The sequence below is a fragment of the Georgenia satyanarayanai genome, assembly GCF_900116375.1.
GTDB classification, from domain to species: domain Bacteria; phylum Actinomycetota; class Actinomycetes; order Actinomycetales; family Actinomycetaceae; genus Oceanitalea; species Oceanitalea nanhaiensis.
Genome location: NZ_UETB01000015.1, coordinates 1 through 92,326, shown reverse-complemented (window position 1 = coordinate 92,326; position 92,326 = coordinate 1). Strand labels below are relative to the sequence as shown.

General features: G+C 71.7%; 100 protein-coding genes, 3 pseudogenes and 2 riboswitches. Of the genes and pseudogenes, 66 read left to right on the top strand and 37 right to left on the bottom strand.

Annotation, left to right across the window (positions count from 1 at the left end; all coding sequences use genetic code 11):
- Positions 1–55: 55 nt before the first annotated feature.
- Positions 56–328 carry a cold-shock protein gene (locus DSZ44_RS15555; protein WP_110853534.1) on the bottom strand — a complete coding sequence of 91 codons (273 nt, stop codon included), beginning with the start codon at positions 326–328 and terminating at the stop codon, positions 56–58.
- Positions 329–765: 437 nt separating this feature from the next.
- Here DSZ44_RS15555 and DSZ44_RS15550 point away from each other — a divergent pair, with 437 nt between their 5' ends.
- Together DSZ44_RS15550 and DSZ44_RS15545 are read left to right on the top strand one after the other, a co-directional pair.
- Positions 766–1,356: a hypothetical protein gene (locus DSZ44_RS15550; RefSeq protein ID WP_146237585.1), complete on the top strand. Its 591-nt coding sequence runs from the start codon at positions 766–768 to the stop codon at positions 1,354–1,356.
- Positions 1,357–1,366: 10 nt separating this feature from the next.
- A complete protein-coding gene (locus DSZ44_RS15545; protein WP_373681259.1) occupies positions 1,367–1,636 on the top strand; it encodes a glycoside hydrolase family 15 protein in 270 nt (89 codons plus the stop codon).
- Between the two features lie 13 nt (positions 1,637–1,649).
- Here the strand turns inward: DSZ44_RS15545 and DSZ44_RS15540 are convergent, their stop codons facing one another.
- Together DSZ44_RS15540 and DSZ44_RS15535 are read right to left on the bottom strand one after the other, a co-directional pair.
- Positions 1,650–3,749, bottom strand: coding sequence for an HNH endonuclease signature motif containing protein (locus tag DSZ44_RS15540; RefSeq protein WP_146237583.1), 2,100 nt, complete (start codon positions 3,747–3,749; stop codon positions 1,650–1,652).
- A gap of 469 nt (positions 3,750–4,218) precedes the next feature.
- Complete coding sequence (locus tag DSZ44_RS15535; RefSeq protein ID WP_110853530.1) at positions 4,219–4,935, bottom strand: polyamine aminopropyltransferase; 717 nt, start codon at positions 4,933–4,935, stop codon at positions 4,219–4,221.
- Between the two features lie 295 nt (positions 4,936–5,230).
- Between DSZ44_RS15535 and DSZ44_RS15525 the strand changes: the two genes are divergently transcribed.
- Both DSZ44_RS15525 and DSZ44_RS19045 read left to right on the top strand, forming a co-directional pair.
- Complete coding sequence (locus DSZ44_RS15525; protein WP_146237582.1) at positions 5,231–5,647, top strand: hypothetical protein; 417 nt, start codon at positions 5,231–5,233, stop codon at positions 5,645–5,647.
- 141 nt (positions 5,648–5,788) lie between these two features.
- Positions 5,789–6,103, top strand: a pseudogene (locus DSZ44_RS19045) (SDR family NAD(P)-dependent oxidoreductase); the annotation flags it as partial.
- Positions 6,104–6,128: 25 nt separating this feature from the next.
- On the opposite strand, the gene DSZ44_RS15515 reads toward DSZ44_RS19045, so the two are convergent.
- The 3 genes from DSZ44_RS15515 to DSZ44_RS15505 all read right to left on the bottom strand — a co-directional run bounded on the left by DSZ44_RS15515 (position 6,129) and on the right by DSZ44_RS15505 (position 8,385).
- Positions 6,129–7,190 (bottom strand): ATP-dependent DNA ligase, encoded by a 1,062-nt coding sequence (locus DSZ44_RS15515; RefSeq protein ID WP_110853528.1) that lies wholly within the window; start codon positions 7,188–7,190, stop codon positions 6,129–6,131.
- Positions 7,191–7,247: 57 nt separating this feature from the next.
- A complete protein-coding gene (locus DSZ44_RS15510; protein ID WP_110853550.1) occupies positions 7,248–8,042 on the bottom strand; it encodes an SDR family oxidoreductase in 795 nt (264 codons plus the stop codon).
- A 64-nt stretch (positions 8,043–8,106) separates the two neighbouring features.
- The gene (locus DSZ44_RS15505) at positions 8,107–8,385 is read right to left on the bottom strand and encodes a hypothetical protein (protein WP_110853527.1); all 279 of its coding nucleotides are present in this window, start codon (positions 8,383–8,385) and stop codon (positions 8,107–8,109) included.
- 182 nt (positions 8,386–8,567) lie between these two features.
- On the opposite strand from DSZ44_RS15505, the gene DSZ44_RS18430 reads away from it, so the two are divergent.
- Positions 8,568–9,020: a DUF4282 domain-containing protein gene (locus DSZ44_RS18430; protein WP_181424683.1), complete on the top strand. Its 453-nt coding sequence runs from the start codon at positions 8,568–8,570 to the stop codon at positions 9,018–9,020.
- Between the two features lie 51 nt (positions 9,021–9,071).
- Here the strand turns inward: DSZ44_RS18430 and DSZ44_RS15490 are convergent, their stop codons facing one another.
- Positions 9,072–9,752, bottom strand: a complete 681-nt coding sequence (locus DSZ44_RS15490) for an HAD hydrolase-like protein (protein ID WP_258369597.1) — start codon at positions 9,750–9,752, stop codon at positions 9,072–9,074.
- Between the two features lie 109 nt (positions 9,753–9,861).
- Positions 9,862–9,952: riboswitch (glycine riboswitch) on the top strand.
- 124 nt (positions 9,953–10,076) lie between these two features.
- Between DSZ44_RS15490 and gcvP the strand changes: the two genes are divergently transcribed.
- The 6 genes from gcvP (at position 10,077) to DSZ44_RS15460 (ending at position 16,268) form a co-directional block, all read left to right on the top strand.
- Positions 10,077–12,905 (top strand): aminomethyl-transferring glycine dehydrogenase, encoded by a 2,829-nt coding sequence (gcvP, locus tag DSZ44_RS15485; protein WP_110853525.1) that lies wholly within the window; start codon positions 10,077–10,079, stop codon positions 12,903–12,905.
- Complete coding sequence (gcvT, locus tag DSZ44_RS15480) at positions 12,902–14,014, top strand: glycine cleavage system aminomethyltransferase GcvT (RefSeq protein ID WP_110853524.1); 1,113 nt, start codon at positions 12,902–12,904, stop codon at positions 14,012–14,014. Before gcvP ends, gcvT begins: the two co-directional genes overlap by 4 nt.
- A 20-nt stretch (positions 14,015–14,034) precedes the next feature.
- Positions 14,035–14,421: a glycine cleavage system protein GcvH gene (gene gcvH, locus DSZ44_RS15475; protein WP_110853523.1), complete on the top strand. Its 387-nt coding sequence runs from the start codon at positions 14,035–14,037 to the stop codon at positions 14,419–14,421.
- A 3-nt stretch (positions 14,422–14,424) separates the two neighbouring features.
- Complete coding sequence (locus tag DSZ44_RS15470) at positions 14,425–14,835, top strand: PPOX class F420-dependent oxidoreductase (RefSeq protein ID WP_110853522.1); 411 nt, start codon at positions 14,425–14,427, stop codon at positions 14,833–14,835.
- A 109-nt stretch (positions 14,836–14,944) separates the two neighbouring features.
- Complete coding sequence (locus tag DSZ44_RS15465; protein ID WP_110853521.1) at positions 14,945–16,000, top strand: hypothetical protein; 1,056 nt, start codon at positions 14,945–14,947, stop codon at positions 15,998–16,000.
- Positions 16,001–16,088: 88 nt separating this feature from the next.
- Positions 16,089–16,268, top strand: a complete 180-nt coding sequence (locus tag DSZ44_RS15460) for a DUF5302 domain-containing protein (RefSeq protein ID WP_110853520.1) — start codon at positions 16,089–16,091, stop codon at positions 16,266–16,268.
- An 11-nt stretch (positions 16,269–16,279) separates the two neighbouring features.
- On the opposite strand, the gene mug is transcribed toward DSZ44_RS15460, so the two are convergent.
- Both mug and DSZ44_RS15450 read right to left on the bottom strand, forming a co-directional pair.
- Positions 16,280–16,852 (bottom strand): G/U mismatch-specific DNA glycosylase, encoded by a 573-nt coding sequence (gene mug, locus DSZ44_RS15455; RefSeq protein WP_110853519.1) that lies wholly within the window; start codon positions 16,850–16,852, stop codon positions 16,280–16,282.
- 53 nt (positions 16,853–16,905) lie between these two features.
- Positions 16,906–17,544 carry a FadR/GntR family transcriptional regulator gene (locus DSZ44_RS15450; RefSeq protein ID WP_181424682.1) on the bottom strand — a complete coding sequence of 213 codons (639 nt, stop codon included), beginning with the start codon at positions 17,542–17,544 and terminating at the stop codon, positions 16,906–16,908.
- Between the two features lie 80 nt (positions 17,545–17,624).
- On the opposite strand from DSZ44_RS15450, the gene DSZ44_RS15445 reads away from it, so the two are divergent.
- From DSZ44_RS15445 to DSZ44_RS15425, 5 genes are all read left to right on the top strand, one after another.
- The gene (locus DSZ44_RS15445) at positions 17,625–18,833 is read left to right on the top strand and encodes an MFS transporter (RefSeq protein WP_220035226.1); all 1,209 of its coding nucleotides are present in this window, start codon (positions 17,625–17,627) and stop codon (positions 18,831–18,833) included.
- Positions 18,834–18,899: 66 nt separating this feature from the next.
- Entirely contained in the window at positions 18,900–20,075 is a 1,176-nt protein-coding gene (locus DSZ44_RS15440) for an RtcB family protein (RefSeq protein WP_110853517.1), read from the top strand.
- A 266-nt stretch (positions 20,076–20,341) separates the two neighbouring features.
- On the top strand, positions 20,342–20,866 hold the full coding sequence (locus DSZ44_RS15435; RefSeq protein WP_181424681.1) for a CarD family transcriptional regulator: 525 nt from the start codon (positions 20,342–20,344) through the stop codon (positions 20,864–20,866).
- A 37-nt stretch (positions 20,867–20,903) separates the two neighbouring features.
- A complete protein-coding gene (locus tag DSZ44_RS15430) occupies positions 20,904–22,397 on the top strand; it encodes a UDP-N-acetylmuramoyl-L-alanyl-D-glutamate--2,6-diaminopimelate ligase (RefSeq protein ID WP_110853515.1) in 1,494 nt (497 codons plus the stop codon).
- Between the two features lie 71 nt (positions 22,398–22,468).
- Positions 22,469–23,371: a universal stress protein gene (locus DSZ44_RS15425; protein ID WP_181424680.1), complete on the top strand. Its 903-nt coding sequence runs from the start codon at positions 22,469–22,471 to the stop codon at positions 23,369–23,371.
- Between the two features lie 6 nt (positions 23,372–23,377).
- On the opposite strand, the gene DSZ44_RS15420 is transcribed toward DSZ44_RS15425, so the two are convergent.
- Both DSZ44_RS15420 and DSZ44_RS18425 read right to left on the bottom strand, forming a co-directional pair.
- Entirely contained in the window at positions 23,378–24,121 is a 744-nt protein-coding gene (locus DSZ44_RS15420) for an AAA family ATPase (protein WP_181424679.1), read from the bottom strand.
- 29 nt (positions 24,122–24,150) lie between these two features.
- Entirely contained in the window at positions 24,151–24,399 is a 249-nt protein-coding gene (locus DSZ44_RS18425; protein WP_181424678.1) for a hypothetical protein, read from the bottom strand.
- A gap of 59 nt (positions 24,400–24,458) precedes the next feature.
- Between DSZ44_RS18425 and DSZ44_RS15415 the strand changes: the two genes are divergently transcribed.
- The 5 genes from DSZ44_RS15415 to dinB all read left to right on the top strand — a co-directional run bounded on the left by DSZ44_RS15415 (position 24,459) and on the right by dinB (position 28,675).
- Entirely contained in the window at positions 24,459–25,292 is an 834-nt protein-coding gene (locus tag DSZ44_RS15415) for an LLM class flavin-dependent oxidoreductase (protein WP_110853512.1), read from the top strand.
- A gap of 95 nt (positions 25,293–25,387) precedes the next feature.
- Positions 25,388–26,245, top strand: a complete 858-nt coding sequence (locus DSZ44_RS15410) for a hypothetical protein (RefSeq protein WP_110853511.1) — start codon at positions 25,388–25,390, stop codon at positions 26,243–26,245.
- Between the two features lie 116 nt (positions 26,246–26,361).
- A complete protein-coding gene (cmtR, locus tag DSZ44_RS15405; protein ID WP_110853510.1) occupies positions 26,362–26,718 on the top strand; it encodes a Cd(II)/Pb(II)-sensing metalloregulatory transcriptional regulator CmtR in 357 nt (118 codons plus the stop codon).
- On the top strand, positions 26,715–27,374 hold the full coding sequence (locus DSZ44_RS15400) for a cation efflux transmembrane domain-containing protein (RefSeq protein ID WP_110853509.1): 660 nt from the start codon (positions 26,715–26,717) through the stop codon (positions 27,372–27,374). Before cmtR (DSZ44_RS15405) ends, DSZ44_RS15400 begins: the two co-directional genes overlap by 4 nt.
- A 38-nt stretch (positions 27,375–27,412) precedes the next feature.
- Positions 27,413–28,675, top strand: a complete 1,263-nt coding sequence (dinB, locus tag DSZ44_RS15395) for a DNA polymerase IV (RefSeq protein ID WP_110853547.1) — start codon at positions 27,413–27,415, stop codon at positions 28,673–28,675.
- 17 nt (positions 28,676–28,692) lie between these two features.
- Here the strand turns inward: dinB and DSZ44_RS15390 are convergent, their stop codons facing one another.
- Positions 28,693–29,631: an NAD(P)-dependent oxidoreductase gene (locus DSZ44_RS15390; protein WP_110853508.1), complete on the bottom strand. Its 939-nt coding sequence runs from the start codon at positions 29,629–29,631 to the stop codon at positions 28,693–28,695.
- Positions 29,632–29,706: 75 nt separating this feature from the next.
- Between DSZ44_RS15390 and DSZ44_RS15385 the strand changes: the two genes are divergently transcribed.
- Positions 29,707–30,963: an alpha-hydroxy acid oxidase gene (locus DSZ44_RS15385; protein WP_110853507.1), complete on the top strand. Its 1,257-nt coding sequence runs from the start codon at positions 29,707–29,709 to the stop codon at positions 30,961–30,963.
- Between the two features lie 3 nt (positions 30,964–30,966).
- Here DSZ44_RS15385 and DSZ44_RS15380 read toward each other — a convergent pair whose 3' ends face one another.
- Positions 30,967–32,733 carry an alkaline phosphatase D family protein gene (locus tag DSZ44_RS15380; protein ID WP_258369594.1) on the bottom strand — a complete coding sequence of 589 codons (1,767 nt, stop codon included), beginning with the start codon at positions 32,731–32,733 and terminating at the stop codon, positions 30,967–30,969.
- Between the two features lie 129 nt (positions 32,734–32,862).
- On the opposite strand from DSZ44_RS15380, the gene DSZ44_RS15375 reads away from it, so the two are divergent.
- A complete protein-coding gene (locus tag DSZ44_RS15375; RefSeq protein WP_110853506.1) occupies positions 32,863–33,240 on the top strand; it encodes a VOC family protein in 378 nt (125 codons plus the stop codon).
- A gap of 3 nt (positions 33,241–33,243) precedes the next feature.
- Here the strand turns inward: DSZ44_RS15375 and DSZ44_RS15370 are convergent, their stop codons facing one another.
- Positions 33,244–33,591 carry a DoxX family protein gene (locus DSZ44_RS15370; protein ID WP_110853505.1) on the bottom strand — a complete coding sequence of 116 codons (348 nt, stop codon included), beginning with the start codon at positions 33,589–33,591 and terminating at the stop codon, positions 33,244–33,246.
- Positions 33,592–33,757: 166 nt separating this feature from the next.
- Here DSZ44_RS15370 and DSZ44_RS15365 point away from each other — a divergent pair, with 166 nt between their 5' ends.
- The 3 genes from DSZ44_RS15365 to DSZ44_RS15355 all read left to right on the top strand — a co-directional run bounded on the left by DSZ44_RS15365 (position 33,758) and on the right by DSZ44_RS15355 (position 36,689).
- Positions 33,758–34,582 carry an SDR family NAD(P)-dependent oxidoreductase gene (locus DSZ44_RS15365; RefSeq protein ID WP_110853504.1) on the top strand — a complete coding sequence of 275 codons (825 nt, stop codon included), beginning with the start codon at positions 33,758–33,760 and terminating at the stop codon, positions 34,580–34,582.
- 141 nt (positions 34,583–34,723) lie between these two features.
- Positions 34,724–36,325, top strand: a complete 1,602-nt coding sequence (sppA, locus tag DSZ44_RS15360; RefSeq protein ID WP_110853503.1) for a signal peptide peptidase SppA — start codon at positions 34,724–34,726, stop codon at positions 36,323–36,325.
- 13 nt (positions 36,326–36,338) lie between these two features.
- Positions 36,339–36,689, top strand: coding sequence for a hypothetical protein (locus tag DSZ44_RS15355; RefSeq protein ID WP_110853502.1), 351 nt, complete (start codon positions 36,339–36,341; stop codon positions 36,687–36,689).
- Between the two features lie 150 nt (positions 36,690–36,839).
- Here the strand turns inward: DSZ44_RS15355 and DSZ44_RS15350 are convergent, their stop codons facing one another.
- On the bottom strand, positions 36,840–37,571 hold the full coding sequence (locus DSZ44_RS15350) for a LysR substrate-binding domain-containing protein (RefSeq protein WP_110853501.1): 732 nt from the start codon (positions 37,569–37,571) through the stop codon (positions 36,840–36,842).
- Between the two features lie 64 nt (positions 37,572–37,635).
- On the opposite strand from DSZ44_RS15350, the gene DSZ44_RS15345 reads away from it, so the two are divergent.
- A complete protein-coding gene (locus tag DSZ44_RS15345) occupies positions 37,636–38,019 on the top strand; it encodes a DUF5997 family protein (protein ID WP_110853500.1) in 384 nt (127 codons plus the stop codon).
- Between the two features lie 2 nt (positions 38,020–38,021).
- Here DSZ44_RS15345 and DSZ44_RS15340 read toward each other — a convergent pair whose 3' ends face one another.
- Positions 38,022–38,762: an ABC transporter permease gene (locus DSZ44_RS15340; protein ID WP_110853499.1), complete on the bottom strand. Its 741-nt coding sequence runs from the start codon at positions 38,760–38,762 to the stop codon at positions 38,022–38,024.
- Entirely contained in the window at positions 38,759–39,709 is a 951-nt protein-coding gene (locus tag DSZ44_RS15335; RefSeq protein ID WP_110853545.1) for an ABC transporter ATP-binding protein, read from the bottom strand. The genes DSZ44_RS15340 and DSZ44_RS15335 overlap by 4 nt, the downstream gene beginning before the upstream one ends.
- Positions 39,710–39,892: 183 nt before the next feature.
- On the opposite strand from DSZ44_RS15335, the gene DSZ44_RS15330 reads away from it, so the two are divergent.
- The 10 genes from DSZ44_RS15330 (at position 39,893) to DSZ44_RS15285 (ending at position 48,357) form a co-directional block, all read left to right on the top strand.
- Entirely contained in the window at positions 39,893–40,609 is a 717-nt protein-coding gene (locus DSZ44_RS15330; protein WP_110853544.1) for a helix-turn-helix transcriptional regulator, read from the top strand.
- The gene (gene sufB / locus DSZ44_RS15325) at positions 40,609–42,039 is read left to right on the top strand and encodes a Fe-S cluster assembly protein SufB (RefSeq protein WP_110853498.1); all 1,431 of its coding nucleotides are present in this window, start codon (positions 40,609–40,611) and stop codon (positions 42,037–42,039) included. The genes DSZ44_RS15330 and sufB overlap by 1 nt, the downstream gene beginning before the upstream one ends.
- Positions 42,039–43,274: a Fe-S cluster assembly protein SufD gene (gene sufD, locus DSZ44_RS15320; RefSeq protein ID WP_110853497.1), complete on the top strand. Its 1,236-nt coding sequence runs from the start codon at positions 42,039–42,041 to the stop codon at positions 43,272–43,274. Before sufB ends, sufD begins: the two co-directional genes overlap by 1 nt.
- Entirely contained in the window at positions 43,271–43,618 is a 348-nt protein-coding gene (locus DSZ44_RS15315; RefSeq protein ID WP_110853496.1) for a non-heme iron oxygenase ferredoxin subunit, read from the top strand. The genes sufD and DSZ44_RS15315 overlap by 4 nt, the downstream gene beginning before the upstream one ends.
- 29 nt (positions 43,619–43,647) lie before the next feature.
- Complete coding sequence (gene sufC, locus DSZ44_RS15310; RefSeq protein WP_110853495.1) at positions 43,648–44,406, top strand: Fe-S cluster assembly ATPase SufC; 759 nt, start codon at positions 43,648–43,650, stop codon at positions 44,404–44,406.
- A gap of 20 nt (positions 44,407–44,426) precedes the next feature.
- A complete protein-coding gene (locus DSZ44_RS15305; protein WP_110853494.1) occupies positions 44,427–45,737 on the top strand; it encodes a cysteine desulfurase in 1,311 nt (436 codons plus the stop codon).
- Positions 45,730–46,218 (top strand): Fe-S cluster assembly sulfur transfer protein SufU, encoded by a 489-nt coding sequence (sufU, locus tag DSZ44_RS15300; protein ID WP_110853493.1) that lies wholly within the window; start codon positions 45,730–45,732, stop codon positions 46,216–46,218. The genes DSZ44_RS15305 and sufU overlap by 8 nt, the downstream gene beginning before the upstream one ends.
- Entirely contained in the window at positions 46,215–46,550 is a 336-nt protein-coding gene (locus DSZ44_RS15295) for a metal-sulfur cluster assembly factor (RefSeq protein ID WP_110853492.1), read from the top strand. Before sufU ends, DSZ44_RS15295 begins: the two co-directional genes overlap by 4 nt.
- Positions 46,551–46,798: 248 nt before the next feature.
- On the top strand, positions 46,799–48,106 hold the full coding sequence (locus DSZ44_RS15290) for a site-specific integrase (protein WP_181424677.1): 1,308 nt from the start codon (positions 46,799–46,801) through the stop codon (positions 48,104–48,106).
- A 38-nt stretch (positions 48,107–48,144) separates the two neighbouring features.
- Complete coding sequence (locus tag DSZ44_RS15285) at positions 48,145–48,357, top strand: helix-turn-helix domain-containing protein (RefSeq protein WP_110853490.1); 213 nt, start codon at positions 48,145–48,147, stop codon at positions 48,355–48,357.
- Between the two features lie 171 nt (positions 48,358–48,528).
- Here the strand turns inward: DSZ44_RS15285 and DSZ44_RS15280 are convergent, their stop codons facing one another.
- From DSZ44_RS15280 to DSZ44_RS15270, 3 genes are read right to left on the bottom strand one after another with little or no spacing between them, the layout of a single operon-like run.
- Positions 48,529–49,542 (bottom strand): hypothetical protein, encoded by a 1,014-nt coding sequence (locus tag DSZ44_RS15280; protein WP_110853489.1) that lies wholly within the window; start codon positions 49,540–49,542, stop codon positions 48,529–48,531.
- On the bottom strand, positions 49,542–50,165 hold the full coding sequence (locus tag DSZ44_RS15275) for a hypothetical protein (RefSeq protein ID WP_309146725.1): 624 nt from the start codon (positions 50,163–50,165) through the stop codon (positions 49,542–49,544). The genes DSZ44_RS15280 and DSZ44_RS15275 overlap by 1 nt, the downstream gene beginning before the upstream one ends.
- 2 nt (positions 50,166–50,167) lie before the next feature.
- Positions 50,168–50,761, bottom strand: a complete 594-nt coding sequence (locus DSZ44_RS15270; protein ID WP_146237580.1) for a single-stranded DNA-binding protein — start codon at positions 50,759–50,761, stop codon at positions 50,168–50,170.
- A gap of 22 nt (positions 50,762–50,783) precedes the next feature.
- Here DSZ44_RS15270 and DSZ44_RS15265 point away from each other — a divergent pair, with 22 nt between their 5' ends.
- Positions 50,784–51,224 carry a hypothetical protein gene (locus DSZ44_RS15265; RefSeq protein ID WP_181424676.1) on the top strand — a complete coding sequence of 147 codons (441 nt, stop codon included), beginning with the start codon at positions 50,784–50,786 and terminating at the stop codon, positions 51,222–51,224.
- On the opposite strand, the gene DSZ44_RS15260 is transcribed toward DSZ44_RS15265, so the two are convergent.
- The 8 genes from DSZ44_RS15260 to DSZ44_RS15225 all read right to left on the bottom strand — a co-directional run bounded on the left by DSZ44_RS15260 (position 51,221) and on the right by DSZ44_RS15225 (position 60,072).
- Positions 51,221–52,987 carry a TraM recognition domain-containing protein gene (locus tag DSZ44_RS15260; RefSeq protein ID WP_110853486.1) on the bottom strand — a complete coding sequence of 589 codons (1,767 nt, stop codon included), beginning with the start codon at positions 52,985–52,987 and terminating at the stop codon, positions 51,221–51,223. The genes DSZ44_RS15265 and DSZ44_RS15260 overlap by 4 nt on opposite strands.
- On the bottom strand, positions 52,984–53,520 hold the full coding sequence (locus tag DSZ44_RS15255; RefSeq protein WP_110853485.1) for a hypothetical protein: 537 nt from the start codon (positions 53,518–53,520) through the stop codon (positions 52,984–52,986). Before DSZ44_RS15255 ends, DSZ44_RS15260 begins: the two co-directional genes overlap by 4 nt.
- Positions 53,517–54,566 (bottom strand): ArdC-like ssDNA-binding domain-containing protein, encoded by a 1,050-nt coding sequence (locus DSZ44_RS15250; protein ID WP_258369589.1) that lies wholly within the window; start codon positions 54,564–54,566, stop codon positions 53,517–53,519. Before DSZ44_RS15250 ends, DSZ44_RS15255 begins: the two co-directional genes overlap by 4 nt.
- A gap of 309 nt (positions 54,567–54,875) precedes the next feature.
- Positions 54,876–55,913 carry a thioredoxin-disulfide reductase gene (gene trxB / locus DSZ44_RS15245; protein ID WP_110853484.1) on the bottom strand — a complete coding sequence of 346 codons (1,038 nt, stop codon included), beginning with the start codon at positions 55,911–55,913 and terminating at the stop codon, positions 54,876–54,878.
- A gap of 6 nt (positions 55,914–55,919) precedes the next feature.
- Entirely contained in the window at positions 55,920–56,309 is a 390-nt protein-coding gene (locus DSZ44_RS15240) for an arsenate reductase ArsC (RefSeq protein ID WP_110853543.1), read from the bottom strand.
- Positions 56,310–56,341: 32 nt separating this feature from the next.
- Entirely contained in the window at positions 56,342–57,013 is a 672-nt protein-coding gene (locus DSZ44_RS15235) for an arsenate reductase/protein-tyrosine-phosphatase family protein (RefSeq protein WP_110853483.1), read from the bottom strand.
- 49 nt (positions 57,014–57,062) lie between these two features.
- A complete protein-coding gene (locus DSZ44_RS15230) occupies positions 57,063–58,520 on the bottom strand; it encodes an arsenic transporter (protein ID WP_110853482.1) in 1,458 nt (485 codons plus the stop codon).
- A gap of 163 nt (positions 58,521–58,683) precedes the next feature.
- Positions 58,684–60,072 carry an FAD-dependent oxidoreductase gene (locus DSZ44_RS15225; RefSeq protein WP_110853481.1) on the bottom strand — a complete coding sequence of 463 codons (1,389 nt, stop codon included), beginning with the start codon at positions 60,070–60,072 and terminating at the stop codon, positions 58,684–58,686.
- Between the two features lie 116 nt (positions 60,073–60,188).
- Here DSZ44_RS15225 and DSZ44_RS15220 point away from each other — a divergent pair, with 116 nt between their 5' ends.
- From DSZ44_RS15220 to DSZ44_RS15200, 4 genes are all read left to right on the top strand, one after another.
- Positions 60,189–60,566 carry an ArsR/SmtB family transcription factor gene (locus DSZ44_RS15220; protein ID WP_110853480.1) on the top strand — a complete coding sequence of 126 codons (378 nt, stop codon included), beginning with the start codon at positions 60,189–60,191 and terminating at the stop codon, positions 60,564–60,566.
- Between the two features lie 80 nt (positions 60,567–60,646).
- Entirely contained in the window at positions 60,647–60,850 is a 204-nt protein-coding gene (locus tag DSZ44_RS15215; RefSeq protein WP_110853479.1) for a hypothetical protein, read from the top strand.
- A gap of 561 nt (positions 60,851–61,411) precedes the next feature.
- A complete protein-coding gene (locus DSZ44_RS15205; RefSeq protein ID WP_146237579.1) occupies positions 61,412–61,939 on the top strand; it encodes a hypothetical protein in 528 nt (175 codons plus the stop codon).
- On the top strand, positions 61,936–64,164 hold the full coding sequence (locus DSZ44_RS15200) for a PEP/pyruvate-binding domain-containing protein (RefSeq protein ID WP_110853476.1): 2,229 nt from the start codon (positions 61,936–61,938) through the stop codon (positions 64,162–64,164). Before DSZ44_RS15205 ends, DSZ44_RS15200 begins: the two co-directional genes overlap by 4 nt.
- A 263-nt stretch (positions 64,165–64,427) precedes the next feature.
- Here DSZ44_RS15200 and DSZ44_RS15195 read toward each other — a convergent pair whose 3' ends face one another.
- Positions 64,428–64,817, bottom strand: coding sequence for a heavy metal-responsive transcriptional regulator (locus DSZ44_RS15195; protein WP_110853475.1), 390 nt, complete (start codon positions 64,815–64,817; stop codon positions 64,428–64,430).
- Positions 64,818–64,870: 53 nt separating this feature from the next.
- Here DSZ44_RS15195 and merA point away from each other — a divergent pair, with 53 nt between their 5' ends.
- The 7 genes and pseudogenes from merA to DSZ44_RS18605 all read left to right on the top strand — a co-directional run.
- Positions 64,871–66,334: a mercury(II) reductase gene (gene merA, locus DSZ44_RS15190; RefSeq protein WP_110853474.1), complete on the top strand. Its 1,464-nt coding sequence runs from the start codon at positions 64,871–64,873 to the stop codon at positions 66,332–66,334.
- Positions 66,335–66,603: 269 nt separating this feature from the next.
- On the top strand, positions 66,604–66,963 hold the full coding sequence (gene cmtR / locus DSZ44_RS15185) for a Cd(II)/Pb(II)-sensing metalloregulatory transcriptional regulator CmtR (RefSeq protein WP_110853542.1): 360 nt from the start codon (positions 66,604–66,606) through the stop codon (positions 66,961–66,963).
- Positions 66,960–68,867, top strand: a complete 1,908-nt coding sequence (locus DSZ44_RS15180; RefSeq protein ID WP_110853541.1) for a heavy metal translocating P-type ATPase — start codon at positions 66,960–66,962, stop codon at positions 68,865–68,867. The genes cmtR (DSZ44_RS15185) and DSZ44_RS15180 overlap by 4 nt, the downstream gene beginning before the upstream one ends.
- 69 nt (positions 68,868–68,936) lie before the next feature.
- Complete coding sequence (locus DSZ44_RS15175) at positions 68,937–69,545, top strand: cadmium resistance transporter (protein WP_110853473.1); 609 nt, start codon at positions 68,937–68,939, stop codon at positions 69,543–69,545.
- Between the two features lie 97 nt (positions 69,546–69,642).
- A complete protein-coding gene (gene lspA / locus DSZ44_RS15170) occupies positions 69,643–70,155 on the top strand; it encodes a signal peptidase II (RefSeq protein WP_110853472.1) in 513 nt (170 codons plus the stop codon).
- Between the two features lie 18 nt (positions 70,156–70,173).
- Complete coding sequence (locus tag DSZ44_RS15165) at positions 70,174–70,812, top strand: methyltransferase family protein (RefSeq protein WP_110853471.1); 639 nt, start codon at positions 70,174–70,176, stop codon at positions 70,810–70,812.
- A gap of 214 nt (positions 70,813–71,026) precedes the next feature.
- Positions 71,027–71,167: pseudogene (locus tag DSZ44_RS18605) on the top strand (IS3 family transposase); the annotation flags it as partial.
- A 34-nt stretch (positions 71,168–71,201) separates the two neighbouring features.
- Here DSZ44_RS18605 and DSZ44_RS15160 read toward each other — a convergent pair.
- From DSZ44_RS15160 to DSZ44_RS15145, 4 genes are all read right to left on the bottom strand, one after another.
- Entirely contained in the window at positions 71,202–71,792 is a 591-nt protein-coding gene (locus DSZ44_RS15160) for a CueP family metal-binding protein (RefSeq protein WP_181424674.1), read from the bottom strand.
- A gap of 77 nt (positions 71,793–71,869) precedes the next feature.
- Positions 71,870–72,835, bottom strand: a complete 966-nt coding sequence (ccsB, locus tag DSZ44_RS15155; RefSeq protein WP_258369583.1) for a c-type cytochrome biogenesis protein CcsB — start codon at positions 72,833–72,835, stop codon at positions 71,870–71,872.
- Positions 72,832–74,421: a cytochrome c biogenesis protein ResB gene (resB, locus tag DSZ44_RS15150; RefSeq protein WP_258369582.1), complete on the bottom strand. Its 1,590-nt coding sequence runs from the start codon at positions 74,419–74,421 to the stop codon at positions 72,832–72,834. Before resB ends, ccsB begins: the two co-directional genes overlap by 4 nt.
- A gap of 156 nt (positions 74,422–74,577) precedes the next feature.
- Positions 74,578–74,979, bottom strand: a complete 402-nt coding sequence (locus tag DSZ44_RS15145) for a four-helix bundle copper-binding protein (RefSeq protein ID WP_110853470.1) — start codon at positions 74,977–74,979, stop codon at positions 74,578–74,580.
- A 224-nt stretch (positions 74,980–75,203) separates the two neighbouring features.
- Positions 75,204–75,368: riboswitch (cyclic di-AMP (ydaO/yuaA leader) on the top strand.
- A gap of 144 nt (positions 75,369–75,512) precedes the next feature.
- Between DSZ44_RS15145 and DSZ44_RS15140 the strand changes: the two genes are divergently transcribed.
- From DSZ44_RS15140 to DSZ44_RS15120, 6 genes are all read left to right on the top strand, one after another.
- Positions 75,513–76,211 (top strand): C40 family peptidase, encoded by a 699-nt coding sequence (locus DSZ44_RS15140; protein ID WP_110853469.1) that lies wholly within the window; start codon positions 75,513–75,515, stop codon positions 76,209–76,211.
- Positions 76,212–76,733: 522 nt separating this feature from the next.
- Positions 76,734–77,060: a hypothetical protein gene (locus DSZ44_RS15135; RefSeq protein WP_258369581.1), complete on the top strand. Its 327-nt coding sequence runs from the start codon at positions 76,734–76,736 to the stop codon at positions 77,058–77,060.
- 122 nt (positions 77,061–77,182) lie between these two features.
- Positions 77,183–77,902 carry a class E sortase gene (locus tag DSZ44_RS15130; RefSeq protein ID WP_110853468.1) on the top strand — a complete coding sequence of 240 codons (720 nt, stop codon included), beginning with the start codon at positions 77,183–77,185 and terminating at the stop codon, positions 77,900–77,902.
- Complete coding sequence (locus DSZ44_RS18420) at positions 77,902–78,057, top strand: hypothetical protein (RefSeq protein WP_181424673.1); 156 nt, start codon at positions 77,902–77,904, stop codon at positions 78,055–78,057. The genes DSZ44_RS15130 and DSZ44_RS18420 overlap by 1 nt, the downstream gene beginning before the upstream one ends.
- 14 nt (positions 78,058–78,071) lie before the next feature.
- On the top strand, positions 78,072–79,241 hold the full coding sequence (locus tag DSZ44_RS15125; RefSeq protein WP_146237578.1) for a hypothetical protein: 1,170 nt from the start codon (positions 78,072–78,074) through the stop codon (positions 79,239–79,241).
- Positions 79,234–79,857: a thioredoxin-like domain-containing protein gene (locus tag DSZ44_RS15120; RefSeq protein WP_258369579.1), complete on the top strand. Its 624-nt coding sequence runs from the start codon at positions 79,234–79,236 to the stop codon at positions 79,855–79,857. Before DSZ44_RS15125 ends, DSZ44_RS15120 begins: the two co-directional genes overlap by 8 nt.
- A gap of 267 nt (positions 79,858–80,124) precedes the next feature.
- On the opposite strand, the gene DSZ44_RS15115 is transcribed toward DSZ44_RS15120, so the two are convergent.
- Positions 80,125–80,913: a cytochrome c biogenesis CcdA family protein gene (locus DSZ44_RS15115; RefSeq protein WP_110853465.1), complete on the bottom strand. Its 789-nt coding sequence runs from the start codon at positions 80,911–80,913 to the stop codon at positions 80,125–80,127.
- 3 nt (positions 80,914–80,916) lie between these two features.
- Positions 80,917–81,522: a TlpA family protein disulfide reductase gene (locus DSZ44_RS15110; protein WP_258369578.1), complete on the bottom strand. Its 606-nt coding sequence runs from the start codon at positions 81,520–81,522 to the stop codon at positions 80,917–80,919.
- A gap of 317 nt (positions 81,523–81,839) precedes the next feature.
- Between DSZ44_RS15110 and DSZ44_RS15105 the strand changes: the two genes are divergently transcribed.
- The 11 genes from DSZ44_RS15105 to DSZ44_RS15065 all read left to right on the top strand — a co-directional run bounded on the left by DSZ44_RS15105 (position 81,840) and on the right by DSZ44_RS15065 (position 91,529).
- Positions 81,840–82,064 (top strand): heavy-metal-associated domain-containing protein, encoded by a 225-nt coding sequence (locus tag DSZ44_RS15105; protein ID WP_110853463.1) that lies wholly within the window; start codon positions 81,840–81,842, stop codon positions 82,062–82,064.
- Positions 82,065–82,078: 14 nt separating this feature from the next.
- Positions 82,079–82,213, top strand: a complete 135-nt coding sequence (locus DSZ44_RS18885; protein WP_258369577.1) for a hypothetical protein — start codon at positions 82,079–82,081, stop codon at positions 82,211–82,213.
- Positions 82,214–82,245: 32 nt separating this feature from the next.
- Positions 82,246–84,552, top strand: a complete 2,307-nt coding sequence (locus DSZ44_RS15100; protein WP_110853462.1) for a heavy metal translocating P-type ATPase — start codon at positions 82,246–82,248, stop codon at positions 84,550–84,552.
- Between the two features lie 97 nt (positions 84,553–84,649).
- Positions 84,650–84,934 carry a metal-sensitive transcriptional regulator gene (locus DSZ44_RS15095; RefSeq protein WP_110853536.1) on the top strand — a complete coding sequence of 95 codons (285 nt, stop codon included), beginning with the start codon at positions 84,650–84,652 and terminating at the stop codon, positions 84,932–84,934.
- Positions 84,935–85,162: 228 nt separating this feature from the next.
- Positions 85,163–85,792, top strand: a complete 630-nt coding sequence (locus DSZ44_RS15090; protein ID WP_258369576.1) for a DUF305 domain-containing protein — start codon at positions 85,163–85,165, stop codon at positions 85,790–85,792.
- 132 nt (positions 85,793–85,924) lie between these two features.
- Positions 85,925–86,101 carry a hypothetical protein gene (locus DSZ44_RS18415; RefSeq protein WP_181424671.1) on the top strand — a complete coding sequence of 59 codons (177 nt, stop codon included), beginning with the start codon at positions 85,925–85,927 and terminating at the stop codon, positions 86,099–86,101.
- A 78-nt stretch (positions 86,102–86,179) separates the two neighbouring features.
- Positions 86,180–86,437, top strand: a complete 258-nt coding sequence (locus DSZ44_RS15085) for an SHOCT domain-containing protein (RefSeq protein ID WP_110853461.1) — start codon at positions 86,180–86,182, stop codon at positions 86,435–86,437.
- Between the two features lie 60 nt (positions 86,438–86,497).
- A complete protein-coding gene (locus DSZ44_RS15080; protein WP_309146722.1) occupies positions 86,498–87,922 on the top strand; it encodes a multicopper oxidase family protein in 1,425 nt (474 codons plus the stop codon).
- A 644-nt stretch (positions 87,923–88,566) separates the two neighbouring features.
- Positions 88,567–89,469, top strand: a complete 903-nt coding sequence (locus DSZ44_RS15075) for a YVTN family beta-propeller repeat protein (protein ID WP_258369575.1) — start codon at positions 88,567–88,569, stop codon at positions 89,467–89,469.
- 907 nt (positions 89,470–90,376) lie between these two features.
- On the top strand, positions 90,377–90,820 hold the full coding sequence (locus tag DSZ44_RS15070) for a hypothetical protein (protein ID WP_110853458.1): 444 nt from the start codon (positions 90,377–90,379) through the stop codon (positions 90,818–90,820).
- A 4-nt stretch (positions 90,821–90,824) separates the two neighbouring features.
- Positions 90,825–91,529 carry a helix-turn-helix transcriptional regulator gene (locus tag DSZ44_RS15065; protein ID WP_110853457.1) on the top strand — a complete coding sequence of 235 codons (705 nt, stop codon included), beginning with the start codon at positions 90,825–90,827 and terminating at the stop codon, positions 91,527–91,529.
- 37 nt (positions 91,530–91,566) lie between these two features.
- On the opposite strand, the gene fdxA is transcribed toward DSZ44_RS15065, so the two are convergent.
- Together fdxA and DSZ44_RS15055 are read right to left on the bottom strand one after the other, a co-directional pair.
- Positions 91,567–91,917: a ferredoxin gene (gene fdxA / locus DSZ44_RS15060; protein ID WP_110853456.1), complete on the bottom strand. Its 351-nt coding sequence runs from the start codon at positions 91,915–91,917 to the stop codon at positions 91,567–91,569.
- A gap of 239 nt (positions 91,918–92,156) precedes the next feature.
- Positions 92,157–92,326 (bottom strand): annotated as a pseudogene (locus DSZ44_RS15055) (IS256 family transposase); the annotation flags it as partial.

The window sequence follows — 92,326 nt, the reverse complement described above, 5'->3', positions numbered from 1 at the left end:
GGATCCGCCACCGGGACTGGGCGAAGGTCGCAGCGGTGTCGCGAAGCCGCTAGAGCTACAACCGGTCGGGTGAGATGTCGGGGCCCATGCGCTGTACGGCGATGGCTCTGAAGGGCCAGCCGTCCTGCTCGACCTTCTCGAAGGAGAACTCGACGACTTCGCCGTCGCGTAGCTCGCGGTAGCCCTCTGCTTGGATCGCTGAGAAGTGGCACCAGCATCCTCCGGGCGTGGCTTCGGAGTCGATGACTCCCCATCCCTCATCACCACGCCACTGTCGGACGCGGCCAGCGATCCACTCCGGTCTCCCCGGCTCCCCGATGTGTTCCATATGAAGCGACCCTACTCACCGGCCACGTCGCTGCTGCCAGGGCGGCGACGACCAGGGGGGCATTCATGACGCCGCATGGGGATCCCCTGCGGAACGTGGCCGGCTGCGGCTCCGAGGAGGCTGTGAGCCCCCGTGGCCGGACCGTGACTGGCTCCTCGTACGGAACGCACACACGCGGAAGGGAACCTTGCGGCCTGTCGTCCTGAGGACCGCCCCACATGTCGTTCGTTCCATCTCCAGCGTCCGTCGTCCATCTTCCGGCCTGCGCGGTGGCAATCTGGCGGCGGAGGCCCAATCTGGCGCCACAGGCAACAGCGGCTGGCACGCTGGAGTGCATGCTGGCCATCACCTCGCCGAGCTCCCGATCGCTGTGGTTTCCGTTGGTCGCGACAGCTCTCGCACTCACGGGGTGCTCATCGTCAGTAACGCCTCCAGAGGTGGACACCACCACCGGTTCGGGCGTGCCTACCGTGACGCTCGACCAGCCTCGCCCGGCAACGCCCACGGTCGATCCAGTCGATGGGGACGCTGCAACATCCGAGGCCACGGACGCGGATAGCGCCTTGGTTGAGCGCTTCGTTGCGTTCAGCCTCGATCCCGATGCCGCGTCTACTTCAGAGCTCGGCCTGGCGTCGGAAGGCGCGCAGCTGGGGTTGGGGGATCGACTGTTGACCGAGCTTCCGGTCGCGTCGGCCCCAGACCCCGCAGCCTGGGAGATTCCCGAGGACGTGTTCCGAGGACGTGTCGGACCGTTCTCTGCGATCGATGTCATGGCACGTGAGGTCGCTGGCTCGGACGGTGACCCATCGGTGGCGGACGAGAGTGGACTCATCGTCACGTTCGGTGACCACCCACATTGCGTGTCACCGCCCGTGCCTGCGCCGCCCGAGATGAACGAGATGCGGCGAGTCTCAGTGCAGCCGAGCCCAAACAGGATGCAGTCGTGCCTGGACTGGTTCACGATCGACTTCTTCGTCGACAGCGACGGATTGGTGGCAGCGATCACGCTGGACCTCTGGGAGCCATGACCGCGTCGGAATGGCGTTCTCATTGCCGATGTGGACGCGAATGGCCGGTAGCCGATCCGAACGAGGGACTCCAGCTGTGCGCCCCAATGCTCGGGTGGTTGCCCGCTTCGAGGAGGACTTCCTCGACATGTTCGTCGTGTACTCCAGCGACTTCGGGCTCCTGTCCGAGGAGTACGACCCCGGCAGTGGGCGTCTGGCCGGTAACTTCCGCCAGGCCTTCAGCCACCTCGGGTTCATCCGCGCCACCGACGCGATCCGGGCGGCCGGCGCCGCGGACTGACTAGGGCAAACCCCTAGAAGGTCGGGGCGTTCGGGAGTCCGTGCACGCGCCGGCGCTCGCGGGTGACCCGGCCTCCGGGCTGACGGCGGTAGATGTGGCCGCTGGGGGTGACCCACTCGTAGGCGCCGCTGCCGAGGCGGCGGAGCTGGAACTGGGCGCTGGTCTTGAGGGTGTGGTCGTGGGTGCAGAGGTCCTCGAGGCCGAGCATGGAGGTGGTGCCTCCGGCGTTCCAGGGGACGATGTGGTCGAGCTGGCAGCCTCGGGCGGGGTGGGTGCAGCCGGGTCGGACGCAGGTGCCGTCCCGTAGCCGGATGAGCTCGGCGAGCTCGGTGGGTGGCCGGTAGCGGGTGCGTCCGTGGTCCAGGACGGTGCCGGTGAGCGGGTCGGTGACGATCCGTCGCCACGTGCCGCCCAGCGCCGCGGCTCGGGCGACGGCGGGGGAGATGGGTCCGTAGCCCTCGAGGGTGGCGATCTCGGCGGGCTCGCGGTCGAGCAGGGCGAGCATGGCGTCCTCCTCGGGCAGCGGGGGGAGCTCCGCGCCGGTGCCGTCTGCCGGCTTCGACGCCGGCAGGCCGAGCTGCCGGGCGATGTCGGGCGGGAGCAGCACCGAGAGGGGCACGTGGACCCGGATCTGGGCGCGCTGGCCGCCGATGTGGCCCACCGGCATGTGCCAGCGACGCGGGACGGAGCCCGGACCATGCGGAGGTGGATCGCCATCCGGAGGCGGAGGCGGGTCCGTAGGCGCCGCGGACGCTACCGCACCGACTGTGGGCGCAGCTGTCCCCTCGGACCGGTGGCCAGGTGGGTCGAGATCGGCCGGGACAGGGCTTGCGGCGTCCGGAGGTGCGAGCCGACCCGACTCGCGCCGCTGGGAGACCGGCTGAGCTGGAGAGGTTGCGGCAGCAGATTCACTCCGCTCGTCGGCCCGGCCCTGGGCCTCGAGCGTCGTGCCGTCCACGGTGTCGGTCGGCGGCACGTCCACCGCGCCAGGCTGGCAACCATCCGGCGCTTCCGGCGTCTTTGGCGCGTCAGGTGCCTGCGCCGCCCCACAGTCGACATCGTGCGCCGTCCCGACATGGGGCTCGTCGCCCGCCGGATCGTCAGGAAGTTGGCCGGCACTCACGACGGTTCCCGGCGGTAGTCCGACGTATCCGAGCTCGAGGGCGGTGTGGCCCATGAGGGAGAGGATGTCGGCGCGCAGCTGGTCGAGCGTGCGGTCATCGCCGCCGGCCTGGGCGGAGCGGGCGGTGGCCTCGAGTGCGAGGTCGATGGCCGCGGCGTCGGTGGCCGGCAGGACTGCGTGGATGGTGGCCATGCCGTCGGGTAGCTGGCGCGGGTGCTCGACCCGTCGTCTGGCTCGGGCGCGGGCGTGGAAGAGGTCGGCGTCGTCGTGGCTGAGGGCGATGACGGCCTTCCTGATGGCCTCGAGGAGCTGGCTGTGGGTCTGGGTGCCGGCGTCGTCGATGACGGCGTCCTGGACGAGGACGGCGATCTCGACGGGGTAGTCCTCGAGCATCGACACGATCGTGGTGGCTTTGCGGGCGTCGATGTGCCCGGTGGCCAGGGCCTGACCGGTGAGGGCGAAGACGTTCTCGAAGGCGCGGGCGTTGCTCACCAGGCGCTGCGCGGCGAAGCGGCTCAGGCCGAGGCGGGGAGCGAGCTCGTCCGCGGCCATGTTCCCGGCCTTGACGTGCGAGGGCAGGGCGCCGCTGCCGGTCATCAGTGGCCGCCGGGAGAGCTCGCCGGCTACGCGGGTGAGCTTGGCGGTGGCCCACGCGGCCATGCGCTGGTACGCGGCGGCCATCTCCACGAGGTAGTACTCGTCCACCTCTCGCGGGTCGATGTCCTCGAGCTCGGTGAGGAGCTGGCCGTCGGGTGCCATGGCCGCGAGCGCCTCGGCCGGCACCGGCTGGCGCGGCTCGAAGCTCATCTCCCGGGTGGTGATCGTCGACGGCGGAGGTGCGTGGCCTGGGTCGTCGTACGCGTCGGCGGCGTCCTCCTCGCGGGCCCACAGCTCCTCGAGGCGGCGCAGGGACTGCTCGCCGATCGGCTCGTAGGTGCTGGGGTCCTCCAACCAGGCCGCGTGCGGGTCGAAGTCGTCGATGGTGCTCACCGACCCCACCCCCTCTGCGGGTTTCCGACTGCTTTGCCGTCCTGCTCACAAGGCTAGGACCGACCCCCGACATCCGAGCCCCGTCCGCCCTCAGGGCAGCTCGAACCTCCGTAGTACAGAGCCGCAACGCAAAGGAGTCGGCGAGGCGAGCCACAGCGCTGCCATCGCACTGGTCCCGACCAAGGCGTCCCGCTTCCGTTTGACAGCAAGGTGTAACAGGCGACGCAGAACTGCGCTGCCGGCGCGCAGCGCGGCGCCGTCGGACACACCGCGCGCTACTGAGCTTCTATCGGCCGGTCAAGGATCCCCAGCGGGGACGGCTGACCACTGCAGCGCCGTCTGGTTTCGTTGTGCGGGAGCAAGCGGTCGTCGGGCGCCGTTCGTGCAGCGCGGATCTCCGGGTGCAGTCTTGGCTCACCTCCCAACCCCGCTGGCCGGGCGCGTGACCTCGCTGAGGGCGGCTGCGGGATCAGCGAGCCAGGTAGATCGTGTTCGCGGAGGTGGAGCCGGTGTAGAAGTTGGGGAAGCTCACCTCGACCGCGCGCACGGTGGTGAACACTGCCTGGGTGACCGCGAGGAATTTGTCGTCGGGCGGGTCGTCGGACCATAGCGCGAAGACGCCGCCGGGCAGCAGGTGCCGGGCCAGCTCGCGCAGCCCGGGCTCGGTGTAGAAGCGGGCGTTGGTCGAGTCCAGGACGTGGCGCGGTGAGTGGTCGATGTCCAGCAGGATGGCGTGGAAGCGCCGCCCTGGTGCGGTCGCGTCGAAGCCTGCGGCCGACGCGGCCCTGGCGAAGAAGTTCCCGACGACCAGCTCGGTGCGCGGGTCATCGGTCAGCTCTGTGGCGCCCGGGAGTAGGCCGCGTCGCTGCCAGTCGATGACGTCCTCGAGGAGGTCCACGACCGTCAGCGATCGCACCCGGGCGTCAGCCAGCGCGGTTCGCGCGGTGTACCCCAGCCCCAAACCGCCGACGACGACGTCGATGGCCGGTTCGTCGAGTTCGGCCAGCGCGAGGCGGGCCAGCTCCTCCTCGGCCGCGGTGAACAGGCTGGACATGAGGAACTCGTCGCCGAGCTTGACCTCGTAGACGTCGACGCCGAGGCTCGGCTCCACCCGGCGGCGCAGGCTCAGCTCACCGATCGGGGTCGACCGCCATGCGAGCTCCTCGAAGCGGGGTCTTGTTGTCACGCGCGATCTCCTTGCCTAGTCGTGCTGACCACGGCCGTTGGGTACGCGGCTTGCGGGTGAGGCGCCCTTGAATGCGGTGTGGCCGCGGTGGTGAGTGTAGTGATGAAGGAAGTCAGGGAAGGCGGCGGCGGCGTTAAGGGAACCCTGCACAACGGATGTGGCGCAGGACTAGGACTTTCGAGCGGCATGCGGGGCCGACTCCTACCGCACGCGGGGCATTGACTGATGGAAAAGTCCCGCTGGTAACGTCGGGATCATAATGTGGCAACGACGACACAGCGCGATCCTGCTGGGTTTGTTCGTGCTCTCGGGATGCACCTCAAGCAGTGATGCAGTCGACGACCGATTGCCGACGACCGTCGAGTGCGTGCTCTCCTATCGCGCAGACGCGGGCGATGCGGCCAGCGAGGAGCAGGACACGGTTGAGGTGGAGCGTGTCAGCGGCCTAGAAGGTACTACTGGGTCTGTCACCTTTCGCGAGGGAACCCCCGAGGAGCTCACCTTTGAGGTGACCTACCGATCCACCACCTCCGACGCCCAGGTGTGGACCACAGTGAGCGGTGAGGACGACCTCGTCCGGCAGTACATCACCGAGTTCGGCGAATCGACCAACCTCCATATCGACCCGTATGGCGATGAGGGTTTCACAGGGATCGAGGAAACGACCCACCGGGAAGCTCTCCTCCGGCACTACTGCCAAGGAGCGGCATAGAGCGATGAGTCGCTGGGCGATCAACCATCGGGACCTCTCTGGGGTGTGTCCGCGTAGTCGGCGCCGATGCTTGCCCGACAGGGGCGCCGCCCGGCATAGTCGCCGCCATGGCGGGCTTCTCGCGGTTCGAAGGGCCTTGCCGTGCTGACCGGAGGCGCCTCAGGCATTGGACGCGGTCTGCTTCTCGGTCTGGTCCGGACGGGAACTCATGTCGCCGTCTGCGACCTCGACGGACGCACGTTGGATGCGGCAGTTCGTCGGGCTCGGGCCATCGATCCCGACGTCCGGGTGACGGCGCACGTGTACGACGTCGTGGACGAGGCCGCCGTGGACCGCCTACGTGCCGAGGTCGCTGAGGACCACGAGACCGAGGCGATCCACCTACTCTTCAACAACGCCGGTGTGGTCGGCGGAACATCGTTCGTCACGGGACGGCGCGAGGAATGGGATCGGACGTTCGCCGTCCAGCGTGGCCTTGCGGTCAGCGCAGGACGTCGGCCAGGTCGAACTTCATCGGCTCCTCGAGCTGCTCGTAGCCGCACGACTCCGGGTCGCGGTCGGGGCGCCAGCGGCGGAACTGCCCGCTGTGCCGGAAGCGGGTGCCCTCCATGTGGTCGTAGGCGACCTCGAGCACCCGCTCGGGGCGCAGCGGCACGAAGGAGAGGTCCTTGCCGGCCGACCAGCGGCTCTGCGCGCCGGGCAGCCGGTTCTTCTCGTGGGCCGAGGCGTTCTCCCAGTCGGCCCACGGGTGGTCCTCGCCCTCGGCCACGCGCAGCGGCTCGAGCTCCTCGACGAGCTCGGCGCGCCGCTTCATCGTGAAGGAGGACGCGACGCCCACGTGCTGGAGCTTCCCGCCGTCGTCGTACAGGCCGAGGAGGAGGGAGCCGACGACGCCGCCGCTCTTGTGCCAGCGGAAGCCGGCGAGCACGCAGTCGGCGGTGCGCTCGTGCTTCGTCTTGAGCATGAGCCGCTTGTTCGGCTGGTAGGTGAGGTCGAGCGGCTTGGACACGACGCCGTCGAGCCCGGCGCCCTCGAAGAGGTCGAGCCACTCGCGGGCCAGCGCCGTGTCCGTCGTCGCGCGGGTGAGGTGGACCGGTGCCTGCGCGCCGGCGAGCGCCTCCTCCAGCCGTTCGCGGCGCTGCGCCATGGGCAAGGCGGTGAGGTCCTCGTCGCCCAGCGCGAGGAGGTCGAAGGCGACGAAGGACGCGGGCGTCTGCTCGGCGAGCAGCCGCACGCGCGAGTCGGCGGGGTGGATGCGCTGGAGGAGCGCCTCGAAGTCGAGCCGCTCGCCGGTGACGATGACGATCTCCCCGTCGACGACGCAGCGCTCGGGCAGCTGGGCGCGCAGGGCCTCGACGAGCTCGGGGAAGTACCGCGTCATCGGTTTCTCGTTGCGGCTGTCGATCTCGACGTCGTCGCCGTCCTTGAAGACGATCGCGCGGAAGCCGTCCCACTTGGGCTCGTAGAGGTACTCGCCCGCGGGCACGTCCTTGACGGACTTCGCGAGCATCGGGGCGACCGGCGGCAGCAGCGGGAGGTCCATCCCGCAGACGCTACTGGCCACGCGACGGCGGCGCGCCCGGTCCGCGCGCCGAGCCTCCTACGGGCGGCGCCAGTCGTGGCTCTCGAGGTGGGAGCCGGCCTGCGGGCCCATCTGGAGCATGCCGCCGTCGACGGCCCACGAGGCGCCGTTGACGTAGCCCGCCTCGGGCCCGCACAGGAAAGCGACGACGGCGGCGATCTCGCGGGCGTCACCGGGCCGGGCGACGGGGATGCCCGGGCGCTCCTTGCCCTCCATCACCGACTCGTCCTCCTGGCCGGTCATCGGCGTGGCGATCTCCCCGGGCGCGACGGCGTTGACCGTGATCCCGTGCTCCGCCAGCTCGAGGGCGGCGACCTTGACGAGCAGGCCGAGCCCGCCCTTGGCCGCGCAGTAGGGGCCCGCACCGACGCGTGGCGCGTGCTCGTGGACGCTCGTGATGGCGACGATCCGCCCGCCGGTGCCGCCGGCCACCATGTGCCGCGCCGCGGCCTGGAGGCAGCAGAACGCGCCGTCGAGGTCGACGGACACGACCTCGCGCCACGTGGCGAAGTCCATGTCGAGCAGGAGCTCGGAGCTCCCGGTGCCCGAGGACATGACGAGAGCGTCCACGCCGCCCATCGCCCCGGCGAGCTCGTCGACCACCGCGGCACCGCTCTGCGGGTCGGTGAGGTCCAGGCGACGCACGTGCGCCGTCGCCCCCAGGGAGCGGACCTCCTCGGCGGTGCGTTCGGCGCCGTCCTCGTCGGTGTGCCAGGTGAGGCCGACGTGCCGGCCCGGCCCGGCCAGCGCGACGGCGCTCGCCTTGCCGATGCCCGAGTCCGCCCCGGTGATGATGACGCGACGCGGCTGCACGCCCTCCTCGCGGGCGTCGGGCTGCGCGCTCGTGCTGCTCTCGCTCACGGTCTCTGCCCTCCGGTCAGCGGGAGACGAGCTTGAAGAAGGTGCTGTCCTCGCCGCTCGCCTTCTGCTCCTGGTAGAGGAAGGCGAGCTTCTCGTCCTCGAACTTGGCGAACCAGTCCTCCCAGCTGATGTGCTCGAGCTCGTCGGTGCCGGCGCCGCCCGGGAAGTCGATCCGCAGGACGCCGGCGGTGTCGCCGTCCTCGGTACCGCGCACGCTGGCGGGCTTCCCGTCGTGCTCCTCGACCCAGCGGCGGATCTCGTCGTGGTCGGTCGTCGTGCTCGTCTCCGATGCCATCGCTCTGCTCCTCCCTCGGGCCACGGGCGTGGCCGCCCCATGACGGTAGGCACGCGTGCTGGGGACCGCATCCGCTGCGCGTGGGCAGGGTCACACCGAGCTGGGCGTCGGCATCCGTGGACGGTCGCGGGGCCTCGGCTAGCCTCGCCGGTGCCCCAACCCTCGACCGGAAAGGCTCCGCCGTGTCCACCCCTCCTCCCAGCCCCTACCAGCCCCCGCAGGGCCAGCCCGGCCAGGTCCCGCCGCCCCCGCCGGCCTACCCGCAGCCGCAGCAGCAGCAGGGCCAGCAGCAGTGGGGCTACGGCGCCCCCGGCGCCCCGCAGGCGGGCCCGCAGGGTGAGTCGCCGAAGAACTTCTTCGCGGCGCTCCTCGACTGGAAGTTCCACACCCTCATCACGCCCAAGCTCGTCAGCTGGGTGTACCTCGCCGTCATGATCCTCTCGGCGCTGTACTGGCTGTTCCTGGTCTTCGCCAGCTTCGCGGCGGACCCGGTCTTCGGCGTGCTCGTCCTGCTCATCGGCCCGATCGTGCTGCTCGTCAGCCTCGCGTTCTTCCGGATGACGCTGGAGTTCTACTTCGCGCTCGTGCGGATGTCCGACGACATCCACCGCAGCCAGGGCCTCCCGCGCTCCTGACCCACCCGTGACGCTGCGCCCCGTGCCACCGGCACGGGGCGCAGTCGTGTCTCAGGACAGGAGTCGAGCGAGCTCGGCGGCCTCGTGGACGACGGCGTGGGCACCGTCCTCCTCACCCGGCCGGCCGTAGCCCCACCCGACGAGAACGGTCGGCAGGCCGTGCGCGCCCGCGCCGTCGACGTCGTGGTGACGGTCCCCGACCATGACGGCGCGCGAGAGGTCGACGTCCCGCTCGCGAAGCCCGGCAAGCGCGTCCTCGACGACGTCGGCCTTGGCGGCCCGCTTCTCGTCGGCGGAGGCACCACGGATGACGGTGAAGTACCGGGACAGGTCCGCGTCGTCGAGGACGACGACGGCGAGCGCCTGCCGCTTGGAGGTCGCCAGGGCGAGGGGCACACCGCGGCCGTGGAGCTCTCGGACCAGCTCGGCCATGCCCGGGAAGACCGGTGCCTGGAGCATCCGCTCGTCGTAGCGGGCGCGGTAGTCGGCGACGACGGCGGACAGCTGGTCCTCCGGCACACCGGCGAAGGCGCGGAAGCCGTCCCGGATGGGCGGGCCGACGAAGCGGAGCAGCTCCTCCCGTGTCTGCGCCGGGTAGCCGAAGTGGGCGAGCGTCTCGGCGATCGAGGCGGTGATGACCGGACCGGAGTCACTGATCGTGCCGTCGAGGTCGAGGAGCACGGCCGTGGGCCGCATCGGCTCGAGGGCGGTGGGGAGGGAGGCGTGCGTCAATCGTCGTCCTTGCTCGGGGGATCGGTCGTGCCCCAGGGTCCCACGGACGGGCGCGGCGACCGATGTCCGGGGCGCCGGGTAGTGTGACCTGGACAACTCGATACGCCGCCCACCCGCGGCGGGAGAGTCCCGCCCTGCGCGGGCGCCGAAGGAGCAAGCCCTCCCGCTAATCTCTCAGGCCCCGGTACCGCCGCGATCAGGCAGCTCTGGAAAGCAGCGCGTCAGCGCTCACCGACGGTGCAGGCGAGCCCGGCTCGCGAAAACTCTCAGGTCCCATGACAGAGCGGGGAGGACCCAGTTCCCCGCCACCCCGGAGCCGTGTCCATGTCCTCACCGTCCTTTGCCGACCGCCACATCGGCCCCCGCGTCGCCGACACCGCCGCCATGCTCGAGTCGCTCAGCCACGCCGACTGGCGCCCGCTCCTCGACTCGGTACCGCCGGCCATCCGCCAGCAGCGGCCCCTCGACCTGCCGGCGCCGCGCAGCGAGGCCCAGGTCCTCGACCGGCTGCGCGAGCTCGCCGGGCGCAACGTCCAGCGGGTCCAGATGATTGGCCAGGGCTACTACGGCACCCACACGCCGTCGGTCATCCGGCGGGGCGTCTTGGAGTCGCCCGCCTGGTACACCGCCTACACCCCCTACCAGCCGGAGATCTCCCAGGGCCGCCTCGAGGGGCTGCTCAACTTCCAGACGGCGGTCGCCGACCTCACCGGCCTGCCGGTCGCGGGCGCCTCGCTGCTGGACGAGGCCACCGCCGTCGCCGAGGCCGTGCTCCTCATGCAGCGCGCGAACAAGGCCTCCAAGGCCGCCACCGTCGTGCTCGACGACGAGCTCCACCCGCAGACCCTCGCCGTCGTCCTCGCGCGGGCGGAGGCGGTCGGCATCACCGTCGTCGTCGCGGACCTCGACGGCGGCCTGCCGGACCTGCCCGACGGCGTCACCGGCCTGGTCCTCCAGCAGCCCGGCACCTCGGGTCGGTTGCGCGACCACGCCGCCCTCGTCGCCGAGGCGAAGGAGCGCGGCGCGATGGTCACCGTCGCCGCCGACCTCCTCGCCCTCACGCTCATCGCCCCGCCGGGGGAGCAGGGCGCAGACGTCGCCGTCGGCTCCGCGCAACGCTTCGGCGTCCCGCTCTTCTTCGGGGGCCCGCACGCCGCCTTCATGGCGGTGCGCGAGGGCCTGGAGCGCCAGCTGCCCGGCCGGCTCGTCGGCGTCTCCAAGGACAGCGAGGGCCGTCCCGCGCTGCGCCTGGCCCTCCAGCCGCGCGAGCAGCACATCCGCCGGGAGAAGGCCACGAGCAACATCTGCACCGCGCAGGCGCTGCTCGCCGTCGTCGCCGGCATGTACGCCGTCTACCACGGGCCCGACGGCCTGCGGGAGATCGCCCGCCACGCCCACGGCGCCGCCCGCACCCTGGCAATGCGGCTCGCCGCCGGCGGGGTCGACGTCGTCCACGACGCGTTCTTCGACACCGTCACCGTCCGCGTCCCCGGCCGGGCGGCCGACGTCGTGGCCGAGGCGGACCGGGCCGGGGTCAACCTGCGGCTCGTCGACGCGGACACGATCGGCATCTCCTGCGACGAGACGACGACGCCGGAGCACCTCGCGACCGTCCTCGCCGCCTTCGGGGTCGAGGGGTCCGGGCCCGGCGGAGGCTTCGAGGTCCCCGCGCCGCTGCGCCGCACGAGCGACTTCCTCACCCACCCCACCTTCCACGCCCACCGCTCGGAGACGCAGATGATGCGCTACCTGCGCCGGCTCGCCGACCGCGACCTCGCGCTGGACCGCACGATGATCCCGCTCGGCTCGTGCACGATGAAGCTCAACGCGGCGACGGAGATGCAGGCGATGCTGTGGCCCGGCTTCGCCACGATCCACCCGCTGGCGCCGGACCACCAGACCGCGGGCTGGCGCGAGCTCGTCGACGAGCTCGAGGGCTGGCTCGCGGAGATTACCGGCTACGACCGCGTATCCGTTCAGCCCAACGCCGGCTCCCAGGGCGAGCTCGCCGGCCTTCTCGCGATCCGCGGCTACCACCGCTCGCGCGGCGAGGGCGAGCGGACCGTGTGCCTCATCCCGTCCTCGGCCCACGGGACGAACGCGGCCTCCGCCGTGCTCGCCGGGATGAGGGTCGTCACCGTCAGGACCGCCGACGACGGCTCGATCGACACCGCCGACCTCCACGCGCGCATCGAGCAGCACGGCGACCAGCTCGCCGCGATCATGCTCACCTACCCCTCCACCCACGGCGTCTTCGACACCGAGGTGCGCGAGGTGTGCGAGGCCGTCCATGCGGCCGGCGGGCAGGTCTACGTCGACGGCGCCAACCTCAACGCCCTCATCGGCCTCGCCCAGCCGGGGGAGTTCGGCGGCGACGTCTCCCACCTCAACCTCCACAAGACCTTCTGCATCCCCCACGGCGGGGGCGGCCCCGGCGTGGGCCCCGTCGCGGTGCGCGAGCACCTGGCCCCCTTCCTGCCCGGGGATGCCGCCGGCGACGACGGCGCGGTGCCCGTCTCCGCCACCCGCTACGGGTCCGCCGGGGTGCTGCCCATCTCCTGGGCCTACATCGCGCTCATGGGCGCCGAGGGCCTGGCGGCCGCCACCCGTAGCGCGCTGCTCGCGGCGAACTACGTCGCGAAGGCGTTGGACCCGTACTTCCCGGTCCTCTACACGGGGGCCGACGGGCTCGTGGCCCACGAGTGCATCCTCGACCTGCGCGAGCTGACGAAGCGTTCGGGGGTGACGGCCGAGGACGTGGCCAAGCGGCTTGTCGACTTCGGCTTCCACGCCCCCACGCTGTCCTTCCCGGTGGCCGGCACGCTCATGGTCGAGCCCACCGAGAGCGAGGACCGCGCCGAGCTCGACCGCTTCGTCGAGGCGATGGTGGCCATCCACGGGGAGATCCAGCAGATCCTCGACGGCGAGGTCGACGTCGCCGACAGCCCGGTGCGCCGCGCCCCGCACCCGGCGGCCGACGTCGCCACCGACTCCTGGGACCGGGCCTACCCGCGCGAGCAGGCCGCCTTCCCGGTTCCCGTGCTGCGGCAGGACAAGTACTTCCCGCCGGTGAGCCGCATCGACAACGCCTACGGGGACCGCAACCTCGTGTGCGCGTGCCCGCCGCCCGAGGCGTTCGAGGAGGACCGATGAGCGAGAAGCAGACCGCTCTGCGCGCCGAGCACGCGGCGCTGGGGGCGACGATGACGAGCTTCGCCGGCTGGCACATGCCGCTGCACTACGGCTCCCAGCTGGCCGAGCACCGCGCCGTGCGCGAGGCCGCGGGGCTCTTCGACCTCAGCCACATGGGCACCGTGTGGGTCGACGGGCCTGGCGCCGGGGCGTTCCTCGACCACGCCGTCGTCGGCTCGATCTCCACCCTCGAGGTGGGCCGGGCGAAGTACACGCTGCTGTGCACGCCCGAGGGCGGCATCGTCGACGACCTCATCGTCTACCGCGTAGGGGAGGACAGGTTCCTCACCGTGCCGAACGCGGCCAACACGTCCGCCGTGCTCGCCGAGCTCTTCCTGCGCGTCAAGGGCTTCGACGTCCGCATCGGCGCGGCAACCCAAGAGACGGCGCTCCTCGCCGTCCAGGGGCCGCGCGCTGTCGAGATCGTGACGGCGCTCGCCGCTGAACCGGTCGACGACCTGCGCTACTACTCCTCCCGCTGGAGCACGCTGGTCGGGCAGCGCGTGCTGCTCGCCCGCACGGGCTACACCGGGGAGGACGGGGTCGAGATCCTCGTGCCGGGGGAGCACGCCGTCGCCCTGTGGCACGCCCTGCTGGACGCCGGCGCGGACGCCGGCCTGGTGCCCGCCGGGCTCGCCGCGCGCGACTCCCTGCGGCTGGAGGCCGCGCTGCCGCTGTACGGCAACGAGCTGGGCCGCGACGTCGACCCCTTCACCGTGGGGCTCGGTGGCATCGTCGGTCTGCGCCGCAAGACGGCGGACTTCGTCGGCCGCACGGCGCTGGAGCGGATCCGCGCTGCCCACGAGGCGGGCGAGCCCGGACGGCGGGTCCTCGTCGGCCTCGCCGGCCAGGGCCGCCGCGCCGCGCGCCAGGGCGCACCCGTCGTGCTGGGGGAGGAGGAGGTCGGCGTCGTCACCTCCGGCCTGCCCAGCCCCACGCTCGGCCACCCGATCGCCCTCGCCGTCGTCGACCCCGCCGCCGCGGAGGTCGGCACCGCGCTCGACGTCGACGTGCGCGGCCGGCGAGAACCCTTCGCCGTCGTCGAGCGTCCGTTCTACCGTCGTCCCTGACCACCTGCTGAGGAGAAGCCATGGCCACCATCCGTCCCGACCTCAAGTACACCGCCGAGCACGAGTGGGTCGACGACTCCCTCACCCCCGTGCGCGTGGGCATCACCACCGTCGCGACCGACGCCCTGGGCGACATCGTCTACCTCGACCTGCCGGAGGTCGGCGCCGAGGTGTCGGCGGGAGAGACCTGCGGAGAGGTGGAGTCGACGAAGTCCGTCTCCGACCTCTACGCGCCCCTCACCGGCACCGTCACGGCGGTGAACCAGGAGGCCCTGGACGACCCGTCGCTCGTCAACCGCGAGCCCTTCGGGGACGGCTGGCTCTTCGCCGTCGAGGTGGCGGAGGAGTCCGAGCTCCTCTCACCCGAGGAGTACGCCGAGACCACCGGCGCCGAGATCGCCGACTGAGCCGTGGACATCGGCGCGGCACTCGAGTTCGTGCGGGCCAACCCGCGCGGCGTCCTCTCCACCCGCAGACGCAGCGGCGACGCGCAGCAGTCACCGGTCCTGGCAGCGGTCGACGACCACGGGCGCGTCCTCGTCAGCACCCGTGAGACGGCGGTCAAGGTGCGCAACCTGCGGCGCACGCCCCGCGCGTCCCTGTGCCAGCTCAGCGAGCGGTTCTTCGGGCCGTGGGTGCAGCTGACCGGCACCGTCGAGATCGTCTCGCTGCCCGAGGCGATGGATCTTCTCGTCGACTACTACCGTCGCGTCTCGGGGGAGCACGAGGACTGGGACGAGTACCGCGCGGCGATGGAGCGGGAGCGCCGCTGCGTCATCGTCCTCACCCCCGAGGAGGCCGGTCCGACGGTCAGCGGCTGAGCAGTCCGTCGACGAGCACCGTGCCCGGTGCCGGGAGCCGAGTCCCCGGGCGGTCCTCGCAGAGCCGCTGGAAGGGCGCGGGCGGGGGCTTCCGTGCCAGGCTACGGCCGTGACCGAGACCACCGACGCCGAGCTGGTGTCCGTCGCGCGAGAGCTCTACGCCCACGCGCCGGCCGAGTTCATCGCGACCCGGAACGCGCGCGCGGCCGCGACGAGGCGGGCGGGCGACCGGGAGCTGGCGACCAGGGTCAAGGCCCTGCCCAAGGCCTCGGTCGCGGCGTGGGCGGTGGGCGCGGTCGCCCGGGAGCACCCGGAGGATCTCGACGCGCTCGGCCGGCTCGGCGCCGAGCTGCGGGTGGCTCAGGTCGCCGCGGACCCCGCCGAGCTGCGCGCGCTCGGCAAGCGCCGCCGCGAGCTGACCGGCGCGGTGACCAGGACGGCGGCGCGGCTCGCCGAGGAGCACGGCGTCGGGCTGTCCGGGGCGGCGCAGGAGCAGGTGGAGGCGACGTGGTCCGCCGCCGTCATCGACCGCGACGCCGAGCGGGCCGTGCGCAGCCTGCTGCTCGTCCGCGCGCTCGAGCCCAGCGGCGGGATCGAGGGCGCGCTCGCGGTGCCCGGTGCTGTCGAGACCGCCGAGCCGGAGGAGGAGCCCGCGGCCCCGCCCCGCACGGCGCGGCGCACCCGTCCCGCGCCCACGAGCAAGGAACCGGCGGCGGAGGACGACGACGCCCCGCCGCGTCGGGCGATCAGCCGCCGGCCGCGCAGCACGGAGCGCGACGAGGAACCGGAGGAGCGGACGCCGCCGCGCCGGGCGATCAGCCGCCGCAGCGCCCCGGAGCCCACGCCCGAGCCGGCGGACACCGCCCGTGAGATCCGGCGCGCCGAGCGTGAGCTGCGCGCCCGGGAGCGCGTGGCCGAGCACGCCCGCGCCGAGCTCGAGGACGCAGCCGAGGAGCTGTCCCGGGTCGAGGCGCAGGTGCTCCAGGCGGCCGCCCGCACCGAGGAGCTGCGCCGCGAGCTCGAGCGGCTGGAGGAGCAGCTCGCCGAGCTGGACGAGGAACGTACCCATGCTGCAGAGGAGCGTGAGGACGCGGAGGCGCGCGAGGAGGCCGCCCGCCACGCGGTCGAGGAGGCCCGTGAGCGGCTGAGCGAGCTGACGGACTGAGCGCCGCCGTTCGTTAAGTCCTGGCTATCGGGGCGCCGGCAGGGCAGGCTGGCCGGGACCGCTCGCCCACGAGACACCTGGAGGGACGATGGCTGACACGACGCCGGAACCGCAGCCCGAGACGGCCAAGGAGAAGATGCGCCAGGCGCTCGACCGCAAGAACGAGCGCGCGCACCAGAACCACCAGGCGCAGCAGAACACCGGCGCGGTCCACGGGAGCCAGGTGAACGGTGGCGGCAAGCGCACCTTCCGCCGCAAGTCCGGCTAGACCGGGCCTGCTCACGCCGGGTCTGCGCCGCGCCTTTCGACGGCGCGGCGCAGCTCGGCGAAGGCCTCCGCCAGTCGCGACGGCGTGAAGTGGGCGTTGAGGCCGCTCGGGTTGGGCAGCACCCACACCCGGGTGGACCCCAGCCGCAGGTCCTGCTCCCCGTAGGTGGCGCGGGGCCGGTCGAAGGCCGTGCGGTAGGCGGTGACGCCGAGGACGGCGAGCCATGCGGGGCGGTGCTCGGCGACGTCGGCCCGCAGGCGCCGGCCGCCCTCCCGCAGCTCGGCGGGGGAGAGCTCCGCGGCGGTGGCCGAGGCCCGTTCGACGACGTTCGTCACGCCCAGCCCCCACGAGAGCAGCTGCTCCTGCTCGGAGGGGGCCAGCTGCCGCGGGGTGAGTCCCGAGCGGTGCAGGGCGGGCCAGAAACGGTTGCCCGGCCGCGCGAAGTGGTGCCCCGACCATGCAGAGTAGAGCCCGGGGTTGATCCCGCAGAAGAGCACCCGCAGGCCCGGCGCGACGACGAGCGGAAGGGTGCGGTCGGCCGAGGCGAGCAGCTCCTCCCGGGTGGGGCGCCGGTCAGCAGGCATGGGTGCAGCCTAGGCATGTCCCCGGCGCGGACGCCGCCGGCCGGCGCCGGAGGTCACAGCTCGTCGATGAGGGGCGTGAGGATGTCGGCGACCGCGGCCTCCGCCTCGACCGGCCGTCGCTCGACGATCGCGTGGACGAGCTGCTCGTGCTCGCCCGCGTGGGGGTCCTCGTCGTCGTCGACGTCGTCCGCGAGCACCTCCTCGTAGAGCGGGACGAGACCGTCGTAGAGCTCCATGAACAGCTCGTTGTGCGTGGCGGCGACGACCGCGCGGTGCAGCCGGAGGTCGGCGACGATGCGGACCTGACGGTCGTCCTGCTCCCAGGCGCGGGTCCGCTCGTCGAGCGCCTCGCGCAGGGCGGTGACGTCCTCGTCGCCGCGGCGCAGCGCCGCGATCCGGGCTGCCGCGCCGTCGAGGGCGGCCCGCAGCTCCAGTCCGTCCCGCCGGTGCGCGCGCGTCGCGCGACGGGTGAGGGAGGTCGCGAGCTCGGACCGGGCGATGACGAAGGTGCCCCGCCCCTGCTCCCGGCGGACGAGCCCGGCCCGCACGAGCGACTGGACCGCCTCGCGCACGGTGTTGCGCCCGGCGCCGACCCAGGCCATGAGCTCGGCCTCGACCGGGATGCGCTCGCCCACGGGCCACTCGCCGGAGGCGACCGCCTCGTGGAAGCGCGCCGTGACGGCGTCGGTCATGCTCGGCGCCTTGCGCAGGGGTGCCTGGTGTGCGCTAGTGTCTGCCCGATTCATCCCATCATCCTACCTTTGAGGTCGACATGAGTGACAAGGCCCGGGCGAGCGTGCTGCCCCTCCTGGCGATCGTCCTGACCGCGCTGAACCTCCGCACCGCGGTCACCGGGTTCACCCCGCTGCTCGACACGATCGGCGCCGACCTCGAGTTCGGGCCGTCCCTGTACGGCGTGTTCGGCACGATCGTCACGGCCTGCTTCGCCGTGTTCGGGCTGGTCGCGGCCGCCGTGGCACGCCGGCTCGGACTGGAGCGCACCATCGCGATCGCCGTCGCCTTTACCACCGGCGGCATCGTGCTGCGGGCGCTGGCGCCGTCGACCGGCGTGCTCGTGGCCTCCACCGTCGTGGCCTTCGTCGGTGTCGGGGCGTCCAACGTGCTCGTCATCCCCCTCGTGAAGAAGTACTTCTCGGCGCACCTCAAGGCGGTGAGCTCGATGTACATCGCGCTCCTCCAGGTGGGCCAGTTCGTCGCCCCCCTCGCGGCCGTCCCGGTCGCCCTCGTCGCCGGCTGGCGGTGGGCCATCGCGATGTGGGCGACGACGACCGCCGTCGCCGTCGTGCTCTGGGTGGTCCTCGCCTCCCGCGCGGGCGCCGTGGCGCCGGTGGAGTCCGGGCCCCAGCGCCTGCACGGCGCGTGGCGCACCCCGCTGCTGTGGTCGCTCGTGCTGATGATGGGCATCACCAGCCTCAACGTCCACGCGATCTTCACCTGGCTCCCGGCGATCCTCATCGACGCAGGCGCCGACCCGGAGTCCGGTGGCGCGCTCGTCGCGCTCTTCTCGGTCATCGGGCTGCCCGCAGCGTTCGTCGTGCCGCCCCTGGCGATCCGGCTGCGCAACCCCTTCGTCATCGTCGCCGTGTGCACCGCGGCCATGGGGGCGGGCTACGCCGGGCTCCTGCTCTCACCCGACGCCGGCGCGGTCGTCTGGGTGGTGCTCCTCGGCCTGGGCGTGAGCACCTTCCCGCTGTGCCTCACCCTCGTCAACGCCCGCACCCGCACGACGGCGGGCTCCACCGTGCTGTCCGGCGCGATGCAGGGCGTCGGCTACGCCATCGCCTGCATCGGCCCCTTCGGCGTCGGCGCGCTCTACGCGGGCTCCGGGTCCTGGACGGGGGCGTTCGTCGTCCTGTTCGCCAGCCTCGCGGTGCTGCTCGTCAGCGGTTTCGTCGCCTGCCGTCCCACGCTGCTCGAGGACCAGGTGCGCCCCGCCGCCCCGGTGCTGAGTCGCGTCTGACCGTACCGGGCTGCCTTCCGGCGCCCTGCCCGTGCCGGACCGCCGCGCACCTGCCATGGTCGGGGCATGGAGCGCGTCACGGACAAGCTGTACTCCTGGGCCTCGATCATCGACCCGCAGGCGCTGGCCCAGGCCCGCCTCACCGCCGAGCTGCCGATCGTCGACCCGCACGTCGCCCTCATGCCGGACGCGCACGTCGGCATGGGCGCCACCGTCGGCTCCGTCATCCCCACCGTGGGCGCGGTCATCCCGGCAGCGGTGGGCGTGGACATCGGCTGCGGGATGGTCGCCGTGCGCACCCAGTTCACCGTCGCCCGGTTGCGCGGGGCCGGACGCCCGCTGGCAGTCCTGCGCGAGGCGATCGAACGCGCCGTGCCGCTCAGCCCCGGCAACTACAACCGCAAGGTGTGGGGCCGCGCGCCGCAGGCCGTCACCGAGCTCGAGCGTCTCGCCCGCGAGGAGAGCGTCTCGCCAGAGACCTACGCCAAGAACTGGCGCCTGCAGCTCGGCTCGCTCGGCGGGGGCAACCACTTCATCGAGGTGACGGCGGACGAGGAGGGCCGGGTGTGGACCTTCCTCCACTCCGGCAGCCGCGGCGTCGGCAACCAGATCGCCCGCCGCTTCATCACCGCCGCCCAGCGCGTGGCCGACCGCCGCGGTGACCACCTCGCCGACCGCAACCTCGCCCACCTCACCGAGGACGACGCCGAGTTCCACACCTACCTCGCCCACCTCCACTGGGCCCAGGAGTTCGCCCGCCTCAACCGCGAGGTCATGATGGACCGCGTCGTCGACGAGCTCGGGCGCTTCCTCGCCGAGGACGTGCAGCGCCTCGAGGAGGTCAACTGCCACCACAACTACACCGCCGTCGAGCAGCACGCCGGCGGCCGCCGTCTCGTCTCCCGCAAGGGCGCCATCGCGGCCCACGAGGGGGTGCGCGGCCTCATCCCCGGCTCGATGGGCACGGCGTCCTACGTCGTCACGGGCAAGGGGGAGGAGATGTCCCTGTGCTCGGCCCCGCACGGCGCCGGCCGTGCCTACTCCCGCACCCAGGCGCGGCGCACCTTCACCCAGACCGACCTGCGACGGCGCATGGCCGGGATCGAGTACCGGGACCTCCCCGCCTTCGTCGACGAGATCCCCGACGCCTACAAGGACGTCGACGTCGTCATGGCCGACGCCGCCGACCTCGTCTCCGTGGACCACGTCCTGCGCCAGCTCGTCAACGTCAAGGGCCAGTGAGCAGCGGGCCGCCGGCGATTGCGCAAAACCCATTGTGGCGCAGGCCACCGGCTGGCAATTTGTTGCCAGATATGCGATGATGATATGCGCTGGCTCGCGGAGGTCGGGCGCTCCCACCGGATGTGGCTGCGAATTCCTCCGTGTCCTCGTACCGCCCGGACGATGTCGGGAATTCAGCGGTAGGGCGGTCTGAGACAGTCGTCGGCTGCCGTTTTCGGTATTCGCCGGCACCGAGTGTGGCGCTCTTTCAGGGAAAGGGTCACGCGTTGAATTTCACCACTGGTCAGGTCGTCGTCCACCCTCATCACGGACCGGCGACGGTCAAGAAGGTCTCCACGCGCACCATCCGCAAGGAGAAGGTGACCTACGTCCAGCTCGACGTGCACAACTCCGACCTCGAAGTCACCATGCCGGAGAACCGGGCCGCCGAGGTCGGCGTGCGTCCCGCCGTCGACGCCGCGGGTGTCCGCCAGATCATCGACGTGCTCCTCGCAGCCAGCCCCGAGCAGGAGACCGTCTGGTCGCGCCGCATCAAGGCCAACGGTGACCGTCTGCGCACCGGTGAGATCCTCATCATCGCCGCCCTCATCCGCGACCTCACCCGGAGCAACGAGGAGAAGCGCCTGGCCTTCGGGGAGATGAAGCTGCTGCGCGACGCGAGCGCCCCCTTCGTCACCGAGCTCGCCCTCGTCCTGTCCAAGACCGAGGACGAGGTCGCCGCCATGGTCGACGCCGCGATCCTCGAGGGCGTCCGTCCCGACATCGGCCAGGAGCTCGCGACCGCGAGCTGACCCGCCGCGCCCCGCCGGGGCACCTACGCTTGGTCGCATGAGACTTGGTGACCTGGCTGCCGCGCTGGACCTCGAGCTGCCCCCGGAGGCGGACGCGTCCACCGAGGTCCGCGGCGCCACCCACCAGGCCGACTGGGCGGGCACCGGCGACGTCTTCGTCGCGGTCCGCGGCGCGCGCGTGGACGGCCACGGGTTCATCACCGACGCCGTCGGGCGCGGCGCCGTCGCCGTCCTCGGTGAGGGCCTGCCCGACGGCGTCGCCTGCCCGGTCCCGTACCTGCAGGTGCCCGGCGCCCGGGCGGCCCTCGCCGACGCCGCGTCGGTCCTCGCCGGCCACCCCAGCCGCGAGCTCACCGTCCTCGGCGTCACCGGCACCGACGGCAAGACGACGACGTCCGCCCTCGCGCGTCACCTGCTGCGCAGCGCCGGCCGCCCCACCGGGCTGCTCTCGACGATCGGCTACGAGCTGCCCGACGGTGTGCTGCGCCAGCCGCCCACCCACTTCACCACGCCCGAGGCGCCGCAGGTCCAGCAGATCCTGCGGGAGATGGTCGACCACGGCGCGACGAGCGCCGTCGTCGAGGCCTCGAGCCACGCGCTGGCCCTGGACCGGGTGCGCGGCGTCGACTTCGACGTCGCGGTCTGGACCAACCTCACCGGGGAGCACCTCGACTTCCACGGCACGATGGAGCAGTACTTCGCCGACAAGTCCCTCCTCGTCCAGCGTGCCCGGCACGCCGTCCTCAACGCCGACGACCCGTGGACGACGCAGCTGCTGCCGATGGCGCCCAGCCGCACCACCTACAGCGCCGAGGGCCGCGAGGCCGACTGGTGGGCGGGGGACGTCGTCGAGGGACCGGACGACCTGCGCTTCACCGTCCACACCCCGGCCGGCTCCGCCGCGGCCGTGCTGCCGATGATCGGCCGCTTCAACGTCGCGAACGCCCTGGCCGCCATGGCCGGGGTGCACGCCGCGGGTGTGCCCCTCGCCGAGCTCGTCGCGGGGCTGGCGACCTTCCCCGGGGTGCCCGGCCGGATGGAGATGTGCGAGCGGCAGGAAGGCGACCCGCGCGTCATCGTCGACTTCGCCCACACCCCGCCGAGCCTGGACAAGGCGCTGGCCACCGTGCGCGTGACCACCGAGGGACGGCTGTGGGTGGTCATCGGGTCCGCCGGCGGCCCCCGCGACCCCTCCAAGCGCGCCCCGCTGGGGGAGGTCGCCACCCGGATGGCCGACGTCGCCGTGCTCACCGAGGAGGACCACCGCGACACCCCGCTGGCCGACATCCTCGCCGAGATGGAGCGTGGCGCCCGCGAGGCCGGCCGCACGAACGTCCTGAGCATCGGTGACCGGCAGGAGGCGATCCGGCACGCCGTCGGCCAGGCCGGCCCGCAGGACACCGTCGTGCTCGCGGGCAAGGGCCCGGAGGCCACGCTCGAGCGCGACACCGAGACGATCCCCTGGGACGAGATGGCCGAGGCACGGGCCGCCCTGGTCCTGCGCCGCGAGGAGCGTGCGGCCAGGCCGTAGCCGCCGACGGGCCGAAGGTCCCCGGTTTCTCGCCTCCCACCGCGATAGGAAGGGGGTGGGAGGCGATGATCATGACCAGACCAACTGACCCGAACCGCCCGGTCGTCGTGGGGGTCGACGGCTCCGCCCTCGCCGACACCGCCGTGCTGTGGGCGGCGGCCGAGGCGGAGCGCAGGGGCACCTCGCTGCACGTCGTCCACGCGTTCGTCCACCTGCACGCCATCGGCGGGTACGTCGCGGTGTTCGACGCCGCAGAACCGGTCGAGATCGGCGGCGAGGTGTGCGAGCGGGCGGCGCGCGCGGCCCGCGAGGCGGTGCCCGGGCTCACCGTCACCACCGAGGTGCGCGTCGGGCGAGCAGCGCCCGAGCTCCTCAAGGCCTCGCTCGGCGCTTCCGTGCTCGTCCTCGGTGCGCGTGGGCACGGCCGGGTCACCGGGATGATCGTGGGATCGGTGTCGCAGCAGGTGGCGATGTACGCCCGCTGCCCGGTCGTCGTCGTCCGCGGGACCGCCGAGCAGGGGCCCGTCGTCGTCGGCGTCGACGGCTCCCCGGCCGCCGCCGGAGCGTTGCGCTTCGCCGTCGAGCACGCCGCCGCGACCGGTGCGTCGGTGCGGGCCGTGCGGGCCGAGTACGTCGAGATGCCGATGGGCGCGCCACCGGGGGACTGGTACACCGACCTCGTCGACAGGTCCCAGCAGGCCACCGAGGCGGCACGCCGTGCCGTGGAGGAGGTCGCGGCCGACCACCCCGCCGTCGACGTCGAGCTGAGGGTCCTGCGCCGCCACCCGGAGGCCACCCTCGTCGAGGAGTCCACCGACGCGAGCCTGCTCGTCGTCGCCAAGCGCGGCCTGGGCGGGTTCACCGGTCTCATGCTCGGCTCGGTGAGCCAGGGGGTGCTGTCCCGGGCGACGGTGAGCGTCGCCGTCGTGCCCGGCGGTGAGGAGCCCGAGCATCCCGACGACCCACACGTGTGAGGCGGCTCAGTCCCCGAGGTGGCGCAGGTAGCGTCCCGGAGCGTCGAGGAAGGCGCGCCAGTGCCGCACGACCTCCAGCTCCTCCCACGCGACCGGCGTGATGCCGGCGTCGTCGAGCTGGAGGACGCGGGCGCCCGGCAGCGCGGTGAGGATCGGGGAGTGGGTGGCGCACAGGACGTGCCGCTCCGTGGCGGCGAGCTGGGCGAGCACGTCGAGGAGCGCGAGGGACGTCGTGAAGGACAGGGCCGACTCCGGCTCGTCGAGGAGGACGACGCCCGCCGCGCGGACCCAGGAGCCGGTGAGCATCTCGACGAAGGACTCACCGTGGCTCAGCCGGTGGAGCTGGTGGGGTGACGGCGGCCCGTCGGCCGGCGCGGAGGCGTCCTCGAGGTAGCTGACGAAGCGGTGCATCGTCTCGGCGCGCAGGAAGAAGCCCCGGTGCCCCCCGGCGCGCCCGTGCCACACGGTACGCAGGCGGTCGCCGAGATCGGAGCGGTCGCTGGCGCGCCCACGCTCGGCGCCCCCGACGTGGTCGGTGGACCCGCCGTCGGGCGGGATGCCGAGCGCCTCGGCGACCGCCTCGACGATCGTCGACTTGCCGGCCCCGTTCTCCCCGACGAGGAAGGTGACACCGGCCGGGACCTCCAGCCCGTGGGCGAGGAGGTGGGCGACGGCGGGGACCGAGTCGGGCCACGCCGCGTCGTCGGCGGGCGCGTCGGGGCGGCGCTCGATGCGGAGCAGGGCGGTCACGTGCCCACTGTGCCAGGGCGGGCCGACACTCAGCCGGTGGGTTCCGCCTCGACGGCGCCGCTCACGTACCCGCGGGCCAGTCCGCCGGTGAGCGCGGCGACCAGGGCCGGCACGTCCTCGGCGGCGACCCGCGCCGTGCCGGTGCACACGTGGTCGTGCCACAGCGAGAGGACGGCCACGCCGTCGTCGTGGTGCCACGACACTCGCAGGGCACGGCCGCCGCCGCGGACGTCCGCGACGACCTCGCCCCGCGCGGGCAGCGCGACGATGCGTCCCATGGGCCCATGATCCTCCGTCGGGCCTGGTCTGGCCAGACCCCCGCGAGTACCGTCGGGCCATGAGGTACGGCGTCGTCGCGTCCTTCGGTTCCGTCGAGCAGGTCCTGGACATGGCGGTCGCCGCCGAGGAGGCCGGCTGGGACGGCTTCTTCACGTGGGACGGCATCAGCGTGGGGGCGATGGACACCTACGACCCCTGGACGCTGCTCGGGGCGGCCGCCGTCTCCACGACGCGGATCCGGCTCGGGGCGATGGTCTTCGCCCTCGCCCGGCGCCACCCCTGGAAAGTGGCGCGGGAGGCGATCACCGTGGACCACCTCTCCGGCGGGCGTCTCGTCATGCCGGTCGGTCTCGGCGCGGTCGACGACGGCGCGTTCAGCCGCGTCTCCGGCGCGCCCACCGAGCGGCGCACCCGCGCCGAGCTCCTCGACGACTCGCTCGCGATCCTCGACCTCGCCTGGCGCGGGGAGCCGTTCAGCTACACCGGGACGCACCACCGCGTCGAGGACCTCGTCTTTCGCCCGACGCCGGTGCAGCGGCCCCGCGTGCCGGTGTGGGTGGTCGGGGCGTGGCCCTCGCGGCGGTCGATGGACCGGGCGCTGCGCTGGGACGGTGTCCTGCCGCAGCCCATGGGCGGGCCGGGGGACCCGGTGACCCCGCAGATGGTGGCCGACATCCGGGCGCTCGCGGCCGAGAGGCGGGCGGACGGGGGAGCAGGGTTCGACGTCGTCGTCGAGGGGGTGCTGCGCGAGGGGGACGCGGCCGCCGCCAGCCGCGTCAGGGAGCTCGCCGACGCGGGGGCGACGTGGTGGGTCGAGTCGCGGTGGGAGGGGGAGGAGGCGCGGCCGGAGAACCTCCTGGCGCGCATCCGCCGCGGGCCGCCCGAGCCCTGACGACCGCCCTCCTCGCGAGGACGTCCACCGCGCTTTTCGTGGTGGCGAGCGCCGTGGATACGGTGGCCGGTATGCGGTATCGATGGAGAACCTCCGTGGCAACCCTCGCCGTGCTCGCGCTGGCGGGGTGCACCTCCTCGTCCGGGGACGACACCGACGCCGCGGCCGGCCTCGCTGCCGACGCGGGACGTGAGCTCGAGGCCGTGGCGGAGCGGCTCGAGCACTTCCAGGGGTTCGCGGGCGACGGCGTCCTCGTGTCGCCCTTCCTCGCGCGTGGATCGGCCCAGGTGCCCGACTTCGACTTCGACGTCGAGGAGGGCTACGTCCTGACGATCTACTGCCTCGGCGACACAGGGGCCGTGGACGTGCACATCGACGGTGAGCCGAGCGGTCCCGAGCCCATGGACTGTCGCGACGGTCAGATCACCATGGCGCGGAACGCGCCGGACATGTCGGCGGCCGAGAGCGACATCCTCGTCTCCGCCGAGGGTGAGGACGCCTACTGGCTCGCTGGTGTGACACGCTCGACCGACGCCTACCGAGCCGTCTCCGAGGACGTGGGGTCCTCGCGTGGTGGAACGATCGAGCTGGCCGTCTCCCAGACCTGCACCCTCGCCTCGGACGCCGACTGCGCCCTCGTCGACGGCGAACCCGTGACGATCGCCCCCTCACAGTTCATCAGTGCGGGCGTGAAGGAGGCGGACGCCGTCCCCGACGGCGTGAGCAGCGACGCGGTCCGCCTGCAGCTCGACGACCAGGGGGCCTCCACCCTCCACTCGCTCAGCGCAGAGGTTGCCGAGCTCGGGGAGGAAGGACGACTTCTCGTGAAGGTCGGCGACGAGATGCTGTCGGCCCTCAGGGTGCCGGCAGCCCTCGACGGCAGCGACGTGCAGATCGCACTCGGCGACGACACCACCGCGAGGTCGGTGATCGAGCGCATCCGCGAGGGCTGACGCAGACCCGCGGGCGGCGTCGAGGACGGCGACGACAGGCCCGCCCGCGATCGTCGGGTCTGAGCCGCCCGACTGCACCGTCGTCAACCGTACAGTGACCACTGTATGATCAGTGCATGCTGACCAGTGCCGATCGCCTCGCCGTGATGAATCGCCTGGGTCGAGCCATGGCCGACCCGACCCGGTCCCGGATCCTCCTCACGCTCCTCGAGGGGCCCGGCTACCCGGCCGTGCTGGCGCGCGACCTGGAGCTGACCCGGTCCAACGTGTCCAACCACCTCACCTGCCTGCGTGACTGCGGCATCGTCGTCGCCGAGCCGGAGGGGAGGCACACGCGCTACGAGATCGCCGACCCGCACCTGACTCGGGCCCTCACGGCGCTCGTCGACATCACCCTGGCGGTCGACGAGGACGCGCCGTGCCTCGATCCCGCCTGCCCGGTTCCCGGCTGCTGCGCGGAGAGTGCGTCATGAGCGTGGGAGTCGCCGCCGACCGTCGTGCGACCCTCCACCGTCGCGTGCGGTTCGTCGTCGGCTTCACCATCGGCTACAACGTGCTGGAGGCGATCGTCGCGATCTGGGCCGGCGCGCTGGCCTCCTCCGCCGCACTCATCGGGTTCGGCCTGGACTCGGTCATCGAGGTTCTCTCGGCGCTGGCGATCGCCTGGCAGTTCACCCGCAAGGACCCCGAGCGGTGGGAGGCTGCCACGGTCCGCGTCATCGCAATCGCCTTCTTCGCCCTGGCGGCCTACGTCGTCGTCGACTCCGTGCTCTCCCTGACCGGGGCGCGGAGCGTCGACTCCAGCCCGCTGGGGATCGGGATCGCGACGCTGAGCCTGATCCTCATGCCGGCCCTCGCCTGGTTCGAGCACCGCACGGGCCGCGAGCTGCAGTCCGCAAGCGTGATGGCGGACGCCAGACAGCTCGTGCTGTGCAGCTACCTCTCCGGGGCGGTGCTCATCGGCCTCCTCCTCAACACCCTCTTCGGCTGGGCGTGGGCGGACTCCGTCGCGGCCCTCGTCGTCGCCTACCTCGCCGTCCGCGAAGGCCTCGAGGCCTGGCGTGGAGACGTCGAGTCGCCGTTCGAGGTCCTGGAGGACATGGACGAGGGGCACGAGCCGGCGGCGTGACGCCGGCGGTCGAACGCGCGTTCGAGTATGCTGGGCCCGTGTCCACCACCGGACCGACCATCCTCCATGCCGACCTCGACGCGTTCTACGCCTCGGTCGAGCAGCTGCTCCAGCCCGCGCTGCGGGGGCGGCCCATCGCCGTGGGCGGCAGCGACCGCGGGGGAGTGGTCCTCGCCGCGTCCTACGAGGCGAAGGAGCACGGCGTCCAGGGCGGGATGGCGGGGTGGAAGGCGGCGCAGCTGTGCCCGGGCCTCACCTTCGTGCGCGGCTCCTTCCACCGCTACCAGGCCATCGCCGACGACGTCATGGCGATCCTCGGCGACGTCACGCCCCTCGTGCAGCGCATCTCCATCGACGAGGCCTTCCTCGACGTCGCCGGCTCGACGCACCTCTTCGGCCCGCCCGCCGCCATCGCCGCGCTGCTCCGTGAGCGGGTGCGTCGCGAGGTCGGCCTGCCGATCTCGGTGGGCGCGGCCCGCACCAAGCACCTGGCCAAGATCGCCTCGCAGGTCGCCAAGCCGGACGGGCTCGTCGTCGTCGAGCCCGACGACGAGCGCGACTTCCTCGACCCGCTCCCGGTCGGTCTCATCTGGGGCGTGGGGCCGGTGACGCAGCAGCGTCTGGCCGACCGCGGGATCCACACCATCGGCGACCTCGCGCGGACCGAGCGCTCGGCGATGGAGCGTTACCTGGGGCGCGCGACGGGCGGGACGCTGCACAGCCTGGCGCACAACGAGGACCCCCGCCGGGTGAGCACGTCCACCCGCGCCCGCTCCGTCGGCGCACAGTCCGCCGTGGGCCGCCGCCCGGCCACGCCCGAGCTCGTCCGCGAGGTGCTCGGCCACCTCGCCGAACGGGTGGCGAGCCGGCTGCGCGCCAAGGACAGGGCCGGGCGCACCGTCACGGTCCGCGTGCGCTTCCTGGCGATGCGCTCGGTCACCCGTGCCCTCACGCTGCCGGGCCCGGTCTCCGCGACGCTCACCCTCACCGAGGTCGCCGAGCGCCTCGCCTGGCAGGCGATCGACGACGAGGGCGGTGAGCGGCCCGAGATCACGCTGCTCGGCATCTCGGTGTCGAAGCTGACCGCGCAGGCCGCCATCCAGCTCGAGCTGCCGCTCCCGCCCCCGGACCCGTGGCGCCCGGGCTCGGAGACCGGCGCGGCGCGGTGGGCGCTGGACCGGTCGATGGACGCGGCCCGCGAGCGCTTCGGCCGCTCCGCCGTCGGCTACCTGCCCGCGGCGATGGGCCGCGGCGCCGGTGTCCCCGAGGAGTTCCGGGAGCTGGCCGAGAAGGAGCTGTGAGGCGGGCGGCGCGCCCGTCAGTAGCCGCGCCCGAGGTCGACGACGTGCGGGGGCGTGCGTCCGGCGGCCAGGGCGGCGTGTGCCGCGACGACCGCCTCGACGACGTCCTCGGGCTCGGTCGGCCCGGAGACGTGCGGGGTGACGGTGACGCGCGGGTGGGTCCAGCGCCAGTCCTCGGCGGGCAGCGGCTCGGTCTCGTGGACGTCGAGGACCGCGCGGCGGACGCGGCCGGAGTCGAGGGCGCAGCGCAGGTCGTCCGGGACGAGGCTCGCGCCGCGGCCGACGTTGACGACGACGGCGCCGTCGAGCCTCTCCAGCAGCGACGCGTCGAGGAGCCCGCGGGTGTCGTCGGTCAGCGGGAGCGCGTTGACGAGGGCCGTGCAGGAGGCGAGCGTGGACCCGATGTCGGAAAGGGCGACGACGTCGTCGAAGGCCGCCGCAGGGGTCCCGCGGGTGTTGACGCCGACGACGCGGTACCCGGCACCGCGCAGCGCCCCCGCGACGCCCGCGCCGATCTCGCCCGTGCCGAGGACGACGACGGTCCGTCCGGCGACCCGAGGCGACGGCAGCGGCTCCCACCGCGCCTCGAGCTGCTGCGCGGCGTACTCGCGCAGGCGCCACGCGTCGGCGAGGAGGTGGGCGAGGACGTAGCTCCCGATCGCGGCGGGCATCCCCCCGACGGTCCGGGTGAGGACGACGTCGCGGCCGGCGAGATCCTCGACGACGCGGTCCACGCCCGCCATCGGCAGGTGGAACCAGCGGACGCCCGAGTCGGCAAGGTCGGGCGGGACGGTGAAGCCGGTGTAGGAGTCGGCCCACGCGGCGTCCTCGGCCGACAGCGGGCCGTGCGCGACCGTCCGCGTCTCGAGGACCGGCAGGACGGTGGCGAGGTCCGTGGCGAGGCGGGCCGCGTCGCGGCCGGCGAGGAGCATGCGGCGAAAGGTGTGCTGGGGCATGGCGTCGACCGTACCGACGACTGTCGGCCAGGTCCCAGTACAGTTCGGAACCGATGCAGTCCTGAAGGAGGGCCGATGCCGCCGCGTGACCCGTTCCCCGGCCGTCAGCTGCCACGTCCGAGCGAGCTCGCCGAGCTGCTGCGCGTCAAGCGGCCGACGCTCAACGCCCGACGGCGCCGGCTCGACGCCGCGCTGACCATCGAGGACCTCCGCGCGATCGCCAAGCGCCGCACTCCCGCGGCCGCCTTCGACTACACCGACGGCGCCGCGGAGGGAGAGCTCTCGCTGCGGCGGGCCCGGCAGGCGTTCCGCGACATCGAGCTGCACCCCTCGATCCTGCGCGACGTCTCGCGCGTGGACACCTCCACCACCGTCTTCGGTGGACCGTCCGCCCAGCCCTTCGGGATCGCGCCCACCGGCTTCACCCGGCTCATGCACACCCACGGCGAGCACGCGGGCGCGGCCGCCGCCGGCGCGGCAGGAATCCCCTTCACGCTGTCCACCCTCGGCACGGCCTCCATCGAGGACGTCAAGGCGGCCAACCCGGACGGACGCAACTGGTTCCAGCTCTACGTGATGAAGCAGCGCGACATCTCCTTCGGGCTCGTCGAGCGCGCTGCCCGCGCCGGGTTCGACACGCTGATGTTCACCGTCGACACCCCCGTGGCCGGTGCCCGGCTGCGGGACACCCGCAACGGTTTCTCCATCCCCCCGCAGCTGTCGCTGCGGACGATCGCCAATGCCGTGCCGCGCCCGTGGTGGTGGTACGACTTCCTCACCGCCCCCCGCCTCGAGTTCGCCTCCCTGTCCTCGACCGGCGGCACCGTCGGGCAGCTCCTCGACTCGGCCATGGACCCCTCGGTCACCGACGCGGACCTCGCGACGATCCGTGAGCTGTGGCCGGGGCGCCTCGTCGTCAAGGGTGTCCAGACCGTCGCGGACGCCCGCCGGCTCGTCGACCTCGGAGTCGACGGGATGGTCCTGTCCAACCACGGCGGGCGGCAGCTGGACCGCGCGCCCGTCCCCTTCCACCTCCTGCCCGACGTCGTCCGCGAGGTCGGCGCGCACACCGAGGTCGCCCTGGACACCGGGATCATGAACGGTGCGGACATCGTCGCCTCGGTCGCCCTGGGTGCCCGCTTCACCCTCGTGGGCCGCGCCTACCTCTACGGCCTCATGGCGGGCGGTCAGGAGGGGGTCGCTCGCGCCATCGCGATCCTGTCCGAGCAGGTGGTGCGCACGATGAAGCTCCTCCAGGTCACCACCCTCGAGGAGCTCGGCCCGCAGCACGTCACCCAGCTCCAGCGGCTGGTGCCGCGGCCACGCCCCTAGCGCTCAGCGGCGCCGGCCGGTGCGCCGGCGCAGCCGGGCGAGCAGCCCCCGCCGCCCGTCGGGGTGCACCCGGGCGAGCGGCCGGCGATGGGCACCCCCGGCCGGCGGGACGTCGAGCTCGAGGTCGGCGACGACGGCGAGGTCCGGCCGTCCCTCCGGAGATCCGGCCACCCGCCCGCCGAGCCAGGCCGTGCGCAGCCGCTCGCCGTCGATCTCCAGGACCGCGAGGTTGTTGTCGAACCACGGCCCGGCGATCCCGTGCCACCGCCAGGGCGGCTCGGGCAGCCTGGCCAGCCGCGAGAGCAGCGCCCCCAGCGGACGGGCCCCGTGGGACCCGAGCGCCGCGAAGGCCCGCAGCGCCCGCGGGAGCGGGTTGCGGATGGGGGAGCACACGAGCTGGAGCATCCGCGAGCCGGACTCGCGGTCGACCTCGGTGACGTAGGAGAAGTGGACGTCACCGGAGAGGAAGAGCACCGACGCGGGCGGTGCGCCGCGCCGCCCGTCGGCGACCTCGGTGACCATCCGCGCCACCTGCGCGAAGGACCGGCTGAAGGCGCCCCAGTGCTCGAGGTCGAGCTCCTGGCGCAGCCACTCCCCGGCCGTGGCCAGGCGGCGGCCCAGCCTCCCCTCCGCGACCGCCTCGTCCAGCGCCTCCACCCGGTGCAGGCCCATCGGCAGGAGGAAGGGCAGCGACGTCGCCACGAGGAGGTGCGCGATGTCGCCGGTCAGCTGCTCGTCCAGCCAGGCCGTCTCGGCGTCGTCGAGCATGGAGCGCCGCGCCGGCTCCAGCTCCCGCGCCGCCCGCGAGTCGACGACGACGAGCCGCGAGGCCCCCAGCGGGTGCGTGTAGCTCCACCGGTAGCTCTCCGGCTCCCGGTCGGCGCGCTCGGCGAAGGCGTCGACGGCGTCGGTGAGGTCGACCTCAGTGCCGGGCTCTGCCTCCCGGCGGCGCTGCAGCTCTGCCCACAGCGGGTCGGCTGCCCGCTCTGCCGGGGACAGGTTCCCCAGGTGCTGGTAGACCCAGTACGAGCCGAGTCCGGCGACGATGCGCTCGTGCCACCAGCTCGTCGCCTCCATCTGCCGGCGCCAGGTGAGGGAGGTGTTCCAGTCGTCGCGCACGTCGTGGTCGTCGAAGATCATCAGGGTCGGCAGCCAGGACAGCAGCCAGCGCAGCGCCGGCTCGCCCCAGGCGAGGCCGTAGAGGTGGGCGTACTCCGCGAAGTCCGCCAGCTCGTCGCCCGGCTCCTCGGTGATGTCCCGGCGTGCCTCGATGAACTCGCGCATCTCGGCCGAGGTCGCGTCGGCGTAGACCTGGTCGCCGAGGAGCAGGAGGAGGTCGGGTGCCTGCCCGAGCGGCCCCGCCTCGCCGTCGGCCAGCGCCAGCGCGTAGGTGCGCAGGGCGTCCACGCCGTGGGTCAGGTGGTGGACGTCGTCGTGCGGGACACTCGTGCGGCACGAGCCGAAGGCGAGCCGCACCGGCGCGTCCGCCTGCCGTGCCGCGAGGGTGCTCGCGGGGAAGGGGGTGTCCGGGGCCGGCCAGCACACGTCGTCGTCGAGGAGCACCTCGTACGGCACCCGGCCACCGTGGGGCAGGCCGGTCACCTCGACGAGCGCGTAGTGGTGCCCGTGGACGGCGAAGGTGGGGGCCGAGGAGGTGGCGCCGTCGTCGAGACGGACGGACACGGTCGCCGCCCGGGAGGTCTCCACCCACACCGCGGCGGTCGAGCCCTCGACGCGGCGGACCATCGGGCCCAGCACCAGCTCTGCCATGGGAGCAGTGTGCTCGTCCGTGGCCGTCCACGACGGCGGTTCGCGGGGTCTGTGCAACGCGTCCGCGCGGTCCTACGATCGTGGGGTCAGCGCCGGCGCCGGTGCCGGCCCCCGGACGCGGAGGTTGTCATGACTGGTCGAGTGGTCCACTTCGAGATCCCCTTCGAGAACAAGGACCGCGCCAAGCGCTTCTACAGCGACGTCTTCCACTGGCAGGTGGAGGAGATGCCCGAGCTCGACTACGTCGGCGTGCAGACCGGCCCCACGGGGCAGGACGGCATGGCCTCCGAGCCGGGCTACATCGGCGGCGGGATGACCGCCCGGGCCGGGTCGAACACCGCCACCGTCATCGTCCTGGACAGCACGGACATCGACGCCGACCTCTCGCGGGTGGAGTCCCACGGCGGTGAGGTCCTCGAGGGCCGCACGCCCGTGGGCGACATGGGCTTCGCCGCGTACTTCAAGGACTCCGAGGGCAACGTCGTCGGCCTGTGGCAGAGCGCCTGACGCTCACAGCAGGCTCGTGACCGTGTAGCCGGCGGCGAGGACGAGCAGCGCGAGGGCGGGGACCATCGCGCCGAGAGGATCCTTCACGCGGGCGTGGACGACGACGGCACCCACCATGAGCAGCACCACGCCGGCCCCCGCCGCGACCCCGAGCGCCGTCCACCACAGCCCGATGACGATCCCCGCCACCGCAGCGAGCTCGAGGACGCCGATGGCGCGGTAGCGGGGCCACGCGATACCGAGGTGCGAGGCCATGTCGTGCATCGACTGCTGCCCGGTCACCTTGTTCAGCGCGGCGACGAGCAGCAGGAGGCAGGTGAGGGCGGCGAGGACGGTCCGTGCGATCTCCACCCACCCGACCCTGCCTCATCCGAGCCGCTCCCGTCCCGCGAATTCCTGCCGCCGGCCCGGGACCATGGGCCCGCTCTCCGGGCAAAACGCCCAGGCACCATGGATCCAGCCGGAAGACACCGGCAGCGGGGGGCCCCGAGCGGGCCGCGACAGAGGGAGCAGTCACATGGAGATCGCCGGCAACGTGTTCGTCGTCACCGGGGGCGGGAACGGCATCGGTCGCGCCGTCGTCCTCGACCTGCTGGCCCGCGGCGCGGGAGTCGCGGCCGTCGACGTCAGCGAGGCCGCCCTCGCCGAGACCGCGGCGCTCGCAGGCAACGCCGGCCTCTTCTCCACCCACGTCGTCGACCTCGCCGACCGCGACGCCGTCGAGGCGCTGCCCGAGGCCGTCGTCGCCGCCCACGGGCAGGTGGACGGCGTCCTCAACGTCGCCGGCATCATCCAGCGCTTCGTGCCCGTCAACGACCTGTCCTACGAGGAGGTCGAGAAGGTCATGGCGGTGAACTACTGGGGCGTGGTCCACATGTGCAAGGCCTTCCTGCCCCACCTGCTCGAGCGGCCGGCCGCGAGCATCGTCAACGTCGGCAGCATGGGCGGCCTGTCCCCGGTGCCCGGCCAGTCCGCCTACGGCGCCAGCAAGGCCGCGGTCAAGCTCTTCACCGAGGGGCTCTACGCCGAGCTGCTGGACACGCCCGTGGCCGTCACGGTGGTCTTCCCCGGCGCGATCGCGACGAACATCAGCGCCAACTCCGGGATCGGCCAGGCGCGGGACGTCTCGGAGACCGGCGGGTCGGCCATGAGGATGACGACGGCGCAGGAGGCCGCCCGCCAGATCGTCGCCGCCGTCGAGAAGGGCTCCTACCGGGCCACGATCGGCAACGACGCGCGGATGGTCGACCTCCTCTCCCGGCTCATGCCGCGCCGCACCACCGAGATGATCACGAAGAAGATGGGCGCGATGCTCCAGAGCATGGCCCCGAGCACAACCTGACCCGTGCCGGGCGGGTGCCGACCCGGTGCCCGTCCGTCACGTGGCGCCCGCCGGGCGGGAGGTGAGCGCGTCCGGGGGCGTCCGACCGCACGCCGGCCCCGCGTCGGTGACCGGTGTCACAGGCGCCGGTTAGGGTGCCTCATGGCCTTGATCCCCGAGAAGCTCCGACTCGCCGTCACCCGCACGAGCGGCGCGGACGCCGCCCCCGACTGGGTCGTCCTCGACCTCCACGGCAGCTACCCCACGCACGCGCCCGCCGGTACGGCCGCCGCGCTGCTTCAGCGCGACGACACCTTCGAGGCGCTCACCGAGCGGCTGGACAAGCTGGCCAAGGCCGACTGGCTCGCGGGCGTGCTCGTCCGCGTCGGTGAGCTGCAGGTCGGGCTGAGCACGGCGCGGGCGCTGGGCGCGGCGCTGGGCCGGCTCGCCGCCCGCAAGCGCGTCGTCGGCTACGTCCCTCAGGTCTCGATGCGCAGCCTCCTCGTCACCGCGCAGGCGAGCGAGGTCGTCGTGCCGGAGTCGGCCGAGGTCTCGCTGCCCGGCTTCGCGGCCGAGCAGGTCTTCCTCGGGGCGTTCCTCGCCAAGCACGGCGTCAGCTTCGAGAACCTGCGCATCCGCGAGTACAAGTCCGCGCTCACGGCCTTCTCCGAGGACCGCATGGACGAGTACGAGCGGGAGCAGCTCACCGCATACCTCGACTCCGCCGAGCGCACGTGGCTCGCCGAGGTCGCCGACGGCGCGGAGGCGGGCGCGGTCCTCGGTGCCGGCTTCACGAGCGCGGAGGAGCTGCTCGCCGCCGGGCTCGTCACCCGCATCGCCTACGACGACGAGATCGTCACCGTCGTCGACCAGCACTGGCCCCGCGCCCTCGAGCTGCTCCTGCCCGACTTCTCCGTGCGCAGGGCCGCGAGGAAGGCCGACGGCGTGGCGGTCGTGCCCGTCGTCGGCGCCATAGTCTCGGGCAGGTCGCGCAGCACCCCGCCGCTGCCTCTCGTCCCCGGCCCCACCGCCGGTTCGGAGACCGTCGTCACCGCGCTGCGCAGGGCCGAGCGCGACGAGCACGTCAAGGCCGTCGTCCTGTGGGTCGACTCCCCGGGCGGCTCCGCACTCGCGTCCGACGTCATCGGCCGCGCCGTGGCGCGCTGCACCAAGCCCGTGGTCGCCGTCATGGGGGAGGTCGCCGCGTCCGGCGGCTACTACGTCCTCACTCACGCCGACCACGTCGTCGCCGGTCCGTACACGATCACCGGGAGCATCGGCGTCGTCGTCGGCAAGCCCGTGCTCGCCCAGCTCGACGAGCGCCACGGCCTCAACCCGGAGTCCGTGGGCCGGGAGGCCGCGCTCTTCGCCAGCCCGCACCGACCCTTCACCGCGGAGCAGCGGGCGTGGGCGGAGAAGATGATGGAGGAGGTCTACGCGCGCTTCGTCGACCGCGTCGCCACCGGCCGCAGCCTCAGCCGGGAGCGCGTCGACGAGATCGGGCGGGGACGGATCTGGAGCGGCCAGGACGCCGCGGGCATCGGCCTGGTCGACGAGCTGGGCGACCTGCACGCCGGCATCGCCGCCGCGCGCCGGCTGGCGGGCCTGGGGGAGGACGCACCCGTGCGCACCGTGCCCGCGGGCCTCACGCTGCCGGGTCTGCCGAGCTTCGCCACGCAGCCGGCCGGAGCCGTGGAGCGGCTGTGGCCCTTCGGCTCGGAGAAGGTCCTCACCTGGTTCGACCGCTCCGTCCGGATCCGCTGAGAGGGTGACGGTCATGAGACAGAAGTCGACGTGGGCCGCTCTGCTGAGCGGCGTCCTCGTGGCGAACAGCGCGCCGCACCTGGCCAGCGCGGTCGCCGGCCGGCGCCACCTCACGCCCCTTGCGGGCCGGGACTCCTCGCCGGCGGTCAACGGCGCGTGGGGGGCGGCCAACCTCGCCGGCGGGCTGCTGCTCCTGCGGCGTGCGGCGGGAGCGCCGTCGCCGTCACGCTGGGACGAGCGGCTGCCCTGGTTCGAGGCGGGCGCCGCGGCGTTCAGCGTGTGGATGGCGGGCTCGGAGATCGTCCTGCGGGTCAACACCCCCCGGGCTGTCGACACCGGCCACCCTCGGTCGTCCAGAGGGTGAGAGCGCCGGAGAGCCGACGGCGCCGACGCTGATCCGCACCCAAGTCCCACCGGAGGGCTGCTGCGCGACAGGTGTCCCGGCGTGTCGTCGGCGCGTCGCGGACTTCGGTGCAGATCACCGACACCACGTGCCGGGCGGCGCGGGCGCGGCTCAGCGGCCGGGACGGCCCTTCCGCGGCCCGGGACCGCCCCGACGGCGGGCGCCACCCGCTCCGCGACCCCGCCCGGGCCCGGGGCGCTTGGCCTCCGGGCGCGCGTCGGCGGGCCGCGCGTCAGGCTGGCGCGAGCTGCGCTCGGTGCGGCCCCGGACGATCCCGACGAAGGTCTCCACCCGTGGGTCCTCGTTGTCCACGCGCCAGGCGAGGCCCACCTGCGTGGTGGCCACCCCGGTGACCGGGACGGCACGCACGTCCTTGCGCTGGTGCAGGCGCGCCACCGACATCGGCAGGACGACGATCCCGGCGCCGCTCGCCGCGACCTCCACCGCCTGGGCCACCGTCATGGGCGGCGGCTCCACCCGGCGGCCCTCGCGCACCTCCTCGGCGACGGCGGCCCACTCGGGGCAGGCAGCAGCGTCCTGGAGGAGGTGCTCGGCGGCGAGGTCGGCGACGTCCACCTCGTCGAAGGCGGTGACCGGGTGGTCCTTGGCGGCGACGACGACCGGCACCTCCTCGTAGAGCGGGATGAGGTGCAGTCCGTCACGGTCCAGCGGGAGCCGCACGAAGCACATGTCCACCTCGCCCTCGACGAGGAGGCGCCGCTGGTCCTCGGGCTCGACGAGCCGCGGCGCCAGCGGGGAGTCGGGAAGCCGCTGCTCCCACCGGGTGAACCACTTGCCCGGGCTGACGCCGGGCACGAAGCCGACGCGGAAGGGCTCGGCCATGGCTGCTCCTCGGGGGACGGGTGGGGTGGCGCGGGTCGAGACTATCGGCCGATACCATCCAGCAATGGCCAAGCCGCAGATGCTCAAGCCCCTGACCGCCGCTCGCAAGCTCGGGGTGCTCCTCTCCGCGACCCCGCCGGAGTTCCAGGAGAGCGACATCTCCCGCGACGAGCTCAACGCCCTGCAGGCGGACCCGCCGGAGTGGCTGCGCGACCTGCGCCGCAAGGGTCCCCACCCGCGCCAGGAGGTCGCCCGCCGGCTCGGTGTGTCCACCTCCGGCCTGGCCCGGGCGGGCGTCACGGACCCGCTCACCACGGACGAGATCAAGGCGCTTCTCGACGAGCCGCCCACCTGGCTCAACGAGGAGCGCGTCACCCTCAACCGGGTGCGCGCCGAGGAGGCCCGCCTCGCCGAGCGCCGCGCCGCCGAGGGGACCGACGCCGGCTGAGCTCAGGCGTCCCAGCGGAAGGCGCGGGTGGCGAGCACACCACCGAGCACCGCCCAGGCCGCGAGGACGACGAGGGCGACGACGTCGACCGTCCCGTCGGTGAGCAGCGTCCGCAGCGCCTCACCGAGCGCTCCGGGGGGGAGGAACGCCAGCACGGCGGCGACGGCGCCGGGCAGCATGTCGAGCGGGAGCACGAGCCCGCCGCCGACGACCATGAGGACGAAGAGCAGGTTCGCGATCGCGAGCACCGCCTCGGGCCGCAGCGTCCCGCCCACGAGCAGGGCGAAGGTGACGAACACCCCGGTCCCCAGCACCATGAGCGCCAGCGCTCCGAGCAGCTGGACGACGTCGAGGCCGCCGGGCCGCCACCCCACCGCCAGCCCGATGGCGCCGAGCAGCACCGTCTGGACGACGAGGACGACGAGCACCGCCCCGAGCTTGCCCGCGAGCAGCCCTCGCGGCCCGAGCGGCGTCGTCGCGAGCATGCGCAGCACACCCCACCGCCGGTCGAACGCCACGGCGATCGCCTGGGAGGTGAAGGACGAGGCCACCGCCATCGCCAGGGCACTGCCCATCGCGGCGTGCGCCCGCGGCCCGGGCAGCGGCACGAGGTCGGTCGAGGCGAGGGCGACGAGCGCGATGGCGGGCAGCAGCAGCGTGAGGAGGAGCTGCTCCCCGTTGCGCAGGACGGCAAGGGTCTCGAACCGGGTCTGCGCGAGGACCCGGCGGCTGGTCGCGCTCACGCCGCGTCCGCCCGCAGCTCTCGGCCGGTGAGGGAGAGGAACGCGTCCTCCAGGGTGGGCCGGGTGAGGGCGACCTCGGCCGCCCCGTGGCCGGTGTCGGCGAGGGCACGGGCGACGACGGCGAGGACCGCCGCGTCCATCCGCGTACCGCGCACGACGACGCCGCCCGCCTCCGCGCACGTGTCCAGACCCGCGTGCTGGGCGAGCGCGGCGGCGAGGTCCGCCGCGAGCGTCGCGGCTGAGGTGCCCGGCGGGGGAGCGATGCGCACGTGCGGGGCGCCGCGCAGCTCGGCGGGGCGACCGGCGGCGACGCTGGCGCCGCGGTCGACCACGACGACGTGGTCGGCCAGCTCCTCCACCTCCGACATGAGGTGGGTGGTGAGCACCATCGACGTGCCGGCCGCGCGCAGCTCCCGAACGAGGTCCCACACGGCCAGCCGGGCCTGCGGGTCCAGGCCCGCGGTCGGCTCGTCGAGGAAGACGAGCTCGGGCTCCCCGACGATCGCGCACGCCAGGGCCAGGCGCTGACGCTGCCCGCCGGACAGGTGCCGGACCCGGGTGCGGGCCACCGTCGTCAGCCCGAGCCGCTCGAGGAGCGGGCCGGCGGCCTCGGGACGGTCGTGGAGGCTCGCGACGTGCCGCAGCACCGCCCCGGCGTGCGGGGCCATGGGCAGCCCGCCCTCCTGGAGCATGACGCCCACCCGGTGGCGAAGCTCGGCGGCGTTCTCGGGGCGCGTCCGGTCCAGACCGAGCACCTCGACCCGTCCGCCGTCGGGGCGGCGCAGGCCCTCGCAGCACTCGATCGTCGTCGTCTTCCCCGCACCGTTGGGACCGAGGACGGCGGTCAGCTCCCCGCGCGCGGCCCGCAGGCTCAGCCCGGAGACCACGTCCCGGTCGCCGTAGCGCTTGCGCAGGCCGTCGACGAGGAGGGCGGGGGAGTCCGTCAGCACGCGGCCCAGCCTAACCGCGCGGCGGCGGGCCTCCGGGGTCGGGAGCCGGGGGCGTGAGAACCCCCACGGTGAGGTTTGCCTTGCTTGCCGGGAAGCATTTCGGCAACGAGACTGTTCCCTAATGTGACGGTGCGCCTCTGGCGCGCCTCCCACCGCCGGAGTGAGAAGGAGGAGCGAGCCGTGAGCGAGACCAGCGTCGAGTCAGCGACGCAGGACCGCGTGCTCCGCCTCGTCGTCGAGCACGGGCCCGTCAGCGCCGCCGAGCTCGCCCGCCTCCTCACCCTCACCCCGGCAGGCGTGCGGCGCCACATCGCCGCCCTCGAGCGCGACGAGCGCATCGTCGTCCACGAGCCCTCCGGCCCCGGCCAGCGCCGTCGCGGGCGGCCCGCGCGCTACTACGTCGCCACCGACGCCGGCCGCTCGGGCCTGTCCCACGCCTACTCCGACCTCGCCACGCACGCGCTGCAGTTCATCGGTGACGTCGCGGGCCCCGACGCCGTCGACCACTTCGCCAACCAGCGGGTCAGCGGCCTGGAGGAGCGCTACGCGCCCGTCGTCGAGGCAGCCGGGGAGGACGTCGCCGACCGCGCGCGTGCCCTGGCCGGTGCGCTCACCCAGGACGGCTACGCGGCGACCGTGCGCTCCGTGGGACCGCGCGGCCTGGCGGTCCAGCTGTGCCAGGGCAACTGCCCGGTGCTGGCCGTCGCCGAGTCCTACCACCAGCTCTGCGACGCCGAGACACGCGCGTTCTCCCGCCTCCTCGGCGTCCACGTCCAGCGGCTGGCTACGCTGGCCGGCGGCGAGCACGTGTGCACCACCCACATCCCCACGACCGTCCCGACCGGCCGCCCCAGCACCACCCCGTCACCGCACGGTGACGAGACGGAAGGAATCTGATGACGAGTACGACCGACACCCCCATGACCCAGGACGAGACGATCGCCTCGATTGGGAACTACCGGTTCGGGTGGCACGACAAGGACGACGCCGGCGCGACCGCTCGGCGCGGCCTCAACGAGGACGTCGTGCGCAACATCTCCGAGCTGAAGGACGAGCCGGAGTGGATGCTCAAGCGCCGCATGCGCGCGCTCAGCCTCTTCGACAAGAAGCCCATGCCGAACTGGGGCGCCGACCTGTCGGACATCGACTTCGACAACATCAAGTACTTCGTGCGGTCGACCGAGAAGCAGGCCACCAGCTGGGAGGACCTGCCCGAGGACATCAAGAACACCTACGACCGCCTGGGCATCCCGGAGGCCGAGAAGCAGCGCCTCGTCGCGGGCGTCGCCGCCCAGTACGAGTCCGAGGTCGTCTACCACCAGATCCGCGAGGACCTCGAGGCCCAGGGCGTGCTGTTCCTGGACACCGACACGGCGCTCAAGGAGCACCCGGAGATCTTCGAGGAGTACTTCGGGACCGTCATCCCCTCCGGTGACAACAAGTTCGCCGCGCTCAACACCGCGGTGTGGTCCGGCGGCTCCTTCGTCTACGTGCCCAAGGGCGTCCACGTCGAGATCCCGCTCCAGGCCTACTTCCGCATCAACACCGAGAACATGGGCCAGTTCGAGCGGACGCTGATCATCGCCGACGAGGGCTCCTACGTGCACTACGTCGAGGGCTGCACCGCCCCCATCTACCAGAGCGACTCGCTGCACTCGGCCGTCGTGGAGATCATCGTCAAGAAGGACGCCCGCGTCCGCTACACGACGATCCAGAACTGGTCGAACAACGTCTACAACCTCGTCACCAAGCGGGCGACCGTCGAGCAGGGCGGCACCATGGAGTGGATCGACGGGAACATCGGCTCCAAGGTGACGATGAAGTACCCGGCCGTCTACCTCATGGGTGAGCACGCCAAGGGCGAGACCTTGTCCATCGCCTTCGCCGGCGAGGGCCAGCACCAGGACACCGGCTCGAAGATGGTCCACATGGCGCCGCACACGTCGTCCTCGATCGTCTCCAAGTCCGTGGCCCGCGGCGGTGGCCGCGCCTCCTACCGCGGCCTGGTCCAGGTCCTCGAGGGTGCGACCCAGTCGAAGTCCACGGTCCTGTGCGACGCGCTGCTCGTCGACCTCGTCTCCCGCTCGGACACCTACCCGTACGTCGACGTCCGCGTCGACGACGTCGAGATGGGCCACGAGGCCACCGTCTCCAAGGTGAGCGCCGACCAGCTCTTCTACCTCATGTCGCGCGGCATGGAGGAGCCGGAGGCCATGGCGATGATCGTCCGCGGCTTCGTCGAGCCGATCGCGCGTGAGCTGCCGATGGAGTACGCACTCGAGCTCAACCGCCTCATCGAGCTGCAGATGGAAGGGGCGGTGGGCTGATGACCGCGACGACCGACACGACCAAGGGGACGACGAACAACCAGATGAAGACCGACCACTCCCGCGCCTCCACGGACGCCGCCCACACCCACGGTGGCGGCGTCGTCCCGGAGGCCTCCCGCGCCGACCGCGCCACCTCCTTCGAGCTGTCCGACTTCCCCGTGCCCACCGGGCGCGAGGAGGACTGGCGCTTCACGCCCGTCGACCGCCTCCAGCGGTTCTTCGCCGGTGAGCTCGACGGTGCGGCCCCGGACGTCACCGTCGAGGCCGCCGAGGGTGTCACCGTCGAGCGCGTGGGCCGTGACGACTCCCGCCTCGGCCGGGTCGGGGCACCCGGTGACCGCACCGCGGCCGCCGCGTGGGCCTCCTTCACCGAGGCGCTCGTCCTCACCGTGCCGCGGAACCACGTCGCTGCCGCACCCACGATGGTCACCGTGACCGGGACCGGCGCCGACGGCGTCGCGGCCCAGCACGTCCTCCTGCGTGCCGAGGAGAGCAGCGAGGCGATCGTCGTCCTCGACCACCGCGGCAGCGCCAGCCTCGCCCAGACCGTCGAGGTCGACGTCGCGGACAACGCCCGCCTCACGGTCGTCTCCGTGCAGGACTGGGAGGACGGCGCGCTCCACCTCTCGGCGCACCGCTCCCGCGTGGGCCGGGACGCCTCGCTCAAGCACATCGTCGTCACCCTCGGCGGCGACGTCGTGCGCGTGACCCCGGACGCCGCCTTCGCCGGCCCCGGCGGGAACGTCGAGATGCTCGGCCTGTACTTCGCCGACGCCGGCCAGCACCAGGAGCACCGCCTCTTCGTCGACCACAACGAGCCGAACTGCGTCTCGCGGGTCACCTACAAGGGTGCGCTCCAGGGGAAGGACGCCCACTCCGTGTGGATCGGTGACGTCCTCATCCGCGTCGCCGCCGAGGGCACCGACACCTACGAGCTCAACCGCAACCTCGTCCTCACCGAGGGCGCGCGCGCGGACTCCGTGCCCAACCTCGAGATCGAGACCGGGGAGATCGAGGGGGCCGGGCACGCCAGCGCCACCGGTCGCTTCGACGACGAGCAGCTGTTCTACCTGCGCTCGCGCGGTGTCCCGGAGGCCGAGGCCCGCCGCCTCGTCGTCCGCGGCTTCTTCGCCGAGCTCATCGCCCAGATCGGCGTCCCCGTCGTCTCCGAGCGCCTCATGGAGGCCATCGAGGCCGAGCTCGACCGCACGATGGAGCACGCCACGGCATGAGCGCCCAGTACGTCTGCGACACCGGCGACCTCGAGCCCGGTGAGGCGATGCGCACCGACATCGAGGACGCCGACGGCCGGCCCGTGCCGGTCGCGGTCGTCCGCGACAACGACGGTCGGTACCACGCGATCTCCGACACCTGCTCCCACGGTCAGGTGAGCCTCTCGGACGGGGAGGTGGAGGACGGCGCGATCGAGTGCTGGCTCCACGGCTCCAGCTTCGACCTGCGCACCGGCAAGCCGCTGAGCCTGCCGGCCACCCAGCCCGTGCCCGTCTACCCCGTCACCGTCCAGGGCGACTCCGTGCTCGTCGACGTCACCACGACCGTCGCAGCCAACGCCTGACCCCCCGAACTTGAAGGAAGAGAACCTGAATGTCCACGCTTGAGATCAAGAACCTCCACGTCAACGTCGAGACCAACGACGGCCCGAAGCAGATCCTCAAGGGCGCGACCCTCACCATCAACAGCGGTGAGATCCACGCCATCATGGGCCCCAACGGCTCGGGCAAGTCGACCCTCGCCTACGCCATCGCCGGCCACCCCAAGTACGAGGTCACCGACGGCGAGATCCTCCTCGACGGCGAGGACGTCCTGGAGATGAGCGTCGACGAGCGCGCCCGCGCCGGCCTGTTCCTCGCCATGCAGTACCCGGTCGAGGTCCCCGGCGTCACCGTCTCCAACTTCCTGCGCACCGCCAAGACCGCCGTCGACGGCGAGGCCCCCGCCCTGCGGACCTGGGTCAAGGACGTCAACGCGGCCATGGACAAGCTGAAGATGGACCCGGTCTTCGCCCAGCGCGACGTGAACGCCGGCTTCTCCGGCGGTGAGAAGAAGCGTCACGAGATCCTCCAGATGGAGCTCCTGCGCCCGAAGTTCGCCGTCCTGGACGAGACCGACTCCGGCCTCGACGTCGACGCGCTGCGCATCGTCGCCGAGGGCGTCAACCGCGTCCACGGCGAGACCGACGCCGGTTTCCTCCTCATCACCCACTACACGCGGGTGCTGCAGTACATCAAGCCCGACTACGTCCACGTGTTCGTGGGCGGCCGCGTCGCCGAGGAGGGTGGCCCCGAGCTGGCCGACCGCCTCGAGGCCGAGGGCTACGACAAGTACGTGACGGCCGCGGTCTGAGCCGCACCGGAAGGACAGAGATGAGTGCACCGGTCACCACCGGCTCGGGCGCGTTGAGCGCGGCCGAGCTGGCGGCCGTGCGCGCCGACTTCCCGATCCTGGGCAGGACGACTCGTAGCGGCCGGCCGCTGGTCTACCTCGACTCGGCGGCCACCTCCCAGAAGCCCCAGTGCGTCATCGACGCCGAGCAGGACTTCTACGAGCAGCGCAACGCCGCGGTCCACCGTGGCGCGCACCAGCTCGCCGAGGAGGCCACCGAGGCCTACGAGCAGGCCCGGTCGGCCGTCGCGGCCTTCGTCGGTGTCGACACCGACGAGATCGTGTGGACGAAGAACGCCACCGAGGGGATCAACCTCGTCGCGTACGCCATGTCCAACGCGAGCCTCGGCCGCGGCGGGGACCGCGCGGTGGAGCGCTTCGCGCTGCGCGCCGGTGACGAGATCGTCGTCACCGAGGCCGAGCACCACGCCAACCTCGTGCCGTGGCAGGAGCTGTGCGCCCGCACCGGTGCCACCCTGCGCTGGATCGGGCTGACCGACGAGGGACGGCTCGACGCCGACACCTTCGACGTCATCGGTGAGCGCACCCGGCTCGTCGCCCTGACGCACGCCTCCAACGTCACCGGCGCGGTCAGCCCGGTGGCGGAGATCGTGCGCCGGGCGCGCGCGGCCGGTGCCCTCGTCCTGCTCGACGCCTGCCAGAGCGTGCCCCACCTCCCGGTGGACCTCCGCGCCCTGGACGTCGACTTCGCCGTCTTCTCCGGCCACAAGATGCTCGGGCCCACCGGCGTGGGCGCGCTCTACGGGCGGCGCGAGCTGCTCAACGAGATGCCCCCGTTCCTCACCGGCGGCTCGATGGTCCAGGTCGTCACCATGGAGGGCACCACCTACGCCGACGCCCCGCAGCGCTTCGAGGCGGGGACCCAGATGGTGTCCCAGACCGTGGGGCTGCGCGCCGCGGTCGACTACCTCGCCGAGCTGGGGATGGACGCCGTCGCCGCCCACGAGCACATGCTCACCGAGCGGCTGCTCGCCGGCATCTCCTCGGTGCCCGGTGTGCGGGTGCTGGGCCCGCAGGACGCGGCGGACCGGCTCGCCGTCGTCGCCTTCTCCGTCGACGGCGTGCACCCGCACGACGTCGGCCAGGTCCTCGACAACGCGGGCGTCGCCGTCCGCGTGGGGCACCACTGCGCCCAGCCGGTGCACCAGCGGCTCGGGGTGCACGCCTCGGCCCGCGCGTCCGCGTCCATCTACACCACCGAGCAGGAGATCGACGTCTTCGTCGAGGAGCTCGGCAAGGTGCGTCACTTCTTCGGAGTCGATCATGGCTGACCCGATGGAACAGCTCTACCAGCAGGTCATCCTCGACCACTCCCGTGCCCGGCACGGGGCGGGCGAGCTCGACCCCTACGACGCCGAGTCCTTCCAGGTGAACCCCACCTGCGGGGACCAGGTCACCCTGCGGGTGCGCCTGGCCCACGACGACGCCGGCCCCCGGGTCGACGAGGTCGGCTGGGTCGGTCAGGGCTGCTCGATCTCCCAGGCCTCGCTGTCGGTGCTCAACGACCTCGTCGTGGGCCGCACCGTCCACGAGGTCGACACGCTCAACGAGACCTTCCGCGAGCTCATGCACGGCCGCGGGGTCGAGCTGCCCGAGGAGAAGCAGGACACGCTGGGGGACGCGAGCGCGTTCACCGGGGTGGCGAAGTACCCGGCGCGCATCAAGTGCGCCCTGCTCGGGTGGATGGCGCTGCGTGACGCCCTCGCCCACGCACTGACCAGCGCGCCCGCCACACAGGAGGAGGACCGATGAGTGACACCCAGACCAACCCGTCCCCGACGACGGCTGCGGACGTCGAGGAGGCGATGCGGGACGTCATCGACCCCGAGCTCGGCATCAACGTCGTCGACCTCGGGCTCGTCTACGGCGTGACCGTGGACCAGCACAACAACGCGGTCATCGACATGACGCTCACCTCGGCGGCCTGCCCGCTGACCGACGTCATCGAGGACCAGTCCGCCCAGGCCCTGGACGGCCTCGTCAACGACATGCGGATCAACTGGGTCTGGATGCCGCCGTGGGGCCCGGAGAAGATCACCCCCGACGGCCGCGAGCAGCTGCGCGCCCTCGGCTTTAACGTCTGAGTTTCTTGGCAGTTTTCCGCTGATCGGCAGATCAGCGGAAAACGCTGCCTGACCTGCGACGACAGTGTTTTCCGTCGGGGACCCAGGTGGACCGGAGGGCCCTCTCAGGGCACTTCATTCCCCCACAGTTCCCCCACGGATCTCGGTCCGTCTGCGCAGGTCGGAGCGCAGATCGTCGGTGCTGTCGGGTGTGCGATTCCCCCCCACAGGAGGTCCCGGCGGGACACCTGATGGGTGGAGGCACACCCATGACCGAGAGGCAGAAACGAAAGCGGACCTTCGGCGAGCTCGAGCGGCGCAAGAGCCAGCAGGCTGGCGCGGTCACCAGTTGGCGCGCGCGCTACACCGGGCCCGACCTGAAGCGTCACTCGCGCAACTTCGGCGACAAGATGGCCGCCGAGGCCTGGCTCAACGCCGAGCGACTGCTGATCGACCGCGACCTGTGGACCCCACCGCGCGAGCGGGAACGCAGCGCCTGGCTGGATGCCCAGCGCGGGATCACGTTCGCCGAGTGGGCGGAACGGTCGATCGCCGGCAAGCAGCTGCGCCCCTCGACCCGCTATCGGTACGAGCGAACGCTGCGTAAACGAGTGCTGCCCGATCTCGGCGACATCCCGCTGCGCGACCTGTCGCGGTTAGACATTTCCAACTGGTACACGAAGATGCGGGCGCAGCTCGCCGCCGAGGCCAGGACCGCACAGCGGAAGGGCGAAGGCCGTGGCGCGGCGTTCTCCGCCTACCAGGTCCTGTCCTCGGTGCTGAACGACGCCGTGGACCACGAACTGCTCGAGACCTCGCCGGCTCGCGTCAAGGGGGCACTGCGATACGACGCCGTCCACGAACCCGTGGTGCTGACACCAGAGCAAATGTGGAGGTTGCACGAGCTGATGCCGGACTACCTGGCAGCGCTGGTGCCGCTCGCGGCGACAACTGGGCTCCGTCACGGCGAGCTCCGGGCGCTGCAGCGCCGGCACCTGCACCTGGACGACCCGGCGCGCGCCGTCGTTCAGGTACGGGGGACCGCGGCCAACAATAGGGCCAGTGGACGGTTCAACGAGATCGGAGATCCGAAGACGAAGGCATCCAAGCGGGACGTTGCCATCCCCTCGTTCGTCGTGCCGATCCTGCAAGAGCACCTCGAGAAGCATGCGCAGCCCGGTGACGACGGCTTCGTCTTCGTCGGGCGAAAAGGCGCATTGCTGCACGCGTCCGTCGTCGAGTCGAACTGGCGGTCCGTGCGCAAGCAGGTGGGGCTGGCCGACCTGCACATCCACGATCTGCGGCACACGGCCCTGACGTGGGCCGCGCGCTCGGGTGCGACGCTGGCTGAGCTCATGGCAATCGCGGGCCACAAGAACCCCACCATCGCGCTGCGATATCAGCACATCGGCGACGAGGAACGTCGCCACGCCATCGCGGAGAAGGTCGGGGCCGCCTTCACCGACGAGCTCGCCCAACGGCGTGCTCGGCGTACGACTGGCGACGGGGCTGCGCAGTCGCTGGCCTCAGGCGGACAGGAGAGGCCCGAAGGGGCAGGGCGCACACCTCCGACATGACGGACCGAGAGTGCCGTCCACATCACCAGGAGGCCCACATGAGCGCGAATCGACCGGCGACCACGCGGGTGCCGAGCGGCAAGCTCGTCGCACTCGCCGACGCCGCAGCAGAGTTCAGCGTCTGCACTAAGACGATCCGGCGACGCATCGCCGACGGCACCATCACCGGGTACAAGGTCGGCCGCGTCATCCGGGTTGATCTTGAGGAGCTCCGCCGTTCACTCGTCATCACCATTCCTACGGCCCGGTAGACGCGGTGCGCGGCAGCTCAGTCTGACAGCAAGGGCCAGCGCCCCGCCGTCGGGCGCTGGCCCCATGCGTCTCTAGTGTTCGGGTCCGGAGCGGCCAGGCTCCTGCGAGCTGCGTGATGGCGGTCAGCGTCCCTTACCTCCGCGGGCGCTGGTTGACGTTACGTGTCGTCCTCACCGCTCGAGCCCGGTGTGGCGGTGGACACTGCGGGGGTGGGGGTGTGGCGCCGGGTGCGCTGCCTGACGGTCGCGCTGGCGGATGGGCTCGCCGACGGGCGGCCGCTGGGGTCGACGATGGATGGTGTCTGGCGTGTAGGCCAGACCGGCGCGGAGTGCTTCGGCAGTGACGTTGCTGAGCGCTTCGGCCAGGTCGCGGCCGAGTCGGTCGGGTGCGCTGGAGATGGTGACGGCGGCGGGTCCCCAGGCTAGGGGGTCGGCGCCAACCGTGCCGAGCACCTGGCTGATGTTGTTCTCGAAGTAGGTGTTGATCTCCACGTCGCGGTCATCGACGTGGATGGTCGTGGTGCGCTCGAAGTCCTGCGAGCGGCTGCTCTCCCCGTCGGGCCGGTGCCTTAGGACAAGCAGGTCGGTGGGCGAGTCCAGGCCGGGGAGCCTGCGGTGGGCGCCGGCCGGGAGGCGGACCGCGCCGAGCAGGTCGGCGACCGGGTGCAGGTGGCGGCGCGCTTCGGGGAACGGTTGGTCCATCAGGTCGTGGGAGGCGAGGAGGATTGTGTACCCGCCGGAGCGGGTGAGTGTTGCCAGAGTGAGGGCGAGCTGGGCTTGGACGGTGCGCCGTACGATGACGTGCCCGGGGTCTTGGAGACGCACGTCGTTGTAGGGCAGGGACGCGATCACGACGTCGAACCGGTCGTGCGCCTTCGGGAGCCGCAGCTGCACCAGGAACTGAGTGCTCGGGGTGCGGGTATCGGTGATGTCCGCGACCACGGACGCGGGCGAGGAGCCGTCGGTGTGCGGCAGCCCGATGAAGGTCGCGGCGTCGTCACCGAGGGCCAGCACCCGGCCCTCGGTGAAGCCCAGATCGCGGAGCATGGTCCACAGGTGGGTCGCGATGATCCGGTGCGCGGGCTGGGCGGAGGTCGTGGTGTGGTCCTCGAGTGCGAGGTGGTCAGCTTCCAGGCGCAGGGCGTGCGGGTCGTTCGCGTCGTCGCGGTAGGCCTCCCCGGTCATCACACACCTCGCCTTTTCTCGCCGGTGTGGGCCGCGCCTGCCCTGGTGATGCGGCGGGAGTCGAGGTCGGCGGCGACGAATGCCGCGAAGTCGGCCTGCCGGTCGGTGATGGACTTCTCCTCGGCCGGGGCCACGGCGGGCTCGCCGGGCCAGGAGGTGGCGCGTGTGGGCCGGTCGCGGTCCAGGCGGGTGCCTGAGGTGGCGACCCACTCGCGCAGGCGTTCGCGGGCGTCGGCGAAATCGGCGTGCCAGGCGAGCGGTCCTGAGCCGGAGCTGCCGAGTTCGTAGCACGCCAACCGGTGGGTGTGGAGGGCGGAGAGCTCCTCCACCAGCTCGGGATGGCGGTGCCACAGGGGCGGGACCACGGTCGGTGGCAGCCCGTAGGTAGTGCGCAGCCAGGTGACGAACTCATCCAACGCCCGCCACCGAGCCTCGGCCTGGTCCGCGGTCAGCGTCCGCCACTCGACGGGCTCGACCGGTCCGTCCCAGTCACCCAAGCCGCGGAGGTGGTCGAGGCCATCGGTCAGTTCGGACTCGAATACCGCGAGCTGCCCGTCAGAGAAGGCTCCTGCGGGCCCGTCGACCGGCTCGGAGTCGAACTGCCAGGGCACCTCGCCGTCCATGATCACAACCCGATCCCTTGGCCGGTCGCGGTGCCCGAGCGCGGCGCGGTCGAATACGTTGCGCCGGCTGGCGGTGTCGTGGGCGCGCGCTGTGCGTCGTTGGGCGGCGGGGCTGTAGTACTGGCCGCGGCCTGGTCGAGCTGGTGAGGAGTCTGCCGTGGGGTGACGGGGGTGCGGTTGACGTCATAGGCGGTACGCGCCAGGTCGTGCCCGATCTTGCGGGCGACGAACACCTCGGAGGGCCGGGCGGGCGGCTCGGCGGGTCGGGTGTCGACGTACCCGTGGGCGACGAACTGGTCGCCCTTGCGGAACCGTGCCGCGGCGCGCTCGGCAGTCTTGCCGAAGATCAGGAGGTCGTGGAACGTGTTGTCGAGCTTGGTGAAGGTTCCGTCCTGTTCGCGGCGCCAGTGCTCGACTCCGGCGCGGAAGTGGACGCGGGTGATGCCGGAGCCGGTGAACGAGACGTCCGCGTCGCTGGCGATGAATCCCGCCAGGGACTGCTGCACTGGGATGGTCATGATGGACCGGTCCTCATGTCGGGCGGGGCCCTCTGTTTGGGAGACCGCTTCGACAAACAGGTGTGCGACGTTCGACACCCGGCCCTTCTAGGTTGGAGTCGTGGCCTCACGAGCATCCAGTGATGAGCATTATGTGATCGATCTGTGCGATGCAGTGCTCGGCGAGAAAGGGCTTCGCCAGCACCGCTTCCCTTGGCTCCTAGGAGATCCGTCTCCAAAGACGGGGCGCCAGGTCGCTCTACCGGTCGATGCGTACTGGCCCAGCCTCGACCTCGTCGTGGAGTTCCATGAGCGTCAGCACGACGAGGCCGTGGTGTTCTTCGATAAGCCGGAGCGGCTTACCGTCTCTGGAGTACATCGCGGACTGCAACGGGCGCTTTACGACGAGCGTCGACGTGAGCTCGTTCCCCAGCACGGGTTGACGTTGGTGATCGTCACACTCGACGCCTTCGAGAGCCGACGAGGAAAGATCGTGCGGCGCCCTGCTGAAGATCGACTCGCCATCGCCTCCCTGCTCGACCCTGTCCACCGCCGAGGCTAGGCCCGGCGCAGGGTCTGTTCGATCGCCGCGCGGTCGGCGGCGAGCTGTTTGGCGTCCGGGCGGCTGGTCCATGCGTGGAGGTCGGTGACAAGTGGGGGAGCGGAGCGTAGGAGGACGAGGGCTGTGCCAAAGGGCAGCATCCGGATGGTCTCAGGGGGCATGACGGGGACGCGGCGCACGGATCGTTGGACGGATCGGGAACCGTGGTCGCCGGTGGAGAGGGAGTGGGTGATTTCGTCGCGTTCGCCGAGGAGGGCGGAGACGTCCTGGAGGTCTTTGGCGACTGAGGCTCCGCCGAGGACGACTTTGACGATGGAGGCGTCCCAGATCGCTCCGGCGTTGTGGTCACCCCACCTGGCGCGGGCTTGGGACAGGGACTGCAGGACGGGCATGGTGGTGATCCCGGTGCCGCCGCCTTCGGCCATGAGCACGGGAAGGGACGGCAAGGGGGAGAGGTTGCCGATCTCGTCGAGCGCGAGGAGCAGTGGAGGGTCCAGCCGGGCACCTGGTGAGGCGGCGGCCAGCGTCCGGGCGGTCTCGACGAGGTCCTCGAGGAACGCGGCGACCAGCGACCAGGACGCGGAGGCGCCGGCTCCGGTGGACAGCAGGTACATCGTGCCGTTGTCGCGCAGGAATGTGGCGGGGTCGAACGACTCGCCGGGCCCGGGGGAGACGGCGTCCATGACGCGCGGGTCCGCTAGGCACGTCAGTGCGAGGGAGACGCCCATCCAGATGGAGTCCCGGGTGCGGGGGTCGGAGTGGATGGTCGATTCCAGCGACTCGGCCCAGCCGGGTGCGGCGAGGGGCTGGGAGGACAAGATGGCGACGGCGTCGGCCGCGGCCGAGGGGGACAGGGACCAGGCGAACAGGTCGCGCGGTGAGCAGTGTCCGAGGGCGGCGGCGTGTAGGAGGGCTTGCAGGGCGGTGCGGGTCTTGCCTTCCCAGAACCCGCCGGACTCGACCCCGCCGGTGGACAGTCCGGTGGCCGAGCTGAACCCGGTGGCGCGGATCATCGCCGTGAGCGGGTTCTCACACCCCCGCACCGGTGACCAGCGCAGCCCTGTCGGCAGTCCTTCGGCCAGGTGCTGGGGATCGAAGACGGCGACCGGGCCGCGCCGCTCGCGGGCCTTCATGGTGGCGGTGAGGTTGTCCGGGCGGGTGGAGGTGGTGATGACGGCCCCGGGCGCGTCGAGGATCGAGTTGATGACCAGGTGCAAGCCCTTCCCGGACCTGGGAGGGCCGAGCACGAGCACGGAGTCCTCCACCGAGGCCCACACGTCTCGCCCCTTGGAGGAACCGAGCAGATAGCCGACGTCGGACGGCGCGGGCTTGCTCAGCGAGGGCCGCAGCGCTCGGGAGCGGGCTAGCAGGGCCCTGGTGGATGCCGCCTTGGCGACATCGCGGCGGGTGGCGGTTCCCACGAGCCGGTGCGGGTCGCGCGAGACGCTGGTCCTGTCGCGGCGGGACAGGCGCCACACCGCCCAGGCCGTCGCGCCGAGGCAGGTGAGCAGGACGCCAACTACCGCCCAGTACAGCACCGGGTTCAATCCGGGTGCGTCAAGGGCGGAGCCGGGGTCCTGGGGGGAGAGCAGCACTCCGATCCCCGCCGCGAGGCCCGACGTCGGTGGGTCGATGCCGGTGATGTAGGCGGCGGCCGTGCCGGCCACCCGCAAAAGGGCGGCGATGGCGACGGCCGCGACGAGGACGATCAGCCCGACGTTGGTCAGCTCATCGCCGCCGCGGGGCGAGGACGGGATGCTCACGCCACACCCTCGGCGAGCACATCCGCGGCGGGGTCGTGGACCACCAGGGTGCCCGAGGTGCGGCCGAGCAGCACAAGCGTCGACGGAAGCCGCTCTAGGAGCGGGGTGGGCAGTGGGAGGTCGGCCCGGCCGTCCGCGTCGGCCTCACGGGTAGCGACGACGACGGCGATGCACACCTGCTCACCGGGCAGGAATCCCTGACCGACGATCCCGAACGGAGCCTCGAGAAAGGGCCCTGCCTCCGACCGTGGGACCGGGGCCGCGCCCACGACCGGGTGGGGGCTGGGGAAGGGGTCTGGTTCGCAGATCTGGGTGTATATCCCCCCTTCGGGGTTGACCGCGACGACGTGCACGGCCTCGCCGAGCTCGAGCGCGACCAGGCGGCCCACGTCCCGGGGGTCCCGCGCGTTGATCGGCACCGGTGCTTCGGGCAGTTCGTACGGCTTGCCGTACACCGTCACCGTCGGGGTCCAGTCTGGCTGGTAGTCGATGCGCACCTTGGTCAGCATGGTCTGTGGGTCGTTGCGGTTCATCGGGTCACCACCGTCGTTCGTGTGCTGGGTCCGCGCCGTCTGGCCGGCCGAGTGGTCTCGCGCTCTGGCGCGGCACGCTGGTTGCGGGCAGCGGTGATGCCGGGCGGCTCACCGTTGCTGATCTGGTGGGTGTTGAGCGCATCGAGGATCGCGGCCGCGGTCTTGCGGGCGCGTTCCGCCGTGGCCGTGACGACGTCGAACACGGTTCTGTCCGGGACCGAGCTGGCCCACGACGTCACGTACGGCACCGAGTACTGCGAGGTGTCCAGGCCGTGCGCGGCGCCGATCATCAGGGCGACCGCCTCGGCCTCGACCTCGACGATGCCGCGGTGGGCGCGCGCGTCGGCCGCCCCTGGGGAGTGGAGCCGCACATGACCCAGCTCGTGCGCCAACGTCTTTACCTGCGCGGCGTCGTCCATGTCGCCGCGGACGGTCACGGTCCTGGCAAGGTAGTCAGTCATGCCGTTCGCCCCCGCGATGCCGGCCGATGTCGGGACTCGCAGGAGCGCGTACCCGTCGCCTGCAACCTGTGCGGCCAGCCCGTCCCACAGTCCCTCCGGCGCCTCACCGCGCAGGAGTTGTGGCATCGGTTGTTGCGGGATCGGGTCGCCCTCGGTTTGGGTCACGTCCCACACGTAGACGGGCTTAGTGCCCTTGAGACGCTCTCGCACGACCTCGCCCGGCTCGGGCCGCTCACCGCGGGCCAGGGGCCTCCACGGCCCGCCCGCGGGGTTGTCGGTGGCGTACCTCGACGTGACCGGAGCCAAGATCACGTAACCGGACTGCCCCTTCATCACCTGCCGGCCCAAGTGCTGCCACTGCTGATATCCGGCGACGAACGCCGGTTCCGGCGAGGGCACCCGCCCTGCCCGGTATGCCTCGTCGTGCTGGGCCATGATCAACAGCGTGTTGTTGAACGAGCGGGTGCGAAACCGCGCCGCAAACTCCATCGCCCGTCGGAAGCCGTCACCGCTGGCCATCGCCTCGACCGCGCCGGCGAGGCGCGTGTGCGCCTCCTCGAGCTTCGCATCCCGCGCCGCGGCCACGGCCCCAGCGTCCGCTTGAGTCCACCGTCCCATCCCGCACCTCCAGCCAGTGTTCGCTGGCTAGGTGCGGGATCGCCGCCACGCATCCCCCCAACCCAAGCGACGGCGCCTCAGAACACATATGCGCGGCCGGGTGCCTGCACGCGTCCTGACACTCACTCGGCGGCCCCATATAGGGCCCCATCACCGAACACTTCACCGGACGGTTCTGGCGGGACGAGCGCCATGGGGATCGGGGCTCGCGGCAGAGCAGCCGGGTGCAACACCGCTCGCGGTTCCTCTTACGGGAAGTCTTCAACGCGTCTCGCGTCAGAACGCGACGACCGCTCCTTGTGGGGTCTGGGAGGCGTCGGTGTCCGGCTCGGCGGCCTGGCCGAGGGCGGCGAGGTAGCGCTCGGCGTCCAGTGCGGCCGCGCACCCGGTGCCGGCGGCGGTGATGGCCTGGCGGTAGGTGTGGTCCACGGCGTCCCCGCACGCGAACACCCCCGGGAGGGTCGTGGCCGTGGATGGCGAGGTGACGACGATGTAGCCGTTCTCGTCGAGGTCGACCTGCCCGGCGAGCATGTTCGTGCGCGGCATGTGCCCGATGGCGACGAACACCCCGGTGGCGTCCAGCTGGCGCTCCTGGCCGGTGAGGGTGTCGCGCAGGGTGATGCCGGTGACCTTGTCGGTGCCGTGGATCGCGGTGACCTCGCTGTTCCAGGCGAAGTCGATCTTCGGGTTGGCCATGGCGCGGTCGGCCATGATCTTGGAGGCGCGCAGTTCCTCGCGGCGGTGGACGACGGTGACCTTGGAGGCGAATTTGGTGAGGAAGGTGGCCTCCTCCATCGCGGAGTCACCGCCGCCGACGACGATGATGTGCTGCTCGCGGAAGAAGAACCCGTCGCAGGTGGCGCAGTAGGACACTCCGCGGCCGGTCATCTCGCTCTCGCCGTCCAGGCCGAGCTCCTTGTAGGCCGAGCCGTTGGCCAGGATCACCGCCCGGGCCCGGTAGATGTGCCCCTCGGCGGTGGTCACGGTCTTGACATGGGCGGCGAGGTCGACGGAGGTGGCGTCGTCGTAGATGACGGTGGCGCCGAACTTCTCGGCCTGGGCCTGCATCTTGTCCATGAGCTCGGGGCCCATGACGCCCTCGGGGAACCCTGGGAAGTTCTCTACCTCGGTCGTGTTCATCAGCGCTCCACCGGCCGTGACGGCGCCGGCGATGATGACCGGGGCGAGGTTCGCGCGGGCGGCGTAGATCGCCGCGGTGTAGCCCGCCGGACCGGAACCGACGATGACCACTTCGTGCACGCGACCGGAGTCGGTCTGCTTGGCGGCGGGGGTGAGGCTGCTCAGCTCGATCATCGGGGGTCAGGCCTTCGCGGGGAGGAGCTCGGCCAGTAGGCCCTCGATGCGGCCGCGGATGTCGTCGCGGACCTGGCGGACGGTTTCGATGCCTTGGCCGGCGGGGTCGGTCAGCTCCCAGTCCTCGTAGCGCACACCGGGGAAGTAGGGACAGACGTCCCCGCAGCCCATGGTGATGACGACGTCGGAGGCTTCCACGGCGTCGGGGGTGAGGATCTTGGGCTTGTTGGCGGTGATGTCGATGCCGACTTCCTTCATCGCCTCGACGGCGACGGGGTTGATCTGGTCGGCTGGGGCGGACCCGGCGGAGCGGACCTCGACCTGCCCCTGGGACAGGGCGGTCATGAAGCCGGCGGCCATCTGGGAACGGCCGGCGTTGTGGACGCAGACGAACATGACGCTGGGACGCTGGGACACGGGGGTCTCCTTCAGTGGGTGGGGGTCAGGCGGGGGGCCAGGGTGGTGACCCTGCGGGTGAGGTCGGCCAGTGCCTCGTCGAAGGCCTCGGCGTCACCGGCGGCGACCGGGTCGGGCACCGACCAGTGGATGTCGATCGGGGTGGTGAGCTCCTCGTGGGCGCGGTCGCACACGCTGATGACCAGGTCACCCAAGCTCAGCACGCCGTCGACGTGCTGGGGGGCCACGCGCGGCAGGTCCAGGCGGTGGCGGCGGGCCACCTCGAGGGCGACCGGGTGAATCGCCTCGGCGGGGTGGGTGCCGGCCGAGGTGACGGGCACCGCACTAGCGCGGCGCCACAGCGCCGCGGCAAGGTGGGAGCGGGCGGAGTTGCGGGTGCAGACGAACACCACGCGGGCCACCGCGCGCTGGTCGCGCGGGGTGATGTGGTCCAGGGCGCCGGGGACGAGCTGGACGTAGTTGCGTCGCCGGTCGGCCTCGGACTTCTTGCGGCTGACGATGCCCTCGCGCTCCAGGACGCCCAGGTGGTGGGCCACCAGGTTGGAGGGCGCGGTGAGGATCTCGGCGAGCTCGGAGGGGGAGGCGTCCCCCAGGCTCAGCACATCGACGATCCGCAGCCGGGCGGGGTCCGCCAGCGCGGCGTGCAGCCGCGCCCGCCCCACGTCACTCCAGTCAGCGTTCATTGACTCAATGATGACTGACTGAATCGCGATTGTCTAGCCCCGGTGCGGCTCAGGGGCCGAGGAGGGTGAGCCAGCCGGCCAGGGCGAGCAGCGTGACCGCGAGGACGGGGATGGTGAGGACGATGCCGACCTTGAAGTAGGTGCCCCAGCCGATGTGCATGCCCTTGCGGTCCAGGACCGAGAGCCACAGGAGGGTGGCGAGTGACCCGATGGGGGTGATCTTGGGGCCCAGGTCGGCGCCGATGACAGCGGCGTAGGCCATCATCTGCTCGGTGAGCCCGCTGGTTGCGGCGGCCTCGATGCCCAGGGCGGCGATGAGGGTGGTGGGCATGTTGTTCATCACCGAGGACATCCCCGCCACCAGGAACCCGGTGCCGGCCGCGGTGGCCAGGCCACCGTGCTCGGCGATGCCCGCGAGGACCTGGCCGAGGTAGTCGGTCAGGCCCTCGTTGCGCAGGCCGTAGACCACCAGGTACATGCCCAGGCTGAACATCACGATCTGCCACGGCGCGGACCTGACCACCGACCACACTGCGATCGTCGGCTCCGAGGTGGTGATGGTCCCCGCCGGTGCGGGGGTGGCCCCGCCGCCAGGAGCAGAGGTGGCGCCGGACGAGGGCCGGCCACCACCACCGCGCACCGGGGCCGTCACCAGGTCGTCGTCGGTGGCGGCGGGACGGATCTGGGCGCCCCGGAAGAGCGGGCGCGGGCGGCGGGCGGCGATGAGCGCCAGGACGACGGCACACAGGGCGGCCACGGCGGCCACGGGGATCCCGATGGCGTCGGCGGCGAAGTAGCCGACCAGCAGCGCGCCCAGGACGACGATGCCCGCGCGGAACGTCGTCGGGTCGGTCACCGCCTCGGCCGGGCGACGCAGCGCCGTCACGTCGTAGCGGCCGGGGATGGACTTGCGGAAGAACAGGCGCAGCACCACCAGGCTCGCGCCCAACGAGACCAGTGCCACGGGCACCATGACCAGGGCGTAGCGGGCGAAGCCGATGCCGAAGTAGTCGGCGATGACGATGTTGACGAGGTTGGAGACCACGAACGGCAGGCTGGTGGTGTCGGCGATGAAGCCGGTGGCGATGACCAGCCCGAAGGCCACCGCCGGGGAGAACCGCAGCGCCAGGATCATCTGGAAGACGATCGGGGTCATCACCAGGGCCGCGCCATCGTTGGCGAACAGCGCCGCCACCGCCGCCCCGAGGACGACGATGAGGTTGAACAGGGCGCTGCCGTTGCCGCGCGCCCAGCGTGCCACGTGCAGGGCGGCCCACTCGAAGAAGCCGGCCTCGTCCAGGATCGAGCAGATGATGATGACCGCGACAAAGGTCAGCGTCGCGTTCCACACGATGTCCCACACCACCGGGATGTCACCGAGCTGGACCACCCCGGCGATGAGCGCGACCGCCGCGCCGCCCAGCGCGCTCCACCCGATACCGAGGCCCTTGGGCTGCCAGATCACCAGGACCAGGGTGGCGAGGAAGATCCCCACGGCTAGCAGCACGGCGCACCCCCGACCGCGAAGCGGGAGGTCCCGGCCGGCTGGGCGCCGGGTGCCTCATGTCGGGGGTCGAGTGCGGGTGTCACCGTCTGGTGTCCTTTCGTCGCGCGGGCGAGCCCTGCCCTCAGGGGGAGGGCAGGGCTCGACCTGTGATCGTCGAGTTCGTTCAGAGGGCGGTGCGGCCGTGGGCGAAGCCGGTGGGGAAGCCGATGAGCGCGGGCTCGGCCGGCGCCCCGCAGCAGTCACCGGCCGCCTCCGGGGCGATGCTCAGGCTGCCGTCGGCCTCCACCACCGGGGTCGCGGTGGAGCACACCCCGGTCTCGGGCAGCTCCAGCTCTAGCGTGGACGCGGCGGCGCTGTCCCCGGCGAGCTGGGCGACGATCGAGCGCACCTGCTCATACCCGGTGGCCAGGAGGAACGTGGGGGCGCGGCCGTAGGACTTCATGCCCGCGATGTAGAAGTCGGGCTCCGGGTGGGCCAGCACGTCCGCGCCGTGCGCGGGAACCGTCCCACAGGAGTGGAACTCCGGGTCGATGAGCGGAGCCAGCCGGCTCGGTGCCTCGACTCCCGGGTCCAGGTCCAGGCGCAGCTCACGCAGCATCGCCAGGTCCGGGCGGAAACCCGTCGCGCCCGCGACGGCGTCCACCGCCAGTCGGCGCTCACCCTCGCGCGTGGCGAGCGTCAGCTCCAGACCGTCCCCGACCGGCCGCATCGCGGTGATCGTGGCCGACGCCATGAGCTCGACCTCACCGGCCTCCACCGCCCGCCGCAGCTGGGAGCCGAGCATCCCGCGCGCCGGCAGCCCATCAGCATCACCGCCGCCGTAGGCCCGCTCGACCGAGGAGCCCCGCACCAGCCAGGTCACCCGGGTGCCCGGCTCGGCGCGACGCAGCTGGGCCAGGGACAGCAGCGTGTTCGCCGCCGAGTGCCCGGCGCCCACGACCACGACGTGCTTGCCGGCCGCCCTCTCCCGGTCCCGCCCGAGCACGTCGGGCAGTGGACCGAGGAGGAAGGAGGCGGCGTCGGTCTCGCCCGGTGCTGGCAGTCCGGCCGTGCCCAGCGGGTTGGTCTGGGACCAGGTGCCCGAGGCGTCGATCACGGCCCGGGCCCGGCAGTCCACCACCTCGCCGTCGACCGTGGCGCGCACAAGGAACGGGCGCTCGGCGCGGCCGCGGCCGTGGGTCTTGTCCAGGCCATCGCGGCTCACCGCCACCACCCGTGCCCCTGTCACGATCCGCCCCTGCAGGGCGGCCGTTCGGGCCAGCGGCTCGAGGTAGTCACTGACCAGCTCACCACCGGTGGGCAGGCGCTTGGGGGCCGGCTCCTGCCAGCCCTCCTCCTCCAGCAGGCGGCGCGCGGCGGCGTCGACGTTAAACTGCCACGGCGAGAACAGCCGAACGTGGGCCCACTGCCGCACCGCCGCGGCCACCGAGTCCCCGGCCTCCAGCACCAGCGGCTCCAGGCCCCGCTCGACCAGATGAGCGGCGGCCGCCAGGCCCACCGGGCCGGCACCAATCACGATCACCGGCAACGACGTCGTTGTAGTCGAGGACATGGCTGGTCCCTCCCAGAGGGCACGACCCGCACCCTCACATTGATGATTCTCGATGTGACCAGCGCAGCATGCCAGATCGTATAGACAGACGTCAATCGGTCAGGGATGATGGTGTCATGACGGCGATCCCGCAGACCCCCGAACTCGAGACGGCGTGCTGCGCGCCGCTCATCCGCGAGCCCCTCGCGGACGGCCAGGCACGCGACCTCGCGGCGATGTTCAAGGCCCTGGCCGACCCCGCCCGGCTGCGCCTGCTCTCGATCATCGCCTCCCACGAGGGGGGTGAGGCATGCGTCTGCGACCTCACCGAGCCCGTGGACCTGTCCCAGCCGACCGTCTCCCACCACCTCAAGATCCTCACCGACGCCGGCCTCCTCACCCGCGACAAGCGCGGCAAATGGGCCTACTACGCCGTCGCCCCACAGGCCCTCGACACCCTGGGCGGCGTCCCGCGCATCCAGCACACCGGCAGCAACCCCGCCAGCTGCTGCTGAGGCAACGCGACTACGGGTCTCGCGGATTCGCGGCTAGATTCTCGGTGGCTTTTGCGTTGCTTCCCGCGTAGTGTTTCGGCATGAGATCCGATGTAGTCGCCGCGCACGCCGACGCCACCAGGCTCGACATCCACGAGCTGGTGCGGATCCTCAACGAGAACGTGGGCACCACCGTCGTCCAGGCGATGACCGGCACCAAGGACCGAGGCCAGCCCGCCCGGTGGGCGCGCCCCGACGGGCCCGAGCCCCGCCTCAAGACCGTGAACCAGCTCCGGTTGGGTTAACGCGTCTGGCACCTCCTCGAGCAGGCAGAGGGTCCCGACGTCGCCCTCGCGTGGCTGGTGGGTGCCAACCCGCGCCTCGGTGAGACGACCCCCATCTCGGCGGTACGTGACCTCAAGAGCGCCGAGGTCATCGGCGCCGCCCTCGCGTTCATCGACGGATCCCCCGCGGCGTGAGCGCCGCTCCACGCTCCCGGGTCTGCCCCCGCACCGGGCTGCACCTCGTGCCGGCCCGCGGACAGAACGGCCGGCGCGTCGCCCAGGAGCGCTACACCCGCTCCGGTGGCATCCTCGCCGTGCGTGTCAACGAGCACGTGGGACCGCTGCCCGCGGAGCTGCCCGACCGGCGCGGGCGCTTCGACACCATCGGGCGCACCGTCTACTTTGCCGAGCGGGCCACCACCGCGTTCGCCGAGGTCCTCCAGGACCTCCGCGCCGCCCGAGTCACCCTGCAGGCCGACGCCGACGCCATCGGCATGAGTGTGGAGGAGTACATCACCGCGGTCCGCGACCAGGCCGCGGCCAACGGCCGCGAACGCCCGTGGGCGCAGTGTGAACTGGCAGATGAGCCGCTGCCTGCACCGCGTGGCCATGCCCGCCGAGGGCTGGTGGGTCCAGATCGACCACAAGGCCACACTCAACCGCCTGGGCCTGGACCTCGCCGAGCCGCTCCGGCAGGCCGGGGTCCCGCTGCTCACCCTCAGCGGCACCACCGGTGAGAACCGTGCCGTCACCACGCTCCTGGCCCAGCACGTCCGCGGGCAGAGCCTCTTCGACGGCTCCCTCCCGCTCGGCATCCAGTTCACTTCCAAGACCGGCTACGGCACCTGCTGGGCCTGGTGGGACCGGCGAGCCGACGACGTGCTCACGCCCGGAGAGAACGACCCCAAGACGCTTGAGGACCTCAACGTCGACGGCGACGCCTTCCGGGCCGTCACCACCGACTGGCAGCTCGAGGTGCTCCCCGGGAAGCCTCACTACCTGCGCGCCGAGCCGCGCGCGAACTGCGTCCGTCGCCTCAGAGCATCGACAGGCTCGCCCCATGCCAAGACACTGGAGAGGCGCTACCCCAACTTTAGGAGGCGGGCGTGAATGGCTCCCGGACCGTGATCGACCTCTCCAGCGCCGCAGCGGTGGACCGATCCATCACCGGCAGCAAGGCCGGTGTCCTCGCCGAGCTCACCCAGGCCGGATTCCCGGTTCCCCAGGGATTCGTCGTGACGGTAGCTCCGGGATCCCGCGACGTGCAGGCGGCCGCCATTACCGATGCCGCCCAGAGGGCTGGGCCGGGGCCGTATGCGGTGCGGTCATCGGCAGCGGCGGAAGACCTTCCAGGAGCGTCCTACGCCGGGATGTACGAGTCGTATCTCGACGTGGAGCCAGACCGCCTGAGGGAGGCGATCCTCCGGTGTGCGGAATCGGCGACCACGCCACGGGTCAGCGCCTACCAGTCCCACCGGGCACCGGGTGACCGCGACGGCGATCCCGGCATGGCCGTACTGGTGCAGCAGATGGTCGCCGCCGCGGCCGCCGGAGTCGCGTTCACCGCCAACCCGGTCACTGGGAACCGCGAGGAGACGGTGGTCTCGGCGGTCCGTGGCCTCGGCGAACGGCTCGTGTCCGGAACCAGCATCGGGGAGGAGTGGATCGTTCGCGGCGGCGCGGCCATGGTCACCCACCCCAGCATCGACGGTGACGTCCTGGACCGCGCTCAAGCGGCGGCAGTGGCCGAGCTCGCCGGCCGGGCGGCGCGGCACCTCGGCGCTCCCCAGGACATCGAGTGGGCCATCGACCAGGACGGACACCTCTACCTGCTCCAGGCCAGGCCGATCACCGCGCTGCCCGCGCCGGTCACCTGGCAGGCGCCCGGCCCGGGGTACTGGATGCGGAACCTGCGGCTGGGGGAGTGGCTGCCCGAGGCGATGACCCCGCTGTTCGCCGACTGGCTCCTGGACCGCATCGAGGCCGGCTACCTGGACGGGCAACGAGCCACGCTCGGCGCAGTGGTCCCCTTCCCCTACGCCACCGTCAACGGCTGGTACTACAACGCGCTGCCGACCCCGACGCCGGGCCTGCTGGCCCGCCTCATCGTGGAAAGCCGGGGCCGGGCGCCGTGGCTGCTTTTCAACGCCCTCGGGCGGGTCTCGACCAACCCGGTAGGCGCCAGCCGCGCCCTCCTCGCCGACCTGGAGGAATGCTGGCGCAGCGACGTGCTCCCCGCCTACCGGCGGCTCGTCGACGCGGGCCAGCGACAGGTCGACACCGCGGACCCCACACGGCTGAGAAACATCGTGGACCACGTCAGCAGGATGGCGGGGGAGTACCTGTGGTCCCTCGCCATCGTCGGCGGGTCGGCCTGGAAGATGGAAAGTCGGCTGACCGTGATCAGCCGCACGCACGGCCTCATCCCCGGGACCATCGACAACACCCAAGTCCTGCTGACCGGCCTGCCCGGGACGCAAGCCACGGTCCCCGCTCACGCGGTGCAATCCCTGGACTGGTACCACTCCACCGCCGGCGAGCTCGGCACCTCCCACAGCCACACCAGCTATGACGCCAACCTCACCCGCGCCGCCACCCGAGTCGCAGCCGAGCAGGCCATCTCCACCTCGCTCCGCGACATGCCCCGACAACGGGTCACATTCGGCCGGCTGCTGCGGACCGTGCAGCGCTACACCACTGTCAGGGAGGAACAAGCCCGGGACCTCACCCTCGGCTGGCCCCTCCTTCGCCGCTGCGCTCACCGCCTTGGCGACCACCTCACCACCCGCGGCGTCATCGACCAGCGCACCCAGCTGTTCTTCCTCACCCTCGAGGAACTAACCTCCGCACTTGATGGCGACCCCACGCCACGCGCGGAAGCAGCGGACAGTCGCCGAGCCGCGTGGGAGAAGCAGCGCCGCTTGGTCGCTCCACTCACCCTGGGCCAGCCGCCCCGGTTCATCGGCGACCCGATCGCCCGCGCAGTCAACGCAGCCCGCACCCACACGCCCCCGGAGGCAGCCATCATCGGGCAACCCGCCAGCGCAGGACGAGCGACCGGCCCGGTCCGCATCATCACCGGTCCAGAGGACCTCGCCCACTTCACCACCGGGGACGTCCTCGTCGCCCGGAGCACCGCACCGGCCTGGACACCACTGTTCGCCAGAGCCGCCGCAGTGGTCACCGACGGCGGCACCCTCGCCGCTCACGCCTCGCTCGTCGCCCGCGAGTACGGCATCCCCGCCGTCGTCGGCACCGGCGACGCCACCGCCCGGCTGCACGACGGCCAACTCGTCACCGTCGACGGCGGAGCAGGCACCGTCGAATGGGCATGAACCACCACCACCGGACACAGACCCGCGCTACTGACCCCCACCCAACCCCGCAGTGAGCGGTCGCCGGCGCCCCTCCTTGCGGGGTGGGTCGCTCAGTGGCGAGAGAAGCGAAGAGCGACCCAGAGCCCGCACCTGCGGCAGATGTAGGCCGGCTCGCTGCCGAGTGCGTGGAGCGCCTTGCGTGGCCGCAGTCGGCCGCAGCACGAGCACCGCTGCAGGGTGTCATCGGCCATGTCGCGATGGTCCCACGGGCCGCGTGCTCTTCACAGGTAGCGGCAGACGTCCTCGGCGGAGCACGTCGCCGGATCGCCGCCGGCGGCGTCCGCGTGCAGCGCGGTGATCGTGATGCGGAGCTGCTCCAGCTCGGCCAGCTGCCGGTCGATCACCTCAAGCCGCGTGTCGAGTAGATCGGTGACGTGCCGGCAGGGGGCCTGCCCCCCATCGCGGATGGCCAGCACCTGGCCGATCTGGGCCAGGGTCAGCCCGGCGGCTCGCCCCCGGCTGATGAAATCCAGCCGGCCGAGCACCTCGGGGCCGTAGTCCCGGTACCCCGCCGGGGTCCGCTCCGGGTCGGGCAAGAGCCCGAACTCCTCGTAGTACCGCAGGGTCTTGGTCGACGTGCCCGACGCCTGAGCCACCTCACCGATCCGCATGCACTCATCCTGCCTTGACCTTCCAGTGCACTGGAAGGTCGATCCTGAGGGCGATGAAGGAGGAGCTCATGACGGCAACAGCTAAGCGCAGGCCGTATGACCTGGCAGTGATCGGGTCCGGAGGGGCGGCGTTCGCGGCCGCGATCCGCGCCACCACCCTGGGCAGACGGGTGGTGATGATCGAGCGCGGCACCATCGGCGGTACCTGCGTCAACACCGGGTGCGTGCCCTCCAAGGCGCTACTCGCGGCCGCCGAGGCCCGCCACGTCACGCTCGACGCCGCCCGGTTCCCCGGCCTGACGGCCCCCGACGCCCGGCCGGTGGACATGCCGGCCCTGGTCGCGGGTAAGGATCAGCTCGTCGGATCGCTGCGCGGCGAGAAGTACCTGGACCTGGCCGCCGCGTACGGTTGGGATCTCCTGCCCGGGGACGCCACGTTCGCCGGCACACCGACCGATCCGGCACTCCACGTCGCCGGCCATGACGGCACAGTGGAGGCCGTCCGCGCCGCGCACTACCTCATCGCCACCGGATCCACCCCCTGGGCACCGCCGGTCCCCGGCCTCCACGAGGTGGGTTACCTGACCTCGACCACCGCGATGGAGCTGGACCACGTCCCGGACTCGCTGCTGGTCATCGGGGGCGGGTACGTCGCCATGGAGCAGGCCCAGCTCTTCGCCCGGCTCGGCGCCCGGGTCACCATGCTCGTCCGCTCACGCCTGGCGTCCCACGAGGAACCCGAGGCCGCCACCGCCCTGGAGGAGATCTTCACCGAGGAGGGCATCGAGGTGGTCCGCGGTGCCGTGCCCACCGTCGCCCGCCGCGACCAGAGAACGGGCGAGGTCGTCGTCACCGCGACCACCGCCGCCGGCTCACAGGAGCTGCGGGCGGCCCAGCTGCTGGTCGCCACCGGGCGCCGCCCGGTCACCGTCACCCTCGGCCTGGACACCGTCGACGTGCGCACCGGCAAGCACGGCGACGTCATCGTCGACAACCACCTGCGCACTACAAACCCGCGCATCTGGGCCGCCGGAGACGTCACCGCCCACCCCCAGTTCGTGTACGTCGCCGCTGCCCACGGCACCCTCGCCACCGACAACGCCCTGACCGGCGCCGGCCGGGAGGTCGACTACCGCCACCTGCCCCGGGTCGTGTTCACCAGCCCCGCCCTGGCCGCCGTCGGGATGACCGACCGGCAGGCTAACGCCGCCGGGATCCGCTGCGACAGTCGCGTGCTGTCCCTCGCGCACGTCCCACGCGCGATCGTCAACCGCGACACCCGCGGACTCATCAAGATCGTCGCCGACGCCCACACCGGCCGCATCATCGGCATCACCGCCCTGGCCCAGGACGCCGGCGACCTCGCCGCAGCCGGCGTCTACATCCTGGAGGCCGGCATGACCATCGGCCAGGTCGCCAACCTCTGGAGCCCCTACCTGACCATGGCCGAAGGCCTCAAGCTCACCGCCCAAGCCTTCACCACCGACATCACCAAGCTCTCCTGCTGTGCAGCATGAACCAACCCGGCACGGCACCAACGGCATCTTCTCGCCATGATCCAGCTCGTGGACCTCGACTAGGCGCGCAGGCGCTCGGGCCCGTGTGGGAGTCGCTCGGCTTCCACCGGGTCGACGGCCACCTTTGCGTGCTCGACCCGACCAGGACCGCACTGGATGACGCGATGACGGCCTTGCGGCGCCGCCTCGGCCCTGCATGGAGTGCCACCGATCGGGCGGAGGCCCTGAGTACGAACGCCATAGGTCATTGAGTGCTGTATGGTCAGCGCATGCTGACTCTTGCTACGCGGTTGGACGTGATGAACCGGTTGGGCCGGGCGATGGCCGACCCGACCCGCTCCCGGATCCTCATGACGCTCCTCGAGGGCCCGAGCTACCCCGCGGTGCTCGCCCGCGACCTGGACCTGACCCGGTCGAACGTCTCGAACCACCTGACCTGCCTGCGGGACTGCGGCATCGTCGTGGCCGAGCCCGAAGGCCGTCAGACGCGGTATGAGATCGCCGACCCCCATCTGGCGGCGGCGATGACCGCGCTGGTCGAGGTCACCCTGGCCGTCGACGAGAACGCCCCGTGCGTGGACGCCGACTGCACGGTGCCCGGCTGCTGCCCCAGCGGGACCGGGGCATGAGCGCCACCACCCACGCACCCGTCGAAGAGCTCGAGAGTGACGAGGAGCACGAGGCCCCGTGGTGGGCTGACCGCGCCGTCATGATCCCCGCCGCCTCGGGCGCAGCGTTCGTCGCCGGGCTCGCCTGTGAGTGGTCCGGCGCCCCGACCGCAGCACTGGTCCTGTTCTGGGTCGGCCTGCTGCTCGGGGCCTCCACCTTCGTCCCCGGTGCGCTGCGCAAGCTCGCCACCGGCAAGCTCGGCATCGCGCTGCTGATGACGATGAGCGCCACCGGCGCCGTCATCCTGGGCCACGTGGAGGAGGCCGCGGCCCTGGCCTTCCTCTACTCCATCGCCGAGGCCCTCGAAGACCGGGCCATGGACCGCGCACGCGCCGGCCTGCGCGCACTGCTCAAGCTCGTGCCCCAGAACGCCACCGTCCTCACCGACGGCAAGACCCGCACCGTCCCGGTACGCGACCTGACCTCCGGGCAGGTCATGGTCATCCGGCCCGGTGAGCGCATCGCCACCGACGGCATCATCCGAACCGGACACAGCAGCCTGGACACCTCGGCCATCACCGGTGAGTCCATCCCCGTCGCGGCCGGCCCCGGTGACGAGGTGCCCGCCGGGGCGATCAACACCACCGGGGTCCTGCAGGTCGAGGCGACCGCGCCCGGCACCGACAACTCCCTGACCACGATCGTGAGCCTGGTCGAGCAGGCCCAGGCCGAAAAGGGGCAACGCGCCCGGCTCGCCGACCGCATCGCCCGCCCACTGGTGCCCGGCGTCCTGATCCTGGCCGTGCTGGTCGCCGTCATCGGCTCCCTCGCCGGTGACCCGCAGACCTGGATCTCCCGCGCCCTGGTCGTGCTCGTGGCCGCCTCCCCGTGTGCGCTGGCCATCGCGGTGCCCATCACCGTGGTCTCCGCAGTCGGCTCGGCGAGCAAGTTCGGCGTCATCATCAAGAGCGGGGCCATCTTCGAACGCTTCGGCGACATCGGGCACGTCGCCTTCGACAAGACCGGGACCCTGACCCTCAACCAGCCCACCGTCACCGCCGTCATCCCCACCACGGGCCTCACCGAGGAACAGGTCCTCGCGTGGGCCGCCGCGCTCGAGCAGCACAGCACCCACCCCCTCGCCGCCGCCATCACCCAAGCCGCCCCCACAACCTCCGTGGCCCGGGGCATCACCGAGGAAGCCGGTCACGGCATCCACGGCACCGTCGACGGCGTCGTGATCAGCGTCGGCAGCCCCCGCTGGGTCGACCCGGGCGACCTCGCCGACCGGGTCCGTCACCTGGAGGCCCAAGGGATGACCGTCGTCGTCGTACACCGCGACGGCGCGGTCGCCGGGGCGATCGGAGTGCGTGACGAGCTGCGTCCCGAGGTCCCCCAGGTCATCGCGACCCTGGCGGGCCAGGGCATCGGCGTCACGATGCTCACCGGGGACAATGAGCGCACCGCGCAGGCGCTGGCGGTGCAGGCGGGCATCCGCGACGTGCGCGCCCAGCTGCGCCCCGAAGGCAAGTCCGCCGTCGTGGACGAGCTCAGCGCCCACCGGCCCACCGCGATGATCGGCGACGGCATCAACGACGCCCCCGCCCTGGCCGCAGCCGACGTCGGGATCGCCATGGGAGCCACCGGCTCCGACGCCGCGATCGAGTCCGCCGACATTGCCTTCACCGGCAAGGACCTGCGCCTGCTGCCCCAGGCCATCGCCCACGCTCGACGCGGGGGGCGCATCGTCAACCAGAACATCGTCCTGTCGCTGCTCATCATCGCCGCCCTGCCACCCCTGGCCATCACCGGCGTCCTGGGCCTGGCCGCCGTCGTCCTCATCCACGAGGTCGCCGAGGTGCTGGTCATCCTCAACGGCCTGCGCGCGGCACGCACCCACCGCACCACCGCCCCCGGACACTGATCCCCCCAAACCGCCGGCAAACCGCTCACTCGGCATCGGCGGCGGTCGGCCGCGCCCTGAAAGGCACCGATGGAACTGCTCACCCCGATCCTGCAGGCGATCGGCCTGTTCGTGGCCACGAACATCGACGACATCATCGTCCTGTCCCTCTTCTACGCCCGCGGCGCCGGCCAGCGGGGCACCACCCGCAAGATCCTCACCGGCCAGTACCTCGGCTTCGGCGGCATCCTGCTCGCCGCCGTGCTCGTCTCCCTGGGAGCCCGCACCTTCCTGCCCGAGGACGCCCTGCCCTACTTCGGGCTCATCCCCCTGGCCCTGGGCCTGTACGCGGCGTGGCAGGTGTGGCGCAACCGCGATGAGGACGATGACGACGACGAGGCCAAGGTCGGTGACCGCCAGGTCGGCACCCTGACCGTCGCGGCCGTGACCTTCGCCAACGGCGGGGACAACATCGGGGTCTACGTCCCCGTCTTCGCCACCGCCTCCACCACCGCGGTCATCGCCTACTGCGCCGTCTTCCTCGCCCTGGTGGGCCTCCTCGTGCTCACCGCACGGTACGTCGCCACCCGCCGGCCCATCGCCGAGGTGCTCGAACGCTGGGAGCACATCCTCTTCCCGCTCGTCCTCATCGGCCTCGGTGTCGTCATCCTCCTCGAGGGCGGTGCCTTCGGCCTATGAGAGCGCTGACGCTCGACGGATCGTTTGAAGGAGTGACCGTGAGCCCTCACGTGCAGGGAGTAGTAGCCGACGCGACCCACACAGGAACGGCGTCCCCATGACCACACGGAACCTCGCCTCAGCGAGGAGTGGAACCCGCGCTCGGGGCACCCTCCTCCTCACCCTCGTGCTGCTGGCGGCGGTAGACCTGGCGGTGAAGGCGTGGGCAGGTGGGGCACTGGCCGACGGTCACTCGGTGAACCTGGGGCCCATCGAGCTTCGGCTCGGTTTCAACGCCGGAATGGCCTTCAGTCTCGGCGCTCGTCTGCCAGCCGGTGTCGTGCTCGCCACCACTGGGCTCACAATCACCGCGGTGGCCGTTTTCGCCTGGCGTGCCACCCGCACCGCGACACGCTCAACGTGGCTCCCACTGGCCGTCATCCTGGCAGGGGCGGTGGCAAACCTGATCGACCGTGCCTCCGACGGCGTCGTGACCGACTACCTCCACACCGGCTGGTTCCCCACCTTCAACCTCGCTGACGTCTACATCACTGGTGGGGCCATAACCCTGATGGTGGCAGCCCTCACGAGCGGTGACAGGACCGAGAACCCGACGGCCGCAGAACTGTGACTCGAGCCGAGGAAACCCATGACCGCTGAGACCGCCGCCGCTGCGGCACTGACCCTGTTCCTGGCCGGCCTGGTGGCGGCGTTCGGTGCGCGCTCCTGGATCCACCGGCGCCGGACCGGCTCCACCGGCTTCCGCGGCCTCAGCGGCGCCCCCGGATCGGCCGAGTGGTGGGGCGGGATTTTCTTCGCCGCAGCCCTCGTGCTCGGCGCCGCGGGCCCCGCCCTGGCCCTTACCGGCGCCACTGCCCCCATCGCCCTGCCCGCCGGCGTTCAGTGGGCGGGCCTGGCCGTGGCGATCGCCGGCTTCGTCGGCGTGCTGGCCGCCCAGGCGGGCATGGGCGCCTCGTGGCGCATCGGTGTGGACACCACCGAGCGCACCGGCCTGGTGACCTCCGGCATGTTCGCCGTGGTGCGCAACCCCATCTTCACCGCGATGCTCACCGCCCTGCTCGGACTGGCCCTCCTGGTCACCACGGCGGTGACCGTCGCGGCGCTGGTCTGCCTGCTCCTCGCCGTGGAGATTCAGGTCCGCCTCGTCGAAGAGCCTTACCTGCTGCGCACCCACGGCCCCGCCTACGCCCGCTACGCCCAGCGGGTCGGCCGGTTCCTGCCCGGTCTCGGCACCCTCGCCCCGCATCCCTCCCAAGCCGACGAATGACCCCGATCGCCTGAGAGCTGGTGACCCTTTATGGGTGGGGCAGCACCGATGACGACACCCCAGACCGGCGGCCCGCGCCTCACCACGCCGCGTAACGCCGTGGCCGTGGTGCCCGGGCAAGAAGGTACGGTACAGCCAACGCTGCACTATGAGACCTAGCGGCCGCACCACACCGGGCACCTTCGTGCCAGTGGAACGCATCGCGTGAAACACCACCCGCGAAGAACTCCGGATCGCGATCGTGACCTGGACCGAGCGCACCTACCACCACCGCAGACGGCAGGCCGCTCTCGGGCGGTTGACCCCCATCGAGTACGAGACCATCATGACCACGCCAGCCCCTCAGGCAGCGTGACCCAACCTGTCACCTTCCGTGCAGCAGTCCCGGGTTAGGTGAGCTGGAGGGTTGTGAGGCAGGTGGCGCCGTCGTCGGTGGTGGTGAAGTCGGTGGCACCGCTCCGTCCGTCGTGGCTGACCTCGATGGTGCCGTGGACGTCGCGGGGCAGCCAGAGGCCGACGAAGCCGTTGTCGAAGGTGGTCATCTCCTCCTCGAGGAGAACCTCACCGTCGTCGGTGGTGATGCGCACGTCGAGGTCCTGGTCGGTGAGCTCGCCCTGGCAGGTGGTGAGGCTGTGGTAGAAGCACTCGTGCGTCTGGTCCACGTAGGGGGCCACGGACAGGTAGAAGCGGTCCTCGGGCATGGCCATGGCCAGTTCCTGCTGCCCGTCGGAGAAGACGAGCTCGTCGGGGCGGATGGAGGCCATGAGGTCGGTGGGCCGGTCGGCGCCGCCGAGCCGGTCGAGGTGGTCGATGATCTCGGTGACGTCCATCCCCGCCAGACCGTGGGCGTCGAGGAACTCCACCTGGGCGCCCGTAGCTGCGGGCGCGGTGTCCGTGCCCGTGGCGGTATTGGTGTCCGCGGTGGAGCACCCGGTAAGGACGAGGGCGAGGGTCCCGATGAGTGCGGCGAGTCGTTTCACGTTCTGCTCCTGTGTGGTTGCCCGGTGTCCGCGCGGGGCAAACGGGATGAGGCGGGGCGGCGGGCCGGTGGACGGGGTTAGAAGGCGTAGCCGTGGACGGTCTCGGTGAAGAGGTTGACCACGAAGTAGTTGATGAGGACGAGCACGAAGCCGGACAGGCCGAGGTAGGCGGCTTTGCGTCCGTCCCAGCCGCGGGTGGCGCGGGCGTGGAGGTAGGCGGCGTAGACGACCCACACGACGAAGGTGCCGACTTCCTTGGGGTCCCAGTCCCAGGGGCGGCCCCAGGTTTGTTCGGCCCAGATCGCGCCGGCGATGAGGGTGAAGGTCCACAGCAGGAAGCCGACGGCGTTGAGCCGGTAGGCGTAGCGCTCGAGCTCCCCGGAGGCCGGGAGCACGTCGGCCAGCCGGCCCCAGAACCCGCGGTCCGCTGGTCCGGGGTGGTCACCGGAGGGTGCGGGCCGACTTGTGCCGGTGGGGGCCCCGGTGAGGGCGGCGGCGGGTTGCTTGTGGCTGGTCGGGGCGGTGCGCTCTGCGCGGTCCTTGACGAGCTGGACGAGTGACAGGGTGGCGGCGACGGCGAAGACGCCGATCGCCATGGTGGCCACGGAGACGTGGATGACGAGCCAGTAGTGGTCCAGGGCGGGGCGTACGCCGTCGGCCTCCATGTAGAACACCGTCACCGCCAGCCCGAGGGCGAGGAGGGTTGGGGTGATGACCAGGGCGCCGAGGTAGCGCAGGTCGCGCCAGCGTTGGATGGCCAGGAAGGTGGTGACGGCGACGAGGGTGAAGACGAGGGTGAACTCGTACATGTTCGCCCAGGGCACCCGGCCGGCGGCGATGCCGCGGGTGACCACGCCGATGGCATGCAGGGCCAGGCCGGCGGTCGTCGTGGTCATCGCGATGCGGGCGGCGCGGCGGGGCCGGCTGGCGGGGCCGCGGTCGCGCAGCGCGGACAGGTCGATGCCGAAGGCGATCATCGCGAGGGCGTAGGCGGCCATGGCGCCGTAGATCGCCAGCAGGCTGAGCTGGCCGAGGTCGTTCACGTGTCCTCCGGTGTGGTGGGGGTGGTGGCCCGGACCGCGGTCATGACGCGCTCGAGCTCGCGTTGCAGGCCCGGGTCGTCGCCGCGGGCCAGGGCGGCGGCCTCGATGAGGGTGTGGCCGGCCTCGTCCTGGGTGGTCTTGACCCACAGCCGGCGGCGGGGGGCGAACAGGGAGGCGGACAGGCCGGCCATGGCCGCCAGGGCGGAGATGAGCAGGAGGGGGAGGGTGGGGTCGTAGCGAAGATCGATGGCCGCGAAGCGGGGCAGGGACTCGAAGGAGATGGTGCCCAGCCCGTCGGGGAGCTCGACCTCCTCACCGGGTGCGAGGAGGACCTTGACCTCCTCGGCGCCGTCCATCACCTGGGTCATGTTGTCGGTGTCGAGCTGGTAGACGTTCTGCGGGATGCCCTGGTCCAGGCCGAGGTCACCGGTGTAGACGTCCAGGACGATGAGTGGCGCGTTGGGTTGGGGGTGCACCGAGCGCAGCCCGTCCTCCTCGGCGAGGGCGGTGGGCAGCAGGTAGCCGGTGAAGCCGAGCTGGTCCAGGCCGGGGGAGACGTCGGGGACCTTGACCACGCCGCGGGAGGTGTAGAAGTCGTCCTCGGGCAGGAAGGGCACGGGTTGGGAGAAGGCGACCTGTCCCTGAGCGTCGCGGACGGTGAGGTGGGGGGCGAAGCCGTTGCCGGCGAGGTAGATGTTCGCGCCCGCCGCGGTGATCGGGTAGTTGACCCGGATGGTGTCCTCATAGCGTCGGCCGTCGGGTTCGGTGACCACGACCCGGGCGGCGAAGTCGCGGGCCTGGGCGTCGACGGTGAACCGGGAGGTGAGCTCGGTGAGGGTGAAGGTGAAGGGGTCGAGGTCGTCGCCGGTGACCATGGACCCAGGGGTGAAGGTGTCGTAGTCGACGAGGGAGTTGGCGAAGGTGCGGCCTTCGACGACGACGGCCTGTCCGCGGTAGGCGATCATCTGCGCGGCGCCGAGCGCGACGAGCACCCCGACGAGGGCCAGGTGGAAGACGATGTTGCCGCTCTCGCGCAGGTAGCCGCGTTCGGCGCTGATGCCCTCGGGGGTGACGGCGACCCGGAAGCGGCGACCCAGGGCACGGCGCACCGCGCGGGTCACCTCCTCGGTGGTGGCGGTGGTCGTGTGCGTGTCCCGGACGGGGAAGCGGGTCAGGCGGCGTGGGACGCGGGAGGGTGCCGCGCGTAGCGCGGTGATGTGTGCCTTGGTGCGGGGCAGGATGCAGCCGATGAGGGAGATGAACAGCAGCAGGTAGATGGCGGCGAACCAGGGCGCGGCGTAGATGTCGAGCAGGCCCGCACGCTCGAGCCAGGTGGCGAGCTGGGGCCGGTCGGCGCGCAGGGTGGCCACGCCGGCGGGGTCCTGGGGGATTTGGGGGATGAACGCGCCGGGGAGGGCGGCCAGCGCGAGCAGCATGAGCAGCAGCAGCGCCACCCGCATGGAGGTGAGCTGGCGCCACGCCCAGCGCAGCCAGCCGCGCACACCGATCCCGGCGGGTGCCGGGGACTGGGGCGGCATGTCCTGCGCCTCGTCCATGGTTCGCAGACCGGCGGGACGGTAAGCCATCACATCGCCCTCACGGGGCCGACGACCGGGGATCTGCACACACCCAGGGACGCTAACCCACCGCCCGGAAAGGCCCGGAATGCCGGTTAAGGTTCGGTTAAGACGCGCCGGTCACCGCGTGGTGATGCGCGGCGGCTGGCCGCGGGGCGGGGGTCCTCAGCCGATGGCGGCGAGGAGCTCGGTGCAGGCCTGCTCGCAGGCCCGGCAGGCCTCGGCGCAGATGCGGCAGTGCTCGTGGTGCCCGGCGTGGGCCGCGCACTCATCCCCGCAGGAGCGGCACGCCTGGATGCAGGCCTGGAGCATGGCGCGGGTGAGGTTGGCGTCGTAGCCAGTGTGCCGGGACAGGACCCGGGCGGTGGTGTCGCAGATGTCGGCGCAGTCGAGGTTGGTCCGGATGCACTTGCGCAACTCGGCGACCATGTCCTCACTCAGGCAGGCATCGGCGCAGGCGGTACAGGCCTGAGAGCAGGCCACCAGGGTGTCCACCACCCTGGCGAGCAGGTCCCGGTCGAGGTTGATCTCGGCGGGGTAGGTGTTCATCATCTCGGCGGTTCTCATAGTCGTGCTCCTTCGTCAGTCGCTACCCCCCGCGGACAGTCATGACGGTGCGGGCTTACGACGCTAGGGGGGTCACCGTTGGCCTGCAGCCGCAGGAACGGGTGATGACCATGAAGGTTTGATGAAGTCTTTCCCCGGGGCCGTTATCGAATCGTGATTTTGGGGTGGGCGTGTGTAGCGTCGCTCCTGCTTCTCGCCCCTTCATCGGGAAGCCCGCGTGCGGACGCCGAGCCCTGCCACCGCACCGTGGTCCTCGATCGTCCGTGGCAGGGACGGGGAACCCGATGTGGGCCTGCGTGTAGGTCCTTGGGGTGAAGCTCGATGCCTGAGCCGGGTGTGCTCCTACCCGAACCCGACAGCTGACCTCGTAGGCGCCCTGGAGAGGTTTACCCGTGACATCTAGCCACACCCGTGGACGGCACCGCGCCGAGGGTCGTCCCGTCACCGTTTTCTCATCGCTGGGTCCGTGCCTGACGGGTCCGGCCGCGCGCCGTGCCGCGCTTGCCGCGGCCTCCTCCGGTCTGGTGCTGACCATGGCCACGACCACCGCCTCGGCGATGGAGCCGGTCCACCCCGACCCCCCGGTGGTCGACACGCAGGCGGCGGCGACCACGCAGGCGAGCAGCCCCGCGGTCGGCGAGGTCACCCACACCGTCGTGTCGGGGGACACCGTGGGGAAGCTGGCGCAGCGCTACGACAGCACGATCTCGGCGATCATCGCGGCCAACGGGCTGAACGCGCAGGCCCTCATCATTGTCGGTGAGGTACTGACCATCCCCCAGGGGCAGGCCGCCGTGTCGGCGGCGACGACGGCCACCTCGACGGCGACCGGCATCGAGCGGGAGACCACCTCGGCGTCACGCTCGGCGCCCCGCAGTGAGGCCCCGCCGGCCAACACGTCGGGCAACGCGGTGCTGGACATCGCCTACCGGTACATCGGCACCCCCTACGTGTGGGGCGGGTCGACCCCGGCGGGCTTCGACTGCTCGGGCTTCACCCAGTACGTCTACGCCCAGGCGGGCATCTCCATCCCGCGGTCCTCGGCGGCGCAGCGCAACGCGGGCACGCAGGTCTCGGCGTCCCAGGCCCAGCCGGGTGACCTGGTGTGGTGGCCCGGGCACGTGGGGATCTACGTGGGTGATGGGCAGTACATCGCGGCCTTCAGCCCGGGTAACCCGCTGTCGGTGCGTGACATCTACAAGGCCAACCCGACGTTCATCCGGGTGGGCTGAGCACCGCGTCACGAGTGGTGGTCCGCAGCCGGCACTGGCTGCGGACCACCACTCGTTTCTCCGTAGCGGGCCCGACACATTCACCGTGCCGACAGTTCCCCGCCCCGAAGGCGTCGTCTGGCTGACGGCTCTCGGCGCGGTGTCGCACCCGGCTCCTGCCCAGATCCACCGGGTTTGAGCAGGTCGGCGATCACGAGGCTTTACGACACCGGTCCCTTGCGCGCACCGTCCCGTCTCGCTCACCAGGCACGGCCCGTCCGGTAGCACCTATCCGCCCCTGACTTCGTCGCGGTTGCTCCTTCCCGCCCCCGACGAAGCGGTCGAGGTCTCTTCCCTACCATCGGCAACGTCGGTGCCTGGTGGCGCGCTACATGAATCGTTAATCGTTCCTTCGCCGAAATCCTCTACCAGGTGGAGGACGTTGTGGTCATGACGGCAGTCGCACACTCGGCAGCGGTCGACCCGGTGTCGGCGCCTCAGCTTGACGTGGCACGTGGGAAGCCCCGCAGGACGGTATGGACGGTGATCACCGGGACGGTCGGTGGCGTGGTGGGGCTGGCACCCCACCTCCTGCACCACGCGGGTCCTCTTGTGGGCACCGCCCTGGTGGCTGGTGCGGGCGGTACGGCTCTTTTCGGGCTTCTTGGGCTGGTCGCGTCGGTGCCGATGCTCGTCAAGCTCAAGGGTCGCTTCGCCAGCTGGTGGGCGCCTGTGATCGCGTTGGCGCTGTTCGGGGGCATGTTCGCACTGTCCTCGTTCGTCATCGGCCCGCAGATCAGTGCGTCGTTCGAGCCGGCGGCGCCTGAAGTCACCGACTCCGTTGACCACGATGTTCACCACGAGCCGTGAGGACGGGCCGCCCGGAGCCTGAGGTCGCTTCGGCTCGTGAGCTGTCCGACGTCGGCGCACCAGTTGGCCCCGCTGCCTCGGGGCCGACCGGGTCCGGCTCGGGGCGGAGGCCGTCCATCGGCATGCGCGCCGTCGGTGTCGCCGGAGAGGTGATGCTGACGCTTGGTGTCCTAGTCGCCCTGTTCGTCGTGTGGCAGCTGTGGTGGACAGATGTCGTCGCCGGGCGGCAGCAGGAGGCGACGGTCGAGCAGTTTCGGGCCAGTATCGGCGGCGCGACGGGGCGTGAGACACAACCCGACCTTTCCGTTGCCCCGGAGAACCCGGCGCCGAGCGATCAGCCTCCGCCGGCCGTGACGCCTCCCGGTGCGACGGACGTCTTCGGCATCGTCTACGTGCCGAGGTGGGGGGAGGACTACGCGGTTCCCCTCGCCGAAGGGGTCGAGGTGGCCACCGTCTTGAACGAGGGCAACATCGGTCACTACCCGGAGACCGCGATGCCTGGCGGGGTCGGCAACTTTGCCACCGCTGCACACCGGCAGAGCTTCGGCGCTGCCTACCGCCACGTCGAGGAGCTTCGACCCGGGGACCCCATCGTCGTGGAGACCGCAGAGGGTTGGTTCGTCTACCGCGTCACCGAGGACTACATCGTGACCCCGGACCGTGTCGATGTCGTCGCCCCGGTGCCAGGGCAGCCCGGGGTGGAACCGACCAGACGTCTCATCACGTTGACGACGTGCCACCCGCTCTACTCCGCCGCGCAGCGCTGGATCACCCACGGAGAGCTCACCGAGTGGTACCCCCGCGCGGGCGGGGCACCTGCACAGCTCATGGAGGAACCCTGATGTACCCCGCGATCTGGAGGACGCTGCCCGGGCCGCGCTGGCTCAAGGCGATCGAGGCGGTGCTTCTCGCCGTGGTTGCCGTGGCGGCGCTCTTCACCTGGGTCTTCCCCTCCATCGCGGGCGACATCGGGCTCTTCACCAACACGGTCGGGTGACCACACCGGTGCCCGTGCCGCAGGACGCGTCGACAGCGGACCACGTCGCGGTCCTTATAGTCGTGCTCGCCGACCACTCTCCCAGGAGCGATGTGACCCCATCCCGCCTTGTCCCCCGTGGTGCTCCGGTGCTCGCCGCCACGGCTGTGATCGTTGGACTGCCAAGCACCGCGGCCGCCCACCAGGAGTGGTTCGTGAGCGACCCGGACGCATATCCGGTCGACCTCTCCGCGCTGTTGCGACCGGGAGTCCTGGTCGGCGTGACGGTCGCCGTGCTCGTGGCGGTCGGCTGGCGCGTGCTTGCCGCCCGGTTGCCGGTGCCCGAGCTGCGCGCTCTCACGCCGACGCGCCACCTTTCAGGGCTGGTCCCGTGGGTGCCGCGTCTGTTGGCCGCGCACCTGGGCGTGAGCCTCCTCGTGCTTGCCTTCGACCGCGCGATCCTCGACCCCGGCATTCACGTGCCGGATGACGTCGGGGGGACTCTCCTGCTCGTGCCGCAGGCCGTCGTGGGTGTCCTCCTCGTGGCCGGCGTGCTCGTCCGCCCGGCGGCCGCCGCGATCGTGCTGGTCGGGCCACTTGTGGCCGTGCTCCACGGCCCGGAGGTCCTGGCAACGCTGGCCGTCTTGGTCGGCATCGCGGTGTTCCTGTTCATCCTTCCGCCGCGTCTGAGGGATGGCGGTCGGCGGGACATGGACGCTGCCGCGCTGCGCCGAGCGACCCGGGCACTCAAGCTCGGCGCTGGAACGACGCTGATCTCCCTGGCAGTCGTGGAGAAGCTCGCCAACCCGGAGATGGCGAGAACGATGCTTGACCAGGTGCCGGTCCTCAACCTCCTCGGTCCGTTCGGTGTGAGCCCGGACCTGTTCGCATTGATCGCCGGAACGGTGGAGCTGCTGTTCGGGCTCCTCGTCATCTCGGCTGCCTTGCCGCAGGTCGTCGCCGTCGTGGCCGCCATCCCGTTCACGGCGACCCTGGCACTGTTCGGGGCGACCGAGCTTCTCGGCCACCTCCCGGTTTACGGCGTCCTGCTTGCCCTCCTCGTACTGGGCAGTCGCGAGGACACCTCGCGGACGCTCTCAGGTCTGCGCTCGAGCGGGGACTCAGAGATCCAGACGTCCCGGTCGTCAGACTGGCGGCACGGGCTTTCCATCAGCACCCCGGAGAGGGGACACGGACGTGAGTAACAAGGAGCGGGCGCGGGAACGAGCGGCCCGGGTCGCTGCGATGCGCGCAGAGCAGAAGCGCAAGGACCGGCGGCGGAAGTACCTCATCGGCGGCGTGACCGCGGCGATCTCTCTGGGGCTCGTCGCCGCAGTAGCGATTCCGCTGCTGAGGGAGGCGGGGCGGCCGGCGGAGGCTCCGATTCAGGGCGTGGAGGAGTTCGAGGACCTTTCCGCCGGTCACGTGACTGGCGCGGTGGAGTACGCGATGTCACCACCGGCGGGTGGCGACCATGACGGTGTCTTGCAGAACTGCGGCGTGTACGACCAACCCGTGAGGAACGAGAACGCGGTGCATTCCCTCGAGCACGGCGCGGTATGGATCACCTACTCCCCGGACCTCGCGGGCGAGCAGGTCGCTGCCCTCACGGACATGGTCCGGGAAGAGGACTACGCCCTGCTCAGCCCTCACGAGGGCCTCGAGTCCCCAGTGCTGTTGAGCGCCTGGGGTGTACAGCTCGCCGTGAGCGACGTCGCCGATCCCCGGGTGGAGGCGTTCATGAGCGAGTACCTTCAGGGACCCCAGACGCCAGAGCCCGGTGCACCATGCTTCGGTGGCATCGGGACACCCGTCACCTGAGCGTGGCGGGGAGCGGCTGCCCCACGTCGGCATGGGATAGAGCTCTGACGTGAGGTTGCAGCGGGTGGGGGGGGAGGGTGGCAGGCACGGTCGTGTCCCCGGGTGATCGCCCGTTGGGATGGTGGCCGGCCAGCTCCCGCCCTGCCGTTGGTCGACGCTCGTGCTGGCCGCCGCGGCGGGCTGGTGACGGACCTGACGTTCGCGAACCCGGTCCTGGTGGCTGATGCCTGTGTCGGGATCGCTCTACCGATGCTCGCCCGGGGGGGGTCAGACGAGGGTCTGGAAGTTGGCGACGAGGCCCTGCAGGTAGCCCGAGATCCAGGTCCACAGCCCGGTGACCATCGCCAGTCCGAGCAGGACGAGCAGCCCACCGCCGAGGCGTTGGAAGGCGCGGCGGTGGCGGCGCAGGAAGCCCAGGGCCCGGGTTGAGCGGGACAGCAGCATCGCCCCGGCGATGAAGGGGATGCCCAGCCCGAGGCTGTAGGCAAGCACGAGGATCGCGCCGCGGGCGGGGTCGGCCTCGCTGAAGGCGAGGCTGAGGACCGCGGCCAGGGTGGGGCCCATGCAGGGGGCCCAGCCCAGTCCGAAGACGACCCCGAGGAGCGGCGCGCCCCACAGGCCCTGGCGGGGGGTCAGGTGCAGGCGCCGGTCGCGTTGCATGAGTGGGACGTAGCCCATGAAGGCCAGGCCCATGAGCACGACGAGGCCGCCGAGGATGCGGGTGGTGAGGTCGAGCCAGGGGGCGAGCAGGATCCCGAGCCAGGCGAAGATGACGCCGAGCAGGACGAACACGGCGGTGAAGCCGGCGACGAAGAGCAGCACCCCGGCCAGGAGCCGCCGGTCACGGACCTTGGTCTGCTGCCCGCCGGCCAGGCGGCTGCCGGGGGTGGTGACCCCGGCCATGCCGGAGAGGTAGCCGACGTACCCGGGCAGCAGGGGCAGCACGCACGGGGAGGCGAAGGAGATGAATCCGGCGACCGCGGCCACGGGGAGCGCGGCGAGCATGGGGCCGGTGAGCACGGTGCTGGCGAAGAAGGAGCCGAGCTGGTCCCACATCGCTCAGGCCGTCTCGGCGAGGGTGTCGTCGATGAGGCCGCGCAGCGTGGTGGGGTCGATCTGGCCCATGATGCGGGCGGCGACCCGGCCCTGGCGGTCCAGGACCACGGTGGTGGGCATGGCTTGGAGTGGCACGAGTCCTTGGAAGGCGGCGACGGCGACGGCTCCTTGGTCGTGGATGGAGGGGTAGGGGACCTCGAAGGTGCGCTCGAAGGCCTGGGCGGTGGCGGCGTCGTCGCGGGGGTTGACGCCGAGCAGCTGCACCCCGCGGGGGGTGTAGTCCTGGTGGATGGCCCGCAGGTCCCCGGCTTCGGCGCGGCAGGGTGGGCAGGCGGCGTACCAGAAGTTGACCACCACCACCTCCCCGCGCCACTGGCCCAGGTCGACCTGCTCGCCGTCGTAGGTCTGGCCGACGAGGTCGATGGCGCCGTCGCGCTGCTGCGGCTCCCAGGTCGCCAGGGACCCGTCCCCGGCGACGTAGCCGGCCCCGGAGTCTTGTCCCGCGTCGGCCTGGGTGGTGGCGGCACAGCCGCTCAGGGCCAGGGCGGTGGCCAGGGCCGCCGCCGTGAGCATCCGCCTGAGGGGTGCCCGACGCCTGGGGGGTCTCACGCTTGTCACCTTCTCCAACCGGAGCCCGCCGGGGGGCTCGCTCATCGCTGCACTGGTCCGGCGACCATCGTCGCCGCCCTGGCCGGAAGTTCCCCATCCCCGGGAGGGGCGGGGTGGTTCTTAACCGAATCTTCACTGTCACCGTCCGCGGCCGCCGACGGGTGCGGGCGACCCGCCGAACCGCAGGAATCCGCGCGTCGCGTGGCGTTCCATGCTCTGTCAGCACCATAACCCGGCAAGTTGTCGATGCTACCCCTGGGGGGTATAAAGGGGTGGTGCCGGTTTGGCACGCACCATCGATCAAAGGGGAGGCCCTCGTGGCTACCAACACCTTCACCGTTACCGGCATGACCTGCGGCCACTGCGTCAGCTCCGTGGCCGAGGAGGTCGGCAAGATCACCGGCGTCCAGGACGTCGAGGTTGACCTGGTCGCCGGTGGGGAGTCCAGGGTCACGGTCACCAGCGCGGGTGACGTGCCGGTGGATGAGGTCCGGGCGGCCGTGGACGAGGCCGGCTATGAGCTCACCGGGACGCCTGCGTGAGGAGCAGTGCACGGTTGACCGCCTTCGCCCTGGTCCTGGCGCTGGCGCTGGGCGCGGGCTACGGGCTGGGGTCGGTGCTCGGAGGGGATGAGCCCGACCGGGCCGCGGGCCCGGGTGTGGTGGAGCTGGAGGAGGCCGCCGGCCACTGAGGTCGGCGGCCCAAGGGGATGGAGATGAGTCGATGAGTCAGCAGGTCATCGAGCTGGAGATCGGCGGGATGACGTGCTCCTCGTGCGCGGCCCGGGTGGAGAAGAAGCTCAACCGGATGCCTGGGGTCGAGGCGAGCGTGAACTTCGCGACCGAGCGGGCCAAGGTCCTCCTGCCGGCGGGCTCCACCCTGGAGGAGGCGGTGGCCACCGTCGAGGCGACCGGGTACACCGCGCGGCTGCGTCAGCAGCCCGGGGCGGCCGCGGCCGAGGACGGTGTCCAGGATGCCGAGCCCGACGCGGTGGCCGAGCTGCGGCGGCGGGTGATCATCTGCGCGGTCCTGACGCTGCCGGTGCTGGCCTTCATGTTCCGGCCGCTGCAGCTCGACAACTGGCAGTGGCTCTCCCTGACCCTGGCTGCCCCGGTCGTGGTGTGGGGGGCCTGGCCCTTCCACCGGGCGGCGTGGGTCAACGCCAAGCACGCCGCCGCGACAATGGACACGCTGGTCAGCGTCGGTGTCCTGGCGGCCTTCGGCTGGTCCCTGTACGCCCTGTTCCTCGGCGGGGCGGGGCACCCGGACATGCGCATGGACTTCCACCTCATCCCCGAACGGGGTGGCGGCGCGAATGAGATCTACCTCGAGGTCGCCGCGGCCGTGACGACGGCGATCTTGCTGGGCCGCTACTTCGAGGCCCGCGCCAAGCGCCAGTCCGGGGCCGCGCTGCGCGCCCTGCTGGAGATGGGCGCCAAGGACGTGGCCGTGGTCCGCGACGGCCGTGAGGTGCGGGTGGCGGTGGACCAGCTGGCGGTAGGCGATGAGTTCATCGTGCGGCCGGGGGAGAAGATCGCCACCGACGGTGTCGTCGTCGAGGGCGCCTCCGCGGTCGATGCGTCCATGCTCACCGGCGAACCGGTCCCGGTCGAGGTCGGACCGGGAGACGGGGTGGTGGGGGCGACCGTCAACGCCGGAGGCCGGCTGCGGGTGCGCGCCACCCGGGTGGGCGCCGACACCCAGCTGGCGCAGATGGCCCGCCTGGTGGAGGAGGCCCAGACCGGCAAGGCCCCCGTCCAGCGGCTGGCCGACCGCATCTCCGCGGTCTTCGTCCCGGTTGTCATCACCCTGGCGGTGGCGACGCTCGGCTTCTGGCTGGGCTACGGGGCGGGCGCGGAGCTGGCGTTCACCGCCGCGGTGGCCGTGCTCATCATCGCCTGCCCGTGCGCACTGGGGCTGGCCACCCCGATGGGCCTGATGGTCGGCACCGGCCGCGGCGCCCAGCTCGGCATCCTCATCAAGGGCCCGGAAATCCTGGAGTCCACCCGCCGGGTGGACACCATCGTGCTGGACAAGACCGGCACCGTCACCACCGGACAGATGCGCCTGGTGGACGTCGTCCCCGCCGCCGGCGGCGACCCGGACACGGTGCTGCGGCTGGCCGGCGCGCTGGAGGACGCCTCGGAGCACCCGATCGCCGCGGCCATCGCCACCGGGGCGCGCGAGCGGCTCGGTGACCTGCCGGCCGTGGAGTCCTTCGCCAACACCCAAGGCCTGGGGGTGTCCGGGACCGTGGAGGGACATGCCGTCATCGCCGGTCGGGTGCGGTGGCTGACCGAGCAGTCGGCCCAGCCGCTACCCGCTGAGCTCGCCGCCGCCCTGGAGGAGGCGGAGGGCGCCGGGCGCACCGCGGTGGCCGTGGGCTGGGACGGGCGCATCGCGGGGATCCTCATCGTGGCCGACACCGTCAAGCCCACCTCCGCCCAGGCCGTGGCCGAGCTCAAGGGGCTGGGCCTGCGCCCGATCCTGCTCACCGGGGACAACACCCGCGCGGCCCGCCAGATCGCCGCCGAGGTGGGGATCGAGGAGGTGATCGCCGAGGTCATGCCCGAGGACAAGGTCCGCGTCGTGCGGGAGCTGCAGGAGTCCGGGCGGGTGGTGGCCATGGTCGGGGACGGCGTCAACGACGCCGCGGCCCTGGCCCAGTCCGACCTGGGCATCGCCATGGGGACGGGCACCGACGTGGCCATCGAGGCCTCGGACCTGACCCTGGTGCGGGGTGACCTGCGCGCCGCGGTGGACGCGGTGCGCCTGTCGCGGCGCACCCTGTCGACCATCAAGGGCAACCTGTTCTGGGCCTTCGCCTACAACGTCGCCGCGATCCCGCTGGCGGTCGCCGCCCTGCTCAACCCCCTCATCGCCGGGGCCGCGATGGCGTTCTCCTCGGTGTTCGTGGTGACCAACAGCCTGCGGCTGCGCGGCTTCAAGGCCGTGTCCATCGACCCGGCCACCCCCGCGAGCCGCGGCGTGCAGGCTGCGGCGGGTGAGCCGGTCACTGCCACGGCCTAGAGCCCTTCCGTGTCGCTGGCACCACCCACCCGCCCATACCCCTACGGGGTATGATGTGGGTGTTGGGACATTCCGAGGTTGAGAAGTGGTGGCGGAGATGGTGAACGGGTACACCTCGCAGAAGGATGACCACCTGGTGCGGTTGCGCCGCATCGAGGGGCAGGTGCGGGGGATCGCCAAGATGGTGGAGGAGGACAAGTACTGCATCGACATCCTCACCCAGGTCTCGGCCGCCTCCCGGGCGTTGCAGTCCTTCGCGCTCGGGCTGCTCGATGAGCACATGGCCCACTGCCTGGTGGAGGCCGCCCGGGTGGGCGGGGAGGAGGAGGCGACGAAGCTGAAGGAGGCCTCCGACGCCATCGCCCGGCTGGTGCGTAGCTGACCGTACCGGGCCGCACCGGTGCCCCCGCGGGCGTGCTGGTGGCTGCCGACCGGTCCGTCTCGGGGCGTGGTGAAGACTCGATGAAGATTCACTGTGCGGTGCTCCCAGCGCTTGGTCCCGGCCGGGTGCGCGTGGTTAGCCTCGCGTAGCCCCCACAATCGTGGGACTGCCACACCGACCTGGGCCCTGTGCTTCCCGGTCGACCGACTCAGCAGATGGAGATCTTCCGTGACACTCAGGACCCGACTCGCGGCCGTTGCCGGCGGGATCGCGCTGACTCTTGCCCTTGCCGCGTGCGGTGACGGCGGGGAGACCACACCGGAGGAGCCGGCTGCGGGCACCGCCGCGGAGGAGACGACCGGCAGCGCGACGGAGGCGGAGGACGTGCACAACGACGCGGACACGATGTTCGCCCAGATGATGATCGTCCACCACGAGGGCGCCATCGAGATGGCCGACCTGGCCGTGGAGAAGGCGGACAGCGAGGAGGTGCGCTCCCTCGCGGAGCGGATCTCCGCCGCTCAGGGCCCGGAGATCGAGAAGATGACCTCCTGGCTCGAGGCCTGGGGGGAGGAGACCTCCCCGATGGGTGGCATGGAGGGCATGGACCACGGTGACATGGACATGGAGGGCATGAGCCAGGAGGAGGCCATGGCCGACCTGGAGTCCCTGTCCGGCGCCGAGTTCGACCAGCGGTTCCTGGAGCTGATGATCGCCCACCACCGCGGCGCGGTGGACATGGCCCAGGAGGAGCTCGACGGCGGGGAGAACCCGCAGGCGCTGGAGCTGGCCCAGAAGATCATCGATGACCAGCAGGCCGAGATCACCGAGATGGAGGAGCTCCTCCAGGGCCTGTGACATGGATCCGCCGGTGGGCGAGCCACCCCCCGGCTCGCCCGCCGGCCCATGTCGCCTCTCGAAAGGACCACGCCTCTGTGCGCGCACGCCTGGGCCCACGAGTCTTGTCGGCGGTGACGCTGGGCGGGCTCCTTGCCGGGTGCACGGTCCCGGGCAGCGCCACCGGTCGATGACACCGCCACCGCGAACCGGCAGCCGCCGGTGGGCCATGGCGGGGAGAACCCCGAGGCGCTGGAGCTGGCGCAGAAGGTCATCGATGACCAGCAGGCCGAGATCAGCGAGACGGAGCAATTGTTGGAGACGCTCTGAGGACGCGTAGAAGGGCCGGAAGTGTAAGCCCGGCTAGGCACAACCTCCGGCGCCAGGAACCGACTCCGAGGAGATGGCATGGGATGGCACGACATGGGTTCGTGGGCAATGGGCTGGGGCTGGTTTTTCTTACTCCTGCTCGTGGTCGGTGTCGTCGTGCTGGTGGTGGTGCTGATCCGGCTCCTGTTCGGGGGTGACCGCGGTGGGCAGCGCTCCTCGCGGCCTGGGGGGCGCAGCCGCGCGCTGGACGTTCTCGATGAGCGGTACGCCCGGGGAGAGATCGACGCCACGGAGTACGACGAGCGGCGCCGGCGCCTTGAGGGTCCAGAGGGCTGAGCGGTGGAGCCGATCACCCGCCGCGAGGCACTCCGGCTCGGGGCGCTGGGGGCGCTGGGTGTGGTCGTCGGCGGGGTGGGCCTGTCCCGCACTGGCTTTCCCTGGCCCGACCGGCCGGCCACGTTGCGCCCACCGGCAGACGGATCAGTGGCGTTGACCGAGCCTGCGGTGATGCGCAGCCAGGGCGGGCTCCTGCGAGTGGAGCTTGTCGCTGCCCCACGGGAGACGACCATTGCCGGGCGTCCTGCCCGGGTGCTGACCTACAACGGCACCGTCCCGGGGCAGACCTGGCGGGCGCGTCCCGGGGACCGCATCGAGGTGCTACTGCGCAACGAGCTCGATATGCCGACCAACCTGCACACCCACGGCCTCTTGGTCTCCCCGCGGGACAACGGGGACAACCCCTTCATCAACGTCGACCCGGGGCAGACCTTCGAGTACCGCTTCGACCTGCCCGAGGACCACCCGACCGGGGTGTTCTGGTACCACCCCCACCGCCACGGCACGGTGGCCGACCAGGTCTTCGGCGGCCTGTACGGCGCCCTGATCGTGGAGGGCGATGAGGTGCCGGTCAGCCGGGAGCGGGTCCTGATCGTCTCGGACATCACGCTGGATCGCGACGGTGCGATCGCGCCGGTATCGGCACCGAAGGTGATGATGGGCCGGGAAGGGGACCTTGTCCTGGTCAACGGTCAGGTCCGGCCAGAGCTCACCGCCCGTCCGGGAGAACGGGAACGCTGGCGAGTGGTCAACGCGTGCACGTCCCGCTACCTGCGCCTGGCCCTGCCCGGGCAGAGGCTTGCGTTGCTGGGCATCGACGGCGGCCACGAACCCGTCGCCCGGGAGGTCGAGCAGGTGCTGCTGGCGCCGGGCAACCGCGCGGACCTGCTGGTGACCACCCGCTCGGGCACCAGCGAGCTGCGTTCACTGGGGTATGACCGCGGCGGGATGGGCATGATGATGGGCGGCGGGGACCTGTCCGGGCCTACCACCCTGGCCACCATGGTCGTCTCCGGGGATCAGGCCGCCGCCCCGGGACCGGTGCCCGAACGACCTGCAGACCCGGACCTGCGCGACCGCCCGCTCAGTGATCGGCGGGAGATCGCCTTCACCATCACCATGGGCGGGAGGATGATGGGTCGTGGCCGGAGGGGGTCCATGGTGGACCTGGGCTTCGACGGCCGCGCCTTCGACGCCGACCGGGTCGACCAGCAGGTCGCCGCCGGGTCAGTGGAGGAGTGGACCATCACCAACCCCACGCCGATGGACCATCCCTTCCACCTGCACGTCTGGCCCATGCAACTCGTCGAGGACAACGGCGAGCCGGTGTCAGAGCCGGTCTGGCGCGACGTCATCAACGTTCCCGCCAACGGCCGGGTCCGGACGCTGGTGGACTTCACCCACCACCCGGGCCGCAGCGTCTACCACTGCCACATCCTCGACCACGAAGACGCCGGGATGATGGCGGTCATCGACACCCGCTGACCCGCCCGGCGGCCATCATCGCATCGCGGGATATCCGCCATTCCTCGGGAGGACGGGACGGGGCATGCGGGCGAGTGAACGATTGAGGAGCACACAGCCCTGAATGCCGGGGAGCGGACGGCATCGACGAGGGCACAGCTGCCGCAAGCTCGACCTCATCGACAGTCACCGATGCTGGTGCTGACCGCTGGTCAAGCGACATCCGCGTGCACTGCGTCCACCACAGGTGCGTCAGCACCGATGGGCATCCCGAACAGTGCGCTTGCCAGTTCGCGTCCGACCTTGGTCGAACCTTCGTCGAACGGCTATCCGGCGTCCACACCGGACCTCCAGAGTGGTCCTTGGCCTTTTCCACTGCCAAGTCCAGGAGAAATAACGTGCTCAATCGTTCACGTGTCCACCACCGTGCTCTGCCCCTGACCGTGCTCGCCGTGACGGCCGCACTGACGCTGGCTGCCTGCGGGCAGAGCACCCCTGGCTCAGAAACCTCTGAGCCTTCCACCACCGCACCGTCGCCGCAGGATCCGGCGGAAACCGAGGAGGCGACACAGAAAGAGGGGACGGGTGCGGTCACCGGTACCGTGTGGGTCGCCAACGAGGACGGTGACTCCCTGACCGCCATTGATGCGGCCACCGGGGAGGTGGTGAGCACCATCTCGGGGGTCGAGAGCCCGCACAACCTCCAGGTCGGTCCGGACGGGACCAGCGTCTGGGCGGTCAGTGGCGACGCCAACGCGCTGGTGGCACTGGACACGGCGACCTACGAGCTGGCCGGAACCGCACCCACCGGACCCAGCCCCGCGCACGTCGTGCTCAGCCCGGACGGCCAGCGGGTGTACGTCACCAACGCCGGGGAGGACACGCTCAGCGTCTTCGACGCCGACCCGCTCGAGCCCGTCGCCACCGTCGACCTCAGCGCCGGCCCGCACGGGCTGCGGCCAACCCCGGACGGCGCCGCGCTCGTCATCGCCAACACCAGCGCCGGGACCATTGACGTCCTCGACACGGCGACGAACGAGGTCACCGCGACCATCCCGGTCGGGGAGTCCCCGGTGCAGGTCGCCGTCGACGGGCGTTACGCCTATGTCAGCCTCGCCGGCTCCAGCACCGTGGCCAAGGTCGACCTGGCCGAGCAGGAGGTCATCGGATCGGTGCCGGTCTCCGCGCCGCCGGTCCAGCTGTACCTCACGGCAGATGGAACCCGCCTGCTCTCCGCCGACCAGGGCACCGAGGATGCCCCGGGCGACACCCTCTCCGTCATCGACCCCGAGTCCATGACCGTTGAAGCCACCATCCCCACCGGCGCCGGACCTCACGGCGTCGTCATCGAGCCGAGTGACCAGCGAGCCTGGGTCACCAACATGTACGACGGCACCGTCTCCGTGGTGGACCTGACCACCAACGAGACGGTGGCGACCGTGCCCGTCGGCGACAAGCCCAACGGCATCAGCTATAGCTCGCAGCCGCCCACATCCGCACCTGCCAGCTCCGAGGTCACAGTTCCTGACTACGCCACCGAGGCTGAGGGCGGCCACGAGGGTCACTGACCGGGTGGAGCACCGGCCCTCCGCCCTTCATCGTGGTCGGGCGTACCCGTCCGTCTACCGGAACCCGTCCAGGTGTCCCGGTAGGCGGATGCTGACCAACGTCGCAAGCCGGCACGCACTGTCTCCGGGGTGGTCGACCATTCGTCGTCCCGCGCCCTTCTCGGCGTGGCGTCTACGGTGGGGTCGACGGCGCGGCCGTCGGTCCGTTCTGACGGGCGAAGGGCCCGGACGCAGGGGGTTCTGCCCAAGGCGGTCCGCGGCAGGCTGTTGACCTGCGGTGGGCTGACGTGGGAGCAGGGCGCCAGCATCGACGCCTGGGACGTTGCCGCCGATCCGGCCCCGGGCCACGCTGCTCGCTACTACCGAGGACGGCTCTTGATGGTCAACCGAGACGCTGATGCGACCTTCGAGGCGGTCGACAACCAGCCACCCCTCCCACTGCCCTTCGTCGATCATGTGCCGGCCGGTGCCGCTGGGGGTGGCACGACGCTGGCCGGGGTGGACCCGGCCAGGAGGGCTGTGGCGGCTGCGGGAGGGGGCATGGGTGCCAGCGGGGCCGGAGAACGGCATCCCCGAGGCGTTCACCCCGACCTCGACGACAGACTTCTCCTCGCCGCGTTCGCAGGTCGGGTCTACCGCAGCGGCGACGGTGGCCAGACCTTGGCTTCCGGTGCCCGCCGAGGCACCGTAGACGCTCGAGCCGCCCGGCACGCCCGCGGTCGCCCGTCCTGGTCGCTGCTCAGGGATCTGCCCGCTCATCCGTGACCGTGAGTCGCTCTTGTCACCGTTACGGATTTATCCGTGTATGAATCGTGTAATTTCGCTCAAGAGGATCCGCTTGCCGCTGGCGGGGAGATGCACATGCCCGGCGGCGAATGGGGAGTCTTCCGGACCCGAGAGGATCGTCATGGCAGTCAAGCTTCACCATGTCCCGCCGCGCCTGGCCTGCGGGGCCTTCATCTTGAACACCGGGGTGACCAAGCGCTCCTTGGATGCCGAGGGCGCCGCGGGGCTGCGGGACCAGGCCGCCAACGCCTTCCCGTTCCTGAAGAAGGTGGACCCGGTGCGCTTCGGCAAGGCGCTGTCTGCCTTTGAGATCGCGCTGGGCACAGCTCTGCTGGCCCCAGTCGTTCCGACCTGGGCGGCTGCGGCCGTGCTGAGCGGGTTCTCGGCAGCGTTGATGCGGGTGTATCTCAAGACGCCTGGGATGACCCGGGATGACGGGATTCGCCCGGCGCCGGCCGGGATGGGCATCGCCCGGGACGTCTTCATGCTCGGCAGCGGGCTCGGCCTGCTCGTCGAGGAGCTTGCCGCCAAGGGAGAACTGAGATCGGTGCCTGACCGGCGGTGAGATCATGGCTGGGGTGAGGCAGAGTCTGGCGAGCATCAGCGCGGAGCGCGCGCGTACTGCCTCGCGCCTGCGTGTCCTTGGGGTGCTCCGCAGCTCACCGGCGGGGTGCCATGTGCAGCAGGTCGCCGAGCGCACCGGTCTGCATCCCAACACCGTGCGTTTCCACCTGGAACGACTCGAGAGCGATGGGCTGGTCTCCCGGCACGTGCGGCGCAGCGGCGAACCCGGGCGCCCGCCGCTTGCCTACGTGGCCAACCCGGTGCCCGACGCCGAGCAGGGGCGTCGGAACTTCGGCCAGCTCGCTGAGGTGCTGGCCCAGCTCGTCACCCGAACGAACCAGGATCCAGCCGTGGTGGCAGTGGAGGCCGGGCGGTCCTGGGGCTTGTCGCGCACAGGGACATCTGAAGCGGCGAACGGTGCTGCTGCGATCGCCGAACTGACCGCCACCTTGGACGAGCTCGGTTTCGCCCCCGAGGTCTGCGTCGACGATGACGATGGGCACCCCATCATTCTGCAGCGCCACTGTCCGTTCCTGGAGGTCGCTCAGGCCCATCAAGACGTCGTCTGCTCGGTGCATCTGGGCTTGATGCGCGGAACCCTGGACCGGCTGGACGTGCCGGTCACCGTGGAACGGCTCATCCCTTTCGCCAACACAGCTGGCTGTGAGGCCCACTTGACCGCTGGTGGTGCAACGTCCACGACGGTGTGAACCGGCCTCGATGATCCGTGGTCCGCAGACGCCGTGGTCACGGCGCAGGCACTGCCTCAGGGGCGTAGGAGGCAACCAGTTCGGTGTCCGCGCCGACTGCGCCCAGCTTCGCGGCCCCTTCCGGGGAGCCGATCGGCTCGCTTTGGCGTAAGGCCTGGTCGAAGAAGCGGGCGTTGTCGGCCAGGAACGGTTCGAACTCCCCGGGCAGGTCGTCTTCGTAGTAGATCGCCTCCACCGGGCAGACCGGTTCACAGGCGCCGCAGTCCACGCACTCGTCGGGCTGGATGTACAAGGACCGTTCGCCCTCGTAGATGCAGTCCACCGGACATTCCTCGACGCAGGCCCGGTCCAGCACGTCGATACACGGGGCTGCGATGACGTAGGTCATGGATCCTCCTTGTCGGCCCGGGGAGGCGGACTTCACGCCCCTCCAAGTAGATACTAGTCGGACTTGGAGAAATCAGGCCCTGCCGATGGTGACAACCCTGATCCGGCGCGCGGCCGGAAGGTGCCGGGAGGAAGTGGTCATGGACTGGCGTCACCAGGCAGCTTTGCCTGCATGAGGATCCGGAGCTGTTGGTCAAGTCCCGGGTAGTGGTGTAGCGCTCGGTTCTCCTTCTTGATAGTTCAGGCGGTGAGGGCGGGTAGGTGTTCGGCTCCGATCTCGGGGTCGGTGGTGGGCACGATGTTCATGCGGCAGCGTGCCAGGACCTCCAGTCCGAGGTAGCGGCGGCCTTCGGCCCATTCGTCGGTCTGCTCGGCCAGGACCGCGCCGACGAGCCGGACGATGGCATCGC

Excerpts from the sequence above, each read along its gene's own strand:
- DSZ44_RS15555 (WP_110853534.1), bottom strand. The coding sequence starts at position 328 with ATGGAACACATCGGGGAGCCGGGGAGACCGGAGTGGATCGCTGGCCGC.
- DSZ44_RS15545 (WP_373681259.1), top strand. The coding sequence starts at position 1,367 with ATGGCGTTCTCATTGCCGATGTGGACGCGAATGGCCGGTAGCCGATCC.
- DSZ44_RS15515 (WP_110853528.1), bottom strand. The coding sequence starts at position 7,190 with ATGGACCTCCCGCTGCTGCCGCCGGTCGCCCCGATGCTCGCGAAGTCC.
- DSZ44_RS15505 (WP_110853527.1), bottom strand. The coding sequence starts at position 8,385 with ATGGCATCGGAGACGAGCACGACGACCGACCACGACGAGATCCGCCGC.
- gcvP (WP_110853525.1), top strand. The coding sequence starts at position 10,077 with ATGTCCTCACCGTCCTTTGCCGACCGCCACATCGGCCCCCGCGTCGCC.
- gcvT (WP_110853524.1), top strand. The coding sequence starts at position 12,902 with ATGAGCGAGAAGCAGACCGCTCTGCGCGCCGAGCACGCGGCGCTGGGG.
- gcvH (WP_110853523.1), top strand. The coding sequence starts at position 14,035 with ATGGCCACCATCCGTCCCGACCTCAAGTACACCGCCGAGCACGAGTGG.
- DSZ44_RS15460 (WP_110853520.1), top strand. The coding sequence starts at position 16,089 with ATGGCTGACACGACGCCGGAACCGCAGCCCGAGACGGCCAAGGAGAAG.
- mug (WP_110853519.1), bottom strand. The coding sequence starts at position 16,852 with ATGCCTGCTGACCGGCGCCCCACCCGGGAGGAGCTGCTCGCCTCGGCC.
- DSZ44_RS15450 (WP_181424682.1), bottom strand. The coding sequence starts at position 17,544 with ATGACCGACGCCGTCACGGCGCGCTTCCACGAGGCGGTCGCCTCCGGC.
- DSZ44_RS15445 (WP_220035226.1), top strand. The coding sequence starts at position 17,625 with ATGAGTGACAAGGCCCGGGCGAGCGTGCTGCCCCTCCTGGCGATCGTC.
- DSZ44_RS15440 (WP_110853517.1), top strand. The coding sequence starts at position 18,900 with ATGGAGCGCGTCACGGACAAGCTGTACTCCTGGGCCTCGATCATCGAC.
- DSZ44_RS15430 (WP_110853515.1), top strand. The coding sequence starts at position 20,904 with ATGAGACTTGGTGACCTGGCTGCCGCGCTGGACCTCGAGCTGCCCCCG.
- DSZ44_RS15425 (WP_181424680.1), top strand. The coding sequence starts at position 22,469 with ATGACCAGACCAACTGACCCGAACCGCCCGGTCGTCGTGGGGGTCGAC.
- DSZ44_RS18425 (WP_181424678.1), bottom strand. The coding sequence starts at position 24,399 with ATGGGACGCATCGTCGCGCTGCCCGCGCGGGGCGAGGTCGTCGCGGAC.
- DSZ44_RS15415 (WP_110853512.1), top strand. The coding sequence starts at position 24,459 with ATGAGGTACGGCGTCGTCGCGTCCTTCGGTTCCGTCGAGCAGGTCCTG.
- cmtR (WP_110853510.1), top strand. The coding sequence starts at position 26,362 with ATGCTGACCAGTGCCGATCGCCTCGCCGTGATGAATCGCCTGGGTCGA.
- DSZ44_RS15400 (WP_110853509.1), top strand. The coding sequence starts at position 26,715 with ATGAGCGTGGGAGTCGCCGCCGACCGTCGTGCGACCCTCCACCGTCGC.
- DSZ44_RS15390 (WP_110853508.1), bottom strand. The coding sequence starts at position 29,631 with ATGCCCCAGCACACCTTTCGCCGCATGCTCCTCGCCGGCCGCGACGCG.
- DSZ44_RS15385 (WP_110853507.1), top strand. The coding sequence starts at position 29,707 with ATGCCGCCGCGTGACCCGTTCCCCGGCCGTCAGCTGCCACGTCCGAGC.
- DSZ44_RS15380 (WP_258369594.1), bottom strand. The coding sequence starts at position 32,733 with ATGGCAGAGCTGGTGCTGGGCCCGATGGTCCGCCGCGTCGAGGGCTCG.
- DSZ44_RS15375 (WP_110853506.1), top strand. The coding sequence starts at position 32,863 with ATGACTGGTCGAGTGGTCCACTTCGAGATCCCCTTCGAGAACAAGGAC.
- DSZ44_RS15365 (WP_110853504.1), top strand. The coding sequence starts at position 33,758 with ATGGAGATCGCCGGCAACGTGTTCGTCGTCACCGGGGGCGGGAACGGC.
- sppA (WP_110853503.1), top strand. The coding sequence starts at position 34,724 with ATGGCCTTGATCCCCGAGAAGCTCCGACTCGCCGTCACCCGCACGAGC.
- DSZ44_RS15355 (WP_110853502.1), top strand. The coding sequence starts at position 36,339 with ATGAGACAGAAGTCGACGTGGGCCGCTCTGCTGAGCGGCGTCCTCGTG.
- DSZ44_RS15350 (WP_110853501.1), bottom strand. The coding sequence starts at position 37,571 with ATGGCCGAGCCCTTCCGCGTCGGCTTCGTGCCCGGCGTCAGCCCGGGC.
- DSZ44_RS15345 (WP_110853500.1), top strand. The coding sequence starts at position 37,636 with ATGGCCAAGCCGCAGATGCTCAAGCCCCTGACCGCCGCTCGCAAGCTC.
- sufB (WP_110853498.1), top strand. The coding sequence starts at position 40,609 with ATGACGAGTACGACCGACACCCCCATGACCCAGGACGAGACGATCGCC.
- sufD (WP_110853497.1), top strand. The coding sequence starts at position 42,039 with ATGACCGCGACGACCGACACGACCAAGGGGACGACGAACAACCAGATG.
- DSZ44_RS15315 (WP_110853496.1), top strand. The coding sequence starts at position 43,271 with ATGAGCGCCCAGTACGTCTGCGACACCGGCGACCTCGAGCCCGGTGAG.
- sufC (WP_110853495.1), top strand. The coding sequence starts at position 43,648 with ATGTCCACGCTTGAGATCAAGAACCTCCACGTCAACGTCGAGACCAAC.
- DSZ44_RS15305 (WP_110853494.1), top strand. The coding sequence starts at position 44,427 with ATGAGTGCACCGGTCACCACCGGCTCGGGCGCGTTGAGCGCGGCCGAG.
- sufU (WP_110853493.1), top strand. The coding sequence starts at position 45,730 with ATGGCTGACCCGATGGAACAGCTCTACCAGCAGGTCATCCTCGACCAC.
- DSZ44_RS15295 (WP_110853492.1), top strand. The coding sequence starts at position 46,215 with ATGAGTGACACCCAGACCAACCCGTCCCCGACGACGGCTGCGGACGTC.
- DSZ44_RS15290 (WP_181424677.1), top strand. The coding sequence starts at position 46,799 with ATGACCGAGAGGCAGAAACGAAAGCGGACCTTCGGCGAGCTCGAGCGG.
- DSZ44_RS15285 (WP_110853490.1), top strand. The coding sequence starts at position 48,145 with ATGAGCGCGAATCGACCGGCGACCACGCGGGTGCCGAGCGGCAAGCTC.
- DSZ44_RS15280 (WP_110853489.1), bottom strand. The coding sequence starts at position 49,542 with ATGACCGGGGAGGCCTACCGCGACGACGCGAACGACCCGCACGCCCTG.
- DSZ44_RS15275 (WP_309146725.1), bottom strand. The coding sequence starts at position 50,165 with ATGGACGGCGAGGTGCCCTGGCAGTTCGACTCCGAGCCGGTCGACGGG.
- DSZ44_RS15255 (WP_110853485.1), bottom strand. The coding sequence starts at position 53,520 with ATGAACCGCAACGACCCACAGACCATGCTGACCAAGGTGCGCATCGAC.
- trxB (WP_110853484.1), bottom strand. The coding sequence starts at position 55,913 with ATGATCGAGCTGAGCAGCCTCACCCCCGCCGCCAAGCAGACCGACTCC.
- DSZ44_RS15240 (WP_110853543.1), bottom strand. The coding sequence starts at position 56,309 with ATGTTCGTCTGCGTCCACAACGCCGGCCGTTCCCAGATGGCCGCCGGC.
- DSZ44_RS15235 (WP_110853483.1), bottom strand. The coding sequence starts at position 57,013 with ATGAACGCTGACTGGAGTGACGTGGGGCGGGCGCGGCTGCACGCCGCG.
- DSZ44_RS15225 (WP_110853481.1), bottom strand. The coding sequence starts at position 60,072 with ATGTCCTCGACTACAACGACGTCGTTGCCGGTGATCGTGATTGGTGCC.
- DSZ44_RS15220 (WP_110853480.1), top strand. The coding sequence starts at position 60,189 with ATGACGGCGATCCCGCAGACCCCCGAACTCGAGACGGCGTGCTGCGCG.
- DSZ44_RS15215 (WP_110853479.1), top strand. The coding sequence starts at position 60,647 with ATGAGATCCGATGTAGTCGCCGCGCACGCCGACGCCACCAGGCTCGAC.
- DSZ44_RS15205 (WP_146237579.1), top strand. The coding sequence starts at position 61,412 with ATGAGCCGCTGCCTGCACCGCGTGGCCATGCCCGCCGAGGGCTGGTGG.
- DSZ44_RS15195 (WP_110853475.1), bottom strand. The coding sequence starts at position 64,817 with ATGCGGATCGGTGAGGTGGCTCAGGCGTCGGGCACGTCGACCAAGACC.
- merA (WP_110853474.1), top strand. The coding sequence starts at position 64,871 with ATGAAGGAGGAGCTCATGACGGCAACAGCTAAGCGCAGGCCGTATGAC.
- cmtR (WP_110853542.1), top strand. The coding sequence starts at position 66,604 with ATGCTGACTCTTGCTACGCGGTTGGACGTGATGAACCGGTTGGGCCGG.
- DSZ44_RS15180 (WP_110853541.1), top strand. The coding sequence starts at position 66,960 with ATGAGCGCCACCACCCACGCACCCGTCGAAGAGCTCGAGAGTGACGAG.
- DSZ44_RS15175 (WP_110853473.1), top strand. The coding sequence starts at position 68,937 with ATGGAACTGCTCACCCCGATCCTGCAGGCGATCGGCCTGTTCGTGGCC.
- lspA (WP_110853472.1), top strand. The coding sequence starts at position 69,643 with ATGACCACACGGAACCTCGCCTCAGCGAGGAGTGGAACCCGCGCTCGG.
- DSZ44_RS15165 (WP_110853471.1), top strand. The coding sequence starts at position 70,174 with ATGACCGCTGAGACCGCCGCCGCTGCGGCACTGACCCTGTTCCTGGCC.
- resB (WP_258369582.1), bottom strand. The coding sequence starts at position 74,421 with ATGGCTTACCGTCCCGCCGGTCTGCGAACCATGGACGAGGCGCAGGAC.
- DSZ44_RS15145 (WP_110853470.1), bottom strand. The coding sequence starts at position 74,979 with ATGAGAACCGCCGAGATGATGAACACCTACCCCGCCGAGATCAACCTC.
- DSZ44_RS15140 (WP_110853469.1), top strand. The coding sequence starts at position 75,513 with ATGGCCACGACCACCGCCTCGGCGATGGAGCCGGTCCACCCCGACCCC.
- DSZ44_RS15130 (WP_110853468.1), top strand. The coding sequence starts at position 77,183 with ATGCGCGCCGTCGGTGTCGCCGGAGAGGTGATGCTGACGCTTGGTGTC.
- DSZ44_RS18420 (WP_181424673.1), top strand. The coding sequence starts at position 77,902 with ATGTACCCCGCGATCTGGAGGACGCTGCCCGGGCCGCGCTGGCTCAAG.
- DSZ44_RS15115 (WP_110853465.1), bottom strand. The coding sequence starts at position 80,913 with ATGTGGGACCAGCTCGGCTCCTTCTTCGCCAGCACCGTGCTCACCGGC.
- DSZ44_RS15100 (WP_110853462.1), top strand. The coding sequence starts at position 82,246 with ATGAGTCAGCAGGTCATCGAGCTGGAGATCGGCGGGATGACGTGCTCC.
- DSZ44_RS15095 (WP_110853536.1), top strand. The coding sequence starts at position 84,650 with ATGGTGAACGGGTACACCTCGCAGAAGGATGACCACCTGGTGCGGTTG.
- DSZ44_RS15085 (WP_110853461.1), top strand. The coding sequence starts at position 86,180 with ATGGGATGGCACGACATGGGTTCGTGGGCAATGGGCTGGGGCTGGTTT.
- DSZ44_RS15070 (WP_110853458.1), top strand. The coding sequence starts at position 90,377 with ATGGCAGTCAAGCTTCACCATGTCCCGCCGCGCCTGGCCTGCGGGGCC.
- DSZ44_RS15065 (WP_110853457.1), top strand. The coding sequence starts at position 90,825 with ATGGCTGGGGTGAGGCAGAGTCTGGCGAGCATCAGCGCGGAGCGCGCG.
- fdxA (WP_110853456.1), bottom strand. The coding sequence starts at position 91,917 with ATGACCTACGTCATCGCAGCCCCGTGTATCGACGTGCTGGACCGGGCC.